We start from the raw sequence: 113,874 nt of genomic DNA on the forward strand, positions 1-113,874 counted from the left end.
CACCGGGACGGGCGGGCCCCCGCCCGACCCCGCGCGCCACGGCGCGCCGCTCCGCGGCCGAGAACCGTGCGAAGGTGCGCCGCAGCAGCGGCAGCAGGTCGTCGAAGACGACGTCGGCGGTGCCGGCCATCCAGTCGTCGAGGATCCGCAGCAGGTCGTCGTCGTGGAGCAGCACGGCGGCGTCGCCGGCGAGGAAGCCGTCGAGCCACGCGGCCGCCGCGGGGGCCGGAGCGGCGGGGGAGAGCCGGCGAGCCATCCGCTCCGCCGCAGTGGACGGCACGACCACGCCCGCGTCGAGCAGCAACCGGTTGGCCCGACCGCCGACGGAGCCGTGCACGGTCTCGTCGGCGGCGAGGATAGCGAGCGCCTCCTGCCACGGCCGGCGCAGCTCCGCGTCGTCGAGCAGCGTGACTCCTTCGTCGCAGGTCTCCATCGCCCGTCGCGCCCGCGCGGCCGCGTCGTCGTCGAGGCTCGCGCAGGCGGCCCGCAGCCCGACGGAGGCCCGCACGACCACCGTGCCGAGCAGCCCGGCGACGCGGGTCGTGTCGGCGCCGCGCACGTCGCCGTACCGCCGCGTCCTCGCCAGCGGACCCACGCTCTCCGCGAGCGCCAGGGCGTCGTGCTGGTGGGTCGTGCGCTCGGCGAGCGCGTCGACCACCGCGGTCAGCCCCGCGGGCAGGTCGGCGAGCAGGCAGGCCTCGACGAGGTCGCTCAGCGCCGGGAGGTCGGGGGCCGCGGCGGCGTCCTCCGCCACCGTGCGAGCCGCGGCGTCGGCGACGGTCGTGCCGCGCAGGCCCGCGTCGACGAGGGCGACGGCGAAGCCGGGGTCCCACTGCAGGCGCCAGGCCTCCTTGAAGGTGCCCGTCGTGCGGCCGGCGTCGACCGGCGTGCCCCAGTCGATGCCGAGCAGGCGCAGCCGGTGGAGCAGCGCGGAGCGGGCGCGGCCGTTGGGCGTGCGCAGGTCGAGCACGGCCTCCGTCACCGAGGCGCTCGGCTTGAGCCGCACCGCCCGTTGCTGACGCGCGAGGTCGGCGGCGACCGGCGCCATCGGCACGTGCTCCGGCACCTCGCCGAGGCGCTGCCCCACCACCACCTGCTCCTCGACGAGCTGGAGCGGCAACGTCGACCCCTCGCAGAGCACGGTGAGCACCGCGTCCTGCAGCTCGGCCAGCCCCGCCGACGGGCGGCAGCGCATCACCGCCAGCTCGTCGGCCAGCCGGGTCGCCTCCACGAGCGAGGCGGGCGGGGCGTCGATCCCGGCGGTCCGCAGCGCCCGGGCGACGGCCACCATCCACGCCGGCACCACGCCGTCCCGGTCACGGTCGGCCCAGGTGAAGAGGTGGTCGTACCAGCCCGGCGAGCCCACCCCCGCGCCGTACCCGCTCGCGAGCCGAAGCCGCCCGTGCGTCCACGGCACCCACGTCACCGCCACCTTCGTGCGCGGCAGGCGGGCGAGGAGCCGGTTGTCGTGGGCGGCCGCCGGGAAGTCGGGCAGGTGCAGCGCCGGCGCGTGGAACGCACCGCACACGAACGCCACCCGCTCGTGGCCCTCCTTGAGGGCCGCCCGCACGACGCGGCGCATCGCCGCCTCCCGCCGGGCGTTCTCGAGGTCCTCCTCCGGGTGCTCCGCGCGGTGCGCGTCCCGCACCTCCGTCACGGCCTCCCGCAGCAGCGCGAACCGGTCGAGGACGCTGCCCGCGGCGTCGGGCAGCTCGACGGCGTCCTCCCACCAGCGCTCGGGGTCGTCGTACCCGGCCGTGCGGGCGAGCGTGCCGATCACGTCGGGGTACGACGCGGGGCGCGCGTCCTCCCCAGCGTCGTCGGGCGCCTCCGGCGCCAGCTGGTGGACGGCGGGCAGGTCGGCGAACCGCACCGGTACGTCGCGGGCGACCGCCCACCGCAGCGCCACCCACTCCGGGGAGAACGCGGCGAACGGGTAGAACGCCGCCCGGCGCGGGTCGTCCGCGGCATACACGAGCGCCGCCACCGGCGGCACGAGCCCCGGGTCGGCGACGTGCGCCACCAGCGGGTCGAGCTCCGGGCAGCCCTCGACCACGACGAGGTCGGGCTGCAGCTCCTCCAGCGCGGCCCGCACGGCACGGGCCGAGCCCGGGCCGTGGTGGCGGACGCCGAGGGGGACGAGGACGCTCGTGGTCACGGGAGGGACGCTCAGCCCAGCTCGCGGCACGCGCGGTAGAGGTCCGCCCACGCGGGGCGGTCGCGCACGACGGTCTCGAGGTATTCCTGCCACACGATCGCGTCCGCGACCGGGTCCTTCACGACGGCGCCGACGAGTCCCGCGGCGACGTCGGCGGCGCGCACGACACCGTCACCGAAGTGCGCCGCGAGCGACAGCCCGTTGGTCATCACCGAGATCGCCTCGGCCGTCGACAGGGTCGCCGACGGGGACTTCAGGCTCGTGCGGCGGTCGAGGGTCGAGCCCGACCGCAGCTCGCGGAACACCGTGACCACGCGCTCGATCTCGCTGGGCGCCCCGTCACCGGCGCCGAGGTCGGCCGGCAGGTCGAGCGACCGGCCCAGCGCCGACACCCGGCTGCGCACGATCTCCACCTCCTGCTCCACGCTGTCGGGCAGGGGCAGCACGACGGTGTTGAAGCGCCGCTTGAGCGCCGAGGAGAGGTCGTTGACGCCCTTGTCGCGGTTGTTGGCCGTGGCGATCACGTTGAACCCCGGCCGCGCCTGCACCTCGGTGTCGAGCTCGGGCACCGGCAGCGTCTTCTCCGACAGGATCGAGATGAGCGCGTCCTGCACGTCGGCCGGGATGCGGGTCAGCTCCTCGATGCGCACGAGCGCCCCGGTGCACATCGCGCGCATCACCGGGCTCGGCACGAGCGCCGCCTCCGAGGGGCCCTCGGCGAGCAGCCGCGCGTAGTTCCACCCGTAGCGCAGCGCCTCCTCCGCCGTGCCCGCCGTGCCCTGCACGACGAGCGTCGAGGTGCCGCTGATCGCCGCCGCCAGGTGCTCGCCCACCCACGTCTTCGCCGTGCCCGGCACGCCGAGGAGCAGCAGCGCCCGGTCGGTCGCCAGCGAGGCCACCGCGATCTCGACGAGGCGCCGGGACCCGACGTACTTCGGGCTCACGTGCGTCCCGTCCGGCAGCTCGCCGCCCAGCAGGTACGTCGTCACCGCCCCCGGCGACAGCTGCCAGCTCGGCGGCCGCACCCGGCCCGTGTCGGCGTCGTGGGCCCGCAGGGCGGCGAGCTCGTCGGCGTACGCCTGCTCGGCGTGGGGGCGCAGCACCTCGGGGGTCTCGGGACTGCCAGGGGTCGTCGTCATCGCAGGGCCTCGCTGATCGAGCGTCGGAGGGACAGGAGCTGGAGGGCGGTCGAGAGGGCCCGACCGGTGGTCTCGGGCAGGTCGGTGCGCACCAGGTCGGTGAGCCGGTCGAGCGTGGCGGGCGGCGCGTCGACGAGCGCGTCGCGCAGGTGGTGGACGGTCTCGGTCGGCAGCACGAGCCGCGGTGGCGGCACCCGGTGCAGCGCCTCCACCGCCTCGCGGGCCAGGCCGGGGTCGGCGGGCACGGGCAGGGCGGCGAGCAGGTCGCGGAGGTCCCGCAGGTCGCCGGCCCCGCGGCAGCGGGCGAGGCCGGAGCCGAGGTGCTGCGTGCGTTCCTCGGCCGGCAGCACCGACAGCAGCCCCGACGGACGCCCCTCGACGGCGATCACCGCCCGCGCCCAGTCGACGTCGCGCCGCAGCAGCACCGCGCGTCGCACGGCGGCGCGCAACGGATCGGGGAGGCGCTGGTACGTCGCGGCCTCGTCCACCCCGGACGCGGACGTCAGCACCGGGAGCGGCGCCCCGGCCACCAGCGTGCCAAGCCACCAGTCGTGGCGCGAGGTGCCCCGTGGGGGAGGGGTGAGCCCGTCCCGCACGCCCGCGTCGTCGGGATCGGGCGGGGTCGCGACGTCGAGGCGCCGGCCGAGGATCCCGCTCCGGGAGAGCAGCGGCGCGAGCCGCTCCGCCATCCGCTGGGCACGTCGCGACGTCGGCAGTCCGTCGAGCAGCGCCTGCGCCAGCCCGCGCACCTTCACCGACCGGTCGTCGAGCGCCCGCTCGAGCAGCGCGTCGTCGGTCTCGACGAGGGCGCTGCCGAGCGCCTCGAGGTGCTGGGTGCGCTCGTTCACCGGGTCGTTGGCCCAGGTGGAGGCGACGAGGTCGGCCGCGGTCGCGCGTTCCGCGGGGTCGGGCGACGCGCGCAGGTCGAGGAGCAGCGCGAGCCGCGCCGGCGCCGGGAGGTGCGGCCACGCGGCCGGGTCGGGGCGGGCGCCCGGGGTCCCGGCGGGCGATGCCGCGGCCCGGTGGTCCGCCAGCACCGCGCTCCAGCCCGGGTGCAGCGCGGCGAGCCACCGCCCGCGCTCGTCGAGCACGGGCCGCAGCGGGGCCCGGAGCGTCGGTGTCGTCCGCGCGCGCTCCAGCAGCGTGGGCAGCAGGTCGTGGGGCACGCGCACGCCGCGCGCCGCGGCGCACGCCAACCAGTGGGCCACGAGCACGTCCCGTTCCGCGGCCGGCACCGGCGCCGGGCGCGCGTGGAGCAGCTCGAGCAGCTGCCGGGCGCGCGGGGGCGGCGGCGCGAGGGTGTCGGCGGGTGCGGGCACGGGGGCGTCCACCGGGGCCTCGGGAGCGTCGGGCGCCCCCACGGCCCGGACCGCGGCCAGCACGGTCGCCGCGTCGAGGAGCCGGGTGCCGGAGTCGGCCGCCGGGCCGGGACCGCCCAGCGCTGCCGGCAGCTCCGGCGCCGCGCGCCGCCCGCTGCCCAGGATCGCGGCGGCCACGACGCCGTCGGCCCAGTCCTCGACGGTGACGTCCTCGACGGTGACGGGCGCGCTCACAGCCCCACCACCCCGTCGCCCGTGCCGACGGCCAGCACCCGGAGCACCCCGTCCTGCAGCTCGCCGAAGAGGTCGGCTGGGCGACCACCGGTGCGGGCGAGCAACGACCAGACCGCTCCGGTGGCCTCCTCCTCGTCGGCGCCCGTCGCCACGCCCGGCACCGTGCGGCCCGCGGCGTCGACGACGGTGACGGCCCCGGTGGTGTCGGCGTCCGGGCCCGGGGCCACCCGGGCGTCGCGGACGACGGCGGGCACGCGTCGTACGAAGGGGTTCGCAGCCAGCGCCGCCGTGCGGCGGGCCCGGGCGGCGGCCAGGTCGCCGCCCCCGGGGAGGCGGTCGAGCTCGCCGGCGGCCACGGGCTCGGTGACGAGGAGGGCGCGCCGCGGGTCGTGGCCGGGGTAGAGCGCGAGGGTGGCATCGAGGCGGCTGCCGACGGTGCGGGCCACGGGCATCGGAGCGCCCCGCGCCGCGAAGTCGAGCACCTGCACCACGTGGCCCGAGCGCTCGCCGTGGAGCCAGGTGCGCTGCTCGAGCAGGCCGCCGTCGGTCGAGCGGTGGGCACCGAGCACGGCCCACACGTCGGCGACGGTCTCACCCGCCCGCACCTCGTCGGTCGCCCACGCCCAGCCCACCACGGTGCGGAGGTCGGCCGCGGTGGCCGCGTCGAGGTCGGCGCGGCGGCGCCAGGCCCGCACGAGGAGCCACCAGCGGCCGAGGACGTCGACGGTGTGCTCGGCCCAGTCGGAGCGGTGGCGGACGGTGCGTCCGAGCGCGCGCACCTCCTCGGCGACGCCGGGCAGCTGGGCGTCCACCAGCCGCGCGGCGGCGGACTCCCACCAGGTCAGGTCGCGCTGGCGGGCGGCGGCGATCCCCGTGCGCGCCAGGTCGGTGAGCCAGACCGCGAGGTCCTCCATGCCCGCGTCCATCCGCGCGAGGCGCTCGTCGCGGCGCTGGGCTGCCGCCGCCGCGCGCGCGGCGAGCGTCGCCGGGTCGACGGGCGCCCCGGATCCGGCCTCGGCCGCTGCCCGCGACGCCGCCCGCTCCGCCCGCTGACGCGCCCACGCGGCCGCCTCGTCGGGAGCGCCGGCACCGGGCTCGAGGTCGCCCGCCGACCAGCGCAGGAGGAGCGCCAGCGCGTGCTTGCAGGGGAACTTGCGGCTGGGGCACGAGCACCGGTACGCGGGGCCGCTGAGGTCCACGCTCACCTGGTAGGGCGCCTTCCCCGAGCCCTGGCACTTGCCCCACACGAGCGTCGCGCTGACGCCGCAGTCCGACCACGCCCCGGGCGCGGTCAGCTTGCGCGCCGCCACCAGCGACGCCGCGTCGGGCGCGGCGCCACGCACCCGCTCGAGCGGCCAGCGCTCGGCGGGGACGTCCGCGGCCTCGGGGGTGGTCATCGCCGCCATCCTGTCGCATCGCACCGACACCTGCGGGGTACCGGGGCCGGTCCCCACCCGTCCACACCACGGCGACCCCCACGAACGGAGCAGAGATGTCCCACCACGACACCGACGGAGGCACCGCCAAGGTCGCCGAGCTCGTCGAGCAGGCGCGCATCGCGATGCTCACCACGATGACGAGCGACGGGAAGCACGTGAGCCGGCCGATGGCGTTGCAGGAGGTGGAGTTCGACGGTGATCTCTGGTTCTTCTGCCACGACGACTCCGCGAAGGTCGCCGAGGTGCGGGAGCACCCGCAGGTGAACGTCTCCTTCGCCGACCCGAAGCACGCGGCCTGGACGTCGCTGTCCGGCACGGCGCTGCTCACCCACGACGCGGACAAGGCCCGCGAGCTGTGGTCGCCCGCCCTCGAGGTGTGGTTCCCGGACGGCCTCGAGACGCCGACGCTGGCGCTGCTGAAGGTGGACGTCGCGACGGCCGAGTACTGGGAGTCCTCGTCGTCCCGCGTGCGTCGCCTCGTCGGCGGCATCCGGGCCGCCGTCACCGGGGACCCCGGTAAGTTCCCCGCAGAGAACGAGACGACCGTCCTGGAGGACCGATGACCAGCTTCCGCCCCACCCGCCTGGTGTCCGCCGCGACGGCGGCCTACGGCGTCTACGCCCTCGCCAAGCCCAGCCACCTGCCCGACGCGCTCGGGATCCGCGGGGGCGAGCGTGCGTCGTACGAGGGTCTCGCGACGACCTACGGCGTCCGCGACCTGATCATCAGCAGCGCCGGCATCGCGGGCGGCCCGCGGCTGCGGCGCCTGGCGCTCGGCGCGCGCATCACCTCCGACGTCGTCGACTGCCTGCTGCTCAACCAGAAGCTGTCCGACGGCGGCGCCCGGAAGAAGGCCACCGCGGTCACGCTCGCGTGGGCGGCTCTCAACGCGTCGGTGCTCGTGGCGGACGTGAAGAAGGGCTAACCCGGAACCCACCGGGAGCGACCCGGTGCGCGACTCCCTCGACCTCCTCCTCGACGCCGCGGGCGAGCACGCCGTCCGCGAGGAGTGGGACCGCGTGGCCGCGGCCGGCGTCCCCGGGGCGGGGGTACGCCGCGACGCCGGCCACGCGCCCCACCTGACGGTCGCGGAGCGCGACGAGGTCCCGGCCGCGGCCGAGGCGCTGCTCGACGCTCTGGTGGCGCACCTCCCGGTGACCCTCCACCTCGGCGCCCCGCTCGTGCTCGGCGCGCCGGGGCGCCGGGTCGTCGCCCGCGTGGTCGCACCCACCCGGGCGCTGCTGGCGCTCCACGCCGAGGCGGCGCGGCTGCTCGAGGAGGGCGGGGCACGGGGTGGTCCACCGTGGGCGGCCCCGGGCCGGTGGGTGCCCCACCTGACGGTGACGGGCCGGCTCGGCGACGCCCAGGTCGCGCCGGCGCTGGGGGCGCTGGGCGCGCCGTACGACGTCGTGGGGGTGCGGCTGCGGCGGTGGATGCCCGGGACGCGGACCCTGCGCGACATCGGATCCAGGCAAGGCTAACCTAAGCCCGCTCTGCTCCCGCCCCGAAGGACCGCCATGACCACCGCCGTCCTCGCCCCACCGCCTGCGCGAGAGCGACCGTCGCGGTCGCTCGGTCCTCGACGCGCGGTCGGGCTCGTCGTGCTCCTCGCGGCCCTCGCGGTCGCGACGGCGGCGAGCCTCGCCTTCGGGGCGAACCCGCTCCCGCTCGGGGCGGTCTGGGACGGCCTGCTCGCCAAGGACGGCACCGAGGCGTCGCTCATCGTCTGGGACCTGCGCATCCCGCGCACGGTCGCCGGGATCGTCGTCGGCGCCGCCTTCGGGGTGGCGGGCGCGCTCATCCAGGCGCTCACCCGCAACCCGCTCGCCGACCCCGGGATCCTCGGCGTCAACGCCGGCGCCGGGTTCGCCGTCACGCTGGGGGTGGGGGTCTTCGGCGTCGCGAGCGTCTCGGGCTACGTCTGGTTCGCCTTCGTCGGCGCGGCGTTCGCGACGGGCCTCGTCTACCTCATCGGTGCGGCCGGCGGGGGCGGCGCCTCGCCGATCACCCTCGTGCTCGCGGGCGTCGCGCTCGCCGCGGTGCTGGGCGGCGTGCAGCAGTTCCTCACCCTCATCGACCCCACCACCTTCGACCGGCTGCGCAGCTGGGGGGTCGGCACCATCGACAGCACCAGCCTCGCCGACACGCTCGCCGTGCTCCCGTTCCTCGCCGTGGGTCTCGTCGTGGCGCTGGCCCTGTCGGGCGCGCTCAACGCGGTCGCGCTCGGCGACGACCTCGCCACCTCGCTCGGCACGAACATCCTGCGCACCCGCGTGCTCGGCATCGTCGCGGTCACGCTGCTCGCAGGTGGTGGCACCGCGCTGACCGGCGGCATCGGGTTCGTCGGCCTCATGGTGCCGCACGTGGTGCGCTGGTTCACCGGCCCCGACCAGCGCTGGGTCATCGCCTACTCCGCGGTCGCCGCCCCCGTCCTCGTGCTCGTGGCCGACGTCGTCGGCCGCGTGCTCGGGCGGCCCGGCGAGATCCAGGTGGGCATCGTGACGGCCGTGATCGGTGCCCCGGTGCTCATCGCCCTGGTCCGCCGCCAGAAGGCGAGCGGGCTGTGAGCGCCGTGGAGCCCCGTACGGCGCGGGTCGACTTCGGCTACACCACCCGCACCCTGCGCGGTGGGTTCTTCTCGTTCCGCCTCCCGGTGCGGGTGGTCGCCGTCTCCGCCGCCCTGGCCCTCGTCGCGGCCGCGCTGGGGATCGTCGCGCTCACCCTCGGCGACTACCCGCTGAGCGTCGCGGAGGTCGTGCGCACCATCGGCGGCGGGGGCGAGCGGTTCCACCGTCTCGTCGTGCTCGAGTGGCGGATGCCGGTCGTGCTCGCGGCCCTGGTCTTCGGCGCCGTGCTCGGGATCGGCGGTGCGATCTTCCAGTCGCTCACCCGCAACCCGCTCGGCTCGCCCGACGTCATCGGCTTCGACGCCGGCTCCTACACGGCCGTGGTCGTCACGATCCTCGTGCTCGGCACCCGGGACTACTGGTCGTTGGCCGGCGCGGCCATCGTCGGCGGCATCCTCACGGCCGTCGTGGTCTACGTGCTCGCCTACCGCCGCGGCGTCCAGGGGTTCCGGCTGATCATCGTCGGCATCGGCGTCTCCGCGATGCTCGGCTCGGTCAACAGCTACCTCATCACCCGGGCCGACCTGCAGGACGCCATGGCCGTCGGCTTCTGGGGCGCGGGCTCCATCACCCGGGTCACCTGGACCTCGATGGTCCCGGTGCTCGTCGGCTTCGCCGTGATCGTCGCCGCGTCCGCCGCGCTCGCCCCGTCGCTGCGCCGCCTCGAGCTGGGCGACGACGCGGCGGTCACGCAGGGCACGCGCGTGGGGCTCGTGCGGCTCGCGCTCATCGTCGTCGGTGTCGCGACCACCGCGCTCGTCACCGCGGCCGCCGGCCCCCTCGGCTTCATCGCGCTCGTCGCGCCGCAGCTCGCCCGCCGGCTGACCCGCTCGCCGGGCGTCAGCCTGCTCGCCGCCGCGGCCATGGGTGCCACGCTCCTCGTGAGCGCCCACCTCATCTCCCTCGTCGTCGCGAGCGCCTACCGGCCGGTGCCGGTCGGGCTCATCACCGTGTGCGTCGGCGGGCTCTACCTGATCTGGCTGCTGGTCCGCGAGGCCCGGCGCCAGGCCACGACCTCCTGAGACGGGACGCACCATGACGACGACCACCGACACCGGCGCGCCCACCCAGGGGCACCGCCTCGCCGCCGAGAACGTCACGATCGGCTACGACAAGCGGACCATCTCCCGCGACCTCACCGTCGGCATCCCCGACGGCTCGTTCACCGCGATCATCGGTCCCAACGCGTGCGGGAAGTCGACGCTGCTGCGCTCGCTGGCGCGGATCATCACCCCCAGCACGGGCCGGGTGCTGCTCGACGGCAAGGACGTCTCCCGCTACCGCTCCAAGGAGGTCGCCCGGCGTCTCGGCCTGCTCCCGCAGACCTCCCTGGCCCCCGACGGGATCCGGGTCGCGGACCTCGTCGCGCGCGGACGCGCGCCGTACCAGTCCCTCATCCAGCAGTGGCGCCCCGAGGACGAGGCCGCGGTCGCGGCCGCGATGGCCGCGACGCGCACCGACGTGCTGTCCGGGCGCTACGTCGATGAGCTGTCCGGCGGCCAGCGCCAGCGGGTCTGGGTGGCGATGCTGCTCGCGCAGGAGACGTCGACCCTGCTGCTCGACGAGCCGACGACGTTCCTCGACATCGCGCACCAGTACCAGCTGCTCGACCTGCTCCGCACCCTCCACGGGCAGGGCAAGACGATCGTCGCGGTGCTCCACGACCTCAACCAGGCGGCGCGGTACGCCGACCACCTGGTCGTCATGAAGGGCGGCCACGTGGTGACGACGGGGGCACCCGCCGAGGTGCTGACGGCCGCCCTGGTCGAGGAGGTCTTCGACCTGCCCTGCGTCGTGGCGCCCGACCCGGTGGTGGGGTCGCCGACGGTCTACCCGCTCCCGACGGGCGACGCTGCGGGCTGATCCGGCCCGGCTCGTGGAGAATGTCCGCCCGTGACGTCGATCGGGTGGCCCCTGCGCGTGGTGCGCGGCGGCGTGCTCGCGACGGTCGCCCTGCTCGCCGGCGCCGGTGGCCACGCCCTCGCGGGCGGCGCGCTCCCGGGCCTCCCGGTGCTCGCCGGGCTGCTCGCGGCGCTCACGCCCGTCGCGGCGCTGCTCCTCGGCCGCCGGACCGACGCCCTCCGGGCCGGGCTGCTGCTCGTGCTCGGCCAAGCGGTCGTCCACCTCGCGCTCATGGGCACCGCGGACGCGGCGCACCACGGGGTCGACGGGGGCCACGGCGCCACCCCCACCATGCTGCTCGCCCACCTCGCCGCCGCGGGGCTCGGCGGGCTCTGGCTCGCCGCGGGCGAACGTGCCCTCTGGACGGTGCTCGACCTCGCCCTGGTGCGCCTCGTCGCGGTCCTCGCGCTCCGACGCCCCCTGCCGGTGCCGGGCGCTGCCCGCGTCGTACCGGCTCCTGAGCCCCCCGCCCTCCGCGACCGTGCGGAGCGCCGCCGCCTCCCCGCCCGCGCGCCGCCGCTGCTCGGCGCGCGCCCCGCCTGAGGGGCCCGCGCCACCGACGCGCCATCGCGGTCGGGCTGCTCGAGGAGCGGCCCGCCGCTCCGTCGTCGTGCCCGAGGAGGCATGTCCGCATGACCCCACCCACCCGTTCCTGGCGTCCGCTCCTGCTGCGCCTGCACTTCTACGCCGGCGTGCTCATCGCGCCGTTCCTGCTCGTCGCCGCCGTCAGCGGCGCCCTCTACGCGGTGACGCCGCAGGTGGAGAGGGTGGTGTACGACGACGTGCTCACCACCGACTCCCGCGGCCCGGCCCTGCCGCTCGACGCCCAGGTCGCCGCCGCCCGGGAGGTCGAGCCCGACCTGCCGCTCGTCGCCGTGCGTCCCGCCCCCGAGGAGGGCGCGACCACCCGCGTCATGTTCGACGCCGGGGAGGCCGCGACGTCCCGCACGCGCGCCGTCTTCGTCGACCCGGTGACGGGGGAGACGCAGGGGGAGCTGACGGCGTACGGCACGTCGGGCTCCCTGCCGCTCCGCACCTGGGTGAGCGAGCTGCACCGCAGCCTGCACCTGGGGGACACGGGGCGGCTCTACTCCGAGCTCGCCGCCTCCTGGCTCGCCGTCGTCGCCCTCGGCGGCCTCGCCCTGTGGTGGACCGGGCCGCAGCGGCGCAACCGCGACGCCCGTCGCGTGCGCGGCAGCACCGGGCGGGCCCGGACCCGTGCCGTCCACGGCCTGGTGGGCACCGTGATCGCGGTCGGCCTGCTCGGGCTCGCCGCCACCGGCCTGACGTGGTCGCAGCACGCCGGCACCCACGTCACCGAGCTGCGCACCGCGCTCGACTGGACCACGCCCGCGGTCGTCAGCGACCTCACCGAGCCGCACGCGGGAGCCGACGAGCACGCGCACCACCACGGGGGGCCGAGCGATCCCGGCGACGCGACCGGGGTGGATGCCCCCGGTGTCGGGTGGCAGGCCGCCTGGGACGCCGCCCGCACCGAGGGCCTCACCGCGGCGGTCGAGATCAAGCGGCCGAGCACCGCCACGGCGACGTACGTCGTCTCCGAGATCGACCGCTCCTGGCCCGTCCAGGTCGACGCCGCGGCCGTCGACCCGGCGTCGGGGGAGGTCGTCGACGTGGTGCGGTTCGACGACTACCCGTTCATGGCGAAGCTCGCCCGCTGGGGCGTCGACGTCCACATGGGCTCGCTGTTCGGCCTCGCCAACCAGGTGGCGCTGCTCGGCCTCGGCCTGGCGATCGTGGTGATGGTGGTGAGCGGCTACCGCATGTGGTGGCTGCGCCGCCCGACGCGCGGGGACCGCTGGGCGATGGGCCGTCCCGTACGGCGCGGAGCCTGGCGCTCGGCGCCTCCGGTCGGCCTCGTCGGGCTCGCGCTCGTGGCGGTCGCCGTCGGCTGGTTCCTGCCGCTGCTGGGCCTCAGCCTGCTGGCGTTCCTCGTGGTGGACCTGGCGCTGGCGGCGCGGGCTCGCGCCGACTGATTCACCGGTCGGGGTCCGGGGGCTCGGGCGGCGGGCGGTGGTCGGCGAGCGCGCCGGTGTTCGCCACCATCGCCGCCGCCGGCGGGAGCAGCGCGGCGACGACGCACATCGCGATGGCCAGCGGCGTCGACCAGTGCCGCACCACGAGGCCCGCCAGCACGAAGAGCGTGAGGCAGGCGCCCATCATCCACGCGTAGGCCCGCTTGCGGCCGTCGGTGATCGCCACGCCGCCACCGTACGCCCGGGGCCCGTCGACCCGCTCCCGACGGACCCCGGACCGTGACTCCCGCGAAACACGTTCGCAACGCTTGCGCTGTTCACTCCTCGTAGACAATGATTCACAGCAGTGAACAAGTGGAGGTTCCCGCCATGACCGATCTCGCGACCCTCGCGGAGAAGGCCGGCACGACGTTCATCCTGGCGCTCTTCGTCGACCTGAACGGCAAGCCGTGCGCCAAGCTCGTGCCCGTCGAGGCGGTGCAGCAGCTGCAGACCGAGGGCGTCGGCTTCGCTGGCTACGCCGTGGGCTCCATGGGCCAGGAGCCCAAGGACCCCGACCTCATGGTCCTCCCGGACCCCGCCAGCTTCACCCCGGTGCCCTTCATCAAGGAGGGCCTGGCGATCGTGCACTGCGACCCGCACGTCGGCGGCAAGCCGTGGCCGTTCGCGCCGCGCGTGATCCTCAAGTCGATGCTGGCCCGGCTGCAGGAGACGCAGGGCCTCGAGGCCTACGTCGGCGCGGAGGTCGAGTACTTCCTCCTGCGCCGCGAGGCCGACGGCACGCTCGTGACCGCCGACCCCGGGGACAACGCGGCCCGTCCCTGCTACGACGCCCGCGGCGTCACGCGGATGTACGAGCACCTCGCGGCCGTGTCCCGGGCGATGAACGAGCTGGGCTGGGGCAACTACGCCAACGACCACGAGGACGGCAACGGCCAGTTCGAGCAGAACTTCGAGTACGCCGACGCGCTCACCACCGCCGACCGCGTGGTGACGCTGCGCTACCTCATCTCCATGCTCGCCGAGGAGCGCGGCATGGTCGCGACCTTCATGCCGAAGCCGTTCTCCGACCGCACCGGCTCGGGCCTCCACCTCCACCTGTCCCTGTGGAAGGACGGCGAGTCCGCGTTCCCCGACGGCGACGACACGCGGGGGCTGGGGCTGAGCGGCACGGCGTACTCCTTCACCGCCGGCATCCTCGAGCACGCCTCCGCGCTGCAGGCCGTGCTCGGACCGAGCGTGAACTCCTACAAGCGCACCGGGGCGGTCGCCACGACGTCCGGCGCGAGCTGGGCGCCGAGCTTCCCGACCTACGGCGGCAACGACCGCACGCACTTCATCCGCATCCCCGACCACCACCGCGTCGAGCTCCGCGGCGGCGACGGGTCGGCGAACCCCTACCTGGCCATCGCGGCCACGATCGGTGCCGGCCTCGACGGCATCGAGCGCGACCTCGACCCCGGCACCGTCGGCGGCGACAACGGCACGGTGCGCCCGCCGCTGCCGCGCACGCTGATCCACGCCGTCGAGGCGCTCGAGGCCGACCCCGTCGTGGGTGCCGCCCTCGACGCGGCGAGCGACGGCGAGCACCGCGTCGCGGCGTACTTCGCCGAGGCCAAGCGCGCCGAGTTCTTCGCCTACCACTCCCGGGTCACGTCCTGGGAGATCGACCACTACCTCACGGCCTACTGACCGGCTCCTGACCGGCCCCTGAAGACTTCGGAGAAAGGACCCGCCCATGTGCGGCATCGTCGGGTTGCACCTGCGCAACCCCGCCCTCGCCCCCCGGCTCGGTGAGCTGCTCACCGGCATGCTCTGCGAGATGCAGGACCGGGGCGCCGACTCGGCCGGCATCGCCGTCTACGGCGACCCCCGCTGGTCCCCGGCCGGCCACGTGACCGTCTCGTTCGTGCCCGACGCGAGCTGCGTCGAGCTCACCTCCGGCCTCGCGGCGGAGGCCGTGGCCGGGGCACTCGCCACGGCGTACGGCGCGGACGTCGCCGTCGTCGACGCCGGCCCCACCCTGGTGGCGCACGTGCCCGGCGGCGACGCCGAGCTCGACCGGCTCCGCGGCGCCGTGAAGGAGGCCTTCCCCGAGGCGCTCGTCGCGGGCTTCGGCGCCGATGTCGCCGTGCTCAAGGGCGTCGGCCACCCGCGCGACCTGGCGGAGGCCTACGGGCTGCCCGCGGCGCAGGGCTGGCAGGGCGTCGGCCACACCCGCATGGCGACCGAGTCGGCCGTGACGCCGGGTGGCTGCCACCCCTACGCGGTGGGGCCCGACCAGTGCCTCGTGCACAACGGCTCGTTCTCCAACCACGCCTCGATCCGGCGCGACCTGGTCGCGGCCGGGGCGGAGTTCGACTCGATGAACGACACCGAGGTCGGCGCCCGCTTCGTCGCCGACCGGCTGGCCGCCGGCTACACGGTCGAGACGGCCCTCAAGGAGCTGCTCACCACGTTCGACGGCTTCTACACGCTGCTCGTCGCCGACGGCGACTCCTTCGCCGTCGTGCGCGACGCGATCGCGTGCAAGCCGGCCGTCATCGCCGAGCACGACGACTGGGTCGCGATGGCGTCGGAGTACCGCGCCCTCGTCGGCCTGCCCGGCATCGCCGAGGCCCGCATCTACGAGCCCGAGCCCGAGAGGATCTACGCATGGACGCGCTGAGCGCCACCACCGTCGAGCTGGACCTGGCGGCCGTGCCGCTGCGCACCGTCAACGCCCTGCTCCAGGGCCGCGAGGTCGCGGGCCACGACGCGCTCGAGGTCGACACCCCGGTCACGCTGACCAACCCCCGCGGGGCGCACGCCGTCGCGGTCGGGATGGACACGCCGCGGCAGGTCACCGTCGCGGGGCACGTGGGCTACTACGCCGCGGGCATGAACCAGCGCGCCGACGTCGTCATCGAGGGCAACGCCGGGGTCGGCGTCGCCGAGAACATGATGAGCGGCTCCGTGCTCGTCAAGGGCAACGCGTCGCAGTCGGCCGGGGCGACGGCCCACGGCGGCCTCCTCGTCGTCGAGGGCGACGCCGCCGCTCGCTGCGGCATCTCCATGAAGGGCGTCGACATCGTCGTGGGCGGGTCGATCGGCCACATGAGCGCCTTCATGGCGCAGGCCGGGCGCCTCGTCGTGCGCGGCGACGCCGGGGAGGCCCTCGGCGACTCGATCTACGAGGCGCGGATCTACGTGCGGGGCACGGTCGCGTCGCTCGGCGCGGACTGCGTCGCGAAGGAGATGCGCCCCGAGCACCTCGAGGAGCTGGCGACCCTGCTCAAGGCGGCCGGCTTCGAGGACGACGACCCCGCGTCGTACACGCGCTACGGCTCGGCCCGCACGCTCTACCACTTCCACGTCGACAACGCCGCGGCGTACTGAACCGGAGGCTCCCATGCACGACGACCTCACCCTCGCGCGGCGCGGCCTGCGCCCCTCGGCCACGTTCGACCCGGCGACCATCGCCGACATCCAGCGCGCGGCCACGACGGGCATCTACGACATCCGCGGCGGCGGCGCGAAGCGCGCGCTGCCGCACTTCGACGACCTGCTGTTCCTCGGCGCCTCGATGAGCCGCTACCCGCTGGAGGGCTACCGGGAGCGCTGCGGCACCGACGTGACGCTGGGGGCGCGCAACGCGCGCTACCCGCTCGAGCTGGCCATCCCCGTCACCGTCGCGGGCATGAGCTTCGGCGCCCTCTCGGGCCGCGCGAAGGAGGCGCTGGGCCGCGGCGCCAGCGAGGCCGGCACGTCGACGACGACCGGCGACGGCGGCATGACGCCGGAGGAGCGGGGGCAGAGCAAGCACCTCGTCTACCAGTACCTGCCGAGCCGCTACGGCATGAACCCCGACGACCTCCGCAAGGCCGACGCCATCGAGATCGTGCTCGGCCAGGGCGCGAAGCCCGGCGGCGGCGGCATGCTGCTGGGGCAGAAGATCTCGGAGCGCGTCGCGGGCATGCGCACGCTGCCGCAGGGCATCGACCAGCGCAGCGCCTGCCGCCACCCCGACTGGACCGGTCCCGACGACCTCACCATCAAGATCGCCGAGCTCCGCGAGATCACGGGCTGGGAGAAGCCGATCTACGTCAAGGTGGGTGCCTCGCGGCCCTACTACGACGTGAAGCTCGCCGTGCACGCCGGCGCCGACGTGGTCGTCGTCGACGGCATGCAGGGCGGCACGGCCGCGACGCAGGACGTGTTCATCGAGAACGTCGGCATCCCGACGCTCGCCGCGATCCCGCAGGCCGTCCAGGCGCTGCAGGAGCTGGGCGTGCACCGCAAGCCCGACGGGGTGCAGCTCATCGTGTCCGGCGGCATCCGCACCGGCGCCGACGTCGCGAAGGCGCTCGCGCTCGGCGCGGACGCGGTCGCGATCGGCACCGCGGCGCTCGTCGCGCTCGGTGACAACGACCCGCGCTGGGACGCCGAGTACCAGGCCATCGGCTCGGCCGCCGGCTACTACGACGACTACCAGGACGGACGGGACCCCGCCGGCATCTCGACGCAGGACGACGAGCTCGCCGCGCGCTTCGACCCGGTCGAGGGCGGCCGCCGCCTCGCCAACTACCTGCGGGTGCTGACGATGGAGGCGCAGACCATCGCGCGGGCCTGCGGCAAGGCGCACGTGACGCACCTCGAGCCCGAGGACCTCGTCGCCCTGACGGTCGAGGCGGCCGCCATGGCGCGCGTGCCGGTGGCCGGCACGGACTGGGTGCCCGGCCGCCCGGGTCCGTCGTTCTGACGGGGCCGAGACGCCTCGGGGTCGCCGACCTCGCCGGGATCCCGGCGGTGCCGTGGCGCAACGGCGCCGGCGTGACGCGGGAGCTCGCCGCGGATCCCGGCGGCGCGTGGCGCGTGAGCGTCGCCGCGATCGACGGCCCGGCGCCGTGGTCGGCCTTCCCGGGCGTGGACCGGGTCTCCTGCGTGGTCGCCGGCGAGGGCCTGGTGCTGACGGTCGACGGCGCCGAGCAGCCGGTACGCCGCGGCGAGGTGCTCGCCTACCGCGGGGAGTCCGTCGTGCTCGGTCGTCCGCTGGGCGGGCCGGTGCAGAACCTCAACCTGGTGCTGGCGCGGGGGAGGGCGACCGGCAGCATGCGGGTGGTGGACCTCGCGTCGGTCGAGCCCGGTGCGGACGACGTGCTCCTCTGGGCGCTGGGCGAGGAGCCGGGCAGTGCGGGACGCGCGGTGGTGGTGAGCGCCACCGCGCGGTGACGATGGACGAGGCAGGACGAGGAGGGAGCGTCGGTGACGACGTACGTGGTGGTGGGAGCGGGCCTGGCGGGCGCGGCGACGGCCTGGGAGCTGGCGCGGCGCGGGCACGGGGTGACGCTGGTCGAGCGCACGACGCCGGCCAACGAGCACGGGAGCTCGCACGGGTCGGCGCGGATCTTCCGCTACGGCTATCCCGACCCGTTCTACACCGGACTGGTGGTGCAGGCCCGGGAGGCGTGGGACGAGCTCGAGGCCCTCGCCGGGCAGCGGCTCATCACGCCGACGGGCTCGCTCGACCACGGGGCCGACCGGCGCCCCGACCACCTCGCGACGGTGATGGCCGGTGCGGGCGTGGAGCACGAGCTGATGAGCGCGGCCGCGGCCGCGGAGCGCTGGCCCGGGATCGCGTTCGACTCCGACGTGCTGTGGCACCCCGGCGCCGGGGTGATCGACGCGGAGTCGTCGGTGCTCGCCATGGCCCGGCTCGCCGCCGAGGCGGGGGCGACCGTGCTCACGGGCTGGCCCGTGGCGCGGATCGTGCCCGACGGGGCGGGTCACCGCGTCGTGTCGGAGGACGGCGCCGAGCTGCGCGCCGACCACGTCGTGGTCAGTGCGGGCGGGTGGCTGCCCGACCTGCTGCCGACGCTGCCCGAGGCGCTCGCCCGGCGCGTGCCGCGCCTCGAGGTGCGGAAGGAGCAGGCCTACCACTTCCCCTACGTCGACGACGGGTCCGGGCTGCCGGTCGACGGCTGGCCCACCTTCATCCACAAGATCCCCGAGATCCAGGTCTACGGCCTGCCGGGCGGGCGGGACGCGGGGTTCCGGGGCCAGAAGGTGGCGGAGTACAACGGCGGACCGGCCATCCCGTCCGCGGCCCACTCCGACGGGCGGATCGACCCGGCGAACCGCGAGCGGGTCGTGGCCTACGTGCGGCAGCACCTCCCGGGGCTCGTACCGGAGCCGTACGCCGAGACGACGTGCCTCTTCACCAACACCCCCGACGAGAACTTCGTCATCGACGGGGCCGACGGCATCACCGTCCTGTCGCCCTGCTCGGGCCACGGTGCGAAGTTCGCGCCGCTCCTCGGGCGCCTGGCCGCCGACGCGGCCACCGGCGCCGGCGAGGTCCCGCCGGCCTTCCGGCTGGCGGGGGTGGCCGCGTGAGCGCGGCCTCCGGTCCCGCCTCGGTCGCCGGGCTGCTCGGCGAGATCGCCGACGTCGGACGGGACGCGACCCGCGGCGGGTGGTCCCGGTTCGTCTACGCGGACGCCGAGCTGACGCTGCGCGAGTGGTTCGTCGAGCAGGCGCAACGGCGCTCGCTCGAGGTCGAGACCGACCGCAACGGCGCGATCTGGGCGTGGCGCCCGGGCACGGGACCGGGTGGTGGCGCCGGCTCGCCGCACGCGATCGTCACCGGCAGCCACCTCGACTCCGTGCCGGGCGGGGGAGCCTTCGACGGTCCGCTGGGCGTCGCCTCGGCGCTGGCCGCGGTCGACCTGCTCGATGCCCGGGGCGTGCGCACCGAGCGGCCCCTGGCCGTCGTGGCGTTCCCGGAGGAGGAGGGTGCACGGTTCGGCGTCGCCTGCCTCGGCTCGCGGCTGCTCGCCGGCGCGATCGACCCCGACCGGGCGCGCGGCCTGCGTGACGCCGACGGCCGCACGTTCGCGGAGGTCGCGGCCGGCGCGGGTCTCGACGTCGACCGGATCGGGCCCGACCCCGCCCGGCTCGCCGGGATCGACGCGTTCGTGGAGCTGCACGTGGAGCAGGGGCGCGGGTTGGTCGACCTCGGGCAGCCCGTCGCGATCGGCTCGTCCATCCTGGGCCACGGCCGGTGGCGCTTCTCCGTGACCGGCGAGGGCAACCACGCCGGCACGACGCGGATGCCCGACCGGCGCGACCCGATGGTGGTGGCCGCGGGGATCGTGCTCGCCGCCCGCGACGCCGCCGTGGCGCACGCCGAGGCCCGGGCGACGGTCGGCCGCGTCGTACCGGTGCCCGGGGGCACCAACGTCATCGCCTCCCGCGTCGACCTGTGGCTCGACGCGCGGCACCCCGACGACGCCGTGACGGCCGCCGTGGTGGCGGAGATCGAGCGGCAGGCGTCCCGCCTGGCCGAGGCCCAGGGGTGCGCGGTGACGCTGACGGAGGAGTCGTACGGCGGCACGGTCAGCTTCGACGCCGACCTGTCGGGCCGTCTGGCGCAGGTGCTGCCGGAGGCGCCGGTGCTCGACACCGGCGCGGGCCACGACGCCGGCGTGCTCGCCGCCGCGATCCCGACGGCCATGCTCTTCACCCGGAATCCCACGGGCGTGTCGCACTCACCGGAGGAGGCGTGCGAGGACGGCGACGCCGAGGCCGGCGCGGCGGCGCTCGCCGACGTGCTGGAGCGCCTGCTGCGGGAGCCGGTGGGCGTCTCCTAGGGTTCACGCGTGTCCACCGAGGAGAACGACGCCGCACTCCTGCGCAACCGGGCCGGTACGGCGCGGGAGCGACGCCCCGAGGACCCGCTCGAGGAGCTGGAGCTGGAGGAGGCGATCGCGCGCAACGTGCGGAGCCTGCGCACCCAGCAGGGCCTGTCCGTGGGCGAGACGGCCGAGAAGGTCGGCATCTCGAAGGCGATGCTGTCGAAGATCGAGAACGCCCAGACCTCGTGCAGCCTCTCGACGCTGGCGCGGCTGGCCGTCGGCCTCGACGTACCGGTCACCTCCCTCTTCCGTGGCGCCGACGCCGAGCGTCCGGCGGCGTTCGTCGCGGCCGGCACGGGCGCCCGGATCGTGCGGGCGGGCACGAAGGAGGGACACGAGTACGAGCTGCTGGGCTCCCTGCGCGGCGAGCACAAGCGCCTCGAGTGCCTCCACGTGACGCTCACGGAGAAGAGCGAGACCTACCCGCTCTTCCAGCACCCGGGCACCGAGTTCATCTTCATGCTCGAGGGCGTCATGGACTACTCGCACTCGCGCTCGGTCTACCGGCTGCACCCCGGCGACTCGCTCCAGATGGACGGCGAGGGCGCGCACGGCCCCGTCGAGCTCGTCGAGCTGCCCATCCGGTTCCTGTCGGTGATCGCGTTCCCGGAGGCTTCGTTGTGAGCCTGCCGGGGAAGGGAGGCGCGGTGAACATCGTGCGGTGGTGGGACCAGAGGCGGCGCAAGCAGCGGCAGCAGCAGCCGCGAGGGAAACGAGCCCGGCCCGGCAAGAAGAAGCGGGACTGCAGCCCCGACTGCGGCGACTGCTGCGACGCCGACTGCTTCTCGTTCCTGGCCCTGACGGTGCTGCTCCAGGCGCTCCTCGGGATGTTCCGCGCGAGCGCCGTCGACCCCCACACGGTGCGTCCGTCCACGGTGGGCGCGCGCCTGGCGTCGCGGGCGGTGCGGTCCTACCAGGTGAACGTCTCCGCCGGTCGGCCCGAGCCGGTGTGCAACCTGAGCCCGTCCTGCTCGCGCTACGGCCTTCAGGCGATCTCCGCCCACGGCCTCCTCGGCGGCGGCATCCGTGTCGTCCGCCGCCTCCGCGCCTGCCGCGCGGCCCGCCCCTGCTGATCCTGCGTCGAGCTCGGTCGTACGCCGCGGTTTGGGTGTCGAGTTGTCAGGGACGGCGTGGTGCGGGGTCGTCGAGTTGTCACGTACGCCGCGGCGACGTTGGGCCTGTGGATTCGCAGTGGCGGGGGTCGGTCGGCACAGGTAGAATCGCACATATGTTCGATCACCTTTCGCCTCGTGGGCTGTTGGATGCAGCCGCTGAGGCGGTGCGCGCCCGCCGCCTGGCGGAGGTGCGTGACCTGGAGGTGATCAGCGCCTGGGCGGCGGTCCACTCGGGCGAGTCGACCCGTCTGCGGAACCCGCTGGTGACTGTGGGTGGGGAGGGTACGCCGCGGGTGCAGGACCACGCGCTGGGCGAGATCGCGCTCGCGCGGAGCTCGGGTGTGGCGGCGACGATCAACGCCCTGGCCGACGTGCTGGACCTGCAGCACCGCCTGCCGTTGACGTGGGCGGTGGTGCGGGAGGGTGGCGCGGAGGTGTACGTCGCGCGGAAAGTCGCCCGGATGTCGCGGCACCTGCCGGGTGCGGTGGTCGGGGTCGTCGACGCTGCGGTGGCGCGGATGATCGCGACCGAGGCACCGGGTCGGGTGCTGACCGTGGCCGAGGGCAAGGTGATCGAGGCCGACCCTGCCCTGCACGAGCAGCACGTCGAGGAAGAGAAGCGGCGGCGTTACGTCGGGCTCGGCCGGAGCGACGAGTACGGGCTGCGGACGTTGATCGCCCGCCTCGATGCCGGGGATGCCGCGTGGGTGCAGGCCACCGTCACCCGGGTCGCGGAGATCATCACCCCGGGCCACCCCGACGCCACCGCCGATGAGGTCCGGGCCATCGCCCTGGGCTATCTCGCCCGTCCCGCCGAGCTCCTCGCCCTCCTCGTCGCGCATGAGGCCGCTGCCCCCGCTGGGACTGCCGAGCCGGTCACCGACGATGAACCCCTCGAGCCCTCACGGGCCACCGCGTTCCCGAGCGACCTCCTCGACCAGCTGCGCCGCACCGACCTGACCAAGCTGCGCCCGAAGACGGTCCTCTACGTCCACCTGCACGAGGCGACGTTGCTGGGCGCCCAGGGCGTCGCCCGTGTCGAAGACCTCGGACCCCGCACCCTCGGCGCCCTCCAACGACTGCTGGCCACCACGAACGTGACCGTCAAGCCGGTCATCGACCTGGCCGACGCCGTCCGCACCACCGCCTACGAACACCCCGAAGCCCTCAAGGAACGGGTGCACCTCATCACCGGCGGCGACTACTGGCCCTACGCCACCTCCACCAGCCGCCACGTCGACTACGACCACCCCACCCCCTTCGATCCCGGCAAGGCAGGACAACAGACCGGCACCCACAACTCCGGCCCCCTCGCCCGCCGCAACCACCGCTGGAAGACCCACGCCGGCTACCAAGCAAGACAGAGAGCACCCGGCCACTACGTCTGGCTCACCCCCCCCACGGCCTCGGCTTCACCACCGGCCCGAGCGGCACCCACCCCTGCTCCGAGATGGAGGCCCGCCTCCACCTCGCCTTCGCGGCCAGACCGCCTCTGGAACAATCCGACCCGTGAGCACCGAACCCCTCGTCCTCGGCATCGAGACCTCGTGCGACGAGACGGGCGTCGGGATCGTCCGCGGCACGACGCTGCTGGCCGACACCGTGGCGAGCAGCGTCGAGGAGCACGCGCGGTTCGGCGGCGTCGTCCCGGAGGTCGCCAGCCGCGCCCACCTCGAGGCGATGGTCCCGACGATCGAGCGCGCGTGCGCGACGGCGGGTATCCGCCCGAGCGACGTCGACGCCATCGCCGTGACGAGCGGCCCCGGCCTCGCGGGCGCGCTCCTGGTCGGCGTGGCGAGCGCCAAGGCGCTCGCCCTCGGGCTGGGGAAGCCGCTGTACGGCGTCAACCACCTCGCGGCCCACGTCGCCGTCGACCAGCTCGAGCACGGGCCGCTGCCCGAGCCGTGCATCGCCATGCTCGTCTCGGGCGGCCACTCGAGCCTGCTCAAGGTCACCGACCTGACCCTCGGCGTCGACCCGATGGGCGCCACCATCGACGACGCCGCGGGGGAGGCCTTCGACAAGGTCGCCCGGCTGCTCGGCCTGCCGTTCCCGGGTGGTCCGCACGTCGACCGCGCGGCACGCGACGGCGCGATCACCATCGACTTCCCCCGCGGCCTCACGACCCGCCGTGATCTCGAGCGCCACCGGTTCGACTTCTCGTTCTCGGGCCTCAAGACCGCGGTCGCCCGCTGGGTCGAGGCCCGTGAGCGCTCCGGCGAGCCCGTCTCCGTGCCCGACGTCGCCGCGAGCTTCCAGGAGGCCGTCTGCGACGTCCTCGTCCGCAAGGCGCTCGACGCCGCCACCGCGGAGGGGATCGAGGACCTCCTCCTGGGTGGCGGCGTCGCGGCCAACTCCCGCCTGCGGGCGATGGTGCTGGAGCGGGCCGAGCGCGTCGGCGTACGTGTCCGGATCCCGCGCCCCGGCCTGTGCACCGACAACGGCGCGATGGTCGCGGCGCTCGGCGCGGAGATGGTGGCCCGCGGGCGCACCCCCTCCGCGCTCGACCTGCCCGCCGACTCCTCCCAGCCCGTCACGAGCGTGCTGGTCTGAGGGAGCCGGCGGCCTGAGTCACCGGAGGGTGAAGGGCGTGTACCCAGTCTGCTGCGGGTCGTAGTCCACGATCGCGGAGGCGAGTTCCGCGCGGCCCGCGGCGACGTCGACCCGAACCAGGGCGTACCGAGCGGGCGTCTCCAGGTCGTCGCTCTTCTGCACGGCCACCACCAGGGACGTGGCCGACTCCCAAGCGCCGGCGTAGACCCGGTCGTCCGGCCCCGCGCCGGCGAGCGCTACGACGACGTCGCCGGTGGCGGGATCGATCACGGCGTCGACCTGCCCGTCGCCGACGACGGGCTCCTCGACCGGCCCGCGCAGAAGCAGCTGGCCATCCGGGCTGTACCTCCCGTAGCTGGCGGTGCACGTGGACGTCGACCACGCGAGCGCCTTGCCGTCCGGGCCGAACACGCCGCTGCATGCTTCGTCGCCCTGACCGACGGCGCCGGTCCGTCGCACGACGTCGCCGCCGGGCGACACGCCTTCGGTGGCGCGGTCGGCGACGGTCTCCGCCGTACCGTCGAATCCTGCGAGCAGGGTGCGGTCCTCGCCCATCGAGTCGGTCATGTTGACCAGCACGCCTGCGCTCGTGAAGCCGAGTGGCCGGGAGCTGGGCGCGAAGGTGTCGTTCACAGGGAGGTCGGTCCGGCCGAGCTCGGTTCCGTCGCGGCCGGCGGTCACCAGGGTCGCGGCCACCGGGCTCGGGAGGTCTGCGAGCGGGTCGAGGTCGTACTCGACCCATGCGACCCGGCCGGTCGCAGCGTCCACCGCCAGCGCGTCACTGACCGTGCGGCCGTCCACGGAGGGACCGCTCACCTCCTCGACGAGCGAGCCTTGGGAGTCGAGACGGTAGAGGGTGAACGCACCCACCTCGACGTCCGCGACCGTGGCCAACCACCCGTCGCTGACGGGTACTACGGCGCCGAGCTGCGCCCCGCTGCCCCCGGGAAGGTCCCAGGTGACCCCCGGCGCCAGGTGCAGGACACCCCCGAGGGCGTACGGTGCCCGGGACGAGGAGCCCTCGGCGAGGTCATCCAGGTCGAGGGTCAGGGTGCCCCCCCGCTCGACGGGGATATCGGCGCTCGCCGTACCACTCGTCGCCGGGTCGACCGACCGGTCGCTGGATCCTCCGCCGAGCAGCCCCAACGGCGCGACGACGGCGAGCACGACGGCGGCGGCTCCCGCCCCCACCAGGGCGGTGCGCGTGCGCCGGATCCGGCGGGCGCGGCCGCGTACGGCGTCGAGGTCGAGCCGCGGCGTACCGGCGTCCCCGGCGTGCTCGCGCAGGGTGCGGGTGAGCGCCTCGTCCAGGTCGTTCGTCATCGCTGCTCCTCTCGGAGGTGGGAGGGGGTCCGGTCGCGCAAGGCCGCGAGGGCGCGGCTGGCCTGCGACTTCACGGTCCCCGGGGAGATCCCGAGGGTGGTGGCGATCTCGGCCTCGCTGAGGCCCTCGTAGTAGCGCAGCACGATCACCGCACGCTGCTTGCGGGGCAGGGTCTGCACGAAGTCCCACAGCCGCCCGGCGGTGCCGTCGTCGTAGTCGTCGCGGTGCTGCACGGTGTCGGGCACCTCGTCGGTGCTGGACTCGCGCTTCTTCCACGCGCGCCGCCACAGCGAGTTGTGCTCGTTGACGAGGATCCGTCGCGCGTAGCCGTCGAGCGACGTCTGCGCCTCGACCTTGTCCCACGCGAGGTACAGCTTCGCGAGCGTGGTCTGCACGAGGTCCTCGGCGGTGTGCCGGTCGCCGCAGAGCAGGTACGCGGTGCGCAGCAGGCTCGCCTGGCGCACCGCCATGTAGTCCGCGAACTCGTCGTCGCGGCTGCGTCGCCGGGGCGTCGTCAACGTCGCTCCTGGGGTCGTCATCTCTCACCTCCATCCTTCCGCGACCAAGACGCGAGCGTCCTCGGATCGGTTGCATCGGGGACAATGGTTCGGGTCAGGTCCACGAGCTCCAGGAGAGGGAGTCCCACATGCACGAGGTCAAGGCAGTCGTCGCGAAGTCGGTCGGGGAGCCGGTGAGCCTGGAGACGATCCTGGTGCCGGACCCGGGGCCGGGCGAGGCGCTGGTGAAGGTGCAGGCGTGCGGGGTGTGCCACACCGACCTGCACTACCGCGAGGGTGGGATCAACGACGAGTTCCCGTTCCTGCTCGGCCACGAGGCCGCGGGTGTGGTCGAGGCCGTCGGCGAGGACGTCACGACGGTCGCCCCGGGCGACTTCGTGGTGCTGAACTGGCGCGCGGTGTGCGGGGAGTGCCGTGCGTGCGACCGCGGGGAGCCGCAGTACTGCTTCAACACCCACAACGCGACGCAGAGGATGACGCTGGCGGACGGTACGCCGCTGTCCCCGGCCCTGGGTATCGGCGCGTTCGCCGAGAAGACGCTGGTGGCGGCGGGCCAGTGCACGAAGGTCGACCCGGAGGCCCGTCCGGCAGCGGTGGGCCTGCTGGGCTGCGGCGTGATGGCCGGGATCGGCGCGGCGATCAACACCGGGAACGTGTCCCGCGGCGACGTCGTCGCCGTCATCGGGTGCGGTGGCGTCGGGGTGGCGGCGATCGCGGGCGCAGCCCTGGCGGGTGCCGGCACGATCATCGCGGTCGACATCGACGACAAGAAGCTCGAGGGCGCGAAGAAGCTGGGCGCGACCCACACGGTGAACTCGAAGGAGACCGACCCGGTCGAGGCGATCAAGGCGATCGCGGGCGCAGCCGCGGGCCACGAGGGCGCGGACGGCGCGGACGTGGTGATCGAGGCCGTGGGTCGCCCGGAGACGTGGAAGCAGGCGTTCTACGCCCGCGACCTGGCCGGCACGGTGGTCCTCGTCGGTGTCCCCACGCCCGACATGAAGGTCCCGGAGATCCCGCTGATCGACGTGTTCGGTCGGGGCGGGTCGCTGAAGTCGTCGTGGTACGGCGACTGCCTGCCGAACCGCGACTTCCCGATGCTGGTCGACCTCTACCGGCAGGGGCGTCTGGACCTGGACGCGTTCGTGACCGAGGAGATCGGCATCGAGGACGTGGAGGCCGCCTTCGCGAAGATGCACCACGGCGAGGTCCTGCGCAGCGTGGTGGTCCTCTGATGGCGAGCACCCACCACGCGGCGGGAGGAGCGCGCGTCGACCACGGCGTCGTCGCGGGCACGTTCAGCCTCGACGGGGAGACGTTCGACGTCGACAACAACATCTGGGTCGTCGGCGACGACGCCGAGGTGGTGGTCATCGACGCCCCGCACGACGTCGACGCCATCCTCGGGATCGTGGGGGACCGCAGGGTCAAGGCCATCGTGTGCACCCACGCCCACGACGACCACGTGCGGGTGGCGCCCGAGCTGCGCAAGCGCACGAGCGCGCCGATCCTGCTGCACCCCGACGACCGGCCGCTGTGGGAGCTCACGCACCCCGACGAGCTGTGGGACGTCGACCTGTCCGACGGCCAGGAGATCGCGGTGGGCGGCACGACCCTCACCGTGCTCCACACCCCCGGTCACGCCCCGGGTGCGGTCTGCCTCCACGCCCCCGAGCTGGGCGTCGTCTTCACCGGCGACACGCTCTTCAACGGCGGCCCGGGTGCGACCGGCCGGTCCTACTCCGACCGTCCGACCATCGAGGCCTCGATCAAGGCGCGGCTCTTCGCCCTGCCCGAGGACACGGTCGTCCACACCGGGCACGGTGACGACACGACCATCGCCGCGGAGAGGGCCAACCTCACCTGACCGAGCGCTCGGTCCGTCGCCCGTCTATGGTGGGCGACGTGACCGAGCGCTGCCGGAGAGCGCCCGCCCCCGAGAAGCACAGGAGCTCCCCATGCCCGAAGCCGTCATCGTCTCCACCGCCCGTTCGCCCATCGGCCGCGCCGGCAAGGGGTCGCTCAAGGACATGCGTCCCGACGACCTGGCGCTCCAGATGGTCGAGGCCGCCCTCGCGAAGGTGCCGGAGCTCGACCGCCGCGACATCGTCGACCTCGCCCTCGGTGTCGGGCAGCCGGCGGGCGAGTCGGGCAACAACCTGGCGCGCGCCGTGGCCGTGCTGGGCGGGATGGACCACGTCCCGGGCGTGACCGTCAACCGCTACTGCTCGTCGAGCCTGCAGACGACCCGCATGGCGTTCCACGCCATCAAGGCCGGCGAGGGCGACGTCTTCCTCTCCGCCGGCGTGGAGACCGTCAGCCGGTTCGGCCGCGGCTTCGCCGACGACCCGGCCGCCCAGAACCCCGCCTTCGGCGAGGCCGTCCGCCGCACCGAGGCCCGCGCGGCCGGCGGGGCGGACACGTGGCGCGACCCGCGCGAGGACGGCGCGCTGCCGGACCTCTACATCGCGATGGGCCAGACCGCGGAGAACGTGGCGCAGAAGCTCGGCATGAGCCGCGAGGAGCAGGACCGCTTCGGCGTCCGCAGCCAGAACCTCACCGAGGAGGCCATCGCGAGCGGCTTCTGGGCGACCGACATCACCCCGGTCACGCTGCCCGACGGCACGGTCGTCTCGACCGACGACGGTCCGCGGGCGGGCACGACGTACGAGGCCGTGAGCCAGCTCAAGCCGGTCTTCCGGCCCGACGGCACGGTAACCGCAGGCAACGCCTGCCCCCTCAACGACGGCGCTGCGGCCGTGGTCGTCATGAGCGACACGAAGGCGAAGGAGCTGGGCCTGACCCCGCTGGCGCGCATCGTCTCCACCGCCGTCACGGGTCTGTCGCCCGAGATCATGGGCCTCGGCCCGGTCGAGGCGATCCCGGCCGCGCTGCGCAACGCCGGCATGGGCCTGGGCGACATCGACCTGTTCGAGATCAACGAGGCGTTCGCCGTGCAGGCCCTCGGCTCGGCGCAGCAGATCGGGATCGACGTCGACAAGCTCAACGTCAACGGCGGCGCGATCGCCGTCGGTCACCCCTTCGGCATGACCGGCGCGCGCATCACGAGCACCCTCATCAACTCGCTGCGGTGGCACGACAAGCAGTTCGGCGTCGAGTCGATGTGCGTCGGCGGCGGCCAGGGCATGGCGATGGTCGTCGAGCGCCTGTCCTGACCCGACCGGCCGGGGTCAGAGGGGGCGCACGAGCAGCGCCGTACCCTCCCCGGCCACCCGGGTGAGCACCACCGTCGCCTCGGCGTCGCCCCGGAGCGCCAGCCGCTTGCGCAGCTGCTCCGGGACGACGTCGACGCCGCGCTTCTTGATGGTGAGGCGCCCGACGCCGCGCTCGCGGAGGGCGGCGCGCAGCGCCTTCTCGCGGTAGGGCAGCTCCTCGACCACCTCGTACGTCGCGGCGAACGGCGTGCGGAACCCGGCGTCCGAGGTGACGTAGGCGATGTGCTCGTCGAGCAGGCCCCCGTCGACCGCCCCGGCGACGGCGGTGACGAGGCCGGCGCGGATCACGGCGCCGTCGGGCTCGTAGAGGTAGCGGCCGACGCCGCGGACGGGGCGCTCGCCGCCGTCGTGGGGATCGTCCTCCTCGGTCAGGGTGGCGAGACCCTCGGCCCGGAGCACGGTGGCGCGGCGTCGGCTGACGGCGAGGTGGGGCGACCAGAGCACGGCCTCCTTGACCTCGCCGCGGTCGCTGACCCACTCCGCCTCGACGCCGTCGGGGACGAGGTCGTGGGGGAGGCCCGGCGCGAGCTTCGCGACCGCGGGGCGGCCCGTCAGGAGCCCGGCGACGAAGTCCCACGACGGCACCCACGCGTCGGCGTCGAAGACGCGGCCGCGTCCGTCGCGCCGGGCCGGGTCGACGAGGGCGACGCCGAACCCGCCGAGCGGCAGCGTGGTCGCGTCGGCGACGGTGACGGCCCCCTCGAGCCCGAGCGCGGCCAGGTTGGCCTCCGCGATCGCGACGCGCAGCGGGTCGACGTCGACGCCGGCCGCGACGACGCCCGCGCGGGCCAGGGCCGTGAGGTCGCCGCCGATGCCGCAGCCGAGGTCGACGACGGAGGAGGGCTGGGCGGCGGCGAGGCGCGCGGCCCGGTGGTCCGCCACCCGTCGTCGGGTGGCCTGCTCGAGCCCGTCCGGGGTGAAGAACATCCGCAGCGCGTCCTCGCCGAACTTCGCGACCCCCCGCACGCGGAGCCCGACCTGGGTCAGCGCGGCGGCGGAGCGCTCGGGGTCCGGCTCCGTGCGCCGCACCGTGGCCGCCGCCCGCACCGGGTCGCCGTCGGCGTCGGCGTACGCCCGCGCGGCCACGTCCAGCAGCGTGCGCCCGTCGTGCGTCAGCAGCCACCGGAAGGTCTCGAGGTCCACGACGTCCATCCTCCCAGACACTTCTGGCACTCGTTCCGGTGGAGTGCTAACGTCGTCGCTGGCACTCTCCGGGTGAGTGTGCCAATCGTCGACGACGACGGCGCGACCCCCGCGACGGCGCGCTCGAAGCCGGCGACGACCAACGCCCCGCCGGGCGGCGACCGCCGTCCGGCATTCGGATCCGCACGGAAAGTGGAGGTCGACATCGTGTCGGTCAACATCAAGCCCCTCGAGGACCGCATCGTCGTCAAGCCGCTCGACGCCGAGCAGACCACGGCGTCCGGTCTCGTCATCCCCGACACCGCGAAGGAGAAGCCCCAGGAGGGCGAGGTCCTCGCGGTGGGCCCCGGGCGCTGGAACGAGGACGGCGACGAGCGCATCCCGCTCGACATCGCGGTCGGTGACAAGGTCATCTACAGCAAGTACGGCGGCACCGAGGTCAAGGTCGCGGGCCAGGAGTACCTGATCCTCTCGGGTCGCGACGTCCTCGCGATCGTCTCCTGACCCTCGAGTGATCCTCGAGCCGTGCGCCCCGTGAGCCCGCCCCCGGCGGACTGCTCCGGGGCGCACGGCTCGCGCCGTACCCACCACCCGCAGCATCTCTGAGGAGAGACATGCCCAAGATCCTTGAGTTCGACGAGAACGCCCGTCGCTCGCTCGAGCGCGGCGTCGACGCGCTCGCGAACACCGTCAAGGTGACGCTCGGCCCCAAGGGCCGCTACGTCGTCCTCGACAAGAAGTGGGGCGCCCCGACCATCACGAACGACGGCGTGACCGTCGCGCGTGAGGTCGAGCTGGACGACCCGTTCGAGAACCTCGGTGCCCAGCTCACCAAGGAGGTCGCGACCAAGACCAACGACGTCGCCGGTGACGGCACGACGACCGCGACCGTGCTGGCCCAGGCCCTGGTGCACGAGGGCCTCCGCGCCGTCGCCGCCGGCGCCAACCCGCTCGGCCTCAAGCGCGGCCTCGACCTGGCCGCCGCGGCCGTCGGCGACGCCCTGCGCGACGCCGCCCGCGAGGTCGACAACAAGGAGGACGTGGCCAGCGTCGGCACGATCTCCTCGCGCGACGCGCACATCGGCGCCCTGCTCGCCGACGCCTTCGACAAGGTCGGCAAGGACGGGGTCATCACCGTCGAGGAGTCCAACACGCTCGGCACCGACCTCGAGTTCACCGAGGGCATGCAGTTCGACAAGGGCTTCATCTCGCAGTACTTCGTCACCGACTCGGAGGGCCGCGAGGCCGTCCTCGACGACCCCTACATCCTCCTGCACCAGGGGAAGATCTCGGCCGTCGCCGAGCTGCTCCCGCTGCTCGAGAAGGTCATCGCCGCGGGCAAGTCGCTCTTCATCATCGCCGAGGACCTCGAGGGCGAGGCGCTCTCCACCCTCGTCGTCAACAAGATCCGCGGCACCTTCACCGCCGTCGCCGTCAAGGCGCCCGCGTTCGGTGACCGCCGCAAGGCGATCCTCCAGGACATCGCGGTGCTGACCGGCGCCCAGGTGGTCGCCCCCGAGGTCGGGCTCAAGCTCGACCAGGTCGGCCTCGAGGTGCTCGGCCAGGCCCGCCGCGTCGTGGTGACGAAGGACAACACCACGATCGTCGACGGTGCCGGCGACGCCTCGGCCGTCGAGGGCCGCGTCAACCAGATCAAGGCGGAGATCGAGAACACCGACTCCGACTGGGACCGCGAGAAGCTCCAGGAGCGCCTCGCCAAGCTGGCCGGCGGCGTCGTCGTCATCAAGGTCGGCGCGGCCACCGAGGTCGAGCTCAAGGAGAAGAAGCACCGCATCGAGGACGCCGTCTCCGCGACGCGCGCCGCGATCGAGGAGGGCATCGTCCCCGGCGGTGGCTCCGCGATCATCCACGCCGCCGCGGCGCTCGAGGGCGACCTCGGCCTCACCGGCGACGAGGCGATCGGCGTGCGCATCGTGCGCAAGGCCGTCGACGAGCCGCTCCGCTGGATCGCCGAGAACGGCGGCGAGCAGGGCTACGTCGTGGTCTCCAAGGTGCGCGAGCTCGGCGTGGGCAACGGCTACAACGCCGCCACGGGCGAGTACGGCGACCTGGTCGCCCAGGGCGTCCTCGACCCCGTCAAGGTGACGCGCTCCGCGCTGGTCAACGCCGTCTCCATCGCGGGCCTGCTGCTGACGACCGAGACCCTGGTCGTCGACAAGCCCGAGGAGGAGGAGCCGGCCGCCGCCGGTCACGGTCACGGCCACGGCCACTGATCGACCAGCTCCACCCGCTCCACCCGGAGCAGCTCGCCGCCCCCGGTTCCCTCGTGGAACCGGGGGCGGCGTGCGTTGTTGCACCGCTGAAACACGCCTGCCCCGACCGCGCAACACGGGCGGCGCACCGTCGGACCCATGCTGTGGCGCGTGCGCACGACCCTTCCCGACCGCCCGGGCACGCTCGCGGTGCTCGCCGCCGAGTGCGGCGCCGCGGGCGTCAACATCCTCGCCCTCCAGGTCTTCCCGGGGGTCGAGGCCGTCACCGACGAGCTCGTCGTGCGCACCCCGGAGGGGTGGACCCTCGAGCGGCTCACCGGCCTGCTGGAGGGCGCCGGCGGGACCAGCGTCGTCGGCACCCCGTGCACCGAGGCGGCCCTGGTCGACCAGCCCGCGCGCTACGTGCAGGCGGCGCGGGCGGTGATCGCGCGGCCCTCCCGCTTCCCGGAGGTCGTCGCCCAGCTCTTCGACGCCGAGCCCGGCGACGCCGCGGTGGGCGACGTGATGGAGATGACGGTCGGTGACGTCCAGGTGCAGGTACGTCGCCGCGCCGCCTTCACCGCCACCGAGCACGCCCGGGGGGCGGCCATGGCCGAGCTCGTCTCCGAGGTGCTGGCCCGCACGCCGACGGTGCTCGGCTCCAGCGCCCGCCGCATGGGGGGCGGGGCCACGCCGACCTTCGAGCTGGTGGACCGCACGGTGCAGGCCAGCGTGCAGGGCGTCGTGGTGGGACTGGCCACGCTGCGGCCCGCGGAGCCGGGCGTGGAGCCCGGCCTGCACCCGGTCGACCTCGAGGTCGACCCGACCTGGCAGCGCCGGGGGATCGGCACGCGCCTGCTCTCCGACGTCGCCCGGCTGGCCGCCGGCGAGGGTGCCCAGGACATCCTGCTGACCACCCGCGCGGACAACCAGGCGGTCCTCCCGCTGGTGCTGGCGGCGGGCCTGCGGGGTCGGATCCGCATGTCGGGGGACGCCCTCACCGTTCGCATCCCGGTGCGGGAGCTGAGGCCGCTGCCGCGGGCCTAGACTGGCCCGCATGAGCGCCACCCCCGGAGTCCCCGACAAGTTCGCCGCCCTCGGTCTGACGTACGACGACGTGCTGCTCCTGCCGGGCTACTCCGACCTGGCGCCCGACGAGATCGACACGACGTCGCGGCTCACGCGCGAGATCTCCCTCAAGGCGCCGCTCATCTCGGCGGCGATGGACACGGTGACCGAGTCGCGCATGGCGATCGCGATGGCCCGCCAGGGCGGCATCGGCATCCTGCACCGCAACCTGTCGGTGGCCGACCAGGCCTACCAGGTGGACCTGGTGAAGCGCACGCAGACGGGCATCATCTCCAACCCCGTCACGATCGGCCCCGACGCGACCCTGGAGGACCTCGACCGCATCTGCGGGGAGTACCGGGTCTCCGGCCTGCCGGTCGTCGACGGCGCCGACACCCTGCTCGGCATCATCACCAACCGCGACCTCCGCTTCACCCCGGTCGCCGAGTGGGCGACCACGAAGGTCGACGAGGTGATGACGCCGATGCCGCTCATCACGGGCGACGTGGGCATCAGCCGCGAGGACGCCACCGCGCTGCTGCGCAAGCACAAGCGGGAGCGCCTCCCGCTCGTCGACGCCGACGGCAAGCTCGGCGGCCTCATCACCGTCAAGGACTTCGTGAAGTCCGAGCAGTTCCCCGACGCCTCGTACGACGCGGACGGCCGCCTCCTCGTGGGTGCGGCGATCGGCTACTTCGGCGACGCGTGGGAGCGCGCCACGACGCTCATCGAGGCGGGCGTCGACGTGCTCGTGGCCGACACGGCCCACGGCCACGTGCGCCTGCTGCTCGACATGGTGCGGCGGCTCAAGTCCGACCCGGCGACGAAGCACGTGCAGCTCATCGGCGGCAACGTGGCCACGCGCGAGGGGGCCCAGGCCTTCGTCGACGCCGGCGCGGACGCGGTCAAGGTCGGGTTCGGTCCCGGCTCGATCTGCACCACGCGCGTCGTCACGGGCGCCGGTGTGCCGCAGGTGACGGCCGTCCACGAGGCGTCCCTGGCCTGCCAGCCGGCCGGCGTCCCCGTGATCGCCGACGGCGGCCTGCAGCAGTCGGGCGACATCGCGAAGGCGCTCGTCGCCGGTGCCGAGTCCGTCATGATCGGTTCGCTCCTCGCGGGCTGCGAGGAGTCGCCGGGCGAGCTGGTCTTCGTCAACGGCAAGCAGTACAAGGCGTACCGCGGCATGGGCTCCCTCGGTGCCATGAGCAGCCGGGGCAAGAAGTCGTACTCGAAGGACCGGTACTTCCAGGCCGAGGTCACCAGCGACGACAAGATCGTCCCCGAGGGCGTCGAGGGCCAGGTGGCCTACCGCGGCCCGCTGGCCGCCGTGGCGCACCAGCTCATCGGCGGGCTCAGCCAGTCGATGTTCTACATCGGCGCGCGGACCGTCCCCGAGCTGCAGGAGAAGGGCCGGTTCGTCCGGATCACCTCGGCCTCGCTCAAGGAGAGCCACCCCCACGACATCCAGATGGTGGCCGAGGCGCCGAACTACCAGTCGCGCTGAGACCGGCTGGGGAGAACTCCTCGCTCTGGGCGCGGGCCGCGCTAGCCTGAGCGTTCGAGTCCGAGGTGCAGGAGGGTGCTGTGGGCGTTGCTCTCGAGTCGCTCGAGATCGCGGGCTTCACGTCTATCGGCCGCGCCCGCCTCGACCTGACGAGCGACGTCACCCTGCTGGTCGGTGGCAACGGTTCGGGCAAGAGCAACCTCGTGGCTGCGTTCGAGATGCTGGGCCGTGTCGTCGACCGTCAGCTCAACCGCCACCTCGTGCAGAACGGCGGGTTCGACAGGTTCCTCCACCGAAGCCCTTCCGGAGGGGCAGCCGAACGCATCGAGCTGACCGCCTGGGGCGAGGGAAGTCTGGCGAACGGCTACCGAGCGCAGCTTTTCCCGACGTCGGGAGACCGTGGCGCCGTGGAGGAGTGGACCTACTTCCACGATCGATCCAACTTCCCCCGACCCCACTCCGTGCACCTAGGGGTCTCGGCGGAGAGCATGCTGGCCGATGTCGCCGAGACGAGGCCGCGCGAGCGGTTCGTCCTCGACCTGCTGGCGGGGTGCCGTGTCTTCCATTTCGATGACACGTCGTCGGATGCCGCCCCCAAGAAGACGGTCGACATCGCCGATTCGCTCACGCTGCACCCCGATGCTCGCAACCTTGCCGCCGTGCTGCTCGCGATGCGTGACGAGGACGCAGCGTGCTACCGCCGGATCGTCCGGGCCGTTCGGTCGGTGGCGCCGTTCTTCGACGACTTCGTGCTGGTGCCCCGCAACGGTCACGTCCAGCTGCGCTGGAGCGAGCAGGGAGTTGACGGCGCATTCTCGGCCGACGCGCTGAGCGACGGCACCCTGCGCTTCATCTGCCTGGCGACGTTGTTGTTGCAGCCCAGCGCGCCGGCGACCATCGTGCTGGACGAGCCCGAGCTCGGGCTCCACCCGTTCGCCATCCACCAGCTCGCCGGACTGCTCCGAGCCGCCGCCAGTTCTCGCAAGATCGTGGCGGCGACGCAGAGCGTCACATTGCTGGAGCAGTTCACCGTGGAGGAGGTCGCGGTCGTCGAGCGCGGCGACGACGGGACGACGGTGTCCCGGCCGGATGCGAGCCGTCTCCGGGCCTGGCTCGACGACTACACCCTCGGTGAGCTGTGGGAGAAGAACGTGCTGGGAGGCCGACCGGGCTCGACGCCCCGTTCCGAGGACGGATGAGACAGGTCGCCGTCGTCGTCGAAGGCCAGACGGAGGAAGCCTTCGTCAAACAGGTCTTGGCCCCGCACCTGCTCGGACGGGGAGTCGTGGTGGTTCCTGTCGTGGTGGCGACGTCCCGTGCCGCCAGCGGAGCGAAACACAAGGGCGGTGGTGCGTGGCAGCACTACCGGAAGGATCTCCTTCGCCTCCTCGCCGAGCCTCACTGGAGCACGGTCACCACGATGATCGACTTCTACGCCTATCCCGCGGATGGCCCCGAGGTTCCGGCTGACGTCGGGACGGAGCCCCGGGCTCGTTGCGCGAGCCTGTGCGCGGCGATGGCTGACGACATCGACCACCGGCGGTTTCTTCCGTTCGTGGTGCTCCACGAGTTCGAGATGCTGGTGTTCGCCGCTGCCGTGGGGCGGGCCACCGTGCTCGGTGACGTGGAGGTGGCAGCTGCTCTGCAGGCCGTCGTCGCGGCGTACGGCGGCGACGTCGAACTGATCGACGACGGGCCGAGCACGGCACCGTCGAAGCGACTCGCGGCACTGTGGCCCGGCTACCAGAAGATCACGGATGGTGTACCTGCGCTCGAGGAGGTCGGTCTGCCTGCCGTGCTGGCACACTGCCGCTCGTTCGCGGCCTGGGTGGACCAGCTGTGACGACGCACCTGAGGTTCGGGCGCGGCCCAGGCCCCGTGCCGGTGCCACTTCGACTCTGCCTGGCTGCGGTGGGAGACTGCTCCTCGTGACCGAGATCGAGATCGGCCGCGCCAAGCGCGCCCGCCGGGCCTACTCCTTCGACGACATCGCCATCGTGCCGTCGCGGCGCACGCGCGACCCGGAGGAGGTCAGCGTCGCCTGGCAGATCGACGCCTACCGCTTCGAGATCCCCGTCGTGGCGGCGCCGATGGACTCCGTGATGAGCCCGGAGACGGCGATCGCGCTGGGTCGCGCCGGCGGTCTCGGCGTGCTCGACCTCGAGGGCCTGTGGACCCGGTACGAGGACCCGACGACGCTGCTCGCCGAGGTGGCCGGCCTGCAGGGCGTGGCCGCGACGGCTCGCCTGCAGGAGATCTACACCGAGCCCGTGAAGGCGGAGCTCATCACCGAGCGGCTGCGCCAGATGCGCGACGCCGGCGTGACGGTGGCGGGCTCGCTGTCCCCGCAGCGCACGCGGGAGCACGCGAAGACGGTGGTCGACGCGGGCGTCGACATGTTCGTCATCCGCGGCACGACGGTCAGCGCGGAGCACGTCTCCAGCCAGGCGGAGCCGCTGAACCTCAAGGAGTTCATCTACGAGCTCGACGTCCCGGTCATCGTGGGCGGCTGCGCGACCTACCAGGCGGCGCTCCACCTCATGCGCACCGGTGCGGCGGGCGTGCTCGTCGGCTTCGGCGGCGGCGCGGCCCACACGACCCGCACGGTGCTCGGCCTCGCCGTGCCCATGGCGAGCGCCGTGGCGGACGTCGCGGCGGCCCGTCGTGACTACCTGGACGAGTCCGGGGGCCGCTACGTCCACGTCATCGCCGACGGCTCGATCGGCACGTCGGGCGACCTCGCGAAGGCGATCGCCTGCGGCGCCGACGCGGTCATGGTCGGCTCGCCCTTCGCCCGCGCCTCCGAGGCGCCGGGCCACGGCTTCCACTGGGGCGCCGAGGCGTGGCACGCGGAGCTGCCGCGCGGCCAGCGGGTCGGCTTCGACACCGTCGGGTCGCTCGACGAGATCCTCTTCGGGCCCTCGCGGGTCGCGGACGGCACGATGAACCTGGTCGGCGCGCTGCGTCGGGCGATGGCCACGACGGGCTACACGGAGCTCAAGGAGTTCCAGCGCGTCGAGGTCGTCGTGCAGTGACCCGGCGTTGAGCACCCGATGACGAGGATCGCGGCCGCGCAGGGCGAGGCGGTCGCGGGCGACCTGTCCGCCAACGTCCGCACGGCCGCCCGGCTCGTGGACCGCGCGGCCGCCGAGGGCGCCGACGTCGTGGTGCTCCCCGAGGCGTTCCTGACGGGATACGCAGCGAACGTGTTCGGCGGTCCGCTGCCCACGGCGGCCGACCTCGCCGGGCCCCTGCTCGACCCGCTGCGCGAGGCCGCCCGCGCCGGTGGCACCACCGCGCTCGTCGGCACCCCGCTCGCCCGTGGTCGGCTCGCGACGCTGTCGCTCGCGCTGGTCGCGCCCGACGGCGGCGTGACGGTGCCCTACGACAAGCAGCACCTCGACGGGGACGAGAAGCAGCACTTCGTGGTGGGTGACCACGGGGCCTCCGTGCGCGTCGGGGACGTCGAGCTCGGCCTGAGCATCTGCTACGACGGCTGCTTCCCCGAGCACGCCGCCGCGGCCGCCCGCGACGGTGCGGTCGGCTACCTCGCCTCCGCGGCGTACTTCGTCGGCGGCGAGCACCGCCGCGACCTCTACTACGCGGCCCGGGCGCTGGAGAACGGGATGTACGTCGCGTTCTCGGGCCTCACCGGTCGCTGCGGCGGCCGCGAGCTCAGCGGTGGGTCGGCGATCTACGACCCGGAGGGCCGCGTGGTGGCCCGGCTGGGACGCGAGGAGGGCGTCGTCGTCGCGGACCTCGACGTCGCGCTGGTGGCGAGCACGCGCCGTACGCACACGATGGTCGACGACCACCGCGCGAGCCTGGGGCCCCGCCGCCGCGTCTGAGGCAGGATGGGGACATGACGGCGACGCCTCCCGGAGTCCTCGGTCCCGCCGCGCGCGACGCGGCCCTCGCGGCGCTCGCCGGCACGGCGGAACCCGGCGCCGGTGATCTCGACGTGCTGGTGGTCGGTGGTGGCGTGGTCGGCGCCGGCGTCGCCCTCGACGCCGTCACCCGCGGGCTCACGACCGCCCTGGTCGAGCAGCGGGACCTCGCCTCCGGCACGTCGAGCCGCTCCAGCAAGCTGGTGCACGGCGGGCCGCGGTACCTCGAGATGCTGGACGTCGCGCTCGTGCGCGAGGCCCTCGAGGAGCGCGGGCTGCTGCTGACGCGGCTCGCGCCGCACCTGGTGCGGCCGGTGCCGTTCCTCTACCCGCTGACCCGCACGTGGGAGCGGCCGTACGTCGGGGCGGGCCTCGCGCTCTACGACACGATGGCCGCGCTCGGGCGCTACGACATGGGCGTGCCGCGGCACCGGCACCTGTTCCGGCGCCAGGTGGCCCGGATCGCGCCGGACCTGCGCACGGAGGACCTCACGGGAGCGATCCGCTACCACGACGCGCAGGTGGACGACGCCCGTCTGGTGACGACGATCGCCCGCACGGCGGCCCGGCACGGCGCCCACGTCGCGACCCGCACGAAGGTCACCGGGTTCCTCCGCGAGGGGGAGCGGGTGGTCGGCGTGCGGGCGCGCGACCTCGAGACGGGCACCGACCTGGAGGTGCGTGCCCGTGTGGTGGTCAACGCCGCCGGCGTCTGGACCGACGAGATCCAGGAGATGGTCGGCGGGCGGGGGGCCCTGCACGTGAAGGCGTCGAAGGGCATCCACCTCGTGGTGCCGCGGGACCGCATCCGCTCCGAGGCGGGCTTCATCACGAGGACCGAGAAGTCCGTGCTCTTCGTGATCCCGTGGGGGCGGCACTGGATCATCGGCACCACCGACACCGCCTGGGACCTCGACAAGGCGCACCCCGCCGCGTCCAAGGCGGACATCGACTACGTGCTGGCGCACGTCAACACCCTCCTGCGGGAGCCGCTCGACCACGCCGACGTCGAGGGCGTCTACGCCGGGCTGCGCCCGCTCCTCAGCGGGGAGTCGGAGCCGACGTCGAAGATCAGCCGGGAGCACACGGTCGTCGCCCCCGTCCCGGGCCTGGTGATGATCGCCGGGGGCAAGCTGACGACGTACCGCGTCATGGCGAAGGACGCCGTCGACGCCGCCGCACCGTCGCTGAGCGACGCGGGCGGGGTGCGCGGGTCGATCACCGACCGGGTGCCGCTGCTGGGCGCCGACGGCTTCGAGACCCGCTCCAACCAGCGGGTGATGCTCGCCCGCCGCTCGGGCCTGCACGTCGCGCGCATCGACCACCTGCTCGGCCGGTACGGCGCGCTGGTCGACGACCTGCTGGCCCTCGTGGCCGCTCGTCCGGAGCTCGCCGCGCCGGTGCCGGGCGCGGAGGACTACCTGGCGGCCGAGGCCGTGTACGCCGTGACCCACGAGGGCGCGCGCCACCTCGACGACGTGCTCGCCCGTCGCACGCGGATCTCGGTGGAGACCTTCGACCGGGGCACGGCGGCCGCGCGGCCGGTCGCGGAGCTCATGGCCGCCCAGCTGGGCTGGAGCGCGGCCCGCACCGACGAGGAGGTCGACCACTACCTGCGGCGCGTGGAGGCGGAGCGGCAGAGCCAGCAGAAGCCCACCGACCAGGAGGCCGACGAGGCCCGGGTGCAGGTGCGCGACCTGGTCTGAGCCTGCTGCTTGACAACCGAAGCAGGGTTGTCAAGAGCGGCCAATTGTTACCGAGAGGTAGAACACACGCCGTCGCGGACATACTCTCGGTACATGAGCAACTCCATCCCGGCCGGCGGTCCCCTCGTCACGGGGCCGGGCGACCCCGAGCACGACCCCACCGCGGCGTACGCGCTGGAGCCCGACCAGGTCGCCGCCCTCACCGCACGCCTGCTCGCCACCACCGGCGAGACGGCCCTCACGCGCACCCCGCTCACGGGTGCGCCGCTCGCGCAGGTGCCGCAGTCCTCGGAGGCCGACGTCGCGGAGGCGTTCGCGCGCGCCCGCCGGGCCCAGGAGGCGTGGGCGCGCACGTCGCTGGCCCACCGCCAGGAGCTGCTCCTGCGGCTGCACGACCTGGTGCTGGACCGCCAGGAGGAGATCCTCGACCTGATCGTGTGGGAGTCGGGCAAGGCGCGCAAGCACGCCTTCGACGAGCCGCTGCACATCGCGCTGACGGCGCGCTACTACGGCCGCACGCTGCGCCAGCACCTGGAGACCCGCCGCGTGCCGGGCGTCATCCCGGGGCTGACGCGGGTCGAGGTCAACCGCATCCCCAAGGGTGTCGTCGGCGTCATCTCGCCGTGGAACTACCCGTTCACGATGGCGCTGTGCGACGGCATCGCGGCGATCGCGGCCGGCAACGCCGTCGTGTCCAAGCCCGACTCGCAGACCATGCTCAGCGCGCTCCTCGCCGCGCAGCTGCTCGACGAGGCGGGGTTCCCGCGCGACCTGTGGCAGGTCGTGGCCGGGCCCGGTGCGCAGATCGGCGGCGCCATCATCGACCGCGCCGACTACGTCTGCTTCACCGGCTCGACGGCGACGGGCAAGCGGGTCGCCGCCCAGGCCGCGGAGCGCCTCATCGGCTGCTCGCTCGAGCTGGGCGGCAAGAACCCGCTCCTCGTCCTCCGTGACGCCGACGTGGAGAAGGCGGCCGAGGGCGCCGTGCGCGCCGCGTTCTCCAACGCGGGCCAGCTCTGCGTCTCGATCGAGCGGATGTTCGTGGCCGACCAGGTCTACGACCGGTTCGTCGAGCGGTTCGTCGCCCGCACGCAGGCGATGACGCTGGGGGCGACGCTCGACTGGGGCAACGACATGGGCTCGCTCATCAACGCGAACCAGCTGGAGACGGTGACGAAGCACGTCGAGGACGCCGTGGCCAAGGGCGCCACCGTGCTCGCCGGCGGCCGGGCACGGCCCGACCTCGGCCCGTTCATGTACGAGCCGACCATCCTCGAGGGCGTCACGCCCGAGATGGCGTGCTTCGGCAACGAGACCTTCGGCCCCGTGGTGTCGCTCTACCGCTTCAACGACGAGACCGAGGCGGTGGCCCGGGCCAACGACGGGGAGTACGGCCTCAACGCGTCGGTCTACAGCCGTGACGGTGAGCGCGCCCGCGCGGTGGCGCGTCGCATCACGTGCGGCACGGTCAACGTCAACGAGGCCTTCGCGGCGACGTTCGCGTCGCTCGGGGCGCCCATGGGCGGCATGCGCGAGTCGGGCATGGGGCGTCGCCAGGGCGCCGAGGGCATCCTCCGCTACACCGAGACCCAGTCGGTGGCGACGCAGCGGGTCGTGCCGATCGCGCCGTCCTTCGGCCTCTCCGACGAGTCCTACGCGAAGGTGATGAACCTCAGCCTCCGGCTGCTGAAGAAGGTGGGACGCGCGTGAGCGGGTTCGACTACGACGTCCTCGTCGTCGGCTCGGGGTTCGGCGGATCGGTCTCGGCGCTCCGGCTGACGGAGAAGGGCTACAAGGTCGGGGTGCTCGAGGCGGGGGCGCGGTTCGAGGACGCCGACTTCGCGTCGACGTCGTTCGACATGAAGAAGTACCTCTTCGCGCCGCAGGCGGGCTGCTACGGCATCCAGCGGATCGACGTCATCAAGGACTGCATGATCCTCGCCGGCGCGGGCGTCGGGGGTGGGTCGCTGGTCTACGCGAACACGCTCTACGAGCCGCTCGACGCGTTCTACGCCGACCCGTCGTGGTCCCACATCACCGACTGGAAGTCGGAGCTCGCGCCGTACTACGACCAGGCCAAGCGGATGCTCGGCGTCGTCGAGAACCCGGTGCGCACGGCGAGCGACGACGTCATGCTGAAGGTCGCCGAGGAGATGGGCGTGGGCGACACGTTCCACCCCACCCCGGTGGGCGTCTTCTTCGGCGGGCCCGAGCACGGTGGGGCCGAGGAGGGCGGCGTCGACGTCGACGACCCGTTCTTCGGAGGGGCCGGACCGCGCCGTACGACCTGCCGCAACTGCGGCGAGTGCATGACGGGCTGCCGGCACAACGCGAAGAACACGCTCGTGAAGAACTACCTCTACCTGGCCGAGCAGCTGGGGGCGAAGGTCCACCCGCTGACCACGGTGACGCGGGTGCGTCCGCTGCCCGGCGGTGGCTACCGGGTGGACGTGCGCTGGACCAAGGCGAAGCTGTCGCGCCGCTCGGCGGTGCGGAGCTACACGGCGGAGCAGGTCGTCTTCTCGGCGGCCGCCCTCGGCACCCAGAAGCTGCTGCACCGGTTGAAGGCCACGGGCGACCTGCCGGGGGTCTCCGACCGGCTCGGCGTGCTGACGCGCACCAACTCGGAGTCGATCCTCGGGGCGCTCGCCCCCGACCTGTCGACCGACTACAGCAAGGGCGTCGCGATCACGTCGTCGTGGCACCCCGACCCGGTGACCCACATCGAGCCGGTGCGCTACGGCAAGGGCTCCAACGCGATGGCGCTCATGCAGACGGTGCTGACCGACGGCGGCGGACCCGGCCCGCGGTGGCAGACGTGGCTCAAGGAGCTGTGGCGGGAGCGCCGCAACGTCCTCGACCTCTACGACATGAAGCACTGGTCGGAGCGCACGGTGATCGCGCTCGTCATGCAGACGCTCGACAACTCGATCACGACGTTCCCGAAGCGCACCCCCTTCGGCTGGCGGCTGTCGTCGAAGCAGGGCCACGGCGCCCCCAACCCGACGTGGATCCCGATCGCCAACGAGGCGACCCGGCGCATCGCGGCCATGATCGGCGGCAAGCCGGGCGGCACCGTGGGCGAGCCCTTCAACCGGCCGCTGACGGCCCACTTCATCGGTGGCTGCACGATCGGCGAGTCGCCGGAGACCGGCGTGGTGGACCCCTACCAGCGGATGTTCGGGCACCCGGGGCTCCACGTCGTCGACGGCTCGGCGATCTCGGCCAACCTCGGCGTGAACCCGTCGCTGACGATCACCGCCCAGGCCGAGCGCGCGATGGCCTTCTGGCCCAACAAGGGCGAGACGGACGCGCGGCCACCCCTCGGCGCGTCGTACGAGCGTGTCGGCGCGGTCGCGCCCCGGCGGCCGGCGGTGCCCGCCGAGGCGCCGGCGGCGCTCCGGCTGCCCATCGTCGGCGTCAGCTAGAAACAGATCGACGAACCTCGTAACCCACGTCACGCGGCCTCGTTGTGCTGGACGGGTCCGGCATGTTTGCTCCCTCCCAGCCCGGGCCCTCCCGTCCTGGGCTGCGCGCAGTCGACAGGACCGTCAGGGCCCGGCCACCCTCCCTCCCCGGCCGGGCCCTGACGCGTTTGCGGGCTAGACTCCGCGGGTCCCCGCAGGCAAGTGAAAGGCCCTCGATGTCGTCTGCCCCCGACCACGACCTCGTCCTGGTGGTCGACTTCGGCGCCCAGTACGCCCAGCTCATCGCGCGGCGCGTGCGCGAGGCGCGGGTCTACTCCGAGATCGTCCCGCACACGATGCCGGTCGCGGAGATGCTGGCGAAGCAGCCGACGGCGATCATCCTGTCGGGCGGCCCCTCGAGCGTGTACGCCGAGGGTGCGCCCCGCATCGACGCGGACCTCTTCACGGCGGGCACGCCCGTGTTCGGCATGTGCTACGGCTTCCAGCTGATGGCGCAGAACCTCGGCGGCACGGTGTCGCCGACGGGCGCCCGGGAGTACGGCCGCACGCCGATGACGGTGGGGGAGCCGGGCACGCTGCTGGCGGACCTGCCGGGCGAGCACCGCGTGTGGATGTCGCACGGCGACTCCGTCACCGCGGCCCCCGAGGGCTTCGCCGTGCTGGCGTCGACCGACGTGACGCCCGTCGCCGCGTTCGAGAACACCGACCGCCGGCTGGCCGGCGTGCAGTGGCACCCCGAGGTGCTGCACTCGGAGCACGGCCAGGAGGTGCTCGAGCGCTTCCTCGTCGACATCGCCGGCTGCCGCCAGACCTGGACGATGGTCAACATCGTCGAGGAGCAGGTCGAGCGCATCCGCGCCGAGGTCGGCGACGCCCGCGTCATCTCGGCGCTCTCGGGCGGCGTGGACTCCGCGGTCTCGACGGCGCTCGTGCAGCGCGCCATCGGCGACCAGCTCACCGCCGTCTTCGTCGACCACGGCCTGCTCCGCGAGGGCGAGGCCGAGCAGGTCAAGCAGGACTACGTGGCCGCGACCGGCGTCGACCTCAAGGTCGTCGACGCCCGCGAGCAGTTCCTCGGCCACCTCGCCGGGGTCACCGACCCCGAGACGAAGCGCAAGATCATCGGGCGCGAGTTCATCCGCGTCTTCGAGGCCGCCGAGCGGGAGGTGCTGGCGACGCCCGGCCCGCCCGTGAAGTTCCTCGTGCAGGGCACGCTCTACCCCGACGTCGTCGAGTCGGGCGGCGGCGCCGGCACGTCCAACATCAAGAGCCACCACAACGTCGGCGGCCTCCCCGAGGACCTCGAGTTCTCCCTCATCGAGCCGCTGCGCACCCTGTTCAAGGACGAGGTGCGCGAGGTGGGGCGCCAGCTCGGCATCCCCGAGGCGATCGTCGCCCGCCACCCGTTCCCCGGCCCGGGCCTCGCGATCCGCATCATCGGCGCCGTCGACGAGGAGCGCCTCGCCATCCTCCGCGCGGCCGACGCGATCGTGCGGCAGGAGACGACGGCCGCCGGCCTCGACGGCGAGATCTGGCAGTTCCCGGTGGTGCTCCTCGCCGACGTCCGCTCGGTCGGCGTCCAGGGCGACGGCCGCACCTACGGCCACCCCGTCGTGCTGCGTCCCGTCTCCAGCGAGGACGCCATGACGGCCGACTGGACCCGGCTGCCGTACGACGTGCTCGAGCGCATCTCGACCCGGATCACCAACGAGGTGGCCGAGGTCAACCGCGTCGTGCTCGACGTGACGAGCAAGCCGCCGGGCACGATCGAGTGGGAGTGACCCCGGTCCGCCGACCGTAGGTCAGTGACGGCCGCGAGCCCGGTGCGGCTCGCGGCCGACCTCCTTGCGCGTGCGGCGCCGGAGCTGCCAGATCCGCAGCGAGCCGGCGATCGCGGTGAGCAGGATGCCCGCGGCCGTGGCGATCAACAGGGAGACGGCGAGCGGGGCCCGGCCCTCGAAGCCGAAGAACCGCACCGTGGTCTGCTCGGTGTTCTGCGCGATGAAGACGACGAGCAGGAGCAGGAGCACGCCCAGCGCGACGGCGCCCACCCACAGGCCGCTCGTTCGGGAGGCGCGCAGGGGGTCGTCGTGGGGACGCTCGGCGTCCTTCGGGGGCGCCGGGGGCGCGGTCGGGGGAACGGCGGGGTCACCGGCAGGGGACGCCTGGGGGACGGTCATGCCGTCGAATCTAACCGCGCCGCTGAAGGGGCACCTGCATCCACCCCGTTGCGAAATGGGACGTTGGGGCACTCCGGACCGACGGGGTCATGTCCCAGCTGCACATTTCGAGCGGTCGGCCCGGTCGGGGAAGGCGGCGGCCCGGTCGCGCCGGCTCAGACCAGCAGGTCGGTCAGCTCCGCGGCGAGCAGCACGGCGCCGACCAGCGAGGCGCGCTCGCCCAGCTCGGACAGCTCCACGGGCGTCGCCGCAACGGCGTCGAGCACGTGGCGGCGCAGCTCGCGGCGTACCGACTCCAGCAGCAGGTCGCCCGCCCGCGCCATGTCGCCCCCCACCACGAGCACGCCCGGGTTGATGAGGTTGACGACGCTCGCGAGCGCCCAGCCGATGTGGCGGCCGGCGTCCTCGAGCGAGCGCTGGGCGGAGACGTTGCCGGCGGTGGCCGCGGCCACGACGTCGTCGAGCGTCGCGCCGGGCAGCTGGTCGGCCATCATCGCCAGCACGCTGCCGACCGAGGCGTAGGCCTCGAGGCAGCCGCGGCTCCCGCAGCGGCAGACCGGTCCGCGCTCGTCGAGGGTGAGGTGCCCGATCTCGCCGGCGGCGCCGCCGGAGCCGTGGAAGAGCCGGTTGTCGATGACGATGCCGGCGCCGACGCCCGAGGAGATCTTCACGAAGAAGGAGCTGTCCTCGCCGCGGGCCACGCCGAGCCGGTGCTCGGCGAGGGCGCCGAGGTTGGCGTCGTTCTCGACGGTGACGGGCACCCCGAACGCCTCCTCGCACGCGGCGAGCGCGTCCACCCCGACCCAGCCGGGCAGGATCGCCGCGGCCGCGACGACCCGCTGGTTGATGGGCGCCGGGAGGCCGGTCGCCACGGTGCGCAGGGCGGTGCGGTCGAGGCCCTCGGCCGCGAGCAGGTCGTCGAGCAGGGTGGTCGCGATGGCGAGGCCCTCGGTGTGCGAGTGGGTGGGGGAGAGCCGCTGACGCCGCTCCGCCACGAGGTGCCCGGTCACGTCGCCGAGGGCGACCGCGACGTGGCTGTGCCCGAAGTCGACACCGGCGACGAGGCCGGCGCCCGGGGCGAGGCGCACGACGGTGCCGCGCCGGCCGCTGCCTGGCTCCGTCGCCACGAGACCGGCCGCAGCGAGGTCGCGGATGATGTTGGAGACCGTGGCGGGCGCGAGGCCGGTGACCCGCGCCAGCTCCGCCTGGGTCGGGGGCGGCGCGTCGGACTCGGCCCCGGCGCCGGCCGCGCGCAGCACGTCGAGCACCCGCCGTTGGTTGGCGGTGCGCAGCGTGGCGGTCGAGCCGGGCGCGGCGGAACGGAGGTCGGAGGTGGACACGGGCGTCACCCTGACGTGTGAGGCGCTGAACCGTCAAGAGATGTTCTCAAACGGCGTCTGGGACTCGCTGATAACGATTTTGCGTTCATGTCTTGACGGCTAGGCCTGTGGCGCACAACACTCCGAGCGTCACCACGCGACGGTGCCGTCGCACCCGGTCCACGAGGAGAGTCCATGTCCAGCAGCAAGCTCAAGCGCGGCATCGTCAGCACGGCCGCCATCGTCGTGGGGGTCGGCCTGCTGGCTGCCTGCGGCGCCAACGACGCCCAGGAGGGCGACAGCGACACCAAGGTCATCGCGCTCCTGCTGCCGGAGTCGAGCACCACGCGCTACGAGGCCTTCGACAAGCCGCTCTTCGAGGCCAAGGTGCAGGACGTCTGCGGCGACGAGTGCGAGGTCGTCTACTTCAACGCCGACCAGGACGAGGCGAAGCAGACCCAGCAGGTCGACTCTGCGATCTCCCAGAACGCCGACGTCATCGTGCTCGACCCGGTCAACGGCGCCGGCGCGGGCGGCATGGTCCGCACTGCGCAGGAGTCGGGCGCCGAGGTCATCGCCTACGACCGCTTCATCGAGGGCGCTGACTACTACCTGTCCTTCGACAACGAGACCGTCGGCCGCATGCAGGGCGAGGCACTCGTCGAGGCCACTGGCGGCACCGGCGGCATCCTCATGCTCAACGGCGCGCCGAGCGACCCCAACGCCGCGCAGTTCAAGTCCGGCGCTCACGAGGCGATCGACGCGAGCGGCCTCGAGGTCCTGGCGGAGTACGACAACCCCGACTGGAGCCCCGACAACGCGCGCACCTGGACCACCGACCAGCTCGCGCGCTTCGACGCCGGCGACATCGCGGGCGTGTACGCCGCGAACGACGGCCAGGCCGGCGGCGTCATCGCCGCGCTGACCGGTGCGGGCGTCGACCCGACCGCGCTGCCGCCCATCACCGGCCAGGACGCCGAGCTCGCCGCTATCCAGCGCATCGTCGCCGGTGAGCAGGCCATGACGATCTACAAGCCCATCAAGGTCGAGGCCGAGAAGGCCGCCGAGGTCGCCGTCGCGCTCGCCAAGGGCGAGGACGTCGGCGAGACGACCGACTACGAGGGCGTCGACTCCTTCATCTTCGACCCGATCGTCGTCACGGCGGACAACGTCAACGACACCGTCATCGCCGACGGTTTCTACACGGTCGAGGACATCTGCACCGCCGACTACGCCGACGCCTGCACCGCCGCCGGCATCGGGGCGTGAGCTCGGCCGTGGAGCTCAGCAAGTCGACCCGCGCAGCGACGGGGACCGCCCTGTCGCTGCGCGGGGTCAGCAAGCGGTTCGGCGCCGTCCAGGCGCTGTCCGCCATCGACCTCGACGTCGCCAAGGGCGAGGTCGTCGCCCTCGTGGGCGACAACGGCGCCGGCAAGTCGACGCTGGTCAAGATCATCTCCGGCGTCTACCAGCCCGACGACGGCACGATGACCCTCGACGGCCGCGAGGTCGTCGTGGGTGGTCCCCGCCAGGCGCAGAAGCTCGGCATCGCGACCGTGTTCCAGGACCTGGCGCTGTGCGACAACCTCGACGTGGTCGCCAACCTGTTCCTCGGGCGCGAGCGCACGGCGGGCGGGCTGCTCCTCGACGAGGTCCACATGGAGCAGGAGGCGTGGCGGCTGCTGCGTCGGCTCTCCGCCAAGATCCCGTCGGTCCGCATCCCGATCGCGGCGCTCTCGGGCGGCCAGCGGCAGACCGTCGCCATCGCCCGCAGCCTCGTCGGCGACCCCGGCATCGTCATCCTCGACGAGCCGACCGCCGCCCTCGGCGTCGCCCAGACCGCGGAGGTGCTCTCCCTCGTGGGACGCCTGCGCGAGACCGGCCTCGGCGTCATCCTCGTCAGCCACAACATGGCCGACGTGCTGGCGGTCGCCGACCGCATCGAGGTGCTCCGCCTCGGTCGCAACGCGGCGCGCTTCGACGCCGCCGACGTGACCACCGAGCAGCTCGTCGCCGCGATCACCGGTGCCGGGGAGCGCTCGGCCCCCAGCACGACCGTTCCCTCCGACTCGCCCGCAGGAGCCCGCCCATGACCGTCGCCGCCGACCTCGCCGACGAGCGGCTCGTCCGCAGCCGCGGCGCCCGTGGCGCCCTCGACGTCGTGTGGAACCGCCTCCGGGGCGGCGACCTCGGCAGCCTGCCGGTGGTCGTCGGCCTGATCGTGATCTGCACGGTCTTCTACAGCTTGGACCCGCGGTTCCTGTCGTCGTTCTCGATGGTCAACATCCTGACCTACGCGGCGCCCGTCGGGATCATCGCGCTCGGCATCGTCCTGGTGCTGCTGCTCGGCGAGATCGACCTCTCCGTCGGCTCCGTCTCGGGCATGGCGGCCGCGATCATGGCGGTGCTCGTGGTGAAGGAGGGACAGCCGGCGTTCGTCGGGCTGCTCGCCGGCATCGCGGTCGGCGCCGTCGTCGGCATCGCCTACGCGTTCCTCTACACGGTGCTCGGCATCCCCAGCTTCGTGTTCTCCCTCGGCGGCCTGCTGGGCTTCCAGGGCGTGCTGCTCTACGTGCTCGGCTCCGACGGCACCATCAACCTGCCGGACGGCTCCGGGCTCACCGAGTTCGCTCGGTTCAGCTTCGTGAGCGGCGCCGCGGCGTACGTCGGCGTGGCGATCGTCGTCGCCCTGTACGTCGCGTCGCGGCTCTGGACGATCCGTCAGCGTCGCGCGGCCGACCTGTCGGCGCCGTCCCTGCTCGGAGTCGGCCTCAAGGCGCTGGCGCTGGCGGCCGGGCTCGGCTGGCTGACGTGGTACCTCGGCGTCGACCGCGGATGGAGCTACAGCTTCCTGCTCTTCGCGGCCCTCGTGGTCGTGATGGACCTGGCGCTGCGCCGTACGCGGTGGGGACGGCACGTCTTCGCCGTCGGCGGCAACGAGGAGGCGGCCCGCCGATCGGGCGTGAAGGTGACGCGGATCTACGTGTCCGTCTTCGTGCTGACCTCCACCCTCGCCGCGCTCGGCGGCCTGCTGGCCGCCGGTCAGCAGACCTCGGTCTCGCAGGCCACGGGCACGACCGACACCAACCTGACCGCGATCGCCGCGGCCGTCATCGGCGGCACCAGCCTCTTCGGCGGGCGCGGGTCGGCGTACGCCGCGATGCTCGGCATCATCGTCCTGCAGGCCATCCAGTCGGGCCTCAACATCGTCGGTGTCGACTCCTCCGTCCGCTTCATGGTCACCGGTGGCGTGCTGCTGCTGGCCGTCGCCATCGACTCCGTCGCCCGCCGGGCGCGGTCGGCGAGCGGACGCGGATAGCGCGCTCGGGGTGGAGCCGGGGGCGTCTCGGGGCACGGCCATGGGCGTGCCGGAGGGACGCCCCCGGTCCGCGTTCGGGCACACTGCTCCCGTGAGCAAACTGTTCGGGGGACTACGGCAGGCGCCTGCGCGCGTGCTGGCAGGTGTGCAGACCGGCGTGCGCGGGCTCGTGCTGAAGCAGGTCGGCGGCCGCGTCGACCTGTCGAAGATCGAGCGCGTGCCCGCCAGCCTCGGCTGGCCGCTGGAGCGCGAGGGCGTCGACCCGCCCGGGCGGCTCGAGGAGATGCGGGCCGAGAGCCCGGTGGGCCTGCTGACCACGTTCCTCGGGATCAAGGTGTGGCTGGTGACCGGGTACGACGCGGGCCACGAGGTCCTCGTCGACCGCGGCGCGGCGTACTCCACCGACATCCGGCCCTACGTCGGCAAGGCCGGTGCCGCGGGCGGCGACATCGGCGGCCTCGGGTTCACGGACCCGCCGGACCACACGCGGCTGCGGAAGTACCTGACGCCCGAGTTCACCCGCCGTCGGCTGCAGCGGCTCGAGCCGCTCGTCGACGCCATCATCGAGCGGCAGCTCGACGAGATCGAGGCGGCGGCCGAGGAGGCCGAGGACGGGGTCGTCGACCTCGTGCAGCTGTTCAGCTTCCCCATCCCGTTCCTCGTGATCTGCGAGCTGCTCGGCCTGTCCGACGAGCGGCGCGCGATCTTCCAGGAGCTCGGCTCGGCCCGGTTCGACGTCTCCAGCGGCGGGATCGGCGCGTTCGGCGCGATCTCCGGCTCGCGGGAGTTCCTGCTCGCCGAGACCGCCCGCCAGCGGCACGACCCCGGTCCCGGCCTGATCGGCCAGATCGTGCGCGACCACGGCGACGAGATCAGCGACTACGACCTCGGCGGCCTCGCCGACGGTGCGTTCACCGGCGGCATGGAGACGTCCGCCGGCATGCTCGCGCTCGGCAGCGCCGTGCTGCTCGACCACCCCGAGACGTGGAAGCAGCTCGCCGCGGGCGAGGCCGACGTCGACGCGGTCGTCGAGGAGCTGCTCCGCTACCTGTCCGTCGTGCAGGTCGCCTTCCCGCGGTTCGCGACGAAGGACGTCGAGGTCGCGGGCCAGCAGGTGCGCAAGGGCGACGTCGTGCTCGTGCACCTCCCCGCCGTCGACCGCGACCCCTCCTTCGGCGCCTGCCCCCACGCCTTCGACCCGGACCGCGAGGTGAAGTCGCACCTCGCCTTCGGCCACGGCATCCACCGCTGCGTCGGCGCCGAGCTCGCCCGGATGGAGCTGCGCAAGGCCTACCCGGCCCTGGCGCGGCGGTTCCCCGACCTCGCGCTCGTGCGCGAGACGGACGACCTCGACTACTTCGGGTCGTCGATCGTGTACGGCGTCGAGCGGCTGCTCGTGCGGCCGCTGGGCTGAAGAGCCTCACTCCAGCGCGACGTCCGCCAGCCACACGTCGGCGATCGTCTTGAGCGCCCACGGGAGGCTCAGTGCGCTCGCGCCACGGCGCATCACCCAGATCGCGTTGCCGCCGGCGGCCGGGTCCTCGCCGTCGACCGCGGCGTACCGACCCTCGGCGACCGCCGGGATCGCCTGGAACAGCGGCGACGACTCCCGGGCCTCGCGCGTCGCGTCGTCGAAGTAGCCCACCACGAGCACGTCGCCGTCGAGCCGTCCCAGGAGCTCGTCGGACACGTGGGTCTCCTCGGTGAACTCCTGCGCCGCGGGGTGGGGGGCGAAGCCGAGGTTGGCCACGACCTGCTCGGCGGTGCCGCCGGCGACCGTGTAGTAGTCCATCCCGGTCTCGGGGTAGTCCGTCGCGATCGTGATGGTGCGGCCGGCGAACTCGGGGTGGGCCTCCGCGACCGCGGCGATGGCCTCGTCCGCCTCCTCCACCACGGTCTCGGCCGCGGCGGTGAGGTCGAGCACCTCGCCGATCCGCAGCTGCGGCTCCCGCCAGTCGATCTGCGTGCCGTCGACGAGCTCGGGGTTCTCGAGCACGGGCGCGATGGCGCTGAGCCGCTCGACGTCGGCCTCCTCCCAGAGGAAGTTGAGCGCGATGATGAGGTCGGGGTCGCTGGCGGCGATGCCCTCGACGTTGATCGGGTCGCTCCGGGTGGCCGTGTCGACCGTCTCGATGCCCGCCAGGTAGGCGTCGTCCCGCCACTCCCAGTCCTCGTCGGAGAGCGCGTAGACCGGCGTCACGTCCAGGGCCTCGAGCGCGTCGAGGTTGGAGGAGAAGCCGATCACGGCGATCCGCTCGGGCCGCTCCTCGAGCACCGTCTCGCCGGCCCAGGTCTCGAGGGTCAGGGGGTAGGACGTGGTGCCCTCCGCGGCCGGGAGCAGCGCCGCCGACGACCCGGACGTCCCGTCCGTGTCCCCGTCGTCACCGCTCCCCGCGCCGCAGGCGGCCAGGGGCAGGGCGAGCGCCGCGGCGAGAGCGCCGGTCAGCGCACGTCGCCGCGCTCGGGGGGTGGGGACGGTCATGGGGACTCCTCGGTTCGGGGGGACCGCGCGGTCACGCACGGCGCCGATGAGGTTAGGTGAGCCTACCCATGCCTTAGGGTGCAGTTCCCGCCAACCTGGGTGCAGTTCCCGGCGGTACGACGAGGAGGAGCCCGTGACGACGATCGCGCCCGCGCGGGTCCACGTGCCCGCGTTCGCCGTCGCCGAGCGCGCCGAGCCCGACCAGCACGTGCTGCTCTGGCAGGTGCGGGGGGCCTCCGACGTGCGCGTCGACGGCGAGGCTCGTGTGCTCGTGGCGGGTCAGGCCCTCTGGGTGCCGGTGGGGGTGCGCCACGAGTTCACGGTGCGGGTGAACTCGGTCGTGCTGCCGATGCTGTTCGGGGCGGGCGCGACCGCGACCACGCTGCAGCGGCCGACCGCGATCGGGGTCGACGCCGACCTGCGCACCTTGTTCCTCGCCTACGTGCAGACGAGCTACAGCATCATCCGACCCCCGGTGAACATCGCCCGGCAGATCCTGGCGCTGCTCGAGGAGCGTCCGGCGCTCCCCACGGCCCTGCCGCTCCCGACGAGCGCGGCGGCGCTGGCCGTCGCCGAGGCCCTGCTGTTCAACCCGGGCGACGACCGGAGCGTGGAGGAGCTGGCGTCGGCCGCCCACGCGTCGGTGCGCACCGTCGAGCGCCAGTTCCGCGCCGAGACCGGGCTCTCGCTGCGGCAGTGGCGGATCCGCAGCCGCATGGAGGCGGCCACGGTGCTGCTCCGCTCGCGCACGACCACGGCGGCCGTCGCGCACCGGGTGGGCTACTCCGACGTCAGCGCCTTCCGCCGGGTGTTCAAGGCCCACGTCGGCGCGACGCCGGGGGAGTACGTCGCGCGCTACCGCCCGTAGGCCGGCGGTCAATAGGTCGTGCGGCGCTGGACGACCGGGCGTCCGATCCCGGCGCCGATCTCCTCGAGCTCGGCGACGGTCTTGGCGGAGCCGTGCTCGGAGCCGGCCATGCGGGAGATGGTCTCCTCCATGAGGGTGCCGCCGAGGTCGTTGGCGCCGGCCTGCAGCATCATGCGGGTGCCGTCGATGCCGAGCTTGACCCAGCTGGTCTGGATGTTGGTGATCCGGCCGTGGAGCAGGATCCGCGCGAGCGCGTGCACGGCGAGGTTGTCGCGCAGCGAGGGCCCCGGGCGGGCGACGCCGGCGAGGTAGATCGGTGCGGAGGAGTGCACGAACGGCAGCGGCACGAACTCGGTGAACCCCCGGCGCCCCTCGGCCAGGGAGAGGTCCTGCACGCCCTTGAGCACGTTGAGGTGCCCGACCCAGTGCCGCGGGTTGTCGACGTGGCCGTACATCATCGTCGAGGTCGTCGGGATGCCCACGCGGTGCGCGGTGGAGATGATGTCGACCCAGGTGGCGGTGGGCAGCTTGCCCTTGGTGAGGATCCAGCGGACCTCGTCGTCGAGGATCTCTGCGGCGGTGCCGGGGACGGAGTCGAGGCCGGCCTCGCGGGCCTTGATGAGGAAGTCCTCGAAGGAGAGCCCGGTGCGGGTGGAGCCGTTGAGGATCTCCATCGGCGAGTAGGCGTGCACGTGCATCTGGGGCACTCGCGCCTTCACCGCGCCGGCGATGTCGAAGTAGGCCGTGCCGGGCAGCTGGGGGTCGATGCCGCCCTGCATGCACACCTCGGTCGCGCCGAGGTCCCACGCCTCCGCGGCGCGGTCGGCGACCTGGTCCAGCGACAGGGAGTAGGCGTCGGCGTCGGTGCGGCGCTGGGCGAAGGCGCAGAAGCGGCAGCCGACGTAGCAGACGTTGGTGAAGTTGATGTTCCGGTTCACCACGTAGGTGACGTCGTCGCCGACGGTCGCGCGGCGCAGGTCGTCGGCCAGCTGGGTGACGGCGCGCAGGAGGTCGCCCTCGGCGGTGATGAGCGTCAGCGCGTGGGCGTCGGAGAGGTTCCCCGGGTCGCGCTGCGCCGCGGCGAGCGCCTCGCGGCCCTCGGCGAGGTTCACGGCAGGTGCGGAGCGCGCGGAGGGGGCGGCGTCGATGGCGCGCGCGGCTCCGTCGATCTCCGACCAGTCGCCGTACACGGTGTCGAAGTCGCTGCGCCGGTCCTCGCTGCGGCCCGTGGTGTCGACCTCGGCGTGCAGGTCGACGCGGCCGAATCCGGACAGGGTCGAGCCCGCCGCCTCGAGCGAGGGGTCCGGCTCCTGCCAGGGCGCCCCGACCGGACGGACCTCGGGGATCGCCAGCCCGTCCTCCTGGGCGAGCGCGGCGACGTGGCCCGCGATGCGCGGGTCGAGCCAGGGCTCCTCCCGGGTGAGCGCACCGACGACGTACTCCGGGTGCACGGTCAGCCGCGGCTCCAGCGAGAAGCCGCACTCGGCGGTGAGCGCGCGGAGCCGCTCCAGGGAGGGCCACGGCCGCTCGGGGTTCACGTGGTCGGGGGTCAGCGGCGAGACACCGCCCCAGTCGTCGACGCCGGCCTCCAGCAGGGCACGGCACTCCGCCAGGTCCACCAGGTTCGGCGGGGCCTGCACCCGTGCCTTGGGGCCCAGGACGATGCGGGTGACGGCGATGGCGGCGCGGTACTCGTCCAGGTCGAGGTCCCCCGCGTGGCGCATCGCGGTGTCGGGCTTGGCGCGGAAGTTCTGCACGATCACCTCCTGCACGTGGCCGTAGGTGCGTGCGATCCGCCGCAGCGCGAAGATCGTCTCGGCCCGCTCCGTCAGGTCCTCGCCGATGCCCACGAGCAGTCCCGTGGTGAATGGGATCGACAGCCGGCCGGCGTCCTCCAGCGTGCGCAGCCGCACCGCCGGGTCCTTGTCGGGGGAGCCGTAGTGGGCCAGGCCCTTCGTGGTGAAGAGCCGCGTCGAGGTGGTCTCGAGCATCATCCCCATCGACGGGGAGACCGGCTTGAGCCGGTTCATCTCCTCCCACGTCATGACGCCGGGGTTGAGGTGGGGCAGCAGCCCGGTCTCCTCCAGCACGTGCACGGCCATCGCCCGCACGTAGGCGAGCGTGGAGTCGTAGCCCTGCTCATCCAGCCACGCCTGCGCCTCGGGCCAGCGGTCCTCCGGCCGGTCGCCGAGGGTGAAGAGCGCCTCCAGGCAGCCCAGGGCCGCGCCCTCGCGGGCGATGTCGAGGATCTCGTCGGGGGAGAGGTACGGCGCGCGCCCGGCCCGCGCCGCCTGCCCGGGCGTCTCGACGAAGGTGCAGTAGTGGCACCGGTCGCGACACAGCCGGGTGACCGGGATGAAGACCTTGGGGGAGTAGGTGACCACGCCGGGGCGCCCCGCCGCGACCAGTCCGGCGTCCCGCACCCGCGCCGCCACGGTGGTGAGCCGGTCGAGGTCCTCGCCCGTGGCCGCCAGCAGGGCCGCCGCCTCGGGCACGTCGAGGCTGGCCCCCCGCTCCGCGCGGGCGAGCGCGCGACGTACCTGCTGGGGAGTCGGAGCAGTAGGATCAGCAGTCACCGTGCGAGCCTAGTCCGACGTGGTGAGGCGTGGTGCGGCGTGCTCAGAGGCCGAGCATGCGCCCGATGATCTCCTTCTGGATCTCCGTCGTGCCGCCGTAGATCGTCTGGATGCGGCTGTCGACGAACGCCTTGGCGATGGGGTACTCCATCATGTAGCCGTAGCCGCCGTGCAGCTGCACGCCCCGGTCGACGAGCTTGGTCTGCAGCTCGGTGGTCCACCACTTCGCCATCGACGCCAGCGTCGTGTCGACCTCGCCGCGGTTCAGCTTCATCACCGTGTCGTTGACGAAGACGCGGGCGATGTGGACCTCGGTCGCCATCTCGGCGAGCGTGAAGCGCGTGTTCTGGAACTTCGAGATCGGACGACCGAAGGCCTCGCGCTCCTTCACGTAGTCGAGGCTCAGCTTGAGGATGTGCTCGCACGCGGCCACGGCGATCGCCGCGATCGAGACGCGCTCGCGGGGGAGGTTGTTCATCAGCGAGATGAAGCCGGAGCCCTCCTCGCCGAGCAGGTTCTCCTTCGGCACGACGACGTTGTCGAAGAACAGCTCGGCCGTGTCCTGGGCCTTCATGCCGACCTTGTCGAGGTTGCGGCCGCGGGTGAAGCCCTCCATGCCGTCCTCGACGACGAGCAGGCTGATGCCGTTGTGGCCCGCGTCGGGGTTGGTGCGGGCGACGACGATGACGATGTCGGCCATGATCCCGTTGGAGATGAACGTCTTCGAGCCGTTGAGCACGTAGTGGTCGCCCTTGTCGACCGCGCTCGTGCGGATGCCCTGGAGGTCGGAGCCGGCGCCGGGCTCGGTCATCGCGATGGCGGTGACGATGTCGCCGGAGACGCACCCGGGCAGCCAGCGCTGCTTCTGCTCCTGGGTGCCGAGCTCGAGGATGTAGGGGACGATGATGTCGTTGTGGAGCGGGAAGCCCAGGCCGCTCGCGCCGATCTTGCTGATCTCCTCGACGACGACCATGTTGTAGCGGAAGTCGTCGAGCCCGAGGCCCCCGAACTCCTCCGGCACGTCGAAGCTGAGCAGGCCCGTCGCCCCGGCCTTGCGCCAGACCTCGCGGTCGACGATCCCGTCGGCCTCCCACTGCTCGTGGTAGGGCGCGACCTCCTTCTCGAGGAAGGCGCGCACGGTCGCGCGGAAGTCCTCGTGCTCGGTCTCGAGGATCTCGGCGGCACTGGCAAGGGACATGCTGGCTCCTCAGGTACGTCGATGTGACACCGCAACTGTTACAGCGAAACTGTCATGGTGCAAGCGGGGGCGGGTGGTGAACCGCGCGGCGGATTGCCTCGCGGTCGTGACAGACCTACTGTCACGGTCGTGAGCCCGTCCCCCGAGCCGTCCGACTCGACCGAGACCACCGAGCCGTCCTCGCCCGACGACGGCAGCCTGCTCACGATCGACGAGCTGTCGGCACGGGCCGGCACGACGGTGCGCACGACGCGCTACTACGCGAGCCTGGGACTGATCCCCCCGCCCGAGCGTCGGGGACGCGTGGCCTTCTACGGCGACGTCCACCTCGCGCGCCTGGAGATGGTGCGGGCGCTGCAGGACCACGGCTTCACGCTGCAGGCCATCGAGCGCTACCTGACGTCGCTCCCGCCGGAGGCCTCGACCGAGGAGCTGGCGCTCCAGCGCACGATGCTCACGTCGTGGACGACCCAGCCGCCCGAGCGGGTCACCCGCCGCCAGCTCGACAAGCGCGCCGGCCGGGTGCTCTCCGACGACCAGCTCGGGGTGCTGCTCGAGCTGCAGGCGGTGGAGCTCGACGACGACGGTGCCCGCTACCTGGTGCACCCCGGCTTGCCCCAGGCGCTCGAGATGTTCGACCTCGACCTGCCGCTGGAGTCGATGGTGCAGGCGACCGCGGCGATCGACCGTCACATGCGGTCGTTGGCCGACGAGCTCACCGAGATCCTGCGCACCCAGGTCGTGCGGCCGTTCCGGGCCGAGCAGCACACGCCCGAGGAGGCGGCGCGGATGGAGCGCACCGTCGCTTCCCTGCGGCGCGTCACCCTGGAGGCGGTGGTCGTGGGCTTCCAGCGCGCGGCCAACGAGGTCATCCAACGGTCCCTGCGGCGTCGATAGCCCCCGCCACGGCGCGCGCTGCGGCACGATGGGCGCATGAGCGAACGAGCGCCGGTGCGCACCTGGCTGACCGACATGGACGGTGTGCTGGTCCACGAGGAGGAGCCGATCCCCGGCGCCGCCGAGTTCGTGGAGACGCTCAAGTCCTCCGGCCTCGAGTTCCTCGTGCTGACGAACAACTCCATCTACACGCCGCGGGACCTCCGGGCCCGGCTCCTCGGCAGCGGGATCGACATCCCCGAGGAGCGGATCTGGACCTCGGCGCTGGCCACCGCCCAGTTCCTCGCCGACCAGCGGCCGCACGGCACGGCGTACGTCGTGGGCGAGGCCGGCCTGACCACCGCGCTCCACGACGTGGGCTACGTGCAGACCGACCGCGACCCGGACTACGTGGTGCTGGGCGAGACCCGCACCTACTCCTTCGAGGCCATCACCCGCGCCATCCGCCTCGTCGAGGGCGGCGCGCGGTTCATCGCGACCAACCCCGACCCCAGCGGTCCGAGCCAGCAGGGCAAGCTCCCGGCCACCGGGGCCGTCGCGGCGCTCATCACGGCGGCGACGGGACGCGCGCCGTACTTCGTGGGGAAGCCCAACGCGCTGATGATGCGCAGCGCGCTCGACCGGCTCGAGGCGCACTCGGCGACCACGGTGATGATCGGCGACCGCATGGACACCGACGTCGTGTCGGGGCTGGAGGCGGGCCTGCGCACCATCCTCGTGCTGACCGGCTCCACGCCGCGGGCGCACGTGGCGAACTTCCCCTACCAGCCGACGCGGATCGAGGAGTCGATCGCCGACGTCGTGCCGCTGGTGGCGGAGGGACGGATCTAGGGCCGACCCCGCGCCGTACCCCGGGACGTCATGCGGCGCGGTGCCCCGGACCGGCGGTGTGCATGACGTCCGGAGCCGGCCTGGCGCTGGCGCGGCGGGCGATGGCGCGGCGTCGGCGGGTGGGGCGGAATTGTGCAGTTGGTGCGGTCCGGATCGGCTGGGACCTGCCCCAGCTGCACATTTCTCGGCCTCGGGCGGGCCGACCCCGCGCCGTACCCCGGGACGTCATGCGGTGCGGTGCCCCGGACCGGCGGTGTGCATGACGTCCGGAGCCGGCCTCACTTCAGCGTGATCTTCACCGGCGGCTGGCTCGGCGGGCTCTGCCCGGCGACGTTGGTGGCGTAGACGACGAAGTAGTGGTTGCGCGCCGGCAGGTTGCGGAAGGTCAGCGTGCCCTGGCTCGCCGGCACGGTGGTGAAGGTGCTGTTGTGCTGGACGGTGTACTGCAGCACCCGCGCCCCGTTGTCCGACGGCGGGGGGCGCCACGAGACCGTGACGTTCCGGCCGCTCACGGTCACCTTCGGCGGCGCGGGGGCGGCGGGAGCGGCGACGGTGATGGTGACCCGGCGCGTGGGGCTGGCGACGGACTCGCCGATCGCGTTGACGGCGGTGACGGTGAAGTCGTAGGTGCCGCGCGGCAGGTCGGTGAAGTCGATGCGGGTGCGGTCGGCGGGCACGGTGAAGGTCTCGCCGTTGCGGCGCACGACGTAGTGGCTGATGGGCTCGCCGTTGGGGTCGGGCGGATACCAGGCGAGGTACATGTCGTTGACCGTCGCCTTGGCGTAGGGCTGCGCGATGGTCGCGGGCACCCCGGCGGGCGTGACGACGCCGGTGGGGGCGGAGGCCGCGGACTCGCCGACGGCGTTCACGGCGACGACGCGGAAGCTGTAGCCGGCCCCGTTCCGCAGGCCAGTGAGGGTCGCGGTGGTGGCGTCCGCGGGCACGCTGACGCTCACGGGCGGCTGGTCGGCGGCGGTGCCGCGCACGACGTACCCCGTGATCGGGCTGCCGCCGTCGTCCGTCGCGCCGACCCAGGTGACGGTCGCCGACCGGTCGCCGCGTACGGCGCTGGCCCCGGTGGGCGCGCTGGGCACGGTGGCGTCGCAGCGGAGGTCCTCGTCGCCGAGGGCGACGGCGCGGGCGCGCTCGGCCTCGGTGCGGGCGGGCGTGCAGGTGGTGCCGGCGATGACGACGGTCTCGCCGGAGGGCACGAAGCGGATGACGGTGCCGTCGGCGGGGCGCGGGGTGGCGGTGCGCTGCTTGTCGTACGTCGCCGGCGTCAGCGTCGTCGGCGACCCGCAGGCGTCGCTGGGGGCGACCGCCGCGCAGTCGGCGAGCGGGATGAGCGCGCCACCCGCGGCGCGGGCGGTCACGGGGGTGACGGCGCCGCTGACGGGGTCGGTGACGGTGGAGGTCACGAGGGTGCCGTCGGCGGCGGTACGGCGCACGTGACCGCCCCACGGCGCGGCGGTCGAGCCGGCGTTGCGGAGCGCGGCGGCGTCGACGCGGACGACGGGCTGGCTGCCGCCGTAGGGGTCCCACGAGTCGACGGTGAAGGCGGCGCCACCGGCGAACACGTGCACCGTCGCCCGCGCGCCGCTGCTGAGGACCGCGCTGACGAAGGTGCCGTCGAGCGGGGTGGCACGGAGGTGGGCGTGGCGGCGGTCGGTGGCCACGGCGGGGGAGTCGACCGCGCCGTCGACGGCGGTCGCCGCGACGCTGACCGCGGGCGGGACCTCGCCGCCGATGGCGGCCACGGAGGTGGCGGCGATCGGCGCGCGGCCCGCGACGCGGTAGAGCCGCTCGCTCGCGCTCCCACCGCTGCCGGCGGGGACGCGGAGCAGGGTGCCCTCGGCGGGGTACGCCGCGAGCCGGTCCCAGTCGCCCCCGGTGCCGGCGCGGTCGATGGCCGCGTCGTCGACCCAACTGGTGGTCGGGCGGGCTCCGAAGCCGTCCCAGGAGTCGATCCACTGCGGGGAGCCCCCGGCGACGACGAAGACGTCGTTGCTGGTGCGGCCCTTGAGGTAGGTGCCCTCGGGAGGCCGCGAGCGGAGGTGGGTGAAGGCGCCGCCGGCGCCGGACTGGCCGGCCTTGTCCACGGCTTCCTCGCCGACCCAGACGACGCGGGCGCTGCCGAAGGCGGCGACGTCGTCGACGCGCAGGGGGGCGCCGCCGGCGACGACGAAGATGCGCCCGGAGTAGGCGGCGCGCAGCAGCGTGCCCTCCGCCGGGACCTGGCGGAGCACGTCGTAGCGCGCGTCGGTGCCGATCGCGTCGACGACCTTGTCGTCGACGTCGACGACCCCCGCCGGGGCGGCGATGTCGGGCATGTAGACGGGCGCGCCGCCCGCGACCCGGAAGAGGCGCTTCGAGGCGTAGCCCCGCAGGTAGGTGTTGTCGGGGATCGCGGTCTTGAGGGTCGCCCAGTGGGCGGCCGTATAGACGTGCTCGGGCTTCTGGCCGCCGACGGCGGCCCAGCTGCTGACGTACGTCGGCGCTCCACCCACGATGCGGTAGATGCTGCCCGCGTAGCGCACGAAGTCGCCCTCGCCGGCGCGGTCGACCCCGGCGTAGGCGACCTCGGTGTTGTCGCAGGCGGCGTTGTTGGCGGTGGGGAGCGCGGTGGACAGCATCGCGATCGGGGCGTCGGCGCCGATGACCGCGTAGTTGTCGTACTTGATCCAGCAGGCCTTCTGGAAGTCCGTGTGGGTGTGGATGCCGCTCGTGGTGCAGACGCGCCAGGACGAGGAGTAGGGCCAGCCGTCGGAGGTGCCGTCGGCGCAGGCGCTGTTGGGGGCCGTGCCGGTCGCGAGGTAGCCGATGGTGGTGCCGGGCGGGAACGCCGGGGTGCTGGTGGTGACCTGCAGGTCGCGGAGGTGGCCGTAGCGGATCTGGGAGACGAAGCCGCCGTTGACCATGACGTCGAGGGTCACCATCGTGCCGGCGCCGTTGTTGTTGTTCGCGATCTTGGAGACCTTGAGGGTCACGTCGCCGTCGAACGAGCGCATGTTGGGCTTCACGGCGGCGCCGGGGCCCTTGTGGATGTCCCAGGAGAAGCCGCCGAGCAGCCGGGGCGTGTGGTCCTTCGGCGCCATGATCCCGGTGCGGCCGCCGCCGTCGAACGGCATGTAGACGACGACGCGGGTGCCGCCGACGGCGGCGCTCGCGGGGGCGCTGGTCGTCGTGAGGGTGACGGCGGCGAGCGCGCCGGCGAGCAGCAGGAGGCCGACGGCGAGGGTGACGACGCGCCGCACGGGGGAGGGCGCGCGCCATCGAGGGGGGAGGTCGACCAGCACGGTGGGCAATCTATGGGGCTGGAGAGACGTGTGGGACCAAAGAGGTTGAACTACAAACGAGTAGTTCGTCGGGTGGTGGCGTCGGTGATCGGTGCGGTGCTCGGGAGCGGTGCTCGGTGGGGGCTGCCGGGCGCAGCTGCTCGGGTCGCTGCGCCCGGTGCCCCCTCCCCGAGGGGGAGGTGTCAGGAGGCGGCGCTTCCCCGGGGCGGACCGTGCGCCGATCACAAACATAGATGGTGACGTTGGATCCCGCAACGGTCGGATGGGTCTTCTGCTTGGTGAAATTGTGGACAACCAGTTGCGTTGGCTGTGTGCGGCGTCGTCCAATGTTCTCCGCTTCGTGGTGGACCTCTACTCGGGACGAGGAACTCATGTCGATCGCCGATGCTCCGGCGCGCCCTGGTGGCGCCGCATCCCCTGCTGCTCGGCCCGCGGCCGTGGTGCCAGCGGCTCCTGCGGCGGTCGTGGATGCCCTGGATTCCGTGGTGCGCGAGGCGGTCCGTGGGCAGGGGATCGACCCGCAGCGCGACGCCGCGGCGGTGCGCCGCATGGCGGAGGCCGCCGTGCGCGAGCACGACGAACGGAGCCTGACCGGTGCGGTGCAGCGGTTGGCGGACCCGTCGGCGGTCGTGGCCGAGGTGGTGGCGCGGATCGCGGGGTTCGGCCCGCTGCAGCCGCTGCTGGACGACCCGACGGTCGAGGAGGTGTGGATCAACGACCCCTCGCGGGTGTGGGTGGCGCGCAACGGTCGTCACGAGCTGACGAACCTCATGCTGTCGCCCGCGCAGGTGGCCGAGCTGGTCGAGCGGATGCTGAAGAGCAGCGGTCGGCGGCTCGACGTCTCGAGCCCGTTCGTGGACGCGATGCTGCCGGACGGTCACCGGCTGCACGTCGTGCTCGAGGGCATCAGCCGGGGCTTCACGGCGGTGAACATCCGCAAGTTCGTGCTGCGGGCGGCGCGGCTCGACGACCTGGTCGAGCTGCGGTCGCTGACGCCGCAGGCGGCGGCGTTCCTGACGGCGGCGGTGCGGGCCGGGCTCAACGTGCTGGTGGCCGGGGGAACGCAGTCGGGCAAGACCACGATGCTCAACTGCCTCGCGGCGGCGATCCCCGGCGGCGACCGGGTGATCAGCGCCGAGGAAGTCTTCGAATTGAGGTTCCCCCACCCCGACTGGGTCGCGCTCCAGACGCGCCAGGCCGGTCTCGAGGGCACCGGCGAGGTGCCGCTGCGCGCGCTCGTGAAGGAGGCGCTGCGGATGCGGCCCTCCCGGGTGGTCGTCGGCGAGGTGCGGGCCGAGGAGTGCCTCGACCTGCTCCTCGCCCTCAACTCGGGACTCCCCGGCATGTGCACGCTCCACGCCAACAGCGCGCGGGAGGCGCTCGTCAAGATGTGCACCCTGCCGCTGCTGGCGGGCGAGAACATCTCCTCGCGCTTCGTGGTGCCCACCGTCGCCAGCTCGGTCGACCTCGTCGTCCATCTCGGCATCGACGCCGGCGGCGTACGGCGCGTGAACGAGATCGTCGGCGTGCCCGGCCGGGTGGAGAACGACGTCATCGAGGTCGAGCCCCTCTTCGTGCGGTCGGCCGGCGAGCTCCGTCGGGCCAACGGCCACGCGCCGCGCCCCGCGGCCTTCGAGCGCGCCGGCATCGACGTCCACCGGATCCTGGCGGCCTGACGTGGGGGCCGTCGTCGGGCTGGGGGTGGGCATCGGCCTGCTCCTCGTCTGGTCCGCGTTCGCGGTCCCGCGACGGTCCCGCTCCGGGCCGCGCCCGCCCGGGCCGGTGACCACGCGGTTGCACGCAGCCGGGCTCGGTCACGTGTCCGCCTCGTCGTTGCTCGTCCTCTGCGGCGTCCTCGGGGTCGCGGTGGCCTTCCTCCTGCAGGTGTTGACCCGCACGGCACCGGTCGCGGTCGTGATGGGATTGCTCGCGGCGTACCTGCCCGTGGCGCTCGTCGGTGCCCGCGCCCGTCGGCGCCGGGCGGAGTTCGCGGACGTCTGGCCCGACGCGGTCGACAACCTCGCGTCGGCTGTCCGTGCCGGTCTGTCGCTACCGGACGCGTTGGTCGCGCTCGGTGACCGGGGCCCGGAGCCGTTGCGTCCTGGCTTCGCGGCCTTCGCGCTCGACTACCAGGTGACGGGCCGGTTCTCCGACTGTCTCGACCGGCTCAAGGAGCGGCTGGCCGACCCCGTCGGGGACCGCGTCGTCGAGGGGCTCCGGGTCGCGCGCGAGGTCGGCGGGGGTGACCTCGGGCGTCTGCTCCGCAACCTGTCGGGCTACCTCCGGGACGACGCGCGCCTGCGCTCCGAGCTCGCGGCCCGGCAGGCGTGGACGGTCAACGGAGCGCGGCTCGCCGTCGCCGCGCCGTGGCTGGTGCTCCTCATGATGGCGTTCCAGGGCGAGGTGATCCGGCGCTACGCGACGCCGACCGGCACCGTCGTGCTCGTCGTCGGCGCGCTGGTGTGCGTGGCGTCGTACCGCCTCATGACCTGGATCGGTCGTCTCCCGGTCGAGCGGCGGATCCTCCGGTGAGCCCGGCGTGGTGGGGTGCGTTGCTCGGCCTCGTCGCCGGCGGCGGGCTCGTGCTGGTGCTCGCGCGCGTCCGGGCCATCCGGCGTCCCTCCCTCGAGCTGCGGGTGCTGCCGTACGTCCGCGCCATCGCGCCGGTGGAGGGGCCGACGCGTCCGACGACGGCACCGGGACGCGGCGGTACGACAGCCGCGGTGGTCGGGGTCTTCGGTCCGAGCGTGCGCCGGGTCGCCGACGCCGTCGAGAAGGTGCTGGGTGGCAGTGCGTCCGTGCGGCGCCGGCTCGCTCGCGCCGGGCTCGACCGCACGGTGCACGACTTCCGGGTCGAGCAGGTCGTCTGGGGTCTCGCCGCCTTCGGGGCCGCCGCCGTGTGGGGCGCGGTGCGCACCCTCGCCGACCCCGGCGCGGCCGTGGGCTCGGTCGTGCTCTGCCTCTTGGCGTTCGTGTGCGGGGTGCTGGCGCGGGAGCAGCGCCTGACCGCGCAGGTACGCCGCCGCGAGCGCCGCATCGTCGAGGAGTTCCCCACCGTGGCCGAGCTGCTCGCGCTCGCGGTCGCGGCAGGTGAGGGGCCGGTCGCTGCTCTCGAGCGGGTCGTCGCCCGGAGCGGCGGCGAGCTCTCCTGCGACCTGGCGACGGTCCTCGCGGCGGTCCGCACCGGCGAACCCGTCGCCGACGCCTTCGACCAGATGGCCGCGACCACGGGGCTCCCGCTCGTCGCGCGCTTCGCCTCGGGCATCGCGGTGGCCGTGGAGCGCGGTACGCCGCTGGCCGACGTCCTCCACGCCCAGGCCGCCGAGGTGCGGGACGCGGGCCGGCGCGAGCTCATCGAGTCCGCCGCCCGCCGCGAGGTCTTCATGATGGTGCCGGTCGTCTTCCTCGTCCTCCCGGTCACCGTGCTGTTCGTCTTCTACCCGGGTGTGGTCGGGCTCCGGCTCGTCGCCCCGTGATCCGTCACCAGCCACCAGCAGGAACCAGAGAGAAGGAGGGGCAATGTCCGTCTCGGGACTCCTCACCCCCGTCGTCCGGTCCGTCGTCGTGCTCGGGGCGTGGCTCGCCCGGTTGGCGCTGCCTGACCCGGTCGGGGAGCGGCGGCGCACGCAGCGCGGCGACGTACCGGGGTGGGTCATGGTGACCGTCATGACCGCCGGGCTGGTCTACGCGATCTGGACCTTCGCCGGGCCGGAGCTCAACGCCATGCTGGCGCGAGCGCTCGGCAGCGTCAGTGGGCTCGGGTAGCCGACGCCGCCGCGACCAGCGCGGATCGGCGGTCGTCGACTTCGTGCTGGTGCTCGCCGTGCTCCTCCCGCTGTTCGCCGGCATCGTGCAGGTCGCGCTCGTGCTGCACGTCCGCAACACCCTGACCTCCGCGGCGTCCGAGGGGGCGCGGCACGCGGCGACGTACGACCACGACCTCGCCGACGGCGAGCAGCGCACGCGTGAGGAGATCGAGCGGGCGCTGGCGGCGCGCTTCGCCGACGAGGTGCGGGTCGAGGAGCACGTCGTGGAGGGGCAGCCCGGCGTGCGGGTCACCGTCGAGGCGACGGTCCCGGCCTTCGGCCTGGGTGGTCCCTCGGTGAGCCTCCGGGTGCGGGGCCACGCCGTGGAGGAAGTGGTCGAGGGGGTGGGCGGATGAGGCGCGTTCGCGGCTGGTCGCCGGGGCGTCGCGACCAGCGCGGTAGCGCCGTCATCGAGCTGACGTGGCTGGGGATCCTGTTGCTGGTGCCGGTGGTCTACATCGTGCTCGCCGTCTTCGAGGTGCAGCGCGGGGCCTTCGGGGTGACGTCCGCGTCGCGGGTGGCGGCGCGGGCCTACGCCTTGGCGCCGACCCACGAGGAGGGGTTGCGGGCAGCCGAGGCCGCCGCCGAGCTGGCGCTGGCCGACCAGGGCGTCGATCGCCCGTTGACGGTCGACGTGCGCTGCTCGGCGCCGGGTGGGGCGGGGGATGCGCGGCGTACGGGGGTCGCCGTGTGTCGTGAGCCGGGCGCGGTCATCACGGTGGTCGTCGGCACCAGCACGGAGCTGCCGTTCATGCCGGAGGTGCTCGGGGGTGGCACGCCGACGTTCGCGCTGGAGTCGACGCACGCCGTGCCGTACGGGCAGTTCCGCGAGGCGGGGTCATGAGGCAGTGCGCGGCACGTCGGGACGACCAGAGGGGGCAGACGACGCTGATGATCGTCGGCTTCGCCGGCGTGCTCTTCATGCTCCTGGCGGTCGTGGTGGACGCATCCGCGGCGTACCTGCAGCGCCAGGGCCTCGCCACCATCGCCGACGGCGCGGCGCTCGCCGGGGCGGACGCGGGGGCGACGGGGGAGGAGGTCTACGAGGGCGGGTTCGCCGACGACGGTCGGGCCCGGCAGGGGACGGAGGCCGCGGAGGCCGCGGTCGCGGCGTACCTCGTCGACATCGACGCCCACCGCCGCTACCCCGGGTTGACCTTCACGACGCGTGTGGCCGACGGCAGCGTCGAGGTGCTGGTGTCGGCACCGCTCGACCTGCCCCTGAAGCTGCCCGGTGGCCCGGGTGACGCGCCGGTGACGGCATCGGGGAGCGCGGCGCTGCAGCTGGGCTGAGGCACACCCGCGGACGTCATGCGGTCCGGTGGCCGGGGGCGCCGCTGCGCATGACGTCCGCAGATGCTGGGGCTTGCTAAGCAGGATAAAGCGAACTTATGCTGCTAAACATGAACTTGACCGAGCGCGAGCGGGAGATCGTCGCGCTGCTGCGCCGCGACCCGCTGCTCGGCTCGGAGGCCCTGGCCGACGCGCTGGGCACGACCCGGGCCGCCGTCAACGTCCACCTGTCCAACCTGGGCAAGAAGGGCGTGATCCTCGGGCGCGGGTACGTGCTCGGCGAGGGCCCGTCGGTGGTCGTCGTCGGCGGCGCCAACATGGACGTGAAGGCGCGGAGCGGCGCTGCTGCGACCGCCGGCACGAGCAACCCGGGCACGACGACCTTCGCCCCCGGCGGCGTGGGCCGCAACGTGGCGGAGAACCTCGCCCGCCTGGGCACCCGGACGCACCTGGTCGCCGCTGTCGGCGCCGACCCGCTCGGCGACCAGGTGCTCGCCGCGACCTCCGACGCCGGGGTGCGCGTCGAGCACGTGCGGCGCAGCCCGCACGCGACGGGCACCTACACGGCGGTCCTCGACGCCGACGGCGAGCTCGTCGTCGCGGTTGCCGACATGCGGGCGAGCGACGCGCTGGCGCCGGCCGATGTCGACGCCGCCCGCGACCTCGTCGCCGCGGCGAGCCTCGTCGTGCTCGACGGCAACCTGCCCACCGAGACCCTCGCCTTCGCGCTCGACCTGGCCGCGGCCTCCGACGTGCGGGTCGTGCTGGAGCCGGTGAGCGTCGCGAAGGCGGAGCGGCTCGCGCCCCTGCTCGACGGCACGCGGCCGGTCTTCGCGATCACCCCCAACCGCGACGAGCTCGCCGTGCTCGGCGGCGACGTCGACGACCTCCACGCGCGGGGCGTCACGTGGGTGTGGGTCCGCCTCGGTGCCGACGGCTCCCTGCTGAGCGGCCCGACCGGCCGCCACGAGCTCCCCGCCGCGCGCACCGACGAGGTCGTCGACGTCACCGGTGCCGGCGACGCCTCGCTCGCCGCCTTCTGCCACGCCCTGCTCTCCGGTGACGACGAGGTGGGGGCGGCCGCCTACGGCCACGCCGCCGCCGCGCTCACCATCGCCAGCACCCGCACCGTCCGCCGCGACCTCACCGACCGCCTCGTCAGGAGACACGCATGACCACGCCCCACCCTATGCTCCGGATCACCGACGAGGTCGCCGCCGCGCTGCGCGACGGTCGGCCGGTCGTGGCGCTCGAGAGCACGATCATCAGCCACGGGATGCCCTACCCGCAGAACGTCGCGATGGCGACCGAGGTCGAGGGGATCGTGCGCGAGCACGGCGCCGTGCCCGCCACCATCGCCGTGCTCGACGGCGTCCCGCGCATCGGCCTCGAGGCGGACGACCTCGAGCTGCTGGCCAGCCACGGCGGGGTGGCGAAGGTCAGCGTGCGCGACCTGCCCTACGTCGTGGCGCGCGGCGTCCACGGCGCCACCACCGTCGCCGCGACCATGCGGCTCGCCGCGCTCGCCGGGATCCGCGTGTTCGTCACCGGCGGCCTCGGCGGCGTGCACCGCGGTGCTCCGGAGTCGTTCGACGTCAGCGCCGACCTCACCGAGCTGAGCCAGACCGACGTCACCGTCGTCAGCGCCGGCGTGAAGAGCATCCTCGACATCGGCCTCACGCTCGAGAAGCTCGAGACCCTGGGCGTGCCCGTGCTGGTCGAGGGCAGCGACGAGTTCCCGTCGTTCTTCTCGCGCTCCAGCGGCCACGCCGCCCCGATGCGGGTCGACGGCGCCGCGGAGGTCGCGGCCGTCATGCGCGCCAAGTGGGACCTCGGGATCGCCGGCGGCGTCGTCGTCGCGCAGCCCATCCCGGTCGAGGACGAGATCCCCGCGTCGGAGATCGACGGGATCATCGCCCAGGCGCTCGCCGACATGGACGACCTCGGCATCACGGGCAAGGACGCGACGCCGTACCTGCTCGGTCGCATCGTCGAGATCACCGGCGGCGCCAGCCTGACGGCCAACATCGCGCTCGTGCGCGCGAACGCGCGCCTGGGCGCCGCGATCGCGCGGGCGTACGCGGGCTGAGCGGGCCGCAGCCCTAGGCTGCGGGTCGTGACCGCGACCCTCGTCGCGAAGGACGTGGCCGGCGGCCACGGCCATCGCGTGCTCTTCGACGCCCTCGACCTCACCGTCGCCCCCGGTGACGTCGTGGGCGTCGTCGGCGCCAACGGCGCCGGCAAGTCGACGCTGCTCCGGCTCCTCGCGGGGGTCGACGAGCCGATGGACGGCACCGTCCACCTCGCGCCCGCCGACGCGTTCGTCGGATGGCTGCCGCAGGAGCACGACCGGGTGCCGGGGGAGACGGTGGCGGCGTACGTCGCCCGCCGCACCGGCGCCGCCGCGGCGACGGAGGCGATGGAGCGCACCGCCGCCGACCTGGGGTCGGACGTGCCCGGGGCCGACGACGCCTACGCCGTCGCCTTCGACCGGTGGATGGCGAGCGGTGCCGCGGACCTCGAGGACCGCCTGCCGGGCGTGCTCGCCGAGCTCGGCCTCGACGTCGGCGCCGACGCGCTGATGACCTCGCTCTCCGGCGGTCAGGCGGCGCGGGCGGCGCTCGCCGCGCTGCTGCTCAGCCGGTTCGACGTCGTGCTGCTCGACGAGCCCACCAACGACCTCGACCTCGAGGGTCTCGAGCGGTTGGAGACCTTCGTGCGCGGGCTGCGCAGCGGCGTCGTCCTCGTCTCCCACGACCGCGAGTTCCTCGCGCGCTGCGTCACGCGCGTCGTCGAGCTCGACCTCGCGCAGCACCAGGTGGCGGTCTACGACGGCGGGTACGACGCGTACCTCGACGCCCGCGCCGTCGCGCGTCGGCACGCGCGGGAGGCCTACGAGCAGTACGCGGAGAAGCGCGGCGACCTCGTCGCCCGCTCCCGCACGATGCGCGAGTGGAGCTCGCAGGGCGTCCGCAACGCGATGAAGAAGAGCCCCGACAACGACAAGATCCGGCGCCGCGCCCAGAGCGAGTCGTCGGAGAAGCAGGCCCAGAAGGTGCGGCAGATGGAGTCGCGGATCGCGCGGCTCACCGAGGTCGAGGAGCCGCGCAAGGAGTGGGAGCTGCGGTTCTCGATCGCCGCCGCGCCCCGCTCGTCGTCGGTGGTGGCGACGTTGGACGAGGCGGTGGTGCGGCGTTCCGGGTTCACGCTCGGACCCGTGTCGGTGCAGGTCGACGCCGGGCAGCGGATCGGCATCACCGGCCCCAACGGCGCGGGGAAGTCGACCCTGCTGGCGCTCCTGCTGGGCCGCCTCGCGCCCGACGCGGGGCGGGCCTCGCAGGGTGTCTCCGTCGCCGTGGGCGAGATCGACCAGGCGCGCACCGGGCTGGCGGAGGAGCTGCCGCTCGGTGAGGCGTTCGAGCTCGCCGTGCCGGACTGGACGCCCGCGGACGTCCGCACCCTGCTGGCCAAGTTCGGGCTCAAGGCCGACCAGGTGGGCTCGCTCGTCGGGCGGCTGTCGCCGGGGGAGCGCACCCGCGCGGCCATGGCGCTGCTGCAGGCGCGAGGCGTCAACCTGCTCGTGCTCGACGAGCCCACCAACCACCTCGACCTCCCGGCGATCGAGCAGCTCGAGGCGGCGCTCGCGGCGTACGAGGGTGCGCTGCTGCTGGTCTCCCACGACCGTCGGCTGCTGGAGAACGTCACGCTCGACCAGCACTGGCACGTCGTCGACGGCCAGGTCGCGCGGCGGTGATCGCGCGGTGATCCGGCGGGAGGACATCACGCGGCACTACGCCTACGACCCGGCGCAGGTCGACCGCGTCGTGCCCGAGGTGGTGGAGCACGTCGCGGTGGTGGTGTACGACGCGGGCTGGCCGCTGGCTTCCGCCCGCGTGGCCCGGCAGATCGACGGGGCGCTCGGCGCGGCCGCTCTCGCGGTGGAGCACGTCGGCTCGACGTCGGTGCCGGGGCTGGCCGCGAAGCCGGTGATCGACGTCGACGTGACGGTGGAGGACCCGACCGACGAGGCGGCGTACGTCCCCGCGCTCGAGGCCGCCGGGTTCGTCCTGCAGCTGCGCGAGCCGCGCTGGCACGAGCACCGCGCGTTCCGGGGCGCCGACCCGCGGTCGAACGTGCACGTCTGGGGTCCCGACTGCCCGGAGGTCGCGCGTCACCGCATCCTGCGCGACTGGCTGCGGGAGCACCCCGAGGACGTCGAGCGGTACGCCGCGGCAAAGGTCGGCGCGGCGGAGGCGACGAACGCGGTGGGTGGGGTCGTCATGGACTACAACGGCCGCAAGGAGCCCGTCGTGCGGGCGATCCTCGAGCGGGCGTTCTGCGCACGCGGGCTGTAGGTCGCGCGTCGAGCTTGGTCGTACGGCGCGGGTCGGGGGTGTCGAGTTGTCAGGTACGCCGTGGTGCGAGTGGGGGAGGCGTCGCTGCGTACGTGACAACTCGCCGCTGGCGTCGGGTCGGTCATCCACAGATCACCATCCAGAGGTGGTGATCGTATGTCTGTTCGACTAGGGTCGGGGGCATGGATCGGGGGACCCGCACCACGGCGACTGCGTTGATCGACGCGGTCCGCGAGCGCACGCACGAGGCTCGTGTCGCGGAGGCGGCTGCGTTCGTGGCGGTGGGTGACTGGGCTGCTGCGCACACCTCGGATGCGGTGGTGGGTGATCCGATCACGTCGTTGGGCGAGTGGGACTCCGAGGCTCTGTCGGGTGATCAGTTCCTCGAGCTGGGTGGGCCGGGGGCGCCGGTGGTGGCGGAGTTCTGCATCAGCGAGGTCGCGGCCGCCCGGGGTTGCTCGTTCGACGCTGCCCGTCGCCTGGTCGGGGACGCGGTCGAGCTGCGCTGGCGTCTGCCGCGCGTGCACGCGCGGATCGCGGCGGGTGAGGTCGACGTGTGGCGGGGTCGGCGGGTCGCCCAAGCCACGCGGACCTTGACCTTCGAGGGGGCCGGGTTCGTCGACCGGCACGTCGCGTACGTCGCGGGCAAGGCCACCGGTGCCGAGGTCGACGGGTTGGTGGCGGAGGCCGCGGCGCGGTTCGACCCCGAGACCACCGAAGCCGAGCGGCATGCGGCTGACGGGGATCGGTACCTGTCGATCGACCTGGGCGAGGTCGGTTACGCCGACCCGTTGACCGGGACCCTGCGCGGCACGGTGAACGTCCACGGCTCCCTGGATCTGGCTGATGCGCTCGACCTGGAGCGGAGCATCGCGCACGTCGCCCGCCAGTTGGGCGAGCTCGGCTGCGACCCGAACCTCGATATCCGCCGGTCCATCGCCCTCGGTGAGATCGCACGGCGCTGCGACGGTGTCGCGACGTTGGAGTACGACGTCGAGCAGCCGCCAACGCGAGCGCGGCGCGAGGTCGTGCTGTTCGTCCACCTCGACCAGGCCGCGATCACCGGCACCCTGAACGGGATCGGCCCCCGGATCGATGCCTGCACCGGGATGACGGGCATCGACCTCGCGAGGCTCGACACCCCCGGCGCACCCCGTGGCGCAGTGACGGTCGAGCAGGTCCAGTCCTGGTGCGGCTCGCCCGACACCCGAGTGACGGTCAAGCCGGTCATCGACCCCACCACCGACGCGGCAGTCGATGGCTACAGCCCGCCCGACCGGATCGCCGAGCACGTCCGGGCCCGCTGGCCCAGGTGCGTCTTCCCCTACTGCACCCGCTCCTCGCGGAGCGCCGACCTCGACCACTGCGAGCGGTACGACGAGAACGGGCGACCCGGTCAGACCTCGACCCGGAACCTGTTCCCGCTCTGCCGACGCCACCACCGCATGAAGACCCACCCGGAACGACGAACTGGACGACGGTGGACCTACCGGCCCACCGATCCCAACGCCGAAGAGCTGCCCAACGCGGTCATCTGGACCAGCCCGATGGGCCTGCGCTACCTCGTCGACCGCGACGGCACCCGCCCCTGGCCTGAGGACCCGGGACCCGGCTGACAGAACGCATCAATCATCACGCCGCCCGTCCACACCCCGTGGCCGGGCGGCGCAGCATGCCCGCACCCGCGCCGTACCGGCCCGGCGTCACGGCCCGTCGCCACGGCCCGTCGCCACCGCCCGGCCGTCACGACCACAGCGGATCGCGCGCCCTGCCGTAGTCTTGCTCCTCGTGGCTGGACCTGACTTCGACCAAGAGATCAAAGCGCTCGGCGCGACGCTGCGCACCATCGAGCAGGTGCTCGACGTCGAGAAGATGAAGGCCGAGATCGCGGACCTCCAGGAGCAGGTCGCGGCTCCCGACCTCTGGGACGACCAGGCGAACGCCCAGCGCGTCACCGGTCGCCTCTCCGCCCTGCAGGGCGAGCTGGAGCGCTTCACGAGCCTCGCCGACCGCGTGGAGGACCTCGGCGTGCTCGTCGAGCTCGCCACGGAGGAGGGCGACCCCGACTCCCTCGCCGAGGCCGAGGCCGAGCTGGGGCGGCTCCGCAAGTCGACGGAGGCGCTGGAGGTGCGCACGCTCCTCAACGGCGAGTACGACGCGCGTGAGGCCATCGTGACGATCCGCGCCGGCGCCGGTGGCGTCGACGCTGCGGACTTCGCGGAGATGCTGATGCGGATGTACACGCGGTGGGCGGAGCGGAACAAGTACTCCGTCGAGGTCTACGACGTGTCCTACGCGGAGGAGGCCGGCATCAAGTCGGCCGAGTTCGCGATCCACGCGCCGTACGGCTACGGCACCCTCTCGGTCGAGGTCGGCACCCACCGACTCGTGCGGATCAGCCCGTTCGACAACCAGGGCCGCCGCCAGACGTCGTTCGCGGCGGTCGAGGTCGTGCCGGTGCTGGAGCAGACCGACGAGATCGAGATCGACGAGAACGAGGTGCGCACCGACGTCTTCCGCTCGGGCGGCCCCGGCGGCCAGTCGGTCAACACGACCGACTCGGCGGTGCGGCTGACGCACATCCCGACCGGCATCGTCGTGTCCTGCCAGAACGAGAAGTCGCAGCTGCAGAACAAGGCGTCGGCGATGGTCGTCCTCAAGGCCAAGCTCCTCGCCCTGAAGAAGGCCGAGGAGGCCGCGCTCAAGAAGGACCTCAAGGGCGACGTCGCCGCGTCGTGGGGCGACCAGATGCGCAACTACGTGCTGAACCCGTACCAGATCGTGAAGGACCTGCGCACGGGCTACGAGACCGGCAACCCGACGCCCGTCTTCGACGGCGAGATCGACGGGTTCCTCGAGGCGGGCATCCGCTGGCGCCGCGGCGCAGAGAAGGCCGAGTCGAACTGACCCCGGCGGCCGACCTGGCCGCAGGAGCCGGAGGCCCGGGGCGACGGAGCGGGGGCCGCGCCGCCCGGGGGGCCGGCAGAGTGCCACCGGCCGGCGTCGGGTGTCTCAGACGTTTCCGTCGTCGAGCGGCCGTCCGGCCTTCACCACGAGCACCGGCACGCTGACCTCGAGCAGCAGCCGCTGCAGGGTGCGGCCCAGCAGCATCTTGCCGAGCGGGCTGCGCTGGCGGGACCCGATGACGAGCAGCCGCGGCTCGTGCGCCTCGACGGCCCCGACGAGCATGGCGGCGGCGTCGGCCCCGGGTCGCACCAGGTCGAGCGTCCAGGGCACGTCCGCGTCGGGAGCACCGATGACGGCCGTGACCTGACCGACGGCCACCTCGCGCTCCACCTCCTCCGAGCGGTCGTCGTCGACGCCGGACGTGGTTGCGACCACCACCAAGCCTGAGTTCTTCTCGCGAGCGATGTGCGCAGCGCTGAGCAGCGCCGCCGCGCCGGCTTCCGAGGGTGCGTGCAGCACCACCACCGGGGCGTTCACGACGCCACCACGTAGATGACGGTGGCGAGCGACGCGGCCACGGTGCCGACGAGCGTCTTGACGACGGTCCAGGTCTGGAACGTCTGGGTGACGCTCATGCCGAGCAGCTTGCCGATGAGCCAGAAGCTGGCGTCGTTGACGTGGGACAGCACCGAGGAACCTCCGGCGAGCACGATGACCATGGCCGCCGCCTGGACCGGGTTGAGGTCGGCGGCGACGACGGAGCTGGAGAGCAGGCCGGCGGCGGTGGTGATGGCGACCGTGGCGGTGCCGAGCGCGACGCGGATGACCGCGGAGATGACGAACACGGCCAGGATCAGCGGCAGCCCGGTGTCCTGCAGGGTCACCGACAGCGCGTCGCCGATCCCGCTCGCGATGAGCACGCCGCCGAACATGCCGCCCGCGCCCGTGATGAGGAGGACCGGGGCGATCGGCTTGAGGGCGTTGTCGAGCAGGTCCTCGACCACGACGCGGCTGGTGCCGCGCTTCGTGCCGAGCGCCCAGGAGGCGACGAGCACCGTCAGCAGCAGCGCGATGGGGGTGGAGCCGACGAGCTGCAGCAGGTGCACCCAGGTGGCGTCCTCGGAGACGGCGCCCGTGCGCGCCGCGGTCGTGACCGCCGTGTTGAGGAAGATCAGCACCAGGGGGAGCAGCAGGAGCAGCAGCAGTGTCCGCACCTTCGGCGGCGCACCCCGCCCCTCGGCGGCGTCGGCGTCGGCGGCGTCGGACCGCGGGCCGCCCATCAGCACGTCCGGCACGGGGAGCACGATGCGGCGTCCGATCCAGGTGCCGTACAGGTAGCCGGCGACCCACCACGTGGGGATCGCGACGACGAGGCCGATGAGGATGACGAGACCGACGTCGGCGCCGAGCAGGATGGTGGCGGCGACGGCGCCCGGGTGGGGCGGCAGCAGCACGTGCATCGTGGTGAGGGCGGCACCGGCCGGCAGCGCGTAGAGCAGCACGCCACCGCCGACGCGCCGCGCCACCGTGAAGATGATCGGCAGCATCACCATGAAGGCGGCGTCGAAGAAGATCGGGAAGCCGAAGATCAGCGACGCGATGCCGAGGGCCAGGGGCGCCCGCTTCTCGCCGAGCCGCTGCACGAGACCCTCCGAGAGGGCCTCCGCCGCCCCGCTGGTCTCGACGAGGCGGGCCAGCATGGCGCCGAAGCCGATGAGGAGCGCGACCTCGCCGAGCGTGCCGGAGAACCCGTCGAGCAGCACGTCGAGCACGTCGGCCGCCTCGACGCCGGTGGCGAAGGCCGTGCCGATGCTGACGATGACGAGCGCCAGCAGCGGGTGCATCTTGACCCCGATGATGAGGGCCAGGAGCACGCCGACGGCAACGGCGGCGATGCCGAGCAGCGCGCCGGCACCGAGGTCGTAGGACAGCTGCAGCTCGTCACTGGCGAGCAGGAGCGTGGGGGGATGCATGCGTCTCGTTTCTCGCGGTCGTCAGGGCTGCGAGCGATACTGACGTGGCGCGAGCCACACTTCACGGTTGAGCAATCAACGGACGCAAGCCAACTTGTGGTCGCTCGCGGGTCAGGACGCCGCGACCGCCACCGCGGCGCACCACGAGCCCGCGCGCTCGACGACCTCCTCCGCCGAGGTCGTGACCGTCGGCGCCGTGAGGATGCACGTCAGCCAGGCGTCCCCGAACAGCCCCCGGAACGACACCTCGGTGGCCCCGTCCACGGCGCAGGCGAGGGCCAGGGTGGGCGCACCGAAGGCCGGACCCTCGAGCGCGTTGCAACCGTCGGTGGGCGTCGCCGCGACGTACTGCTCCGCGTCAGCGGGCGGCACCGGCGGCACGAAGACCCAGGCGGCGGCGCTCGTCGGCTCTGCGGCTCCGTCGCTCCACCGGCAGCCGAGCTCGTGCACGAGCCGCTCCTCGCCGGAGCCGAGGTCGACGGCGTCGCCGGAGGAGTACGTCGCGGCCTCCGCCTCGCCGTCGTCGGCGGTCCCGAGGGCCGCGGTCACGGCGGCGGGGTCCACGTCGTCGCAGAAGGGCGCGCGCTCCACGACGAGCGCCGTGGTGTCGAGGTCGACGAGGGCCGGCGGGGGAGCGACGGTCGGCTCCGCCTCCTCCGGCTCGTCGTCGCCGGAGCAGGCGGCGAGGCCGAGCAGCACCGCGGCGGCGACCGCCGCAGCCGCTGCTGCGCGGGGGCGGCGGCGCTGGCGGGAGGACGGCTCGGGGCTCACGCGGGAGAACCTACCGGGTGACGGACACGCGCCCGCGGGGTCGCCGAGGCTCTCAGGGTGCTCGACTACCCTCTCGCCAGTGATCCGCTTCGAGAAGGTCTCCGTGACCTACCCCGGCCAGGGGCGCCCGGCGCTCGACGACATCTCCGTCGACATCGAGAAGGGCGAGTTCGTCTTCCTCGTCGGATCCTCGGGATCCGGCAAGTCGACGTTCCTCTACCTCGTGCTGCGCGAGCTGCGGGCGACCCAGGGCCGCGTGTACGTCGCGGGCCGTGAGGTCAACCGCCTCGCCTCGTGGAAGATCCCGCGCCACCGGCGCCAGATCGGCACCGTGTTCCAGGACTTCCGGCTGCTGCAGAACAAGACGGTCGCCGAGAACGTGGCCTTCGCGCTGCAGGTGATCGGCAAGCCGCGCGCCCAGATCGCCGAGCTGGTGCCGCAGACCCTCGACCTCGTCGGCCTCGACGGCAAGGCCGACCGCATGCCCGACGAGCTCTCCGGCGGCGAGCAGCAGCGCGTCGCGATCGCGCGGGCGTTCGTCAACCGGCCGCAGATCCTCATCGCGGACGAGCCGACCGGCAACCTCGACCCGTCGACGTCGGTGGGCATCATGAAGCTGCTCGACCGCATCAACCGCACGGGCACGACGGTGCTGATGTCCACCCACGACAACAGCATCGTCGACCAGATGCGCAAGCGCGTGATCGAGCTGGAGAACGGCCACCTCGTGCGCGACCAGGCGCAGGGCGCCTACGGCTTCCAGAACTAGCCGACCGCCCTCCCGCGCCCCCTCGAACCAGGAGCGAGTCCCCCCATGCAGCTGCGTTACGTCTTCACCGAGCTCGGCCAGGGCCTGCGTCGCAACGTGTCGATGCACCTGGCCGTCGTGCTCACCCTCTTCGTGTCGCTGACGCTCGTCGGCGTCGGCGTGCTGCTCAAGCAGCAGGCCGACATCGCCGACCGCCAGTTCGGCAGCCAGGTCGAGATCACGGTCTACCTCTGCAACGAGACGGACGTCGCACCCTGCGACGGCGGCGTCACGCCGGAGCAGAAGGCCGCCATCGAGGCGGCCATCGACGACAGCCCGGAGACCTCGGGCTTCCGTGAGGAGAGCAAGCAGGACGCCTTCGACAAGACGCTGGCGCTCGCCGAGTCCAACGGCGACACCCGCCTGCTCGAGGGCGACGACGCGGCGGTGACCGTGGAGGACTTCAACGAGTCGCTCTGGATCTCGCTCAACGACCCCGAGAAGTCCGAGGGCGTGGTGAGCGCCGTGGCGAACCTGCCCGGGGTGCTGCGCATCTCCGACCAGCGCGAGCTGCTGGAACCGGTCTTCGACGTGCTCGACGCGGCCCAGTGGGCGGCGCTCGGCACCGCGGTCGTGCTGGTGCTCGCGGCCCTGCTGCTCGTCGGCAACACCATCCGTCTGGCGGCGTTCGCCCGCCGCAAGGAGATCGGCATCATGCGGCTGGTGGGCGCCTCGACGCTCTACATCGCGCTGCCGTTCCTCCTCGAGGCACTCGTCACGGCGTTGATCGGCGTCGTGCTCGCGGGCGGTGCGCTCGCGGCGCTGCTGCGCTTCGTCGTGCACGACCGTGCTGCCGACACGTTGCGGTTCATGCCCTGGGTGGACGGGAGCGACTACGCGGTGGCGCTGCTCGTCATCGCGGTGCTCGGTCCGCTGCTCACCGTGCTGCCGACACTCCTCCTCACGCGGAAATACCTCAAAGTCTGACCCGCGTCGTCTAGCGTCGCCTGCGATTCACTTCCCCGAACGAGCGAAGGCCCCTTCCCCATGCGCCTCCTCCCCGCCTTCCAGCGTCGTCGGCTCGCCGCCGCGACGACGGCCGTGCTGCTCTGCGTCGGCGCTGCCGTGTCGCCGCTGGCCTACGCCGACGACGATGACGACGACCTCCGCGACCAGCAGAGCGAGATCCAGCAGCAGATCTCCGGCGCCAACGCCGACCTCGCCGAGTCGAGCCAGCAGCTCGCCAGCGCGACCGCGGCGCTCCGTGCGTCGCAGGCCCAGCTGGCCGGCGCGCAGGCGCGCCTCACCACGGCCCGAGCCCAGCTCGGCCAGGCGCAGGCGTACGACGCGGAGATGCAGCAGCGGCTCACCGTCGCCGAGGCGCAGCTCGACGCGGCCGAGGCCGAGCTGCTCCAGGGCCAGCAGAGCGTCGCCACGCAGCGTGACCGCGTCGGCGACCAGATCGTCGCGCAGTCGATGGGCCCCGGCCCGGAGCTCGAGGCGCTCGGCGCCGTGCTCGGGGCGGACGACCTCTCCGACCTGACCCGGGCGCAGAACTCCCGCCAGACGGTGCTCGGCACCGAGACGCGGGCCTACGACGACCTGCGGGCCTCCGAGGTCATGCTCGACGTCAACGAGCAGCAGGTCGAGGCGGCCCGCGACCTCGTCGCCGACGAGCGCGCCGAGGCGGCGGCCAACCTCGAGGTGATGGCCTCGCTCGAGGCCGAGGCGTCCGCCGCCGAGGCGCAGGTCGCCCAGCTCGTGACCAGCAACCAGCAGGCGGAGGCGACGGCCGAGGAGGCCCGCAACGCCGACCGCGCCGAGCTCGACGCCCTCGAGGCGGAGAACGACCGGATCGCCGGCGTGCTCGCCGCGCGTGCCGAGGCGGCCCGCCAGGCGGCTGCTGCCGCCGCGGCCGCTGCGGCCGCCGAGGAGGCCCGCAACAACGCCGGCGGGGGCTCCGGTGGCGGCTCGTCCGGTGGCGGCGGTTCCTCCGGCGGCGGTGGCGGCGGCAGCAGCAGCAACGACGGGCTGAGCTACCCGGTCAACGGGCGCGTCACCTCGCCGTACGGCATGCGCGTGCACCCGATCTACGGCTACTACTCGCTGCACGACGGCGTGGACTTCGGCGCCGGCTGCGGCACCCCGATGTACGCCGCGGCCGACGGCCAGGTCGTCGAGCGCTACTACCAGTCGGCGTGGGGCAACCGCCTCATCATCGACAACGGCTACATGCGCGGCGCCGGCATCTCGACGATCTACAACCACGCGACGCGGTACGTCGTGAGCGTGGGCCAGCACGTGCGCCGCGGCCAGCTCGTGGGGTACGTCGGCACGACCGGCTGGTCGACGGGCTGCCACCTGCACTTCACCGTCTACCGGAACGGCTCGCCGACGAACCCGATGAACTACTTCTAAACCCGTTGCGGTCCCCTGAGAGAATGGCGGAATGGCCAGGGAGCAGGGGCGCAAGATGATCGCGCAGAACCGCAAGGCGCGGCACGATTTCCACATCGAGGACACCTTCGAGGCGGGGATGGTGCTGCAGGGCACCGAGGTGAAGGCGCTGCGGGCCGGTCGGGCCAACCTCGCCGACGGGTTCGTCGACATCGAGAACGACGAGGTGTGGCTGCACGCGGTGCACATCCCGGAGTACGCGCAGGGCACCTGGACCAACCACGCCGCCCGCCGCAAGCGCAAGCTCCTGCTGCACCGCGCCGAGATCGAGAAGATCGAGACGAAGGTCAGCCAGAAGGGCTACACGATCGTCCCGCTGGCGCTCTACTTCTCCGACGGCCGCGCCAAGATCGAGATCGCGCTCGCCAAGGGCAAGAAGTCGTGGGACAAGCGGCACGCGATGGCCGAGCGCCAGGCCGACCGCGAGAAGGAGCAGGCCCTCGGTCGTCAGCTCAAGGGCATGGACCGGGTGTGACGACGGGGGCGACCGCCACCTCCGCCCACGACCCGGACGAGCGGGCGGACTGGTTGCGGGCGACCACCGAGCGCCTCGGCGTGCCGGGCATCGTCGACGTCCACACCCACTTCCTCCCGCCGCGGGTCACCGAGAAGGTGCGTGCCGTGTTCGCCTCGGCCGGCCCGCTGATCGGGCGGGAGTGGCCGATCCGGTACCTCAACCCGGACGACGTCAACGTCGCGCTGCTCCGGTCCCTCGGCGTACGCCGCTTCACGGCCCTGCCCTATCCCCACCGGCCCGGCATGGCGGAGTTCCTCAACGACTGGGCGGCGGACTTCGCGCGCCGCACCCCCGAGGCCCTGCACTGCGGCACCTTCTTCCCCGAGCCGGAGGCGGGGGAGTACGTCGCCGCGCGGATCGCCTCCGGTGTGCAGGTCTTCAAGGTCCACGTGCAGGTCGGCGCGTTCGACGTGCGCGACGAGCACCTCGTGCCCGTGTGGGCCGCGCTCGAGGAGGCCGGCACCCCCGTCGTCATCCACGCCGGATCCGGGCCCGTGCCGACGGAGTTCACCGGCCCCGGGCCGGTCGCCGAGGTCCTCGCCCGCTTCCCGCGGCTCACGCTGGTGATGGCGCACATGGGGGCGCCGGAGTACGACGAGTTCCTCGCCATGGCGGAGACCTACGAGCGGGTGCACCTCGACACCACGATGACGTTCACCCGGTTCTTCGCCGAGACCACCGACCGGTTCGGCGAGGTCGCCGGGGTGTGCCGGCACGCGGGCGACTACCCCGACGCGCTGCTCGACCGGTTCGCGGCGGTGGGGCAGAAGGTGCTGTTCGGCTCCGACTTCCCGAACATCCCCTACGCCTACGCGCACCAGGTCGAGGTGCTCGAGGCGCTCCGCGAGCGCCACGCGGCGCTCGACGACGCGTGGCTCGCGGGCGTGCTGTGGCACAACGCGACGCGGTTGCTCGGTCAGGCCTGACGCCCGCGACGTACGACACGCGGCCCCCGTTCGTGAGACGCGTCCGCACAAAGTAGAGCGAGACACTAAGTTCACTCGATGTGAATCGAGCCAGGTCCCTCGCCCGCGGCGCGCTGCCCCACGTCCTCGTGCTCGGGCTGCTGCTCGCCGCCTGGACCGCCGTGGCGGCCTCCGACGTCGTGTCGCCGGCCTACCTGACCCCGTCGCCGCTCGAGGTGTGGGACGCGTTCGTGCGGGCGAACACCTACCACCCGGTGGGCGGGGGCGTGGACCGCGTGGTGCGGGGCGAGGAGAACTACTTCCTCTGGGAGCACCTCGTCGTCAGCCTCCGCCGCATCGGGCTCAGCCTCGCGATCGCGCTCGTCATCGGCGTACCGCTCGGGCTGGCGATGGGCTACTTCCGCGGCTTCGGTCGCCTGGTGGGGCCCTACGTCGACTTCCTGCGCTCCATCCCGCCCCTGGCCTACATCGGCTTCCTCATCGCGTGGTTCGGGTTCTACGACACCTCGAAGATCTGGCTGCTCGTGCTCGCGGCCTTCCCGCCGATCGCGCTCGCGACCCTCAACGGGGTGCGCGGCGTGCGGGAGGACCACGTCAACGCGGCCCTCTCGCTGGGCGCCACGCGTCGGCAGACCCTGCTGTTCGTGCTCGGTCCCGCGACCCTGCCCGACATCATCTCGGGCCTCCGGGTCGCCGTCGGGTTCGCCTGGACGACGGTGGTCGCGGCGGAGCTCGTCAACGGCCTGCCGGGCATCGGCGGCCTCGCCTACCTCTCGGGAACCCAGAACAAGATCGCCCTGTCGATCGCCTGCATCCTCGTCATCGGCCTCACCGCTGTGGCCCTCGACGTCATCCTCCGCACCCTCGAGAAGAAGCTCGCCCCCTGGCGAGGAAAGGCCTGACCCATGAAGAAGCTCTCGCCCCTGCTCGGCGCCGCGCTGCTCGCCCCGCTCGCCCTCGCGGGCTGCGTCGGCGGCGGTGACACCGAGGGCGACGCGTCGGCCTGCCCGTGGGAGGCCGACGAGTCGGTCGACACGACGGTGCGCATCGGCTACCAGAAGATCCCCAACGGCGACGTCGTGGTGAAGGACCAGGGCATCCTCGAGGACTGCCTGCCCAACGCCACGATCGAGTGGAGCAACTTCGCCTCGGGCGGCGACGTCATCCAGGCCTTCGGCGGCGACAGCCTCGACATCGGCCTCGTCGGCAGCTCGCCGGCCACCCGCGCCCTGTCGGAGCCGCTCAACCTGCCGGTGCAGGTCATCTGGATCCACGACGTCATCGGCGCGGCCGAGTCGCTCGTCGTGCGCGACGGCGCCGCGACCGACATCGCGGGCCTCAAGGGCAAGACCATCGCGACGCCCTTCGGCTCCACGGCCCACTTCTCGCTGCTCCAGGCGATCGCCGACGCGGGCGAGGACCCGGCCGACTACAACCTGGTCAACTCGGAGCCGGAGCAGATCGCGCCGGCGTGGAGCCGGGGCGACATCGACGCCGCCTGGATCTGGGACCCGACGCTGAGCGAGCTGAAGGCCGACGGCGGCGAGGTGATCCTCACCAGCGAGGACACCGCGGCTGCGGGCAAGCCGACCTTCGACCTGGCCATCGCCGACCGCGACTTCGTGGCCGACAACGAGGCCGTGCTCGACGCGTGGGCGCGGGCGCAGGACTACGCGGTCGAGCAGATCACCAGCGACCCCGACAAGGCGGCCGAGTCGATCGCCGTCGAGGTGGGCGTCTCCACCGACGAGGCGAAGGCGCAGCTGGACGGCTACGTGTTCCTCCGTGCCTCCGACCAGGTGGGGGAGGAGTACCTGGGTGGCAAGCTGGGCTCCGACCTGTTCAGCACCGCGCAGTTCCTGCTCACCCAGGACAGCATCGCGGCGGTCGCCGACGAGTCGGTCTACGCGGACGGCGTGAACGCCGGTCCGGCGCAGGCCGCCGCGGACGCGGAGTGACCCGCCGATGACCGCGGAGGGTGACCGCAGGGTCGTCGTCACGGGCCTGGAGCAACGCTTCGGGGACGTGCACGCCCTCGGCCCGATCGACCTCACGATCGAGCCGGGCAGCTTCGTCACGCTCGCCGGCCCGTCCGGCTGCGGCAAGACCACGTTGCTGCGGTTGCTCGCCGGCTTCGGCGCGCCGTCGGCCGGCTCCCTCACGGTCGGCGGCACACCCGTCCGCGGCCCGGCCGCGGAGCGCGGCGTCGTCTTCCAGCAGCCGACGCTGTACCCGTGGCTGGACGTGCGGGCCAACGTCGCGTTCGGCCCGCGCCTGCGCGGGGCGGCGAAGGCGGAGCGGCGGCGCACCGCCGACCGCTACCTCGAGCTGGTCGGGCTGGGCGACGTCGCCCACCTGCGGCCCTACGAGCTGTCGGGCGGCATGCAGCAGCGGGCGCAGATCGCCCGGGTGCTGGCGAACGACCCCGACATCGTGCTCATGGACGAGCCGTTCGGTGCGCTCGACGCGCTCACCCGGGAGCGGTTGCAGGACGAGCTGCTGACGATCTGGCGGGAGACGCGCAAGACGATCCTGTTCATCACCCACAGCGTCGACGAGGCCGTCTTCCTCGGGTCCCGCGTGCTCGTGATGAGTCCCCGCCCCGGTCGTATCGTGCTGGACGAGCCCGCGCAGTTCTCCTCCCGCAGCCACGAGGTCCCGCCGGAGGAGCTCCGCGAGCTGCCGGAGTTCGTGGCTCTCGCCGGCACGGTGCGCGCGGCGATCCAGCACGTCGAACCCGCCCGTCCGTCCTGAGGAGGCAACGCATGGCCCGCGTCGTGCAGTACGCCGAGACCGGCCCCGCCGAGGTGCTCGAGGTCGTCGAGGTGCCGGACCCGGTGCCCGGCCCCGACGAGGTGCTCGTCGAGGTGCGCGCCGCGGGCGTGAACCCCATCGAGTGGAAGGTGCGCTCGGGCCAGCGGCCCTCGCCGCCGATCACGGAGCCGCGGCGCCTCGGGTCGGACGGCGCCGGTGTCGTGGCGGCCGTGGGGGAGGGCGTCGACGGCTGGCGCGTCGGGGACGAGGTGATCGTGAGCGGTGCCTCGGGCACCTACGCCACCCACGTCGTCGTGCCCCGCCAGAACCTCACCGCCAAGCCAGCCACCCTCGACTTCGCGCAAGCCGCGGCCCTGGGCACCCCGGTGGGCACGGCTCGCCAGGCGCTCGCCTCCCTCGACGTACGCCGCGGGCACGTCCTCGTCGTCCACGGCGGCAGCGGCGGCGTGGGCCAGGCGGCGGTGCAGCTCGCGCGCCACCTCGGCGCCCGCGTCATCGCCACCGCCAGCCCCGCCAACCACGACCGGCTGCGGGAGCTGGGAGCCGAGCCGGTGGCGTACGGCGACGGGTTGCTCGACCGGATCCGGGAGCTGGCGCCGGAGGGTGTCGACCGCGTGCTCGACGCCGCCGGCACCGACGAGGCGCTGGCCGCCTCCGTCGCACTGGTCGAGGACCCGCAGCACGCCGGCACGATCGTCGTGGGGGCGAAGGCCCCGGAGCTGGGGATTCAGGCGTGGTCGGGCGGTGCGCCCTGGCCCCTGACGCCCGAGCAGGTGCGCCTGCGGGAGGACGCGATCCCCGTCGTGGCCGACCTCGTCGCCCGCGGCGTGTTCGAGGTCGAGGTCTCCCGGCGCTTCGCGCTCGACGACGTCGTCGCCGCCGCGAAGGAGAGCGAGGCCGGGCACACGCGCGGCAAGATCGTGCTCCTGCCTTGAGGATCCCGGCCACGTCGCGCCCCGCCCCTCGACAGGGTGGGGCGCGACTGCTGGCATGATGCGGTGACCGCACCCCGCCTGACCCTGCCCGAGAAAGCCGAGCGCCTCGTCGTCCGTGGACTGGCCACGGTCCCGCCGCGGGTGCTGGAGAAGGTGGTGGTGCGCCGGGCGGTCAACCGCGACGGCGAGCGGCTGGCGCCGGAGATCGCGCTGGCGCTCGGCGCGCTGAACCGTCTGCCGGGCAGCGACTTCTCCACCCAGCCCCTCGACCGGGCCCGTCACCAGATCGAGGCGGAGGCGGCGGTCTTCGGCGCGTCGTACCCGCCCTTCCACCTCGAGGAGGACCTCGAGCTGCCGGGACCGGCGGGGCCGGTGCCGGCGACGCGCTATCGGTTCCGCGCCGGGAAGCCCGCCGGGCTCGTCGTCTACTTCCACGGCGGCGGGTGGGTGCTGGGCAGTCGTCACTCGACGGTCTCGCCGGTGCGGTTCCTCGCGCAGCACACGGGCTGCGACGTGCTGAGCGTCGACTACCGGCTGGCGCCCGAGCACCCGTTCCCGGCTGCGCTGGAGGACGCGCGGGCGGCCTGGGACTTCGCGGTCGCGCAGGCGCCGGGCTGGGGGATCGACCCGGCGCGGATCGCGGTGGCGGGTGACAGCGCGGGCGGCAACATCTCCGCCGTGCTGTCGCTGGACCTGCGCACCGAGGACGTCCAGCCGTGCTTCCAGCTGCTGTTCTTCCCCGTCACCGACCTGTCGCGCAAGAGCGCGTCCTACGCCGAGTTCCGCGACGGCTTCTTCCTCACGGAGGCGCAGATGGACTGGTACGCCGAGCGCTACCTGCCCTCGCCCACCGCCGCGACCGACCCGCGCGTCTCCCCGCTGCTCGCCCCGGACCTCGCGGGCGCACCGCCGGCGTACGTCGCGGTCGCCGGCTTCGACCCGCTCCGCGACGAGGGCATCGCGTACGCCGAGCGCCTCCGGGAGGCGGGCGTCCCGGTGGAGCTGGCCCGCGAGGGGGACCTCATCCACGCGTTCATCAACATCACCGCGGTGAGCCGGAGCGCGTACGACGCCACCCGGCGCGCCGCCGTCGCCCTGCGGCGCGGGATCGTCGGCCCGGAATAGTCGGTCGTGCCCGCTCGTTCGAGCAGGTAGTCTAGGCCATCCGTGGCCACGCTGCGGATGCATGACAACTCAAGAGGGGCTGATCGGTTTCGACTTGGGACGTACGTCTCAGGGGAAGCGGGTCGAGGAGCCAGCGTCATCTCGTAAACGATCGCTGGGACTTTATAACTGCCGACAACAAGCGCAGTTCCTTCGCTCTCGCCGCCTGAGCGGTGATCGAAGCGTCAGACCGGGCATCCGTCTCCGTCCCGGACCCTGGCGTCGACTAGGAGACTTGCTGCTCACCTCCTGTCAGGAGGGGTGAGCGGGACTCTTTCCTGACTGAGCCCGTCGCTGACGTGTCTGTGCGAGCAGCGGGGCCGAGAAAAGCGACAGCACAGACTGCACCCGGAGAAGACCTGACACTGCGCTCGAGGACCGGGGTTCGATTCCCCGCAGCTCCACCACAGTGCTCGGAGGGCAACCCTGCCCCTCGGTCGCACTTGAGTTCGACACAGAACCGCCCGTCCGGGTTCCCGGACGGGCGGTTTTCTGTTGAGCTGACTGGGCTATCAGCGCCTGGTGGACGCCTGCCGGGATGAGGCGGCAGAGGAGTTCGTCGTAGGGCTCGTTGTAGAGCACGCGGACCGAGAGCTCGTGGGTCGCGTCGTCTTCGTCGACGTAGATACGACTGAAGAACGCCAGGTTGAAGAGCCGGCGAATGTGCTCGGGTGCCTTCATGTAAGCGGCGTGGCAGTCGCGCGCCAGGTCGAGTACTTCGGCCAGTTTGCTGCGTGCCTGTTCGTAGGTCGTGCGGGATCGCATCAGTTGCTCCTCGACACGCTGCAGCTGGTTGCTGATGCGGTCTTGCTCGGCCTTGAGGAGGTCGATGGGGATCGCGCCGGCGTAGTGGGCTTCGAGCAGTTTCTGGCGCTGGGCGGCGAGGTCGGTGCGTTGTTGCTCGAGAGCGGTGTTGAGTCGCTCGGTGTCGTCGTGCAGCTTGTCGAACTCGGCGAGCGTGGTTTCTTCGACGTGGTCGCGCAGCGATGGCGTGAGCGCCATCGTGCGGTACTCGTCCTCGATGAGCTGCTCGATGAGGCTGAAGGGCATGTTCTGTCGGGTGCAGTCGGTCGCGCGGCGCTTCCGTCCCGAGCAGGCGAGGTACTGGTAGCTGGTGCCATGACGGTTCGTTGCGTAGACCACCAGCAGTCGTGAGTCGCAGGTGCCGCAGAACAGGCTCCCTCGCAGGTAGTTGCGGTTGCGGCGCTCGAAGACCTTGGCGTTGTTGTTCGCGTCGAGCCGATCCTGCACGCGTTGCCAGGTGATCGGATCGACGAGCGCCTGATGCGCACCGTGGTAGGCAGCGCCCCGGTAGTGCACCTCGCCCTTGTAGTAGGGGTTCCTGAGCACCTTGTGGAGCGCGCTGATGTTGAGGGGCCTGCTCGGCCACTTGGGCGTGGCGCGACTGATCAGCCCGCGGTCGGTCAGCTCGTCGAGCAGGATTGAAAGCGAGCATTCGCCCTCGGTGTACCGGTAGGACGCCCAGGTGATGAGCTGGGCGCGTTCCCCGTCGGTCTCGACCGTGCGGTTGATGCGCCCAAGCTCATCGGCGATGTGGACGTTGCGGTAGCCCAGAGGTGCGCGACCCACGGTGCCCCCGGTGCTGGCCTTCTGCGTCATACCTTTGGTGACCTCGTTGGCGAGGTTGCGCGAGTAGAACTCGGCGATGCTGCTCATGATCCCGTGCATCAACATGCCGGACGGCGTCTCGTCGATGTTCTCGCTCGTCGACACGAGCGTCACGCCGGCCTGCTTGAGCGCCAGGTTGATGGCGACGTCGTCGGCTCGCGACCGGCCAGCCGATCGATCTTGTGCACGATGACGTAGTCGACGTCGTGTTCGCGTACGTATGCCAGCATGCGCTGGAGTTCGGCGCGCTTGGTGATGGACGTGCCTGATTCTCCGGCGTCGACGAACTCCTCGACGACTGTCGCGTTGAGGGATGCGGCTTTGCGCAGGTTGGCGTCGCGCTGGGCGGGGATCGAGAACCCCTCCTCTCGTCCGCCCCGTGTCGCCTGGTCAGTCGTCGAGACGCGGATGTACATCACCGCGGTGAACTGCGTCGAGATGTCGGGCTGCGGATGAGTCATCGTGTTCCTTTCGTGTCGCTAAGACTGTTTGCTGCTTCGGTTGCCTGCCCGTCGGGGGCTGGTCGATGACGTGGTGTCTGGCGTGCCGGTCCCTGTCGGGGTGACGGATGCAGCGGCGACTACTGGGGAGCCGATGAAGCCTGCGATCGCTGCCGTGCGAGCGGCGGCTTCGCGCTGGATCTCGGCTTGAGCTGCGTGCGCTCGCTCAATGCAGAAGGGGTCTTCTTGGGGAGTCGCGATGCGCTGGTGGATGGGGGTACGGATCTCCGCGGAGATGCTGGTTCCGCTGAGCTGGGCGATGAAGCGCAGCTGGGCGTGAACTTCTTCCTCTACGCGGACGGCGAGCATCTTGTACTCCTGCTCATGCTCGGGCTGGGTGGCGCCGGACGTGCCGTCGAAAGATTGCTCGATGGACTCCGTCGGGTGCTGCGACTCCTCGCCTGCTTGCGGGTCTTGCTGGTTCTCTGTTGTAGCCATATGGCCTCCTTTCGGTTGTTAGGTACGGTCTGGGGCTCTGCTGGGCGTGCGCTCCGTCCGGGGTTCGCGGGTCCCGGTGCGGCCGAGGTACCAGACCAAAACCGGCTGAGCCGGCCCGTGCGCCGCCCACGCGGCGTTCCAGGGTCTTGAGTACCCCGAGGTCGCGGAGCCGGTTCAGGTTGCGCGTGCAGGCGCGGGCCGAAGCGATCGCGCTGAATGACGGTGGTCGAAGTGCAGACGCTGAAGCTGCCGCGTCGTCGCCAGTCGGTAGCGGGTGATGTCGGCGATCAGCAGGTAGTCACGCTCGGTGAGCTGTTCGCTGATGTGGCCGAGGCTGTAGCCGCTCATGCGTGCGCTCCGGCCAGGGCCAGCGCCAGGGGCGGGGCCGCGTGCTGGGCGGGTCTGCGACACTGCGATGCGGGGTCAGTCCCCTCCCGCAAGGAGCGGGATGACCTGGGGAGATGGCGCGTTCAAGATCTACAACTGCGAGCCAGACCGACTCGCCGCCCTGCCAGGGTGGGTCCACCACGACGACCACCACCCGGACCCACTCCGCCATCGGCAAGACCTCGCCCATCACCAGGCTGACCAGCCTGCCCTGGGCATCACAGCCGGCCGTCAATGCGGACGCCCCCTCGCCCCTTCGCCCCTCGTCCCCTCGCGACGCGCAGCCGGCCCACGAGGACTAGACCACTCTTGAAAAGTTGGGTCGAACGACCCCAACGAGCTGCGAATCGGGTTAGGTGTACTTGTAGCGACATCGAGTGACGGGGGGCACTTGCCAAGTCGTATATCGGTCCGCGCCATCGCCGCCGACAGTTCGACTGGTGACCTGCGGTGGGCATGGGGCCGATCGTCGACGGGCCTGCAACTAGGAAGCGCGCCGGAACTCCCCATCTAAGTCTCGTACGACTCCCGACGTCGCTGTTCGAGTGCGACACGGTCAACGTGCGCATTGTCCGTCTGAAAAACAGTTGCATCTAAGCAAGAATTAGTCATCAGTTTCACTTGGAGGGGAGAGGCTCAATGGGAGAAGAGAATCGACGACCGCGGGCGCGCCTCGCGTCTCTGGTCGCAGGACTGCTACTCATAGTCACTCCTATGAGCTATGCGCCGTCGGCGCATGCGGCGACGGACACGGTCAGCGGTTCGCTGTGGGGCGGCGAAGGATCGAACACCTGGGTTTTCTACACGACTCAGCGGTACCACTCGAAATCCCAACCGTTGACATTCTGGCTGAAAACCGCTTACGATCCGTGCGGGGGCGGCAACCTGTTCATTCGACCGCTCCGGTCGAATGGCAACTGGATGGCAAGCGCTCACTATTGGGGCCTGGGATCCGGTACAAACAATCTCAACAGCACGCGTCACTGGGGGCAAGCGGGCACAATCGCCGCCGGAAACTTCACCCTTGCTGCCTCGACCAACACATACTGCGGTGTCCCGCCGCCGAGCAAGACCACCTTCTCAGGCGGTATCACTTACTAGTTATCGGTCAAACGGTGAGCATTAATATTGGGGGGTAGCGGCTAAATGAGGATTCGTAGCGCTGTTTCAGTCGGCGTGCTGTCGGCCTTCGGGCTTGGGGCTGGGTGGGCTGTCATCGGGCCGTCAGCTGGGGCGGAGCGAGCAGGCGAGGATGAAAACTCCACGCCTCACTTCAACACCGCGAGCGAGATGCAGGCTGAGTATCAAGAGGCACTCGGCAATCCAGTTCTTGAGATGCCGCCAGGGGTGGAGATTCCGGCACCTAGCGCGGTAAACGGTGCTGAGCAGTCCCGTTCCGCTGGGGGCGCGGACTACTCGCTTTACGAGGGCGGTTTTGGCGAGATGGCCGCAGCGAACATGTGGCGGTGCGCCTGGGAAGTCGAACTCCTGACCGCGGTCGAAGCTGACGACGTTCCCAGGGTGAACAGCGCAGCCGTGCAGCTGCACTCGTTCTACGACCTTCCAGTGGCGAAAGCTAACTTCGTTGATCCCGGCGAACTGTGGTACCAGGAAGTCGTGGTCTCTGCAGTGGAGGGTGACCAGACGCAGTTGCGCGACGAGATCTCAATTAACTGCAGCGCCGATCTGGCGGCTCAGGCCGAGGCTCGAGGGCTACTGGACTGAGCTTGGGCGCGTCGCACGTTGACGCGGGAGAATCGTTTTTATCTGGCGAATCCTGCGGGATCCCGGGTTCAAAGGTGAGTTGCCGCGCCGGCTGGACTCTCGCCCTCCGGGCCAGTGGGGAAACAGATCATCGATCCAGAGTTGCAACGACTACTAGGGACCGCCTTCGGGCTTGTTCTCTCGTAGCGGGTCTTGTGACGAATTGCATGGGTTTCATGCCATGACACACAGGCCGACTCGGGCCGTCAACGCTCCGGTCAATCCGCCGTGGCATGAAGACACGGCGCTCCGTTAGCGACCACGGGTCCTCGCGGTCCGGGTTGCGGGGTCGAAATCGCGCCAGCGTACTCAATGTTGTCACAGAACTAAGTGACGTACCACAGCGGGGGAAGAGTGGACGAGAAAGTACTCGCGGCTCAGCGGTTCGTGAACGAATACAATGTTTCGGGTATTCCGAAGTTAGAGGAGACCGGCCGAACGGGGTGGCCGGTCATGCGAGCCCTGACTAGGGTTCTGCAGTATCATCTGGGGATCTCAAACTTGTCCGACTCGTTCGGTCCAGCAACAATGGCGGCATTGCAGGCGAATTATCCAAGCGTCGACACCACAAGCATCTTGGGCGGCATCAACCGGGTCATTCAAAGCGCCCTTTATTGCAAGGGGTACGACGGCGAAGACATCAATGGGGTGTTCGGGTCGCGCACGGCGGCGGCGGTGACCAAGATGAAGACTGAGATGGGTGTGATCGGTAGCTCGCCAGGCGGAAGCGTCACGCCAAAAGTATTCAAAGCTCTCCTGAACTTGGATGCCTACGTGCTGCTCACGGGAGGCACAAGCTCGGTCCAGAGTGTCCAGCGCTGGATGAACGGCAAGTACCTCTCTCGACGCGACTATCAGATCATCCCGTGCGACGGAAACTTCTCGCGGGACGTGCAATCGGCGCTCATGTACGCGATCCAGTACACTGCTGGCATGGCGGATGGCGTTGCCAACGGCAACTTCGGGCCGGGGACTCAGAGCGCTTTGCAAAGCAATCCGTTAACCGTCGGGTCGACTGGTGATTGGGTCCGCCTGTTTTCGGCTGCGATGCTCTTCAATCGGCGTCCGAATGTCACGTTCACGTCCACATACACGTCTACCCTGTCAACACGAGTAAAAACCTTCCAGTCGTTCGTGAAGTTGCCACAGAGCGGCAATGCTGATTTCGCCACTTGGGCCTCACTTCTAGTCTCGCATGGTGATCAGTCGCGCTCCGGGACTGCAGCAGATACCTCCACCACGCTGAACGCTGCGCGCATTGACGCGCTAAAGGCCGCCGGCTATCAGGTGGTAGGGCGCTACCTCTGTCGCACGCCTGGAAGCTCGTTCGCGAAAGAAATTCAGCCCGGGGAACTTGCACTCTGCGCAAGCAAAGGTCTCAAAGTGTTTCCGATTTTTCAGACTTCGGGCGACGAGGTTGGCTACTTCACCTACGAGCGTGGACTGAATTCAGGGCACACGGCTCTCAATTATGCCCGCTGGCACGGATTCAAGCCCGGTTCACGCATTTACTTTGCGGTGGACTTTGACGCCATGGATCACGAGGTCGATTCGGCTATTATTCCCTACTTCAGTGGAATCGCCGACGTTATGCAGAGCTACGGCTTCGAATACAAGACCGGGATCTACGCGTCTCGAAACATTTGTTCCCGAGTAAGTGCGCTCGAGCTCGCGGATGCAAGCTTCGTGTCAGACATGTCGTCTAAATTCTCCGGCAACATGGGGTATCCGCTTCCGGCCAACTGGGCGTTCGATCAGATTGTTACTACGACCGTGGGGACTGGTAGCGGCGCGATAGCAGTTGACAAGAATATTGCGTCTGGTCGGGATGTGGGACAAGCGACCTTCAGTCCGACTGGGACCGGCGGTGGATTTAATGAGCGTAAGTTTCCGTTCGAGCAGCGCGGGTTGCTGTTGGACAATCTTCGAACGTATCTGTTCGGACTGGGCTATGGCGACACGGGGTCTCCTGGGCCGGAGGGGCTCCTACGGCTCCGCAGCACCCCGGAATCTCTCGATAAGGTCCTCGAACACGACGAGTTGATCACGTCGCTGGCTAACACCCTTCGTATTCGCAAAGCCCTGATCCAGAGCGTCTTGTTCCAAGAGGTGCGCCACTACTCGTCGCAGGACGTTCTCAGTGACACATGGGTTGTGCAGTATCACGAAGGGCTTGGCGCGCTTCCAGGGTACCCAAGCGACTCTTCTACGGGCATTGGACAGATCTACGGATGGGTAGCGATCCAGGCCCGAAACTGGGGGATTGTGAATAGCAAGATCGGTGGTGTGCAGATGGACTCGCAGAACGAGGATCATTGCTACCTGGTCTGGAAAAAGCTGAAGAATGACGAGTCATTTAACGTGTCAACGATTCCGCTTGTGTTGCTTCATGGGGCATCCAAGATGTCCGACGTTACCCCTCCGCATCTCGATTCCACTGACGCACACACGCAGCGCATCTTGGGCCGTTACAACGGAACGGGCGACGCAGCCGACGAGTACGGAGCAAAGGTCTTTGGCTATTATCAAATCTTTGAGGCATTCAATCTTGCGGCACGGAGTTTCATCTGATGTCGGGTGATTGGCGGACCCAAGCTAGTTCAGGGAGCGAATGTGACCATTTCTGAGCTGGGCCCACGCCTCTCGAGACGCACTGTCTCCCTCGTCGGTGCAGGACTTGCGGCGGCGTCGGGAGGGGCCCTGACACTGGGCGCGATTGCTCCGGCGGCCAGCGGAGCGATGCTGCCGCCAGCGCAGCTTGTTGCAGAGCCGAAGCTCAGCGCCAACGGCTGGCCGGTGGCCGATGCCACGAACTCTACCTACGTCTGGTCGAGGCCGCTTCCTGGAGTCGGAGGGGCCGTAGATATTGCCCCCGGCGAAGTTGAGGATATCCTCCGTCGTCTTGTCCTGAGGTTCCATTACGAGGTTCTCGAGCTAGTCGAGGGCGATGTACTGGGGTGGGCGCCAGAGTCGGAACTGACTGGTGGTTCCGAGAACAACCGGATGTCGGGTACTGCGGTCCAGGTGCTACCTGGCCACTACCCAGCCGGCGTCCGAGGCCTCATGTTCGAGCGGGAGATGAGTGCCGTACGGCAGATCGTTGATGAGCTGAGGGGAGTCGTGCGTTGGGGAGGAGATACACCCGGCGGTTCCCTTGGGTACTTCGAGATTGCGCGTCCACCGGGTGACCCTCAGCTCACCGTCCTGGCCGGTGACATCGGCCGAAGCAACGATCGGAACGCCCGGCGCCCAGGCTCGCTCGGTTAAGCTCGTGAAAACTGGCCCTGGAGGGGGAGGTGTGCCGATGCGCCACAAGGTGAAGAGATTCGCCACCGTAACCGGCGTGGTCGTCGTCGGATACCTTGTGATAATAGGTCTCTGGAGTTTTGGCGTCGGTCCGGGGCTGCCAAGTAAGGACGAACTGCCCGAACTTCCTTCAGATGTTGCCGTGGTGGGTTCCGACGAATCGTGTGGTCCAAGTAACTGCGGACGAAGTGTGACGGTAATCAGCGACGGCGAGTCGGGCGAGGCGTTAGCGAGGCGACTCTCGGGCGTCGTTGATGAAGGCTGTTCCGTGCGAGGCATCCTGGATTTTCGTAGGAAGTGTACCGGTGTGATAGCTCGCGAGGACCGCGTCGAAGTCTTTGTAACCATAGAGGGCGTTCTTTAGATTAGTCTTTGACGTTGCGCTGATCTGTACGAGCCGAGTTGGTAGGCGGGCATAGATCAGCGGCGAGGGATTTCAGAGGTCCGATGAGTTCGGTCGGACGCTGAGCAAGTTCTTGTAAGGCGGCACCACAATCGTCGGCTCTACGAAGACGAATGCGCCGGGCTATCCCGTGAATGATCGGGGACAGACATGGACTGAGCAACGGGGACCGATGGGCATTCCTGACCTCCTGGCAGTTGTGGACGACTGGGCGTCGAGGGTCATGTGTCGAAGGAGACGTGACGGAGTCAGTTTCCCCGAGCTGGGTATAGATTGAGTAAGATCTAGCCGTCTTCAACACGCAGCGACCGAGTGATTTCAAGGTGACTGCCTCCGATGGACAAACCGTCTCGGACTCGTATCGTGTTAACCCTGGAGTTATCCCACGCGGCTTGAACTTTGCCTGAGGGTGGCGATTCGTCGCGGGGAGGAGCGGACCCTGAAGGCGTGTTTCCAAGCCGGAGTGCGAGTCCACGACGGCCAGTTCTGCACCCGCCCGTTGGATTTCATCGAGCCCGATTCCCACAGGAACTCGTTGGTCTAATCTGCTGGCCCCCTCGCCTGGTCTGCATGACCGGCGGCGCGGGATGACACCCACGACCCTTGAGAACGGATGGTTGACCATCTCCAACTCCGTGAAGCGGAGGATGAAGCTGGCTGGCGAGACCGCGAGGCGTGGGCGGACACCGCTCGGCGACGAGGGCCTGGGGAGGTTGGGTGCGCAACGGCTCGGTGATCGCATCGAGATTGTTACCAGCACGGGCGACGGGTCCACTCATCGTATGGAGTTCGACTGGCGGGACTTTGTGAACCGCGATTCCCTTCGAGAATTTCCAGTCACAATCTCGACGGTCGACGATGGCAGGCGGAAATCGGGCAGGCTGACGGCACCCGCGGCGGGGGAGTGCGGGCCGGGCACCGCGGCGGCCAGGCCGGTCGCGAGGCTGGCGCTGTCGAGGATCTCGATGGCCTTCGCGTCGACCGTGTCGACGTCGGTGATCTCGATCGGGCGGTCGTGCTGGCGCCAGGCCTGGAGCACGTCCTTGGCGAGGTCGCGACTGTTCTCGGCCGCCTCGAGGATGTTGCGCTGGTACTGGTTGATCGCGTTCGTGACGCACGCGCTGGTGGTCGCCTGTCGGAAGGTGGCGTCCTGGTAGCGGTACACGACGTCGGTGAGGTCCTCGTAGAAGTCGTAGAACCCGGTGGCGGCGAGCGAGGCCCAGGACTCCTGCAGCTGACGGACGAATCCCGGCATGGAGGTGTCGCTGCCGACGTCGTACTGGCGGGTGAATTCGTAGAGCTGCGTGGCGGTCGTGCCCAGCGACTCGCACGCCGGGACCATCGTGGGGACATCGGGCAGGATGACCAGGTCGGCGTGGCTGACGAGGTCGCCGACCGACGGGTACCACGCCTGGTCGAAGGCGAGGCGGATCTGCTCGGACGCGACGTAGTGGGTGGTGTTGCCGCCCGACGTGAAGGAGTAGTTCAGCGCCCACGAGGGGTTGAACGGGTAGTCCGTCGGCACGACTGCGTCGCTGTCGGAGACCTGGGACTCCAGGTCGAGCTCCGGCTTCTCGACCGCATCGGCGTGGACCATCGCGCTCGTCTCGAAGAAGCCGTAGGCCTTCTCGAGCCCGTTGAGCTGGTGGACGAGCTCGGCCACCTCGGTGCACACGGCGCGGAACTCCTCGGCGAAGGACATGTCAGCCCTCCCAGGCCGGGGTCGGCGAGGTGGCGGGAGTGCCGCCGTACCCCTTCTCGTCCAGCCAGCCCTGGTGCTGGGCGAAGAAGGCGGCCGCCTCCGCGTCGGTGGCGGCGAAGTCGTCGGCGATCTCGTCCAGTGCGACGGCCGAGTCGTTCATCGTGCTGACGACGGTGCCGATGTTGACGACCAGCGCCTCGGCGAGGTTCCCGATGTCGGTCCCGATCCGGTGCCCGGTCTTGCCGACCTGGGCGACGATCGTGGAGCTGGCCGCGACGATGGCGCCGCCGCGCGCGCTCATGAGCTGCGCGTGCGCAGGTACGTCGACGTGAGCGGCGCGGTAGATGCGTTCGAGCCGGAGTTCGATGGACATGACAGATCTCCTGGACGGTGTGGCCGAGGTCACCGACGTTTCCACGCGGCGCTGCCCCACAAACGCGACCCACCCTCCAGGGCGCGGTTCCGGCATAGCCCGCCACCGGCGAAAGGTTGAAGGTTAGAGTCCGGGTATCGGTGCTGTTCCGCTCCTCCGTCTAGCCAAGGGCGTTCTCGGGGTGGCCAGCGGACGACAGGGGGGGCGACGTGTCCGCGGTAGACGACGACGGCATCGCGCGCTTGGCCTCGGCCGAGCGCCTCGCCGACCTGGAGTCGTCGGGCCTGCTCGACGAGCCGATCGTCGGCGCGCTCGATGCGCTCACGAAGGTGGCCCACACCGCTCTCGGGGACGACACGACCGCACTGGTCACGGCCATCACCGCAGACGAGCAGATCGTCGTGAGCCTCGCCTCCCACGGCGCTCCGGGCGACCGGCCCCTGCCCGTCCCGCTGTCGCACTCTCTGTGCAAGACGGTCGTCATCACGGGCGAGCCCCACGTGGACGCTGCGGTCGCCGACGACGTCCTGCATCCTGGCAAGTGGAGCCACCTCGGCGTGGGCGCCTACGCCGGCTTCCCCCTGCGCGGCCCCCGGGGCACGGTCCTCGGTGCTGTCTGCGTCATCACGCCGGAACCCCGTGCGTGGACCTCCCTCGACCTGCAGGTCATGCGTTCGCTCACGACGGCTGCGGAGTTCGTCGTGTCGATGCTGGCGATCGCCCGCCGCGAGCGGTTGGCACGCCTCAGCGGCGCGGTGCCTCTCGAACCCGTGGCGCGGGTGCAGCACGGGCTGCGGACGCCCCTGACGAGCCTGCTGGGATTCCTCGAGCTGCTCGTCGACGGATCCGTCGGCGACCTCACGGTCGAGCAGCTCGACGCGCTGGAGCGCTGCCGTCGCAACGCCCTGGAGCTGCGCGACGCCGTCGACGTGCTGGGGACGCTCGGCGCCTAGCCTCTAGGCTGACGACTACCGCCGGACCAGGACCGAGGAGTGCCGATGCCCCGAGCTGCTCGCCTTGCGCTGCACGCCTGCGTGATCGTCTTGCTCGGGGTGGTCGGGTACGTCCTGGGCGGGTCGGGACCGTGGGGCTTCGCAGGCTTCATGCTGATCATCGGCGCTGCCATGACGGCGGCCATCTTCGGCGCGTCGAAGCGCGCGAAGGACGAGCAGCCGGACCAGGCGTGAGCTCCGCCGCCCTCGCTACGGCAGTGGCACGCCTCGTCGGTCAGCCAACGTGGGACGGGCGCATCGGCATCGGATCGTTCCTGCAGGTGGAGAGCGGGCCGCCTGCGGCGCGCGGTCCCGGCGATCGGCGCGACTACGGTGACTACCACCTGTGGTTCTACGGGTGCTCGTGGGAGATCCGTGACGGCGATCGCCTGGTCGCGGCGTCGACGGCACGGTCATGATGGGGGGCCGCTAGCCATGACGATCCGAACAAGGGCCTCGTCGCGCGCACTCGTCCTGACCGCAGTCATCGCGCCCGCCCTCGTCGGCTGCTCGGCACTGGACGACGCCCTCGACGTCACCAGCGCGTCGTGCGCCTCCGACGACCTCGACATCCTTCTCGCAGCCGTCGAGGAGGATCCCGCGCTCCGTGATCCCTACGTCACCGACACCTGCGACAGCGACGCGAGCGGCGGCGGGGTGCGGCAGGTTACCGCGACGATCGCGCTCGGTCAGGAGGAGTCCGTCGCGCACCTGGTGGAGACCTACGGTTGCGAGGTCGCCGAAGGCGGCGAGGGCGAACGGCTGGTGGACCTGACCGGGTGCGCCGTGGGGGACGGGCTCGCAGCCGACGCGAGTCTCAGCCTCGAACCGGACCTCGGAACGACCGCCACCTTCTGGCTCACCGCGGGGTGAGCCGCGGTGGCGCGTCAGCCCCGGTGCCCGACCGCCGCACCTCGGCGCAGCCCCACGACCGCCGCCACCAGCAGCGCCACCGCCGCGACCGACGCCGCGACGACCACCGCGTCGGTCCCGTCCGACAGCCCCGTCACGGCGATGCCGAGCAACGCCCAGAGGCCGGCCGCGGCGTACGCGGCGAGACGCCCGACGAGCACCAGTGCCACGAGGGTGACGGTGGCAACGGCCACCACGGCGAGCTGCCAGCCGACGTCGTCCGCGTCGACGAGGCCCCAGCCGACCATCGCCGTGGAGAGGTTGAGGAAGAAGGCGGCGGAGACCCAGCCGGCGTACAGGCCGAAGGCGATCCGCGTCAGCGTCCGGTGGCCGCGGGGCGCCAGCTCGTGGCCCGTGCGGGCCAGCGTGAGGACGCCGTCGACGGCGAAGCCGAACATGAGGGCGAGCGCGAGGAACGTCGCCGTGCTGCTGTCCAGCGCGGCCATGAGGATCCACAGCGTGCCGCCCAGGTAGAGCCCGATCTGGTCGAGCTGCAGCCGCAGCGGGACGCGGCGGTCGCGCTTCGCCATCGTCGAGACCGCCTGCACGATCGCCAGCGCGTAGATCACGCCCCAGATCGAGAACGCCCAGCCCACGGGGGTGATGAGCAGCTCCGCACCCGACCCGCTGCCGGGGGACGCGCCGGGCCCGTTGATCGTCGCGATCGGGGCGACCACCTGCAGCACGGCGGCGGCGAGCACCGCGTTGGCGAGCCGTCGCTGGCGGGGGTGCGGCCGCTCGGCGGACTGGGTGCGTTCCATGCCGTCGAGCGTACGGATCGCGACCCACCCGGCCGGGCGAGAAGCGTCCGCCCGGCGGCGCTCCGTGGTGGAACCGGAGCGCACGGGTGCACCGGATCCACCCCCCAGGCGGCCGCCCGCCGACGTACCCGCCGTCATCTGTGCGATCACGTCACCCGGCACGTCCTGAGCCGCAGCGCGGTTCGCGCCGGGGCCACGGTGCCGACGCGCACGCCGCGCACCAGACACGGGGCCGGAGCGGACGACGCGGTAGTTCGCTGAGCACCCGTCTGCTCAGAGAACCACCGCGTCGCTCTGGCGCGCACCGCCCGGCAGGCGCACCATGTCGACATGACCGACCTTCCCGACAAGATCGGCATGACCGACCCCGAGCGACGAGCTCGCGAGATCGCCGACCGGGTCCTGCCGCTGCCCCGCCCGACGGCGCCGACGGAGAAAGAACGCGCGGACTCCGACCCGCGACACGCCGACCCCGAGGGCCGATCGGTCCGCGTTTTCCTCCCCGACGCAGCGCCGGGGCAGCCTCAGCCTCCCCGACGCAGCGCCGGGGCAGCCTCAGCCCCGCGGCCGCAGCACGTAGGCCGTGTAGCCGTAGTCCGCGCCGTACGCCGCCCGCACGCCGATCTCCTCGCCCACCTGCGCCAGCAGGTCGTCCGGGACGCCCTCGCCACGCAGCTGCTCGAGCCGGGCGCCGAGCGGGCCGTAGTACTCCTGCCAGTCGCTCTCGGGGAGCACGTACGTCGCGTGCACCGTCCACTCCGCCGCCTGCATCGCCGCCACGTTGGCCGCCGTCGTGCGCATCCCGGGGTAGGCCGCCCAGAAGTCACGCGCACCGGGCGCGGGGTCGGGCGTGAGCCACTCCGCCTCGGTCAGCACGACCGCCCCGCCGGGAGCGAGCAGCCGTCGCCAGGAGTCCAGCGCGGTGTCGACCCCGACGACGTACGCCGACCCCTCCGCCCACAGGAGGTCGACGGATCCGTCCGCCAGCGGGAGGGCGTCCATCGAGGCGCGCAGCGGGCTGACGCGGTCGGCGACGCCGGCGGCCCGCGCCCGCTCGGCCAGCGCGGCCAGGAACGGCTCATGGAGGTCGACCGCCGTGACGTGGCCGCCCGTCAGCCGGGCCAGCGGCACGGTCGCAGGTCCGGTGCCGCAGCCGACGTCGAGCACGCGGGGCGCGGCTGCCAGGTTCCCGACGAGCCCGAGCAGGAGGGCCGTCGTGGCCTCGGAGCCGGGCGCCTCCCGGGGGAGGCCGTCGTGGACGCGCCAGAAGACGCTCGCGAGGTCGGTCACGGCAGCGCAGCCTGCCAGCGGCTACGCGTCCGCGGCCAGCGGATTACCCCCGCTCCACGACCGCCTTGATCGCCGCCAGCGTCACCGGGATGCCCTCGCGCGCCATCTGCTCGCGCAGCTCGACCCCCTCGGGCCCGAACTTCGCGGTCACGAACTCCTGCCCCCGCGGCGTGAACTCCCACGACTCGGTCAGGCGCGAGCCGCCGTCGACCGGCTCGATCGTGTAGCTCCAGAACACCCGCCTGTCGTTCACGGCCCACCCGAACGCCCGGCCCGGGTCGGCGACGACCACCTCCGAGCGGGTCTCCCACGTGCGGTCGGGGGTCTCGTTGCGGCCGGTGAAGTGCGCCCCGACCCGTGGGCCGTCGCCCTCGTCCCACCAGCAGGCGCGACAGATCGGGGACCACTCGCCGGTGCGGGTGACGTCGGAGACGACGTCCCACACCGCCTCGGGGGAGGCGGCGACGACGATCGAGTCCGAGAAGGTGCGGGAGGACGTCATGACCGTGAGTCTGCACCCTCGGTCGCGTCGGCGTCCTCCTGCTCCCGCGCCTCGGCCAGCGTGGCCGGCACGGCGGGCCGCAGCCGGCGGTAGACCGTCCAGGCGACGCCCAGCGCCAGCAGGCTGTAGAGCCCGATGGTGATGGGGCTGCTCACCAGCGTCAGCGGGTCGTTGCCGGAGTTGCTCATGGCGTCGCGCAGCGAGTACTCGGCCAAGGGCCCGAGGATCACCGCGATGAGCACCGGCGCGAGCGGCACGTCGTTGCGCCGCATCACGAAGGCGAGCAGCCCGAGGGCGCACATGAGCACGAGGTCGGTCTGGCTGGCGCCCGTGGCGTAGACGCCGAGGCTGGCGAACACCGTGATCCCCGCGTAGAGGTACGACTGCGGGAGCATCAGCAGCTTCGCCCACAACGGCGCGAACGGCAGGTTGAGCACGAGCAGCACGATCGCCGCCAGGAAGAGCGCCGCCAGCAGGGCCCACACGATCTCGCCGTTGCGCTCGAAGAGCAGCGGGCCAGGCTGCATGCCGTATTGCTGGAACGTCGCCAGCAGCAGTGCCGCCGTCGCCGAGGTGGGGAGGCCCAGGGCGAGGAGCGCGCCCATCGCGGAGCCGGCGGTCGCGTTGCCCGCGGCCTCCGGACCGGCGACGCCCTCGATGGCGCCGGTGCCGAACTCCGGCTCCTCCTTGCGTCGGTCGAGCTGCTTCTCGGTGGTGTAGGAGAGGAACGTGGGCACCTCGGCGCCGCCGGCCGGGATGATGCCGAACGGGATCCCGATGCCGGCGCCGCGGAGCCACGCGGGCAGCGCCCGGCGGAACTCGCGGCCCGAGAGCCACGGCCGGCCCCGGGACGGGATGAGCTCCGTGCCGCCCGAGCGTCCGTGGCGGCCCGCGACGTGGAGCACCTCGCCGACGGCGAGCACCGCGACGGTGATGACGACGATGCTGATCCCGTCGAAGAGCGCGGGCACGTCGAAGGTGAACCGCGCCGTACCGGTCGACTGGTCGGTGCCCACGAGGGCGAGGGCGAGGCCGAACACCAGGGCGGCGACGCCGCGGAGCGGCGACTCCGACACGACGGTCGAGATGGCGACGAAGGCGAAGAGGGCGAGGGCGAAGTACTCGCCCGGCCCGAACCGCGTCGCCAGGTCCGCCATCGTCGGGGCGAAGAACACGACGAGGACGGTGGCGAGGATCGAGCCGGTGAACGCGCCGATCGCCGACGTCGCGAGCGCCTGGGGAGCGCGTCCGCCGCGCGCCATCGCGTGGCCCTCGAAGGTCGTCGCGATGGCCGTCGAGTTGCCCGGCGTGTTCATGAGGATGCCGGCCGTCGAGTCGCCGAAGAGGCCGCCGAAGTAGATGCCGGAGAACATGATGAGTGCCGCGAGCGGGTCGAGCGTGAACGTCATCGGCAGCAGCAGCGCGACCGCCATCGCCGAGCCGAGGCCCGGCATCACGCCGACCGCGGTGCCGAGGAAGGCCCCGACGACGACCCACAGCAGGTTCATGGGGGTGAGCACGTCGCCGAAGCCGCCGGCGAGGCTGGTGAGCTGGTCCATGGTCAGCCCCTTCCGAGGAGGCCGGACGGCAGCGCGAGACCGAGCATGCCGCTGAAGGTGATCTGCACGACCGACGCGAGGATGAAGCCGACGGTGATGCTGCGCAGGAGGTTGCGGTTGCCGAGGCCGGTCGCGACGGTCGCGAACAGGGCCGTCGCCATCACCAGCCAGCCGACCGTCTCGAGCAGCGCGGTGAACGCGAGCAGCCCGCCGAAGGTCGTCAGGACAGCGCGCCAGTTGGTGTCGGCGCTCGCCGCGTGGTCCCGGGCACGCTGCTCCGCGGGCTTCGCGAACGCCGCGCGCACGAGCAGCACCGCGACGACGGTCGCGATGCCCATGACCAGCCACGCGAAGCCCTGGGGGCCGAGCAGGCCGCCGTCGCCGACGACGTCCATCGTGAGGTTGCCGTGGAGGAGCACGCCCGCGAGGACGAGCAGCAGCAGCGCGAGCACGAGCTCCCCGCGTCCGCTCAGCACCGTACGGCGCGGGGCCGCCGCCACCGGGGCGCTCACAGGATCCCCAGGTCGGTCAGGAGGCCGCGCGTGCGGACCTCCTCGCCGGCGATGAAGTCGGCGAACTCGTCGGGCCCGGTGAAGCTGTCGTCCCAGCGGTTCCGCTCGATCGCCTGGCCCCACGAGTCCGTCCCGAACATCTCCTCGGTGATCGCGAGCAGCTCCGCGCGCTCGGCGTCGGAGATGCCGGGCGGAGCGACGACACCGCGCCAGTTGACGAGGTCGACGCCCGCGTAGCCCTCCTCCGCCACCGTCGGCGCGTCCACGCCGTCGAGGCGCTCCGGGGCGACGACGGCGAGGGCCCGGAGCCGTCCGCCGTCGATGAGGTCGCGGAAGTCGTTGTAGCCGCTGACGCCGACCGGCACCGTGCCGCTCGCCTCCGACAGCAGCGACAAGGTGAGCTCGCCGCCGCCCGCGTGGGGCGTGTAGTGCAGGTCGGCCGGGTCGATGCCGGCGGCCGCGGCCAGCTGGCCGGAGACGAGGTGGTCGACCGACCCGGCGGACCCCCCGCCGATCGGGATGGTCGGGTCCTCCTGCCAGTCCGCCACGAAGTCGTCGAGGGTGGCCCAGGGGGAGTCGGTCGGCACGGCGATCACCTCGTAGTCGTCGGCGAGCCGCGCGATCGGGGTCACGTCGGTGAGGCGGGCGGAGCCGCCGCCCATCTCGACGCCGCCGACCATGGCGGCGCCCGTGACCATCAGGGTCGTCGCGTCGCCCTCGAAGCGCACGAGCTGGCCCAGGCCGATGGTCCCGCCGGCGCCGGGCACGTTGACGACCTGGACGTTGCCCACGATGCCGTCGCCGCGGACGGCCTGCTGGTACTCCCGCGCCGCGAGGTCGTAGCCACCGCCCGCTGCGGCGGGCGCGATCATGGTGAGCGCGGAGCGGGCCTGGGCGTCGCCGTCGCCGCCTCGGGCGTCCTGGACGGCGAAGAAGCCCGTGGTGACGGCCAGCGTGAGGCCGATCCCGGCGCCGAGGAGGCCGCGGTCGCCGATCATCGCTTCACCTTCACGGCGAGCACGTCGCAGTCGGCCGCGAGCAGGATGCGCTGCGCGGTGCTGCCCATCAGGAGCTTGCCGACCGGCGAGCGGTGCCGGATGCCCACGACGAGCAGCGCGGCGGCGTGCTGCCGGGCCGCCTCGAGCACGGCGTCGGCGGCGTCGGACGCGAGGACGCGCTCGACCCGGGCGGTCACGCCGACGGCCGCGGCCTCGGTCAGGTAGCCCTCGAGGGTCGTGTCGGCGGCGTGCTTCGGGTCGGCGAGCGCGTCGTTCGACGACACGTTGAGGACCACGAGGTCGGTGCCCCGCATCCGGGCCTGCTCCAGCGCGGAGCGGAAGGCGGTGTCGGCGGACGGGGCGGGGGAGTGGGCGAGGACGACGGTCATCGTTCTCCTTGGTCGGGTGCGGCTGACCGTGTCGACGCTCACAGACGACGTGTCCGCGGTCACCCTTGGCGACGTATCGGTCGAAAGGGAACTTGTGGTCACGCCCCGCAATCGGGTCGTGGCCCCAGCGCGGCGGAAAGTGCTGCGCTGGGGCCACGAGGAGGGGTGGGTCAGGCGGGCTTCACCGCCAGCACCGGCACGTCGGCGCCGAGGAGCACGCGCTGGGCGACGGAGCCCAGCACGAGCTTGCCGACGGGGGAGCGCCGCCGCAGGCCGACGACGATCACCGTCGCGCCGGCCTTCTCGGCCGCCTCGAGCACGGCGTCGGCGACGTCCGGCGCCATGACCCGGTGCACCTCGTGGTCGATCCCCGACGCGGCCAGGTCCCGCTCGAGCGCGGTGACCTCGCCGTCGTCGGCGAAGCGCTCGTCCACGAGCGCGTCGCCCCGGGTCGCGTTGACCGCCACGATGCGTGCCGAGCGACGACGGGCCTCGACGATGCCGTGCTCGAGCGCGGCGTGGCCGAAGTCGTCGGGCGTGTAGGCGATGAGCACGGTCTCGGTCGTCATCGGACGCTCTCCTTGTCGGACTGGTCAGCGGGAGCCGGGGCGTCGGCCGCCGCCTCGGTGGGCGTGAGCCGCGGACGCACCCGGGCGAGCACGAGCGGCACCACGACGAGCAGCACGATGACGGCGTAGACCACCACCGCCAGCGGCTCGTCGACGAGCCCGGCGGGGTCGCCGCCGGAGATCGCCAGCGCCTCGCGCATCTTCGTCTCCATCAGGGGACCGAGGATGACGCCGAGGATGAGGGGCAGCACGGGCAGCCCGAACCGGCGCATCGCCAGGCCGAGCAGGCCGAAGACGAGCAGGAGGAAGAGGTCGAACGGCTGCTGGTTCGCCGTGTAGGCGCCCAGCGAGGCGAAGAAGAGGATGCCCGCGTAGAGGTAGGGCCGCGGGATCCGCAGGAGCTTCGCCCACAGCGGTGCCAGGGGGAGGTTGAGCACGAGGAGCAGCGTGTTGCCGATGAGCAGGCTGGCGAGCAGCGTCCACACGAGGTCCGGGTGCTCGGTCATGAGCTGCGGACCGGGCTGGATGCCGTAGCCCTGCAGCGCCGCCAGCATGATCGTCGCGGTCGCGGTGACCGGCAGACCGAGCGCCAGCAGCGGCACGAAGGTGCCGGCGGCCGAGGCGTTGTTGGCGGCCTCCGGCCCGGCGACGCCCTCGATGGCGCCGCTGCCGAACTCGTGGCCCTTCTTCGCGAGGCGCTTCTCCAGCACGTACGAGAGGAACGTCGGCGTCTCCGCGCCACCGGCCGGGACGGCGCCGAACGGGAAGCCGAGGGCGGTGCCGCGCAACCACGGCTTCCACGAGCGGCCCCAGTCGTCGCGGCCCATCCAGGGGCGGCCGACGGGGATGACCGAGAGCGGGCGACGACGCAGGTGGGCGGCGACCCAGAGGGCCTCGCCGAGCGCGAAGATGCCGACCGCGACGACGACGATGTCGAGCCGGTCCGCCAGCAGCGGCTGGTCGAAGGACAGGCGCGGCTGGCCGGTGTTCATGTCGAGCCCGACGAGCCCGATCGTCAGGCCGATGAAGAGGGCGATGAAGCCGCGCAGCCGCGAGGAGCCGAGCACGCTGGTGACGAGCACCATCGCCATGAGCATGATCGCGAGGTAGGACGGGGCGCCGATCTTCACGGCCACCCCGGCCAGTGCCGGGGCGAAGAACACGACCAGCATCGTGCCGATCGTGCCGGCGATGAAGGAGCCGATGGCGGCCGTGGCGAGCGCCTGCGCGGCCCGCCCCTTCTTCGCCATCTTGTTGCCCTCGAGCGCCGTCATCACCGAGGCGGACTCGCCGGGGGTGTTGAGCAGGATCGAGGTGGTGGACCCGCCGTACATGCCGCCGTAGTAGATGCCGGCGAACATGATGAAGGCCTGGGTCGGCTCGAGGCCGAAGGTGACGGGCAGCAGCAGGGCGACCGCCATGGCGGGGCCGATGCCGGGGAGCACGCCGACGAACGTGCCGAGGAGCACGCCGATCGCGGCCCACATGAGGTTCTCGGGCGTGACGGCCGTGGCGAGGCCGTCCGCGAGCAGGGACAGGGATTCCATGACGCGCCTTTCAGAGGATCCCGTCGAGGACACCCGGGGTGAGCGGGATGCCGAGGCCGACGTAGAAGCCGTACCAGCTGCCGACCGCGAGGACGGCGCCGATGAGGAGGTCGCGCACGTAGGTGCGCGAGCCGAGCGACCAGGTGGCGCCGGCGAAGAGGATCGCGCCCGAGATGGCCCAGCCGAGCCAGCCGACGGTCGCGATGGTGAGCACGAGCACGCCGACGAGCTTCGCGACGGTCAGCCAGTCGGAGCGCTGCGACAGGTCGACGTCCTCCCCGTCCTCCGGGGTGGGTACGTCGCCGCGCAGGGCCGCGAGGCCGAGCAGGACGCCGAGGCCCATGAGCACGGAGCCGATGACGTACGGGAACGCCTTGGGCCCGACGGGGTCGGCGAACCCGACCACGAGGGTGGAGGCGTCGTAGACGGTGTAGGCGCCGATGACGACGAGCGCCGCGGCGAGGCCGAGCTGGGCGAGGTCGCGCTCGCGCTCGGGGGCGACGGGCGGGGTGCCCTCGACCTCCGGGACGACGGTCCCGGCGCCGGCCGGTTCGGTGGGGGTGGTGGTCATCGCGGGCTCGTTCCTCCGAGGGCGGCACCCGGCGGGTGCGGGACAGGGTGCGGGGCAGGGGGCGGGGCAGGGGGCGGGGTGGGGGTCACGACAGGTTCAACCCGAGCTCGTCGAGGGTGTCGGCCACGCGGGCGTCCTCCTCGGTGAGGAACTGCTCGAACTCGTCGCCGGTCTGCAGCGCGTCGATCCAGCCGTTGTCGGCCATCGCCTGCTGCCACTCGTCGGTCCCGTGCATCTCCACGACCAGCTCGATCAGCCGGTCGCGGGCCTCGTCCGAGATGCCGGGCGGGGCCAGCACGCCGCGCCAGTTGTTGAAGACGAGGTCGATGCCCGACTCGCTGACGGTCGGGACGTCGGCGAGGGTCTCGTTGGCCAGGCGCTCCTCGCCGGAGACGGCCAGCGCCCGCAGGTCGCCGGAGGCGATCTGGCCCTCGAACTCGCCGAGGCCCGAGAAGCCGACCTGGATCTTGTCGCCCAGGAGGGCGGAGGTGAGGGGGCCGCCGCCGTCGTAGACGACGTAGCGGACCTCCTTGGGGTCGATGCCCGCCGCCTGCGCGAGGAGCATCGGGAAGAGGTGGTCGGGACCGCCGACGGACGAGCCGCCGCCGACGACGATCGAGCCGGGGTCGGCACGCCAGGCCTCGATGAAGTCGTCGAAGGTCGCGTAGGGCGAGCTCGCCGGCACGAGCACGCCTTCCTGGTCCTCGATGAGCTTGGCGATGGGCGTCGCGTCCTGGGGGCGGACGTCGTTGCCGTTGGAGTAGAGGGAGCCGACGACGCCGAGGCCCATGTACATCATCAGGTGCTCGTCGCCCTCGGCGTTCATGAGCCGGGACATGGCCACGGAGCCGCCCGCGCCGATGATGTTGTTGATCTCGAAGTCGCCGCCGGTGAGGTCGTTGCGCTCCATGGCCGCCACGGCGGCGCGCCCGGTCTGGTCGTAACCTCCACCGGGGCTGTTCGGGATGTAGACCGTGTAGTCGTCCCCGGAGCCACCGCGGGTGACCCCGCAGGCGCTCGCCAGCGCCGCGACCATCACGCCGGCGACGGTCGCGCCGGTGATGCGGGTGAGCCGCGACGTACGGGAGAATGGCTGCTTCATGTGGTGATCGTCACCCTGCTTGTGGTCGGCGTCACTCTTTGGCGCGTAACGGAGGTTTCGGAACTTGTGGTCACCCGCGGTCGGCGCGCGCCGGCCCCGCCTCACGCTCGCCGGGCAGTTCCTGGTGCTCCAGCTCAGCGTGCTCGTGATGGTGCTGGGGGTCGCGGGGTTCGTGACGCTGCAGCAGACGGAGACGTCGTTCCGCGAGGAGCGGGGCAGCCGGCTGCGGCAGGCCGCCGAGAGCCTCGCCAACACCGCCGTCGTGCGCGACGAGCTGCAGCAGCGCTACCCGGCGACGGAGGCGCTGGCGTCCTACGCCACCGAGGTGCAGAACCGGCTCGGGGCCGACGCGGTCTACCTGACGGACGTGGACGGTCGGCAGGTCATCGGGCCCGACCCGACCCTCGAGGAGCAGCGGATCGACCTCGGCGACCGCTCGATCCTCCGGGGCCGCGTCTGGACGGGTGACGTCGACGAGCGCGACCGGCACTCCCTGGCGGCGCTCGTGCCCGTGCTCGGCGACGACGGGGAGCTCGTCGGCATCGTCATGGTCGCGGAGACCTACCCCTCGTGGTCGGAGCTCGTCGAGCGGTCGGTGCCCGACCTGCTCGTGTTCCTCGGCCTCGGCCTGGCGCTGGGTGGCGTGGGCTCGTTCGTGCTCTCGCGGCTGATCAAGCGGCGTACCCGCGGCCTGGAGCCCGCCGAGATCTCCGCCCTCGCCGACCAGCGGGAGGCGCTGCTCCACTCGCTCCGCGAGGGTCTGGTGGGGGTCGCGGCCGACGGCCGGGTGACCGTCGTCAACGACACCGCCCGCGCGCTGCTGGGGCTGGCGGAGGTCGGTCCCGACGACCGTCTCGCCGACCTCGACCTGCCGCCCGAGGTGGCCGAGCTGCTCACCGCGGACGAGCCCGAGGAGGAGGTCGTCGACGCCCTGCTCGTCGTCGGCGGCCGGGTGCTCGTCGTCAACCGCCGTCGGGTGCGGGGCCCCGGCGCCACCGGCGGGGTGGTCGTCACGCTGCGCGACCACACCGAGCTCCTCGCGTTGCGCAGCGAGCTGCGGGAGCGGGAGTCGGTCACGGAGACGCTCCGCGCCCAGACCCACGAGTTCTCCAACCGCCTCCACACGATCTCGGGGCTGCTGCAGCTGGAGGAGTACGACGAGGCCTCCGCCGCCATCGGCACCATCGTGCGGCGCCAGGCGGAGATCAGCGACGGCGTGCGCGCCCGGGTGGAGGACCCCCAGGTCGCCGCGCTGCTCGTCGCGAAGGTGAGCGTCGCGGCGGAACGGGGACTGCCCATCGAGGTGGTGGACGCCGACGGAGCGGGGCCGCTGCCGCGCCTCGACCCGGACCTCGCCGCTGACGTGGCCACGGTGCTGGGCAACCTCGTCGACAACGCGGTGGACGCCGTCGTGGCGGCCCGCGCGACCGATGCGGCGTCCCGTCGGGAGGACGTGGTCGAGGTGCGCCTGCGGTACGACGCGGGAGCGGCGTGGGTCGAGGTCGGCGACACCGGTGCGGGGATCGACCCGGCGGACCGCGCACGGATCTTCGACCGGGGGTGGTCGACCAAGCCCGGCGGCATCGGCGGACGGGGCATCGGCCTCGCGCTCGTGCGTCAGGTCTGCCAGCGCCGGGGCGGCGAGGTGGCGGTGGGCTCGCGTCCGGGCGGCGGTGCGGTGTTCACTGCTCGCATGCCCGGCCGACCGCACCCCGACGTCGAGGACGACGCCCGTGCCTGACCGTCCCGACAACGGCCCGGACCTGCGCGTGCTCGTCGTCGACGACGACTTCATGGTCGCCTCCATCCACACCCGCTTCGTGGAGCGTGCGCCCGGCTTCACGCCGGTCGGCGTCGCCGCCACCGCGCGGGCCGCGCTCGAGGAGATCGACCGGCTGCGGCCCGACCTCGTGCTGCTCGACGTGCACCTGCCCGACGCCTCCGGCATCGACGTGCTCCGCCGGCTCCGCGGCGCGGGCAACGAGGTGGGCGTCATCATGGTGACCGCGGCGCGCGAGGCGGAGACGGTCCGGGCGGCGGCCGCGGCCGGGGCGGCGCACTACCTCGTCAAGCCGTTCGAGCGCAGCGACCTGGAGACGCGGCTCGAGGGCTTCCGTCGCAGCCGGGCCGCGCTCGCGGCGATCGACACCGACGAGGCCTCGGCCGCCCGTGCGACGCAGGACGCGATCGACGCCGTCTTCGCCCCGGCCGCCGGGGCCCGGGTCGCGCTGCCGAAGGGCCTCTCCGTCGAGACCGCCGGAGCGGTGGCGGCCGCCCTGGCGGGCGGCGACGAGCTGTCGGCCAGCGACGTCGCCGAGAAGGTCGGCGTCTCCCGGGTCAGCGCGCGGCGCTACCTCGAGCACTTCGTCGAGACGGGCCGGCTGACGGCGCGGCTGCAGTACGGCGGCACGGGGCGCCCCGTGCGGCTGTACCGGCGCGAGGAGTGAGCGCCGCGCCCCGCCTCACGGCAACGTGAACGACGACCCCGGCTGCGTCACGAGCACGAAGTCGACGGTGGTGCGCAGCGTGAAGCCGAGGTGCTCGTAGAGCCCGACCGCCCGGGCGTTGGCGGCGACCGTGTGCAGCAGGGGCAGCTCGCCCCGCTCCGTGATGCCTGCGGCGACGACGGCGACGAGCCCCGCGGCGTACCCGTGTCCCTGCCACGCCGGGTCGGTGCAGACCGCGCTGATCTCCGTCCAGCCGGCGGGGTGCATGCGCTCGCCCGCCATGGCCACGAGCTCGCCGTCGGGGGAGTGGACGCCCAGGTAGGTGCCCAGGGTGGCCGTGCGCGGGAAGAACGGCCCGGGGCGGGTGCGGCGGACGAGGTCGAGCATCGCCGCCACGTCGGCGGGGTCGTCGGCGTCGAGCCGCCGGAGACCCGGCAGCGCACGGCGACCACCGGCCAGCGGCCGCTCCGCCACCAGCTGCACGCCCGGCACGCTCTCGACCAGGCGCCACCCCGCGGGCACGGTGACGCGCGGCGCGGTGACGACCACGGCGTCGTCCGGGCCGAGGAGGTCGCGGAGGTCCGCCCAGCACGCGGGGTCCCCGGGGTCGGCGAGCCCCGCGAAGGGAGCCACGTCGGCCGCGTACCGCCGCGCCGAGCCGGCGCCGACGGCGCGGTCGGCGTGCGGACCCGTCAGGGAGGACCAGGCGACGTTGTCGAGCACGGGTCGAGGGTAGGGGTCATCCGATCGGGCGACGGCCCCGCGCGTCCGTTGTAGCGGACCGGGCCAGTCCCTAGGGTGCTGCAATGAGGATCTCGGGCGTCCGGTTCGGTAGTCGTCGCATCGTGTCAACCGTCGCGCGGGGCGCCACCGGAGCGGTGGTGGGCGTCTCGCTGGCCGCCTTCGTCCTGAGCGCCGCCCCGACGTACGCCGCGACGCCCGTCGCCGTGGCGGCCGCGGCTCCCGCCGGCCCGGCCGCGGAGCCCACGAGCGAGCCGGCCGACGAGCCCACGAGCGAGCCCGCCGACGAGCCCTCGGCGACGACCACGTCGGAGCCGAGCGACGAGCCGACGGCACCGTCGAGCCCGAGCCCGAGCCCGAGCCCGAGCCCGACCTCGCCGACGAGCCCGAGCCCGAGCCCGAGCACCCCGCCGACGACCCCGCCGACGACGCCGGACGCGGACCCCGACGCCGAGCCGGACGCCGACACGATCGCCACCTCCATCGCGGTGGCCGGACCCGCGTCGTACCGGGGGGAGTTCGTCGACGTCCGCATCGCGGTGACCGACGCGAACGGCCAGCCCGTGGCGGGCGTGCCGCTCACGACGCAGCGCTACGGCTACAAGACCTGGATGCCGCTGCCCGACCTCGTCACCGGCAGCGACGGCACCGCCTACGCCACCATCCAGATGTCGAAGTGGCGCATCGACAACCGGGTGCGGG

At 72.5% G+C, this 113,874-nt stretch carries 110 protein-coding genes, 1 other RNA gene and 1 pseudogene (2 of these 112 cut by a window edge); 76 read left to right on the top strand and 36 right to left on the bottom strand.

The window, feature by feature from the left end; all coding sequences use genetic code 11:
* The 4 genes in view from G3T38_RS09885 to G3T38_RS09900 are tightly spaced (at most 11 nt apart) and all read right to left on the bottom strand, a layout consistent with a single transcriptional unit that may run on beyond the window.
* A protein-coding gene (locus tag G3T38_RS09885; RefSeq protein WP_163772143.1) for a DUF5682 family protein crosses the window boundary here: on the bottom strand, positions 1-2,158 show its 5' portion. The gene continues 98 nt to the left of window position 1, outside the view; 2,158 of the gene's 2,256 nt are visible here — the first part of the coding sequence; it begins with the start codon at positions 2,156-2,158; the stop codon falls past the left edge of the window.
* Between the two features lie 11 nt (positions 2,159-2,169).
* The gene (locus G3T38_RS09890) at positions 2,170-3,297 is read right to left on the bottom strand and encodes an ATP-binding protein (RefSeq protein ID WP_163772144.1); all 1,128 of its coding nucleotides are present in this window, start codon (positions 3,295-3,297) and stop codon (positions 2,170-2,172) included.
* A complete protein-coding gene (locus G3T38_RS09895) occupies positions 3,294-4,850 on the bottom strand; it encodes a DUF5691 domain-containing protein (RefSeq protein WP_163772145.1) in 1,557 nt (518 codons plus the stop codon). The genes G3T38_RS09890 and G3T38_RS09895 overlap by 4 nt, the downstream gene beginning before the upstream one ends.
* Positions 4,847-6,247 carry an SWIM zinc finger family protein gene (locus tag G3T38_RS09900; RefSeq protein ID WP_174267839.1) on the bottom strand — a complete coding sequence of 467 codons (1,401 nt, stop codon included), beginning with the start codon at positions 6,245-6,247 and terminating at the stop codon, positions 4,847-4,849. The genes G3T38_RS09895 and G3T38_RS09900 overlap by 4 nt, the downstream gene beginning before the upstream one ends.
* A 95-nt stretch (positions 6,248-6,342) precedes the next feature.
* Here G3T38_RS09900 and G3T38_RS09905 point away from each other — a divergent pair, with 95 nt between their 5' ends.
* The 8 genes from G3T38_RS09905 (at position 6,343) to G3T38_RS09940 (ending at position 12,815) form a co-directional block, all read left to right on the top strand.
* The gene (locus tag G3T38_RS09905) at positions 6,343-6,852 is read left to right on the top strand and encodes a pyridoxamine 5'-phosphate oxidase family protein (RefSeq protein ID WP_163772146.1); all 510 of its coding nucleotides are present in this window, start codon (positions 6,343-6,345) and stop codon (positions 6,850-6,852) included.
* Positions 6,849-7,214, top strand: coding sequence for a hypothetical protein (locus G3T38_RS09910; protein WP_163772147.1), 366 nt, complete (start codon positions 6,849-6,851; stop codon positions 7,212-7,214). The genes G3T38_RS09905 and G3T38_RS09910 overlap by 4 nt, the downstream gene beginning before the upstream one ends.
* Before the next feature lie 25 nt (positions 7,215-7,239).
* Complete coding sequence (locus tag G3T38_RS09915) at positions 7,240-7,770, top strand: 2'-5' RNA ligase family protein (RefSeq protein WP_163772148.1); 531 nt, start codon at positions 7,240-7,242, stop codon at positions 7,768-7,770.
* 36 nt (positions 7,771-7,806) lie between these two features.
* Entirely contained in the window at positions 7,807-8,856 is a 1,050-nt protein-coding gene (locus tag G3T38_RS09920) for a FecCD family ABC transporter permease (protein ID WP_163772149.1), read from the top strand.
* A complete protein-coding gene (locus G3T38_RS09925; RefSeq protein ID WP_163772150.1) occupies positions 8,853-9,938 on the top strand; it encodes an iron chelate uptake ABC transporter family permease subunit in 1,086 nt (361 codons plus the stop codon). The genes G3T38_RS09920 and G3T38_RS09925 overlap by 4 nt, the downstream gene beginning before the upstream one ends.
* A 13-nt stretch (positions 9,939-9,951) precedes the next feature.
* Complete coding sequence (locus G3T38_RS09930) at positions 9,952-10,779, top strand: ABC transporter ATP-binding protein (RefSeq protein WP_163772151.1); 828 nt, start codon at positions 9,952-9,954, stop codon at positions 10,777-10,779.
* 30 nt (positions 10,780-10,809) lie between these two features.
* On the top strand, positions 10,810-11,361 hold the full coding sequence (locus G3T38_RS09935) for a hypothetical protein (protein ID WP_163772152.1): 552 nt from the start codon (positions 10,810-10,812) through the stop codon (positions 11,359-11,361).
* Positions 11,362-11,450: 89 nt separating this feature from the next.
* The gene (locus tag G3T38_RS09940; protein WP_174267840.1) at positions 11,451-12,815 is read left to right on the top strand and encodes a PepSY-associated TM helix domain-containing protein; all 1,365 of its coding nucleotides are present in this window, start codon (positions 11,451-11,453) and stop codon (positions 12,813-12,815) included.
* A gap of 1 nt (position 12,816) precedes the next feature.
* Here G3T38_RS09940 and G3T38_RS22215 read toward each other — a convergent pair whose 3' ends face one another.
* Positions 12,817-13,041 (bottom strand): DUF3099 domain-containing protein, encoded by a 225-nt coding sequence (locus tag G3T38_RS22215; RefSeq protein ID WP_338037577.1) that lies wholly within the window; start codon positions 13,039-13,041, stop codon positions 12,817-12,819.
* 143 nt (positions 13,042-13,184) lie between these two features.
* On the opposite strand from G3T38_RS22215, the gene glnT reads away from it, so the two are divergent.
* Genes glnT through yidD form a run of 9 tightly spaced genes read left to right on the top strand, consistent with a single transcriptional unit; the run spans position 13,185 to position 21,564 of the window.
* A complete protein-coding gene (gene glnT, locus G3T38_RS09950) occupies positions 13,185-14,507 on the top strand; it encodes a type III glutamate--ammonia ligase (RefSeq protein ID WP_163772153.1) in 1,323 nt (440 codons plus the stop codon).
* 46 nt (positions 14,508-14,553) lie between these two features.
* Entirely contained in the window at positions 14,554-15,483 is a 930-nt protein-coding gene (locus G3T38_RS09955; protein WP_163772154.1) for a class II glutamine amidotransferase domain-containing protein, read from the top strand.
* The gene (locus tag G3T38_RS09960; RefSeq protein ID WP_163772155.1) at positions 15,471-16,193 is read left to right on the top strand and encodes a protein glxC; all 723 of its coding nucleotides are present in this window, start codon (positions 15,471-15,473) and stop codon (positions 16,191-16,193) included. The genes G3T38_RS09955 and G3T38_RS09960 overlap by 13 nt, the downstream gene beginning before the upstream one ends.
* A 13-nt stretch (positions 16,194-16,206) precedes the next feature.
* Positions 16,207-17,556: an FMN-binding glutamate synthase family protein gene (locus G3T38_RS09965; RefSeq protein WP_163772156.1), complete on the top strand. Its 1,350-nt coding sequence runs from the start codon at positions 16,207-16,209 to the stop codon at positions 17,554-17,556.
* 47 nt (positions 17,557-17,603) lie between these two features.
* Positions 17,604-18,026 carry a HutD family protein gene (locus tag G3T38_RS09970; protein ID WP_163772157.1) on the top strand — a complete coding sequence of 141 codons (423 nt, stop codon included), beginning with the start codon at positions 17,604-17,606 and terminating at the stop codon, positions 18,024-18,026.
* 33 nt (positions 18,027-18,059) lie between these two features.
* Positions 18,060-19,190 carry an FAD-dependent oxidoreductase gene (locus G3T38_RS21185; protein ID WP_338037578.1) on the top strand — a complete coding sequence of 377 codons (1,131 nt, stop codon included), beginning with the start codon at positions 18,060-18,062 and terminating at the stop codon, positions 19,188-19,190.
* Positions 19,187-20,446, top strand: a complete 1,260-nt coding sequence (locus tag G3T38_RS21190) for an allantoate amidohydrolase (RefSeq protein ID WP_338037579.1) — start codon at positions 19,187-19,189, stop codon at positions 20,444-20,446. Before G3T38_RS21185 ends, G3T38_RS21190 begins: the two co-directional genes overlap by 4 nt.
* 9 nt (positions 20,447-20,455) lie before the next feature.
* Positions 20,456-21,115 carry a helix-turn-helix domain-containing protein gene (locus G3T38_RS09980; protein ID WP_163772158.1) on the top strand — a complete coding sequence of 220 codons (660 nt, stop codon included), beginning with the start codon at positions 20,456-20,458 and terminating at the stop codon, positions 21,113-21,115.
* 23 nt (positions 21,116-21,138) lie between these two features.
* Entirely contained in the window at positions 21,139-21,564 is a 426-nt protein-coding gene (gene yidD / locus G3T38_RS22620; RefSeq protein ID WP_163772159.1) for a membrane protein insertion efficiency factor YidD, read from the top strand.
* Positions 21,565-22,508: 944 nt separating this feature from the next.
* On the opposite strand, the gene G3T38_RS09990 is transcribed toward yidD, so the two are convergent.
* On the bottom strand, positions 22,509-22,856 hold the full coding sequence (locus G3T38_RS09990; protein ID WP_163772160.1) for a hypothetical protein: 348 nt from the start codon (positions 22,854-22,856) through the stop codon (positions 22,509-22,511).
* A gap of 259 nt (positions 22,857-23,115) precedes the next feature.
* On the opposite strand from G3T38_RS09990, the gene tsaD reads away from it, so the two are divergent.
* On the top strand, positions 23,116-24,159 hold the full coding sequence (gene tsaD / locus G3T38_RS09995; RefSeq protein WP_163772161.1) for a tRNA (adenosine(37)-N6)-threonylcarbamoyltransferase complex transferase subunit TsaD: 1,044 nt from the start codon (positions 23,116-23,118) through the stop codon (positions 24,157-24,159).
* A gap of 18 nt (positions 24,160-24,177) precedes the next feature.
* Here the strand turns inward: tsaD and G3T38_RS10000 are convergent, their stop codons facing one another.
* Positions 24,178-25,482, bottom strand: a complete 1,305-nt coding sequence (locus G3T38_RS10000) for a hypothetical protein (RefSeq protein ID WP_163772162.1) — start codon at positions 25,480-25,482, stop codon at positions 24,178-24,180.
* Entirely contained in the window at positions 25,479-26,021 is a 543-nt protein-coding gene (locus G3T38_RS10005) for a SigE family RNA polymerase sigma factor (RefSeq protein ID WP_163772163.1), read from the bottom strand. Before G3T38_RS10005 ends, G3T38_RS10000 begins: the two co-directional genes overlap by 4 nt.
* Positions 26,022-26,128: 107 nt before the next feature.
* Between G3T38_RS10005 and G3T38_RS10010 the strand changes: the two genes are divergently transcribed.
* The 3 genes from G3T38_RS10010 (at position 26,129) to G3T38_RS10020 (ending at position 29,176) form a co-directional block, all read left to right on the top strand.
* Positions 26,129-27,235, top strand: a complete 1,107-nt coding sequence (locus tag G3T38_RS10010) for an S-(hydroxymethyl)mycothiol dehydrogenase (RefSeq protein WP_163772164.1) — start codon at positions 26,129-26,131, stop codon at positions 27,233-27,235.
* On the top strand, positions 27,235-27,867 hold the full coding sequence (locus tag G3T38_RS10015) for an MBL fold metallo-hydrolase (protein WP_163772165.1): 633 nt from the start codon (positions 27,235-27,237) through the stop codon (positions 27,865-27,867). Before G3T38_RS10010 ends, G3T38_RS10015 begins: the two co-directional genes overlap by 1 nt.
* A gap of 91 nt (positions 27,868-27,958) precedes the next feature.
* Positions 27,959-29,176 carry an acetyl-CoA C-acetyltransferase gene (locus G3T38_RS10020; protein WP_163772166.1) on the top strand — a complete coding sequence of 406 codons (1,218 nt, stop codon included), beginning with the start codon at positions 27,959-27,961 and terminating at the stop codon, positions 29,174-29,176.
* Between the two features lie 15 nt (positions 29,177-29,191).
* On the opposite strand, the gene G3T38_RS10025 is transcribed toward G3T38_RS10020, so the two are convergent.
* Positions 29,192-30,388, bottom strand: a complete 1,197-nt coding sequence (locus G3T38_RS10025; protein ID WP_174267841.1) for a THUMP-like domain-containing protein — start codon at positions 30,386-30,388, stop codon at positions 29,192-29,194.
* 198 nt (positions 30,389-30,586) lie between these two features.
* Here G3T38_RS10025 and groES point away from each other — a divergent pair, with 198 nt between their 5' ends.
* The 12 genes from groES to guaA all read left to right on the top strand — a co-directional run bounded on the left by groES (position 30,587) and on the right by guaA (position 45,966).
* Entirely contained in the window at positions 30,587-30,883 is a 297-nt protein-coding gene (gene groES / locus G3T38_RS10030; RefSeq protein WP_163772339.1) for a co-chaperone GroES, read from the top strand.
* A gap of 110 nt (positions 30,884-30,993) precedes the next feature.
* Positions 30,994-32,613, top strand: a complete 1,620-nt coding sequence (gene groL / locus G3T38_RS10035) for a chaperonin GroEL (protein ID WP_163772168.1) — start codon at positions 30,994-30,996, stop codon at positions 32,611-32,613.
* A 150-nt stretch (positions 32,614-32,763) separates the two neighbouring features.
* Complete coding sequence (locus tag G3T38_RS10040) at positions 32,764-33,639, top strand: GNAT family N-acetyltransferase (protein WP_338037580.1); 876 nt, start codon at positions 32,764-32,766, stop codon at positions 33,637-33,639.
* A gap of 10 nt (positions 33,640-33,649) precedes the next feature.
* Positions 33,650-35,164, top strand: coding sequence for an IMP dehydrogenase (guaB, locus tag G3T38_RS10045; protein ID WP_163772170.1), 1,515 nt, complete (start codon positions 33,650-33,652; stop codon positions 35,162-35,164).
* Positions 35,165-35,244: 80 nt separating this feature from the next.
* Positions 35,245-36,363 (top strand): AAA family ATPase, encoded by a 1,119-nt coding sequence (locus G3T38_RS22625; protein ID WP_163772171.1) that lies wholly within the window; start codon positions 35,245-35,247, stop codon positions 36,361-36,363.
* Complete coding sequence (locus G3T38_RS10055) at positions 36,360-37,007, top strand: DUF4276 family protein (protein WP_163772172.1); 648 nt, start codon at positions 36,360-36,362, stop codon at positions 37,005-37,007. The genes G3T38_RS22625 and G3T38_RS10055 overlap by 4 nt, the downstream gene beginning before the upstream one ends.
* Positions 37,008-37,092: 85 nt before the next feature.
* A complete protein-coding gene (locus G3T38_RS10060) occupies positions 37,093-38,199 on the top strand; it encodes a GuaB3 family IMP dehydrogenase-related protein (RefSeq protein WP_163772173.1) in 1,107 nt (368 codons plus the stop codon).
* A gap of 18 nt (positions 38,200-38,217) precedes the next feature.
* Positions 38,218-39,012, top strand: a complete 795-nt coding sequence (locus tag G3T38_RS10065; protein WP_163772174.1) for a carbon-nitrogen hydrolase family protein — start codon at positions 38,218-38,220, stop codon at positions 39,010-39,012.
* A gap of 14 nt (positions 39,013-39,026) precedes the next feature.
* Positions 39,027-40,757 carry a glycerol-3-phosphate dehydrogenase/oxidase gene (locus G3T38_RS10070; RefSeq protein ID WP_163772175.1) on the top strand — a complete coding sequence of 577 codons (1,731 nt, stop codon included), beginning with the start codon at positions 39,027-39,029 and terminating at the stop codon, positions 40,755-40,757.
* A 93-nt stretch (positions 40,758-40,850) separates the two neighbouring features.
* Positions 40,851-42,467, top strand: coding sequence for a succinic semialdehyde dehydrogenase (locus G3T38_RS10075; protein WP_163772176.1), 1,617 nt, complete (start codon positions 40,851-40,853; stop codon positions 42,465-42,467).
* A complete protein-coding gene (locus G3T38_RS10080; protein ID WP_163772177.1) occupies positions 42,464-44,185 on the top strand; it encodes a GMC oxidoreductase in 1,722 nt (573 codons plus the stop codon). Before G3T38_RS10075 ends, G3T38_RS10080 begins: the two co-directional genes overlap by 4 nt.
* A gap of 215 nt (positions 44,186-44,400) precedes the next feature.
* Complete coding sequence (gene guaA / locus G3T38_RS10085) at positions 44,401-45,966, top strand: glutamine-hydrolyzing GMP synthase (RefSeq protein WP_163772178.1); 1,566 nt, start codon at positions 44,401-44,403, stop codon at positions 45,964-45,966.
* 21 nt (positions 45,967-45,987) lie between these two features.
* Here guaA and G3T38_RS10090 read toward each other — a convergent pair whose 3' ends face one another.
* Together G3T38_RS10090 and G3T38_RS10095 are read right to left on the bottom strand one after the other, a co-directional pair.
* Entirely contained in the window at positions 45,988-46,365 is a 378-nt protein-coding gene (locus G3T38_RS10090; RefSeq protein WP_163772179.1) for a LapA family protein, read from the bottom strand.
* 155 nt (positions 46,366-46,520) lie between these two features.
* Positions 46,521-47,705 carry an ROK family protein gene (locus G3T38_RS10095; RefSeq protein ID WP_163772180.1) on the bottom strand — a complete coding sequence of 395 codons (1,185 nt, stop codon included), beginning with the start codon at positions 47,703-47,705 and terminating at the stop codon, positions 46,521-46,523.
* Between the two features lie 174 nt (positions 47,706-47,879).
* On the opposite strand from G3T38_RS10095, the gene G3T38_RS10100 reads away from it, so the two are divergent.
* The 4 genes from G3T38_RS10100 to G3T38_RS10115 all read left to right on the top strand — a co-directional run bounded on the left by G3T38_RS10100 (position 47,880) and on the right by G3T38_RS10115 (position 52,417).
* A complete protein-coding gene (locus G3T38_RS10100) occupies positions 47,880-48,953 on the top strand; it encodes a substrate-binding domain-containing protein (RefSeq protein ID WP_163772181.1) in 1,074 nt (357 codons plus the stop codon).
* Complete coding sequence (locus tag G3T38_RS10105; RefSeq protein WP_420846791.1) at positions 48,950-49,777, top strand: ATP-binding cassette domain-containing protein; 828 nt, start codon at positions 48,950-48,952, stop codon at positions 49,775-49,777. Before G3T38_RS10100 ends, G3T38_RS10105 begins: the two co-directional genes overlap by 4 nt.
* Entirely contained in the window at positions 49,774-51,003 is a 1,230-nt protein-coding gene (locus tag G3T38_RS10110; protein WP_163772182.1) for a sugar ABC transporter permease, read from the top strand. The genes G3T38_RS10105 and G3T38_RS10110 overlap by 4 nt, the downstream gene beginning before the upstream one ends.
* 91 nt (positions 51,004-51,094) lie before the next feature.
* Positions 51,095-52,417 (top strand): cytochrome P450, encoded by a 1,323-nt coding sequence (locus tag G3T38_RS10115; RefSeq protein WP_338037581.1) that lies wholly within the window; start codon positions 51,095-51,097, stop codon positions 52,415-52,417.
* Between the two features lie 6 nt (positions 52,418-52,423).
* Here G3T38_RS10115 and G3T38_RS10120 read toward each other — a convergent pair whose 3' ends face one another.
* A complete protein-coding gene (locus G3T38_RS10120) occupies positions 52,424-53,485 on the bottom strand; it encodes an ABC transporter substrate-binding protein (protein WP_163772184.1) in 1,062 nt (353 codons plus the stop codon).
* A 133-nt stretch (positions 53,486-53,618) separates the two neighbouring features.
* On the opposite strand from G3T38_RS10120, the gene G3T38_RS10125 reads away from it, so the two are divergent.
* Positions 53,619-54,353: a helix-turn-helix domain-containing protein gene (locus tag G3T38_RS10125; protein WP_206675846.1), complete on the top strand. Its 735-nt coding sequence runs from the start codon at positions 53,619-53,621 to the stop codon at positions 54,351-54,353.
* 8 nt (positions 54,354-54,361) lie between these two features.
* Here the strand turns inward: G3T38_RS10125 and G3T38_RS10130 are convergent, their stop codons facing one another.
* A complete protein-coding gene (locus G3T38_RS10130) occupies positions 54,362-56,929 on the bottom strand; it encodes a bifunctional FO biosynthesis protein CofGH (protein WP_163772186.1) in 2,568 nt (855 codons plus the stop codon).
* A gap of 43 nt (positions 56,930-56,972) precedes the next feature.
* Complete coding sequence (locus G3T38_RS10135) at positions 56,973-58,127, bottom strand: acyl-CoA dehydrogenase family protein (RefSeq protein ID WP_163772187.1); 1,155 nt, start codon at positions 58,125-58,127, stop codon at positions 56,973-56,975.
* A 129-nt stretch (positions 58,128-58,256) separates the two neighbouring features.
* On the opposite strand from G3T38_RS10135, the gene G3T38_RS10140 reads away from it, so the two are divergent.
* Both G3T38_RS10140 and G3T38_RS10145 read left to right on the top strand, forming a co-directional pair.
* Positions 58,257-59,024, top strand: a complete 768-nt coding sequence (locus tag G3T38_RS10140) for a MerR family transcriptional regulator (protein WP_338037582.1) — start codon at positions 58,257-58,259, stop codon at positions 59,022-59,024.
* A gap of 36 nt (positions 59,025-59,060) precedes the next feature.
* Positions 59,061-59,855, top strand: a complete 795-nt coding sequence (locus G3T38_RS10145; RefSeq protein WP_163772189.1) for an HAD-IIA family hydrolase — start codon at positions 59,061-59,063, stop codon at positions 59,853-59,855.
* Between the two features lie 278 nt (positions 59,856-60,133).
* On the opposite strand, the gene G3T38_RS10150 is transcribed toward G3T38_RS10145, so the two are convergent.
* Positions 60,134-63,151, bottom strand: coding sequence for a fibronectin type III domain-containing protein (locus G3T38_RS10150; protein WP_163772190.1), 3,018 nt, complete (start codon positions 63,149-63,151; stop codon positions 60,134-60,136).
* A gap of 485 nt (positions 63,152-63,636) precedes the next feature.
* On the opposite strand from G3T38_RS10150, the gene G3T38_RS10155 reads away from it, so the two are divergent.
* From G3T38_RS10155 to prfB, 13 genes are all read left to right on the top strand, one after another.
* Positions 63,637-64,827 (top strand): TadA family conjugal transfer-associated ATPase, encoded by a 1,191-nt coding sequence (locus G3T38_RS10155; protein ID WP_338037583.1) that lies wholly within the window; start codon positions 63,637-63,639, stop codon positions 64,825-64,827.
* Position 64,828: 1 nt separating this feature from the next.
* A complete protein-coding gene (locus G3T38_RS10160) occupies positions 64,829-65,683 on the top strand; it encodes a type II secretion system F family protein (protein WP_163772192.1) in 855 nt (284 codons plus the stop codon).
* Complete coding sequence (locus tag G3T38_RS10165; protein WP_163772193.1) at positions 65,680-66,627, top strand: type II secretion system F family protein; 948 nt, start codon at positions 65,680-65,682, stop codon at positions 66,625-66,627. The genes G3T38_RS10160 and G3T38_RS10165 overlap by 4 nt, the downstream gene beginning before the upstream one ends.
* A 43-nt stretch (positions 66,628-66,670) precedes the next feature.
* Positions 66,671-66,916, top strand: a complete 246-nt coding sequence (locus G3T38_RS10170) for a hypothetical protein (protein WP_163772100.1) — start codon at positions 66,671-66,673, stop codon at positions 66,914-66,916.
* Positions 66,903-67,313, top strand: a complete 411-nt coding sequence (locus G3T38_RS10175; RefSeq protein ID WP_163772194.1) for a TadE/TadG family type IV pilus assembly protein — start codon at positions 66,903-66,905, stop codon at positions 67,311-67,313. Before G3T38_RS10170 ends, G3T38_RS10175 begins: the two co-directional genes overlap by 14 nt.
* Entirely contained in the window at positions 67,310-67,801 is a 492-nt protein-coding gene (locus tag G3T38_RS10180) for a hypothetical protein (RefSeq protein ID WP_163772195.1), read from the top strand. The genes G3T38_RS10175 and G3T38_RS10180 overlap by 4 nt, the downstream gene beginning before the upstream one ends.
* Positions 67,798-68,250 (top strand): pilus assembly protein TadG-related protein, encoded by a 453-nt coding sequence (locus tag G3T38_RS10185; RefSeq protein WP_163772196.1) that lies wholly within the window; start codon positions 67,798-67,800, stop codon positions 68,248-68,250. Before G3T38_RS10180 ends, G3T38_RS10185 begins: the two co-directional genes overlap by 4 nt.
* Positions 68,251-68,360: 110 nt before the next feature.
* Positions 68,361-69,425 (top strand): carbohydrate kinase, encoded by a 1,065-nt coding sequence (locus tag G3T38_RS10190; protein ID WP_163772197.1) that lies wholly within the window; start codon positions 68,361-68,363, stop codon positions 69,423-69,425.
* Positions 69,422-70,339: a pseudouridine-5'-phosphate glycosidase gene (locus G3T38_RS10195; protein WP_163772198.1), complete on the top strand. Its 918-nt coding sequence runs from the start codon at positions 69,422-69,424 to the stop codon at positions 70,337-70,339. The genes G3T38_RS10190 and G3T38_RS10195 overlap by 4 nt, the downstream gene beginning before the upstream one ends.
* Before the next feature lie 27 nt (positions 70,340-70,366).
* A complete protein-coding gene (locus G3T38_RS10200) occupies positions 70,367-72,004 on the top strand; it encodes an ATP-binding cassette domain-containing protein (protein ID WP_163772199.1) in 1,638 nt (545 codons plus the stop codon).
* 7 nt (positions 72,005-72,011) lie between these two features.
* The gene (locus G3T38_RS10205; protein WP_163772200.1) at positions 72,012-72,605 is read left to right on the top strand and encodes a GrpB family protein; all 594 of its coding nucleotides are present in this window, start codon (positions 72,012-72,014) and stop codon (positions 72,603-72,605) included.
* Between the two features lie 182 nt (positions 72,606-72,787).
* Positions 72,788-74,221: an HNH endonuclease signature motif containing protein gene (locus tag G3T38_RS10210; protein WP_163772201.1), complete on the top strand. Its 1,434-nt coding sequence runs from the start codon at positions 72,788-72,790 to the stop codon at positions 74,219-74,221.
* A 172-nt stretch (positions 74,222-74,393) separates the two neighbouring features.
* The gene (gene prfB / locus G3T38_RS10215) at positions 74,394-75,512 is read left to right on the top strand and encodes a peptide chain release factor 2 (protein ID WP_163772202.1); all 1,119 of its coding nucleotides are present in this window, start codon (positions 74,394-74,396) and stop codon (positions 75,510-75,512) included.
* A 105-nt stretch (positions 75,513-75,617) separates the two neighbouring features.
* On the opposite strand, the gene G3T38_RS10220 is transcribed toward prfB, so the two are convergent.
* From G3T38_RS10220 to G3T38_RS10230, 3 genes are all read right to left on the bottom strand, one after another.
* Positions 75,618-76,049, bottom strand: coding sequence for a universal stress protein (locus tag G3T38_RS10220; RefSeq protein WP_163772203.1), 432 nt, complete (start codon positions 76,047-76,049; stop codon positions 75,618-75,620).
* Positions 76,046-77,485: a GntP family permease gene (locus G3T38_RS10225; RefSeq protein WP_163772204.1), complete on the bottom strand. Its 1,440-nt coding sequence runs from the start codon at positions 77,483-77,485 to the stop codon at positions 76,046-76,048. The genes G3T38_RS10220 and G3T38_RS10225 overlap by 4 nt, the downstream gene beginning before the upstream one ends.
* Before the next feature lie 111 nt (positions 77,486-77,596).
* Positions 77,597-78,256, bottom strand: coding sequence for a hypothetical protein (locus G3T38_RS10230; protein ID WP_163772205.1), 660 nt, complete (start codon positions 78,254-78,256; stop codon positions 77,597-77,599).
* 79 nt (positions 78,257-78,335) lie between these two features.
* On the opposite strand from G3T38_RS10230, the gene ftsE reads away from it, so the two are divergent.
* The 12 genes from ftsE (at position 78,336) to G3T38_RS21575 (ending at position 88,933) form a co-directional block, all read left to right on the top strand.
* Positions 78,336-79,025, top strand: coding sequence for a cell division ATP-binding protein FtsE (gene ftsE / locus G3T38_RS10235; protein ID WP_163772206.1), 690 nt, complete (start codon positions 78,336-78,338; stop codon positions 79,023-79,025).
* 45 nt (positions 79,026-79,070) lie between these two features.
* Complete coding sequence (gene ftsX, locus G3T38_RS10240; protein ID WP_163772207.1) at positions 79,071-79,991, top strand: permease-like cell division protein FtsX; 921 nt, start codon at positions 79,071-79,073, stop codon at positions 79,989-79,991.
* 60 nt (positions 79,992-80,051) lie between these two features.
* Complete coding sequence (locus G3T38_RS10245) at positions 80,052-81,422, top strand: M23 family metallopeptidase (RefSeq protein WP_163772208.1); 1,371 nt, start codon at positions 80,052-80,054, stop codon at positions 81,420-81,422.
* 31 nt (positions 81,423-81,453) lie between these two features.
* On the top strand, positions 81,454-81,936 hold the full coding sequence (gene smpB, locus G3T38_RS10250) for an SsrA-binding protein SmpB (protein ID WP_163772209.1): 483 nt from the start codon (positions 81,454-81,456) through the stop codon (positions 81,934-81,936).
* The gene (locus G3T38_RS10255; RefSeq protein WP_338037584.1) at positions 81,933-82,904 is read left to right on the top strand and encodes an amidohydrolase family protein; all 972 of its coding nucleotides are present in this window, start codon (positions 81,933-81,935) and stop codon (positions 82,902-82,904) included. The genes smpB and G3T38_RS10255 overlap by 4 nt, the downstream gene beginning before the upstream one ends.
* 80 nt (positions 82,905-82,984) lie before the next feature.
* Positions 82,985-83,806, top strand: a complete 822-nt coding sequence (locus tag G3T38_RS21570) for an ABC transporter permease subunit (RefSeq protein ID WP_206675847.1) — start codon at positions 82,985-82,987, stop codon at positions 83,804-83,806.
* A 3-nt stretch (positions 83,807-83,809) separates the two neighbouring features.
* On the top strand, positions 83,810-84,862 hold the full coding sequence (locus tag G3T38_RS10265) for a taurine ABC transporter substrate-binding protein (RefSeq protein ID WP_163772210.1): 1,053 nt from the start codon (positions 83,810-83,812) through the stop codon (positions 84,860-84,862).
* A gap of 7 nt (positions 84,863-84,869) precedes the next feature.
* Complete coding sequence (locus tag G3T38_RS10270; RefSeq protein ID WP_163772211.1) at positions 84,870-85,658, top strand: ABC transporter ATP-binding protein; 789 nt, start codon at positions 84,870-84,872, stop codon at positions 85,656-85,658.
* Positions 85,659-85,669: 11 nt separating this feature from the next.
* Positions 85,670-86,614, top strand: coding sequence for an NADP-dependent oxidoreductase (locus G3T38_RS10275; protein ID WP_163772212.1), 945 nt, complete (start codon positions 85,670-85,672; stop codon positions 86,612-86,614).
* 63 nt (positions 86,615-86,677) lie between these two features.
* Positions 86,678-87,739 carry an alpha/beta hydrolase gene (locus G3T38_RS10280; RefSeq protein ID WP_338037585.1) on the top strand — a complete coding sequence of 354 codons (1,062 nt, stop codon included), beginning with the start codon at positions 86,678-86,680 and terminating at the stop codon, positions 87,737-87,739.
* 75 nt (positions 87,740-87,814) lie between these two features.
* Positions 87,815-88,185, top strand: a transfer-messenger RNA (tmRNA) gene (gene ssrA, locus G3T38_RS10285).
* Positions 88,186-88,375: 190 nt separating this feature from the next.
* Positions 88,376-88,933, top strand: coding sequence for a hypothetical protein (locus tag G3T38_RS21575; RefSeq protein ID WP_241728718.1), 558 nt, complete (start codon positions 88,376-88,378; stop codon positions 88,931-88,933).
* On the opposite strand, the pseudogene G3T38_RS22880 reads toward G3T38_RS21575, so the two are convergent.
* From G3T38_RS22880 to G3T38_RS10310, 3 genes and pseudogenes are all read right to left on the bottom strand, one after another.
* Positions 88,844-89,868: pseudogene (locus G3T38_RS22880) on the bottom strand (recombinase family protein); the annotation flags it as partial. The gene G3T38_RS21575 and the pseudogene G3T38_RS22880 overlap by 90 nt on opposite strands.
* Positions 89,869-89,886: 18 nt before the next feature.
* Positions 89,887-90,345, bottom strand: coding sequence for a hypothetical protein (locus G3T38_RS10305; protein ID WP_163772215.1), 459 nt, complete (start codon positions 90,343-90,345; stop codon positions 89,887-89,889).
* A gap of 174 nt (positions 90,346-90,519) precedes the next feature.
* Positions 90,520-90,693: a hypothetical protein gene (locus G3T38_RS10310; RefSeq protein ID WP_163772216.1), complete on the bottom strand. Its 174-nt coding sequence runs from the start codon at positions 90,691-90,693 to the stop codon at positions 90,520-90,522.
* Positions 90,694-91,446: 753 nt separating this feature from the next.
* Here G3T38_RS10310 and G3T38_RS10315 point away from each other — a divergent pair.
* From G3T38_RS10315 to G3T38_RS10330, 4 genes are all read left to right on the top strand, one after another.
* On the top strand, positions 91,447-91,833 hold the full coding sequence (locus G3T38_RS10315) for a hypothetical protein (protein WP_163772217.1): 387 nt from the start codon (positions 91,447-91,449) through the stop codon (positions 91,831-91,833).
* A 45-nt stretch (positions 91,834-91,878) separates the two neighbouring features.
* Positions 91,879-92,457: a hypothetical protein gene (locus tag G3T38_RS10320; protein WP_163772218.1), complete on the top strand. Its 579-nt coding sequence runs from the start codon at positions 91,879-91,881 to the stop codon at positions 92,455-92,457.
* Between the two features lie 540 nt (positions 92,458-92,997).
* On the top strand, positions 92,998-95,067 hold the full coding sequence (locus tag G3T38_RS10325) for a glycoside hydrolase domain-containing protein (protein WP_206675848.1): 2,070 nt from the start codon (positions 92,998-93,000) through the stop codon (positions 95,065-95,067).
* 733 nt (positions 95,068-95,800) lie between these two features.
* Complete coding sequence (locus G3T38_RS10330; RefSeq protein ID WP_163772219.1) at positions 95,801-96,166, top strand: hypothetical protein; 366 nt, start codon at positions 95,801-95,803, stop codon at positions 96,164-96,166.
* Positions 96,167-96,980: 814 nt separating this feature from the next.
* Here the strand turns inward: G3T38_RS10330 and G3T38_RS21580 are convergent.
* Together G3T38_RS21580 and G3T38_RS10340 are read right to left on the bottom strand one after the other, a co-directional pair.
* Positions 96,981-97,907 (bottom strand): hypothetical protein, encoded by a 927-nt coding sequence (locus G3T38_RS21580; RefSeq protein ID WP_241728719.1) that lies wholly within the window; start codon positions 97,905-97,907, stop codon positions 96,981-96,983.
* Position 97,908: 1 nt separating this feature from the next.
* Entirely contained in the window at positions 97,909-98,280 is a 372-nt protein-coding gene (locus G3T38_RS10340) for a hypothetical protein (RefSeq protein ID WP_163772220.1), read from the bottom strand.
* Between the two features lie 209 nt (positions 98,281-98,489).
* On the opposite strand from G3T38_RS10340, the gene G3T38_RS10345 reads away from it, so the two are divergent.
* The 4 genes from G3T38_RS10345 to G3T38_RS10360 are packed head-to-tail and all read left to right on the top strand — an operon-like array spanning position 98,490 to position 100,145.
* Positions 98,490-99,233, top strand: a complete 744-nt coding sequence (locus tag G3T38_RS10345) for a GAF domain-containing protein (protein ID WP_163772221.1) — start codon at positions 98,490-98,492, stop codon at positions 99,231-99,233.
* A 45-nt stretch (positions 99,234-99,278) separates the two neighbouring features.
* Positions 99,279-99,467 (top strand): hypothetical protein, encoded by a 189-nt coding sequence (locus G3T38_RS10350; protein WP_163772222.1) that lies wholly within the window; start codon positions 99,279-99,281, stop codon positions 99,465-99,467.
* Positions 99,468-99,490: 23 nt separating this feature from the next.
* Entirely contained in the window at positions 99,491-99,691 is a 201-nt protein-coding gene (locus tag G3T38_RS10355) for a hypothetical protein (RefSeq protein ID WP_163772223.1), read from the top strand.
* Between the two features lie 16 nt (positions 99,692-99,707).
* On the top strand, positions 99,708-100,145 hold the full coding sequence (locus G3T38_RS10360) for a hypothetical protein (protein ID WP_163772224.1): 438 nt from the start codon (positions 99,708-99,710) through the stop codon (positions 100,143-100,145).
* A 14-nt stretch (positions 100,146-100,159) separates the two neighbouring features.
* Here G3T38_RS10360 and G3T38_RS10365 read toward each other — a convergent pair whose 3' ends face one another.
* The 11 genes from G3T38_RS10365 to G3T38_RS10415 all read right to left on the bottom strand — a co-directional run bounded on the left by G3T38_RS10365 (position 100,160) and on the right by G3T38_RS10415 (position 109,984).
* Positions 100,160-100,945 (bottom strand): MFS transporter, encoded by a 786-nt coding sequence (locus G3T38_RS10365; RefSeq protein ID WP_163772225.1) that lies wholly within the window; start codon positions 100,943-100,945, stop codon positions 100,160-100,162.
* A 555-nt stretch (positions 100,946-101,500) separates the two neighbouring features.
* Positions 101,501-102,235, bottom strand: coding sequence for a methyltransferase domain-containing protein (locus G3T38_RS10370; RefSeq protein ID WP_163772226.1), 735 nt, complete (start codon positions 102,233-102,235; stop codon positions 101,501-101,503).
* 43 nt (positions 102,236-102,278) lie between these two features.
* Positions 102,279-102,737, bottom strand: a complete 459-nt coding sequence (locus tag G3T38_RS10375) for an SRPBCC family protein (protein WP_163772227.1) — start codon at positions 102,735-102,737, stop codon at positions 102,279-102,281.
* A complete protein-coding gene (locus G3T38_RS10380) occupies positions 102,734-104,296 on the bottom strand; it encodes a tripartite tricarboxylate transporter permease (protein ID WP_163772228.1) in 1,563 nt (520 codons plus the stop codon). The genes G3T38_RS10375 and G3T38_RS10380 overlap by 4 nt, the downstream gene beginning before the upstream one ends.
* Positions 104,297-104,298: 2 nt before the next feature.
* Positions 104,299-104,808: a tripartite tricarboxylate transporter TctB family protein gene (locus G3T38_RS10385; protein WP_163772229.1), complete on the bottom strand. Its 510-nt coding sequence runs from the start codon at positions 104,806-104,808 to the stop codon at positions 104,299-104,301.
* Positions 104,805-105,806 (bottom strand): Bug family tripartite tricarboxylate transporter substrate binding protein, encoded by a 1,002-nt coding sequence (locus G3T38_RS10390; protein WP_163772230.1) that lies wholly within the window; start codon positions 105,804-105,806, stop codon positions 104,805-104,807. The genes G3T38_RS10385 and G3T38_RS10390 overlap by 4 nt, the downstream gene beginning before the upstream one ends.
* Positions 105,803-106,195, bottom strand: a complete 393-nt coding sequence (locus tag G3T38_RS10395) for a universal stress protein (protein ID WP_163772231.1) — start codon at positions 106,193-106,195, stop codon at positions 105,803-105,805. Before G3T38_RS10395 ends, G3T38_RS10390 begins: the two co-directional genes overlap by 4 nt.
* 170 nt (positions 106,196-106,365) lie before the next feature.
* Entirely contained in the window at positions 106,366-106,764 is a 399-nt protein-coding gene (locus G3T38_RS10400; protein ID WP_163772232.1) for a universal stress protein, read from the bottom strand.
* The gene (locus G3T38_RS10405; protein WP_163772233.1) at positions 106,761-108,311 is read right to left on the bottom strand and encodes a tripartite tricarboxylate transporter permease; all 1,551 of its coding nucleotides are present in this window, start codon (positions 108,309-108,311) and stop codon (positions 106,761-106,763) included. Before G3T38_RS10405 ends, G3T38_RS10400 begins: the two co-directional genes overlap by 4 nt.
* 10 nt (positions 108,312-108,321) lie before the next feature.
* Positions 108,322-108,882, bottom strand: a complete 561-nt coding sequence (locus G3T38_RS10410; protein WP_163772234.1) for a tripartite tricarboxylate transporter TctB family protein — start codon at positions 108,880-108,882, stop codon at positions 108,322-108,324.
* An 85-nt stretch (positions 108,883-108,967) separates the two neighbouring features.
* A complete protein-coding gene (locus G3T38_RS10415; RefSeq protein WP_163772235.1) occupies positions 108,968-109,984 on the bottom strand; it encodes a Bug family tripartite tricarboxylate transporter substrate binding protein in 1,017 nt (338 codons plus the stop codon).
* Between the two features lie 64 nt (positions 109,985-110,048).
* On the opposite strand from G3T38_RS10415, the gene G3T38_RS10420 reads away from it, so the two are divergent.
* The gene (locus G3T38_RS10420) at positions 110,049-111,725 is read left to right on the top strand and encodes a sensor histidine kinase (RefSeq protein WP_163772236.1); all 1,677 of its coding nucleotides are present in this window, start codon (positions 110,049-110,051) and stop codon (positions 111,723-111,725) included.
* Complete coding sequence (locus G3T38_RS10425) at positions 111,718-112,431, top strand: response regulator (protein WP_338037586.1); 714 nt, start codon at positions 111,718-111,720, stop codon at positions 112,429-112,431. Before G3T38_RS10420 ends, G3T38_RS10425 begins: the two co-directional genes overlap by 8 nt.
* Positions 112,432-112,446: 15 nt before the next feature.
* On the opposite strand, the gene G3T38_RS10430 is transcribed toward G3T38_RS10425, so the two are convergent.
* Together G3T38_RS10430 and G3T38_RS10435 are read right to left on the bottom strand one after the other, a co-directional pair.
* Positions 112,447-113,154, bottom strand: a complete 708-nt coding sequence (locus G3T38_RS10430; protein ID WP_163772237.1) for a GNAT family N-acetyltransferase — start codon at positions 113,152-113,154, stop codon at positions 112,447-112,449.
* 70 nt (positions 113,155-113,224) lie between these two features.
* Positions 113,225-113,755, bottom strand: a complete 531-nt coding sequence (locus tag G3T38_RS10435) for a hypothetical protein (protein WP_163772238.1) — start codon at positions 113,753-113,755, stop codon at positions 113,225-113,227.
* Between G3T38_RS10435 and G3T38_RS22630 the strand changes: the two genes are divergently transcribed.
* Positions 113,712-113,874, top strand: partial view of a M15 family metallopeptidase gene (locus G3T38_RS22630; RefSeq protein ID WP_163772239.1) — the beginning only. Its footprint extends 1,019 nt past the window's final position; the window shows 163 of its 1,182 coding nt (coding positions 1-163); it begins with the start codon at positions 113,712-113,714; its stop codon lies beyond the right edge, outside the window. The genes G3T38_RS10435 and G3T38_RS22630 overlap by 44 nt on opposite strands.

The organism is Nocardioides zeae, from assembly GCF_010686755.1.
Lineage (GTDB): Bacteria > Actinomycetota > Actinomycetes > Propionibacteriales > Nocardioidaceae > Nocardioides > Nocardioides zeae.

Bases quoted from the DNA above. Each gene is read 5' to 3' on its own strand.
- G3T38_RS09890 (WP_163772144.1), bottom strand. From the start codon at position 3,297: ATGACGACGACCCCTGGCAGTCCCGAGACCCCCGAGGTGCTGCGCCCC.
- G3T38_RS09900 (WP_174267839.1), bottom strand. From the start codon at position 6,247: ATGACCACCCCCGAGGCCGCGGACGTCCCCGCCGAGCGCTGGCCGCTC.
- G3T38_RS09905 (WP_163772146.1), top strand. From the start codon at position 6,343: ATGTCCCACCACGACACCGACGGAGGCACCGCCAAGGTCGCCGAGCTC.
- G3T38_RS09910 (WP_163772147.1), top strand. From the start codon at position 6,849: ATGACCAGCTTCCGCCCCACCCGCCTGGTGTCCGCCGCGACGGCGGCC.
- G3T38_RS09920 (WP_163772149.1), top strand. From the start codon at position 7,807: ATGACCACCGCCGTCCTCGCCCCACCGCCTGCGCGAGAGCGACCGTCG.
- G3T38_RS09930 (WP_163772151.1), top strand. From the start codon at position 9,952: ATGACGACGACCACCGACACCGGCGCGCCCACCCAGGGGCACCGCCTC.
- G3T38_RS09940 (WP_174267840.1), top strand. From the start codon at position 11,451: ATGACCCCACCCACCCGTTCCTGGCGTCCGCTCCTGCTGCGCCTGCAC.
- glnT (WP_163772153.1), top strand. From the start codon at position 13,185: ATGACCGATCTCGCGACCCTCGCGGAGAAGGCCGGCACGACGTTCATC.
- G3T38_RS09955 (WP_163772154.1), top strand. From the start codon at position 14,554: ATGTGCGGCATCGTCGGGTTGCACCTGCGCAACCCCGCCCTCGCCCCC.
- G3T38_RS09960 (WP_163772155.1), top strand. From the start codon at position 15,471: ATGGACGCGCTGAGCGCCACCACCGTCGAGCTGGACCTGGCGGCCGTG.
- G3T38_RS09965 (WP_163772156.1), top strand. From the start codon at position 16,207: ATGCACGACGACCTCACCCTCGCGCGGCGCGGCCTGCGCCCCTCGGCC.
- G3T38_RS10000 (WP_163772162.1), bottom strand. From the start codon at position 25,482: ATGACGAACGACCTGGACGAGGCGCTCACCCGCACCCTGCGCGAGCAC.
- G3T38_RS10005 (WP_163772163.1), bottom strand. From the start codon at position 26,021: ATGACGACCCCAGGAGCGACGTTGACGACGCCCCGGCGACGCAGCCGC.
- G3T38_RS10010 (WP_163772164.1), top strand. From the start codon at position 26,129: ATGCACGAGGTCAAGGCAGTCGTCGCGAAGTCGGTCGGGGAGCCGGTG.
- G3T38_RS10015 (WP_163772165.1), top strand. From the start codon at position 27,235: ATGGCGAGCACCCACCACGCGGCGGGAGGAGCGCGCGTCGACCACGGC.
- G3T38_RS10020 (WP_163772166.1), top strand. From the start codon at position 27,959: ATGCCCGAAGCCGTCATCGTCTCCACCGCCCGTTCGCCCATCGGCCGC.
- G3T38_RS10025 (WP_174267841.1), bottom strand. From the start codon at position 30,388: ATGGACGTCGTGGACCTCGAGACCTTCCGGTGGCTGCTGACGCACGAC.
- groL (WP_163772168.1), top strand. From the start codon at position 30,994: ATGCCCAAGATCCTTGAGTTCGACGAGAACGCCCGTCGCTCGCTCGAG.
- guaB (WP_163772170.1), top strand. From the start codon at position 33,650: ATGAGCGCCACCCCCGGAGTCCCCGACAAGTTCGCCGCCCTCGGTCTG.
- G3T38_RS10055 (WP_163772172.1), top strand. From the start codon at position 36,360: ATGAGACAGGTCGCCGTCGTCGTCGAAGGCCAGACGGAGGAAGCCTTC.
- G3T38_RS10065 (WP_163772174.1), top strand. From the start codon at position 38,218: ATGACGAGGATCGCGGCCGCGCAGGGCGAGGCGGTCGCGGGCGACCTG.
- G3T38_RS10070 (WP_163772175.1), top strand. From the start codon at position 39,027: ATGACGGCGACGCCTCCCGGAGTCCTCGGTCCCGCCGCGCGCGACGCG.
- G3T38_RS10075 (WP_163772176.1), top strand. From the start codon at position 40,851: ATGAGCAACTCCATCCCGGCCGGCGGTCCCCTCGTCACGGGGCCGGGC.
- guaA (WP_163772178.1), top strand. From the start codon at position 44,401: ATGTCGTCTGCCCCCGACCACGACCTCGTCCTGGTGGTCGACTTCGGC.
- G3T38_RS10090 (WP_163772179.1), bottom strand. From the start codon at position 46,365: ATGACCGTCCCCCAGGCGTCCCCTGCCGGTGACCCCGCCGTTCCCCCG.
- G3T38_RS10100 (WP_163772181.1), top strand. From the start codon at position 47,880: ATGTCCAGCAGCAAGCTCAAGCGCGGCATCGTCAGCACGGCCGCCATC.
- G3T38_RS10110 (WP_163772182.1), top strand. From the start codon at position 49,774: ATGACCGTCGCCGCCGACCTCGCCGACGAGCGGCTCGTCCGCAGCCGC.
- G3T38_RS10120 (WP_163772184.1), bottom strand. From the start codon at position 53,485: ATGACCGTCCCCACCCCCCGAGCGCGGCGACGTGCGCTGACCGGCGCT.
- G3T38_RS10135 (WP_163772187.1), bottom strand. From the start codon at position 58,127: ATGTCCCTTGCCAGTGCCGCCGAGATCCTCGAGACCGAGCACGAGGAC.
- G3T38_RS10145 (WP_163772189.1), top strand. From the start codon at position 59,061: ATGAGCGAACGAGCGCCGGTGCGCACCTGGCTGACCGACATGGACGGT.
- G3T38_RS10170 (WP_163772100.1), top strand. From the start codon at position 66,671: ATGTCCGTCTCGGGACTCCTCACCCCCGTCGTCCGGTCCGTCGTCGTG.
- G3T38_RS10180 (WP_163772195.1), top strand. From the start codon at position 67,310: ATGAGGCGCGTTCGCGGCTGGTCGCCGGGGCGTCGCGACCAGCGCGGT.
- G3T38_RS10185 (WP_163772196.1), top strand. From the start codon at position 67,798: ATGAGGCAGTGCGCGGCACGTCGGGACGACCAGAGGGGGCAGACGACG.
- G3T38_RS10190 (WP_163772197.1), top strand. From the start codon at position 68,361: ATGAACTTGACCGAGCGCGAGCGGGAGATCGTCGCGCTGCTGCGCCGC.
- G3T38_RS10195 (WP_163772198.1), top strand. From the start codon at position 69,422: ATGACCACGCCCCACCCTATGCTCCGGATCACCGACGAGGTCGCCGCC.
- G3T38_RS10210 (WP_163772201.1), top strand. From the start codon at position 72,788: ATGGATCGGGGGACCCGCACCACGGCGACTGCGTTGATCGACGCGGTC.
- G3T38_RS10225 (WP_163772204.1), bottom strand. From the start codon at position 77,485: ATGCATCCCCCCACGCTCCTGCTCGCCAGTGACGAGCTGCAGCTGTCC.
- ftsX (WP_163772207.1), top strand. From the start codon at position 79,071: ATGCAGCTGCGTTACGTCTTCACCGAGCTCGGCCAGGGCCTGCGTCGC.
- G3T38_RS10245 (WP_163772208.1), top strand. From the start codon at position 80,052: ATGCGCCTCCTCCCCGCCTTCCAGCGTCGTCGGCTCGCCGCCGCGACG.
- smpB (WP_163772209.1), top strand. From the start codon at position 81,454: ATGGCCAGGGAGCAGGGGCGCAAGATGATCGCGCAGAACCGCAAGGCG.
- G3T38_RS10265 (WP_163772210.1), top strand. From the start codon at position 83,810: ATGAAGAAGCTCTCGCCCCTGCTCGGCGCCGCGCTGCTCGCCCCGCTC.
- G3T38_RS10270 (WP_163772211.1), top strand. From the start codon at position 84,870: ATGACCGCGGAGGGTGACCGCAGGGTCGTCGTCACGGGCCTGGAGCAA.
- G3T38_RS10275 (WP_163772212.1), top strand. From the start codon at position 85,670: ATGGCCCGCGTCGTGCAGTACGCCGAGACCGGCCCCGCCGAGGTGCTC.
- G3T38_RS10305 (WP_163772215.1), bottom strand. From the start codon at position 90,345: ATGGCTACAACAGAGAACCAGCAAGACCCGCAAGCAGGCGAGGAGTCG.
- G3T38_RS10310 (WP_163772216.1), bottom strand. From the start codon at position 90,693: ATGAGCGGCTACAGCCTCGGCCACATCAGCGAACAGCTCACCGAGCGT.
- G3T38_RS10315 (WP_163772217.1), top strand. From the start codon at position 91,447: ATGAGCTATGCGCCGTCGGCGCATGCGGCGACGGACACGGTCAGCGGT.
- G3T38_RS10320 (WP_163772218.1), top strand. From the start codon at position 91,879: ATGAGGATTCGTAGCGCTGTTTCAGTCGGCGTGCTGTCGGCCTTCGGG.
- G3T38_RS10330 (WP_163772219.1), top strand. From the start codon at position 95,801: ATGCGCCACAAGGTGAAGAGATTCGCCACCGTAACCGGCGTGGTCGTC.
- G3T38_RS21580 (WP_241728719.1), bottom strand. From the start codon at position 97,907: ATGTCCTTCGCCGAGGAGTTCCGCGCCGTGTGCACCGAGGTGGCCGAG.
- G3T38_RS10340 (WP_163772220.1), bottom strand. From the start codon at position 98,280: ATGTCCATCGAACTCCGGCTCGAACGCATCTACCGCGCCGCTCACGTC.
- G3T38_RS10350 (WP_163772222.1), top strand. From the start codon at position 99,279: ATGCCCCGAGCTGCTCGCCTTGCGCTGCACGCCTGCGTGATCGTCTTG.
- G3T38_RS10360 (WP_163772224.1), top strand. From the start codon at position 99,708: ATGACGATCCGAACAAGGGCCTCGTCGCGCGCACTCGTCCTGACCGCA.
- G3T38_RS10365 (WP_163772225.1), bottom strand. From the start codon at position 100,945: ATGGAACGCACCCAGTCCGCCGAGCGGCCGCACCCCCGCCAGCGACGG.
- G3T38_RS10375 (WP_163772227.1), bottom strand. From the start codon at position 102,737: ATGACGTCCTCCCGCACCTTCTCGGACTCGATCGTCGTCGCCGCCTCC.
- G3T38_RS10380 (WP_163772228.1), bottom strand. From the start codon at position 104,296: ATGGACCAGCTCACCAGCCTCGCCGGCGGCTTCGGCGACGTGCTCACC.
- G3T38_RS10390 (WP_163772230.1), bottom strand. From the start codon at position 105,806: ATGATCGGCGACCGCGGCCTCCTCGGCGCCGGGATCGGCCTCACGCTG.
- G3T38_RS10395 (WP_163772231.1), bottom strand. From the start codon at position 106,195: ATGACCGTCGTCCTCGCCCACTCCCCCGCCCCGTCCGCCGACACCGCC.
- G3T38_RS10400 (WP_163772232.1), bottom strand. From the start codon at position 106,764: ATGACGACCGAGACCGTGCTCATCGCCTACACGCCCGACGACTTCGGC.
- G3T38_RS10405 (WP_163772233.1), bottom strand. From the start codon at position 108,311: ATGGAATCCCTGTCCCTGCTCGCGGACGGCCTCGCCACGGCCGTCACG.
- G3T38_RS10410 (WP_163772234.1), bottom strand. From the start codon at position 108,882: ATGACCACCACCCCCACCGAACCGGCCGGCGCCGGGACCGTCGTCCCG.
- G3T38_RS10415 (WP_163772235.1), bottom strand. From the start codon at position 109,984: ATGAAGCAGCCATTCTCCCGTACGTCGCGGCTCACCCGCATCACCGGC.